Raw genomic sequence first — 91,762 nt, 5'->3', positions numbered from 1 at the left:
CGGGGCCCCTCCCCCCCCTGGTGTGGGGTTGGGGGGGCGGGCGGGGGGGGGTTTTGGGCACCCCGTCCCCGCGGTGGGGACCGGGCCGGGGGCGACGGGGCGGCGGACGACGAGGCTCCGCGGGTCCGCGGACCCGCGGCTACTGGAGCCGCCCGCTCCTCTTGAACTCCTGGGACGCCCGGCCGCCCGCGCCCATCCGCTTCCACTCCTTCAGCATCTCGGAGCGCACGCGGGCGTCGGTCTTGGCGACGATCCGCCGGTTCTCGCGGACCAGCTTGCGGTAGCTCTCCAGGCGGCGCACGGGCAGCGTGCCGTCCTCGATCGCCGCCGTGACGGCACAGCCCGGCTCGGACTCGTGGGCGCAGTCGTGGAAGCGGCACTCCCCCGCCAGCTCCTCGATCTCCGAGAAGACCTGGCCGACGCCGGCCTCGGCGTCCCAGAGCCCGACCCCGCGCAGCCCCGGGGTGTCGATGAGGACGCCCCCGCCCGGGAGGACGAAGAGGTTGCGGGTGGTCGTGGTGTGGCGGCCCTTGCCGTCGACGTCACGGGCCGCCTGGACGGCCATGACGTCCTCGCCGACGAGGACGTTGGCGAGGGTCGACTTGCCGGCGCCGGAGACGCCGAGCAGCGCGGTCGTACCGCCCGCGATCGTCGCCATGAGCACGTCGAGACCCTCGCCGGTGGTCGAGCTGACGGGCAGCACCGGGACGCCGGGGGCGACCGTCTCGACGTCCTCGACGAGGTAGGAGAGTCCCACCGGGTCGGGCACGAGGTCGGCCTTGCTGAGCACGACGGTCGGCTGCGCGCCGGACTCCCACGCCAGGGCGAGGAAGCGCTCGATCCGGCCGAGGTCGAGCTCGACGGCGAGCGAGACCGCGATGACGGCGTGGTCGACGTTGGCGGCGAGGATCTGCCCCTCGGACCGCTTGGACGAGGTCGACCGCACGAAGGCGGTCCGCCGGGGCAGGTACGCCCGGACGTAGCGGGGGTCGGACGCGCCCTCGGGATCGACGGCGGCCCAGTCGCCCGTGCAGACGACCCGCAGCGGGTCGTGCGGCGTCACGAACGCCGTGTCGGCGCGGACGGTCCCGTCGGCGGTGGCGACGTCACACTGGCCCCGGTCGACCCGGACGACCCGGCCGGGGAGCAGTCCCTGGGCGGCGTACGGAGCGAACTCGGCCTCCCAGCCGGAGTCCCAGCCGAGGGCGTCGAGGGAGGGAGAGGACGAAGAAGTGGTGGTGGTTGCGGTGGTGACGGGGGAAAGCGAGAAAGACAAGGGGGACCCTTCGAAGGGCGGCCCCGGCGGCGCGCTCCGAGCGCGCGGTGCGTATGGGTGTCAGCCGGAGGCCACAGAGGTGGGAACGATGAACTCCTGAACGCGGGCAGAGCCCGTCACCGTGACAGTCATCACTGTCCTCACCTCCTGTGTCGTCTCGACGTACCGACCCCGTCCCTCTCGGGGACGGACGAACAGCACCGTAGCCACACCCCGGTGGCGGCGCCACCGATTAAAACCGGAGCACAGATCCGCTACCGAAAGGATCCAGCCACTTTTGCCGACCATGTCGGCACGAGTGATCCACCTCACCTAGCCTCACTCCGGCAACATCCGCATCAGGCGTACGCAGTCGGCATGCGCCCCGTGCGCGTTCTCGGGGGGAGGCACATCACCGATGGGGCTCACGCTGGACGTGGCAGGCCTGACGTGTTCGTTCGGCGGACGGGCCGTATGGGAGGACCTGTCGCTGGCAGCGGCCGCCGGGGAGTCGGTCGCCGTGACCGGTCCGAGCGGCAGCGGCAAGAGCACCCTGCTCTCGTGCCTCGCCGGCCTGCTGAAGCCCGAGGCGGGATCCATACGGGTGTGCGGCACCGACCCCGGCGCCCTGCGCCCTTCCAAAGCCGCCGCATGGCGGCTGAAAACCATCGGCTTCGTGTACCAGTTCGGCGAGCTCCTCCCCGAACTGACCGCCATCGAGAATGCCGCTCTCCCCCTCCTCATCGGCGGAAGCACCCGCGCAGAAGCGTACGGAACCGCCGAAACCCTCCTCGCCGACCTCAAGGTCGGCCATGTCGCCGACTCCCCGGCCGGCACTCTCTCCGGCGGCGAACGTCAACGCATCGCCCTCGCCCGCGCGCTCGCCACCCGCCCTCCGGTGATCCTCGCGGACGAACCCACCGGGGCGCTGGACGAAACCACCACTGCAGAGGTCTGCGACCTGCTCTTCAGCCTCCCCCGCCGCTACGGCTGCACCCTGCTGCTCGTCACCCACAACCCCTACGTCGCGAGCCAGGCCGATCACGAGCTCCACCTCACGGGTGGCCGCCTGCGACCCGCGGCGGCAGGCGCGTGAGCAACACCCGCCGCACACACCTCGCCCAACTCCTCGCCATCGGCCGCCGCACCGCCGGCACGGCCCACGACCCCCGTGCGCGGCTCCACGCCGCGGCCCTCGCCCTGGCCGCCGCGGCCGCCACCCTCCTGATCTGGGGCCTGATCGCCAACCACGCGGTGTTCGAGGCCCGGGACACCCGCACGGCCGGGCGCACACCGCTGTTCACCGAGGCCGGGAAGAGTTCGCCGCTCCGCTGGATCCAGCAGGCCGACCAGTGGAACCAGCGTCAGTTCTCGGTGATCGCGGTCGACCCGCTGGTGCCGGACGCCCCGCTGCCGCCCGGACTGCCACGCTGGCCGGAGCCAGGAGAGGCCTTCGTGTCGCCGGCGCTGCTGGACGCCATGCCCGCCGCCGAGAACCGTTACGGCCGCCTCGCCGGGACGGTCGCCCCCCAGGGCCTGGCCGATCCGGGCGAGTTCTTCGTCTACCGCAGGCCCGCGGTCCCCGTTCCACCCGACGGCAAGGGCGATTCCACCAGTGGCGTGAGCGGCTTCGGCTACCCGGGCCCCCTCCGTCCGGACTTCTTCGCGAGTCAGGGCACCGCTCGGGACGAGACCGATCTCCACTGGCTCTTCGGTCCGCTGCTCGCCCTCCCCGTCGGCGCCCTGCTGGTCATCGCCTTCCGGCTCGGTGCCCGCCGCCGCGACCAGCGGCTGACCGTGCTCCACGCCATGGGGGCCAGGCGGTCGACCCGCGCCTGGATCTCCGTCGGTGAGGCCGCCGGGCCGCTGGGCGCAGGAACCGCGGCAGCGGCACTGGCGCTGACCGTGGTCTCCCTCACCGGCATCACCCTCCCGGTGACGGGCTATCGGATCGCGGCAAGCGACCTCACCCCGACCGTCCCGGTCTTCCTGGTCTGCGCCGCAGCCGGCTGGGGCGTGCTCTGCACGCTCTTCGCCCTGCTCCATCTGCGGATTCGCCGGGTGCAGGGAAACCGGCCCCGTCCGCGCGGCGCCCAGGCGCCCGGCTGGCCCGCCTACGCCTTCGGTGGAGGGCTGGTACTCGCCTTCTGGGGTGCGACGCTCGGCAGCGACTTCGGCACCAAGATCTTTCAGCTGGGCACCGTGCTCACACTCGCCGGCTTCCCCTCCCTGCTGGGACGCGGAGCCGCGCTCGCGGGGGCCTGGGCCGGCGAACGGAGCAAGGGGGATGCCGCACGGCTGATCGGCACCCGGTGGGTGTCGGCACATCCGGCGGTGATCGCCCGTGCGGGCGCCGCGCTCGTCATCGTGCTCGGGCTGATGTCCCAGGCGCAGATCTTCATGAGCGCACTCGACGACGAGAGCCGCTCCGCGACGGCGCTCGCCCGATCGCTGGACGGACGGCTGGCCGACGTGAGGTCCCGCCCGCTCGATCCGGCATCCGCCGAGCGTTTCAGCGCGCGCCTCTCCCCCAAGGACCGGATCTTCCGCGTCGACGATCTGAGGAGCACCGCGTCCCCCGGGCTGGGCGGCTCCGTCGTCACGGCTTCCTGCCCCGACCTGGCCTTGCTGGGCCGACTGAGCACGTGCCCCGGCCCGACGCCCGTACCGCTCCAGACCGCCTTCGTCTCACCGACCCCACGCACCGAAGCCCTGCGGTGGATCGGAAACCGCGACATCGAGGTCCGCGCGGGAGCCGGGACCTCCGCTCCGGAACTGCTCCGGGGAGCAGCCCACTTCGCCGTGTTCGTCCATGACGGGGATCTGGACCGGGTGAAGGAGGCCGCCTACACCACTCTCGCGCTCCCCTCCGTCGACACACCGGGGGACTACCAGAGATCAGGCCCCGCGGCCATGTCCCGGATCTCCGACTGGGTGATGCTCGCGGCGTCGACGGGCTTCGCGCTGCTGCTGCTCACCGGGGCGATCGCGCTGCTCGGCACCTTCCTGGACCGCGCGGAGGAACTTCGGCCGCTGGCCGCTTTCACCTCCGGCCACGGCTTCCATCTGCGCGTCGCCTGGTGGGGAGTCGGCGCCCCGCTGGTACTCACCGTCGTACTGAGCACGGCGCTGGTCGCGATGCTGGCACTGTTCAATCTGGCTTTCATCTACTGGGGTGCCCAGCGTCCGCCGTTCACCATGCTCCACGCCGGGATCCTCGGCGCTCTCACGCTCTGCGCCGTCGGCACAGTGGCCGGTGCGCAGTTGTCCAGCCGCTTCACGCACCGATGGGTGCCGCGCGGCGACTGATCTCGACCCGCGCGGCCGCGCGGGTCGGCGAAAGAGGGAGAATTTCCGTGAAACGCACGAAGATGCGCCTCACCTCGGCTGCGATCGGTGCGACCATCGCGCTGTCGGGGGCCACCACGGCCTCGGCCTACTCGTACTTCGTCATCTACCACGGCAACGACTACTCGATAACGTACGGCGGCAACACCGGCCGCGCGGCCATATCTGCCTGCGACAACGAACTCGACGGCAACGAGGCCTACGCGCTCTACGTCCGCAAATCCGACTCCTACAACTCCCCGCGCAGAGTCGAGGACGGCACCGGTGCCGACGGGGTGTGCGTGGACTCCGGCTCCAGCGACTCCAACTACATCACCAATGCCAAGACCTGCGAGAACATCGCGTTCTACCCGGACGCCTGCTCCCCCTGGCGCTTCTGACCGGACCGGCCGGCGGTCATCTCGGGCACTCGGCCGAGGTGACCGCCGGCCGGAAGGTCCACCGCCCCCCGGGGGCCCCTCAGCCCTGACGGAGGCGCGCCCCGCGCGTCACTCCTTCTCCCAGCCCGAGTGGATCCGGGACTTCACGTCGTCCGGGGGCAGGAACTTCGACCAGCGCTCGGGGAACTCCGACGGCATGTCGGGGTCGTCCTCGTCCACGTCCTCCGCCTCCGCGCGCACGCGGGCGACGAGTTCGGCGGCCTGGACGGCGCGGGCGCGTTCGTTGGCCTCGCGGGCCGCGGCGGTGGCGACGGAGGGCCAGACGCGGTCGATGGCCGCGTTCACGGCGGCGCCGACGAGGACGGCGAAGGCCGAGATGCCGATCCAGAGGAGGACGGCGATGGGGGCGGCGAGGGAGCCGTAGATCGTCGGGCCCTCGACCTGGCTGGTGAGGTAGATCCGCAGCAGGAAGCTGCCGAGGACCCACATGCCGAGCGCGACGAGCGCGCCGGGGATGTCCTCGATCCACGGCGATCTGACGGGGACCGACACGTGGTAGAGGGTGGTGAGGAAGGCGATGGAGAGGAGCGTGACGACCGGCCAGTAGAGGACGGCGACGACCTCCGTGCCCCAGGGGACGAGGGCGACGACCCGGTCGGGGCCGACGACCGCGAGGGGGAGCACGACGGCGCCGATGAGCAGCGCGACGATGTAGAGGAGCAGGGCGAGGAGCCGGGTCTTGACGATGCCGCGGTGCCCGTCGAGCCCGTACATGACGGTGATGGTGTCGATGAAGACGTTCACCGCGCGCGAGCCCGACCAGAGGGCGATGGCGAAGCCGAGGGAGATCAGCTCGGGGCGTTTGCCCTGCGTGATGTCGTCGAGGAGCGGCTCGGCGATCTCGCGGACGCCCCGGTCGGAGAGGACCGTGCCGGCCGCGTGGAGGATGTTCTCGCGGATGCTGGAGACCGTGTCGGTGTTGGTCCAGTCGTCGGCGTACCCGAGGACGGCGATGAGGCCGAGGAGCAGGGGCGGCAGGGACAGCAGCGTGAAGAACGCGGCCTCGGCGGCGAGGCCGAGGATGCGGTACTCGATGCACGAGTTGACGGTGTCCTTGAGCAGGAGCCAGACCATCTTCCGCTTCGACACGTTGCGGTAGAGGACGCGCGCGCGGTGGAGTTTGCTCCAGGGCCGCGTCCCGCGCCTGTCGGACCGTTCGGGCCCGTCGGATGTTTCTCTTGCTGCCTGCACCTGCTTACCGTATCGGCATGGCACCGAGCACCCACACCGTGACCAACCAGGCTCCACCCCTGGTGGGATACGACGTCTACTCGTGCGACCTCACGCTGACGGAGGCGGTGGAGCGTCACCTCGCTCCCGAGCTCCTCGACGAGGCCCGGGACGAGCTGTCCCTGCTCGGGCGGGCGATGGGATCCGCGCAGGCCAGGGAGTGGGGGGAGCTGGCGAACGCGAACCCGCCGCGGCTGCGGACCCACGACCGGTACGGCCACCGGATCGACGAGGTCGACTTCCATCCGGCCTGGCACCGGCTGCTCGGCAAGTCGGTGGGCGCGGGGCTGACGGACGCCTGGGGCCGTCCGGGCGGGCACGTCCGGCGGGCCGCCGGGCTTCTGGTGGTGTCCCAGGCGGAGGCGGGGCACGTCTGCCCGGTGTCGATGACGCACGCGTCGGTGCCGACGCTCCGCGCCGAGCCGGAACTCGCGGAGGTGTGGGAGCCGGCGGCGACCTCGCACGTGTACGAGCGGGGGCTGCGGCCCGTCGCCGAGAAACCGGGGGCGCTGCTCGGGATGGCGCTGACGGAGAAGCAGGGCGGCAGCGACGTACGGGGGAACACGACGGAGGCGCGGCCGCTCGGTCCCGAGGGCGAGTACGCGCTCACCGGGCACAAGTGGTTCTGCTCGGCCCCCATGTCCGACGCCTTCCTCGTCCTCGCCCGGGCCCCGGGCGGGCTGACCTGTTTCCTGCTGCCCCGCGTGCTTCCCGACGGCTCGCGGAACGCGTTCGCCCTCCAGCGGCTCAAGGACAAGCTGGGCAACCGGTCCAACGCCTCCGCCGAGGTGGAGTTCGACGGGACGACCTGGGCGCGCCGGATCGGCGAGGAGGGGCGCGGGATCCGGACCGTCATCGACATGGTGGCGGCGACCCGGCTCGACTGTGTGCTGAGCTCGGCGGCGCTGATGCGGCAGGCGGTGGCGCAGGCCGTGCACCACTGCGCGTACCGGGAGGCGTTCGGGGGCGTGCTGATCGAGAAGCCGCTCATGCGGAACGTGCTGGCCGACCTGGCGGTCGAGTCCGAGGCCGCGACCGTTCTCGGGATGCGGCTGGCCGCGGCGTACGACTCCGACGAGCGCTCCCTTCTCCGTATCGCCGTTCCCATGGCGAAGTACTGGGTCACGAAGCGGTGCACCCCGGTCGTGGCGGAGGCCCTGGAGTGCCTCGGGGGCAACGGGTACGTCGAGGAGTCCGGGATGCCCCGGCTGCTGCGCGAGTCGCCGCTCAACTCGGTGTGGGAGGGCTCGGGGAACGTGCAGGCGCTGGACGTGCTGCGGGCACTGCGGACCGAACCGGGCGCGTTCGACGCGTTCCTGCGGGAGGTGGGGGCGGCCCGGGGCGCGGACCACCGGCTCGACAAGGCGATCCGCGGGCTCCTCGTCGAACTGGCCGACCTGGACGGCATGGAGGCGCGGGCCCGGCGGCTGGTGGAGCGGATGGCGCTCGTGCTCCAGGGTTCGCTGCTCGTGCGGTGGGCGCCGGCGGAGGTGGCGGACGCGTTCTGCGCGTCGCGGCTGGGCGGGGACGGGGGTTCGACGTTCGGAACCCTGCCGCACACGCTGGATTTGCGGGCGGTGGTGGAGCGGGCGCGGGTGGGGGTCTGACGGGCTCCTGCCCGGCCCTGACGGGTTCCCGCCTGCTGCGGAACCGCGTCTGACGTGGGGGCCGCGCGCACCAGGGGTGGACCCGGAAGGGTCGGCACGCGCGGAGAGCGGGGGTGGTGCTGCGCCGACACGGCACCACCCGCCGCTTCACACCACCTTCACGTACGCGCCCACCGCTCGCCAGAGTTGCAAAGGGTTGCAGGATTACCCGAACCGGGCCGCGCCGGGTGGCCGCGAACGGCACCATGGGCACCGACACTCCGGACATCTGCCCCGTGCAGAACCGATACAGCACCACGGGTGGCTGGGAGAGACCGATGAAGAACACGCAGCTCGACATGGCGAGGCTGGCCGCCATGGACGCCGTGCAGGCCACCCGCCTGCTGCACCGCGTCCGCGACGAGACCCTCGCGGGCCGTACGCCCCCGATCGCGCCCCGCGCCGTGATCGACGCGTCCTGGCAGCGGATGGCCCGGCTCGGCCTCGACCCGGACCGGGGCACGAGCAGCGTGCTGCTCCATCGCGACGAGCTGGAGCACCGTCGCAGGAGCACCCTCCTCGCCGAGGTGATGCAGACCCTCAGCGGCGGTCTCGCCGGCATCGCCGACACCTCACGCCAGATCATGGTGGTCACCGACGAGCACGGACGGGTCCTGTGGCGGCAGGGGAACCCGGCCGTGATGCGCCGCGCCAACGACATCTGCCTGGAGGAGGGCGCGGCCTGGACCGAGCACACGACCGGGACGAACGCGGTCGGCACGGCGCTCGCGATGGGGCGGGCGGTGCAGGTCCACTCCGCCGAGCACTACGTGCACGCCCTGCACAACTGGACGTGCGCCGCCGCGCCCGTCCACGACCCGCGCGACCAGCGGGTCCTGGGCATCCTCGACGTCAGCGGCCCGGCCTCCAGCTTCCATCCGGCGATGCTGCCGCTCGTCGCCTCGGTCGCGCAGCTCGCCGAGGCGGAGATGCGCGAGCGGCACCGGCGGTCGGTCGAGCGGCTGCGCTCGGTGGCGGCGCCGATCCTGTGCCGGGTGGGCGGGCGGGCGGTGGCCGTCGACACGCACGGCTGGACGGCGGCGGTGACCGGGCTCGCGCCGGTGGACCGGATCGCGCTCCCCAAGTCCGTACGGGCCGGGCGGATGTGGCTGCCGTCGCTCGGGCAGTGCGCGGTGGAGCCGCTGCCGGGCGGCTGGCTGCTCCGGGTCGAGGAGGAGAACGCGCCCGCGGAGTCCGGGGCGGACGCGGCGAGCCGCGTGGTCCTCGACCTGAGCCGGGCGCGCCGCGCGTCGGTGTCCGTCTCCGGCGCGGCGGGGAGCTGGCAGCAGGAGCTGAGCCCCCGGCACGCGGAGCTCCTCTACGTCCTGGCGCTGCACCGGGGCGGTCGGACGGCGGCGGAGCTCGCGGACGACGTGTTCGGGGACCGGTCGAAGACGGTGACCGTCAGGGCCGAGATGTCCCGGGTGCGGCGGAACCTCGCCGGGGTCCTGGCGCACCGCCCGTACCGCTTCCGGGAGGAGGTGGCGGTGGAGGTGCTCCGGCCCGAGCACCCGGGCGACCTGCTGCCCCATTCCGTCGCACCGGCGGTACGGGCCGCGCGCACACCCGCCGCCGGCCAGTAGCCCGCCTCAGGACGCGAGAACCCGGGCCCCCTCAGGAGGCGGGAACCCGCGCCACCTCAGGAGGCGGGAACCCGGCTCCCCTCAGGAGGCGAGCCTCTGGAAGAGCGCGCCGATCCGCTTCTGGTCCGCGACCAGCGGCAGGGTGTCGAAGGACAGCTCCCACTCCCCGCCGGGCCCGAAGCGCTCCACGATCCCGAAGGGGATGCCGGTACGGGTCCCGGCGCCGTCGGCGACGGAGGCGGTGCCGTGCCACTCGACGTAGGTCGTGCTCGTGCCGACGGCGACCTGTCCGGGCTTGAGGCGGAGGTCGGCGGTGGCGAAGAGGCGCTCCAGGTAGGCGCGCTTGCCCGCCTCGGTGGCGAGGGGTGCGGCCAGCCCGGGGCCCGTGAGCCGGGCGCCCCCGGCCCGTACGAGGAGGGCGTCGGCGTCCTCTCCGTTCCAGGCGGCGAGCCGCTCGGGCAGTTCGCCGGCGCGGGGGCTCCCCGGCAGCGGGGGCGCGGCCGCCTCCGGTTCGGCGTCGCGCGGGCGCGTCGCGTCCGCGACGCCCGCGAAGAGCGGGGCGGGGGCGAGCTCGGGCACGGTGTCCTGGAAGAGGACGGCCCGGTCGTAGTAGCGGCGGGCCTGGAGGGTGCGGCCCTCGTCGCCGAGGACGTTCCTGGCGATCTGCGGGTAGGCGATCGTGCGGCCCTTGAGGGTGACCTCGTTCCACTGCCCGAACATCACCGTGCTGCCGTCGGCGACGACGTCCGTGCCCCGGTAGCGGAGGCCGGGCACGAGGGCCAGGGAGCCCGTGATGGAGGTGCCGATGGCGGTGCGGCCGCGCTGCGGCGCGCCGCCGGCCTCCCAGAGGGTGGCCTCGGGGTCGAAGATGTCCAGGTAGGCCCTGACGCGGGGGTGGGTGAGGTCGCCGGGTGCGGGCGGGGTGCCGGTCGGCAGCTCGCCGAAGGCGATCTGCCGCTCCATGAAGGCGCAGGCGTTCGGGGTGATCCGGCCTTCGAGCCGCTCGACCTTCCCGCGGGCCTGCGGGCAGTCGGATCCGGCGACCGTGGCGGCCCCGCCCGGCAGCGCCTCGGCGGCCGTCACGGTGACGGCCGCCGTCCCCGCCGTCCCCGCCGCGACCGCCGCCGCCATCGCCGTCGCCATCGCGACGCCCACCCGTCCACGCCGGCTCGTCCCCATGTCGTACCCCTCGCGTCGTCCACCGTCGGGGGCGGCCCTGCGCCGGCCCCGGTCCGATGGGATCAATCTGCCGGGAGGGCGGGACGGGGTCGATTACCTCGGAGGTCATGGGAGCACCTCGGAGGTAATGGGAGCACCTCGGAGGTCGGGGCCGCCTCCTGCCTCTCTTCCTGTCCACGGATTCACAGGATGTCCGCATGGCGGACACCCTGTCCGCCAGGACCGAACAGGGTAGGAATCCGGCGCTCCGCATGATGCGATGAGCACATGAGCATCACTCTCACGACCTGGTCCCTCGAACAGACGGCGCCGACCGATCTCCGCCCCTCCCGCACCCCGGAGGGCGACGGCCTCGCCATCACCCGCGCCGAGGTGCCCTCGGCCGAGTTCAGCCGCTTCCTCTACACGGCGGTCGGCGGCGACATCCGCTGGAACGACCGCCTGGGGCTCACGTACAAGGAGTGGCAGGCGATCGTCGAGAAGCCGGGCGCCGAGATCTGGGTCGCGTACGACCGCGGGACGCCGGCCGGGTACGTGGAGCTCGACCCGCAGGACGACGGTGTCGTCGAGATCGTCTACTTCGGTCTGATCGCCGCCTTCCGCGGGCGCGGCATCGGCGGACACCTGCTGACCGAGGGAGTGCGGCGCGCCTGGGACCTGGCGGACCGCTGGCCGGGGCGCGAGGAGACGAAGCGCGTGTGGCTGCACACCTGCTCGCTCGACGGCCCGCACGCGATGGCGAACTACGAGCGGCGCGGTTTCCGGCTCTACGACACCAAGGTGGAGGAAGTGGCCGAGTCGGAGAACCCGGGTCCGTGGCCGGGCGCTTACGCCTGATCCGTACGAAACACCACGAAGGGGCCCCCGACGGGGCCCCTTTCGCGTGACCCAGGACACAGCATCTCATCAAACGAGACAGGTACGTCCAAATGTTGGACAATGCTGGACTGGGTCCAAAGTCCCGTGACACGCTTCCGTCATGTCTGGAACTGGAACTGCCTTGGTGAGTCGGCGGCACGTCGACCTCGGCCGCATGTCCAGCGCCATCTGTCCGGCGCGCTGACAGCTTCAGCACCGCCGCGATCACTCTTCTGCCCGACCCTGCTGCGCACTGACGCGCCACCCTCTGACCTGCGCGCGAGTGTGCAGGTCAGAGCCGCCCTCTCGCAGTCCCGAAGGACGAAACGCCATGGCCGCCACCCCGGAAAACCCCACTCCCGCCGCCGCCCGCCGCAAGGCCGGGCGTCACCGTGGCGAGGGTCAGTGGGCCGTGGGGCACTTCACCCCGCTGAACGGCAATGAGCAGTTCAAGAAGGACGACGACGGTCTCAACGTACGGACACGTATTGAGACGGTCTACTCGAAGCGCGGTTTCGACTCCATCGACCCCAACGACCTGCGCGGGCGCATGCGCTGGTGGGGCCTCTACACCCAGCGCAAGCAGGGTCTCGACGGCACCAAGACGGGCGTCCTGGAGCCGGAGGAGCTGGACGACGAGTACTTCATGCTCCGCGTCCGCATCGACGGCGGCCGGCTGACGACCGAGCAGCTGCGCGTCATCGGCGAGATCTCCGAGGAGTTCGCCCGCGGCACCGCCGACATCACGGACCGGCAGAACGTCCAGTACCACTGGATCCGCATCGAGGACGTCCCGGAGATCTGGAACCGCCTGGAGGCGGTCGGCCTGTCGACCACCGAGGCCTGCGGTGACACCCCGCGCGTCGTCCTCGGCTCGCCGGTGGCCGGGATCGCCGAGGACGAGATCATCGACGGCACGCCCGCCATCGACGAGATCTACCGCCGGATCGTCGGCAACAAGGACTTCTCCAACCTGCCCCGCAAGTTCAAGTCCGCGATCTCCGGCTCGCCGCTGCTCGACGTGGCGCACGAGATCAACGACATCGCCTTCGTCGGCGTGAACCACCCGGAGCACGGGCCCGGCTTCGACCTCTGGGTCGGCGGCGGCCTGTCCACCAACCCCAAGCTCGGCGTCCGCCTCGGCGCCTGGGTCCCGCTCGACGAGGTCCCGGACGTCTACGAGGGCGTCATCTCGATCTTCCGCGACTACGGCTACCGCCGGCTGCGCAACCGCGCCCGCCTGAAGTTCCTCGTCGCCGACTGGGGCCCGGAGAAGTTCCGCAAGGTCCTGGAGGACGAGTACCTCAAGCGCGCGCTCGTCGACGGCCCCGCCCCGGAGCAGCCCTCGGGCCAGTGGCGCGACCACGTCGGCGTGCACCGCCAGAAGGACGGCCGGTTCTACGTCGGCTTCGCGCCGCGCGTCGGCCGCGTCGACGGCGCCACGCTGACGAAGATCGCCGAGATCGCCGAGGCACACGGCTCGGGCCGCGTCCGCACCACCGCCGAGCAGAAGATGCTCGTCCTCGACATCGAGGAGGCGCAGGTCGAGTCGCTCACCTCCGCCCTGGAGGCGATGGACCTGCGGGTCACCCCGTCGCCGTTCCGGCGCGGCACGATGGCCTGCACCGGCATCGAGTTCTGCAAGCTCGCGATCGTCGAGACGAAGGGCCGCGGCTCGTCGCTCATCGACGAACTGGAGCGGCGCATCCCGGAGTTCGACGAGCCGCTGACGATCAACATCAACGGCTGCCCGAACGCCTGCGCCCGCATCCAGGTCGCGGACATCGGCCTCAAGGGCCAGCTGGTCCTGGACGACGAGGGCAACCGCGTCGAGGGCTACCAGGTGCACCTGGGCGGCGCGCTCGGCCTCGAGGCCGGTTTCGGCCGCAAGGTCCGCGGCCTCAAGGTCACCGCGGCCGAGCTCCCCGACTACGTCGAGCGGGTCCTCAAGCGCTTCCAGGCGGAGCGCGAGGACGGCGAGCGCTTCGCCACCTGGACCGCCCGCGCCTCCGAGGAGGCCCTGTCGTGAGCGAGCGTGCGGCCCCGTTCTTCTGCCCCTACTGCGGGGACGAGGACCTCCGGCCCGGCGAACAGGGTCACGGCGCGTGGGAATGCGCCGCGTGCAGCCGAGCCTTCCAGTTGAAGTTCCTGGGGCTGCTCGCCCCGGGGACTTCCGGCAACACCACTGGAGGGGATCAGATATGACGACGACTCAGGTCAGTCAGGACGCGACCGCGGCCGACCTCAAGGCACTCGCCGAGCAGGCCGGCCGTGATCTGGAGGACGCCTCCGCCCTGGAGATCATCCGATGGGCCGTGGACACCTTCGGCGACCGCTTCTGCGTCACCTCCTCCATGGAGGACGCGGTCGTGGCCCACCTCGCCTCGCGGGTGCGGCCCGGCGTGGACGTCGTCTTCCTCGACACGGGCTACCACTTCGAGGAGACCATCGGCACCCGCGACGCCGTCGACGCCGTCATGGACGTCAACGTCATCACGCTGACCCCACGCCAGACCGTGGCCGAGCAGGACGCCGAGTACGGCCCCAGGCTGCACGACCGCGACCCCGACCTGTGCTGCGCGCTGCGCAAGGTCAAGCCGCTCGAGGACGGCCTGACCGCGTACGGCGCGTGGGCGACGGGCCTGCGCCGCGACGAGTCCCCGACCCGGGCGAACACCCCGGTCGTCGGCTGGGACGAGAAGCGCGGGAAGGTCAAGGTCTCCCCGATCGCCCGCTGGACCCAGGACGACGTGGACGCGTACGTCATGGAGCACGGCGTCCTCACCAACCCGCTCCTGATGGACGGTTACGCCTCCGTCGGCTGCGCGCCCTGCACCCGCCGCGTCCTGGAGGGCGAGGACGCCCGCGCCGGACGCTGGGCGGGGCGGGCCAAGACCGAATGCGGGCTGCACGGATGACGGACCATCACCCCTCCGGCCATCACCCCGCCGGCCGGCAGCCCGCCGACCGTCAGCCGACGGATCATCAGACATCTCAGGAGAATGACGTGACCGGTGCCACCATCTGGCTGACCGGCCTGCCGAGCGCCGGGAAGACCACCATCGCGTACGAGCTGGCCGGCCGCCTCCGCGAGGAGGGCCACCGCGTCGAGATCCTCGACGGCGACGAGATCCGCGAGTTCCTCTCGGCGGGCCTCGGCTTCAGCCGCGAGGACCGCCACACCAACGTGCAGCGCATCGGCTTCGTCGCCGAGCTGCTCGCCTCGCACGGCGTCAAGGTCCTGGTCCCCGTCATCGCCCCGTACGCCGACAGCCGCGAGGCGGTCCGCAAGCGGCACGCGGCCGAGGGCACCGCCTTCGTCGAGGTGCACGTGGCGACCCCGGTCGAGGTCTGCTCGGTCCGTGACGTCAAGGGCCTCTACGCCAAGCAGGCGGCCGGCGAGATCTCCGGCCTGACCGGCGTCGACGACCCGTACGAGGCCCCGGAGACGCCCGATCTGCGGATCGAGTCCCAGGACCAGACCGTGCAGGAGTCCGCGGCGCAGCTGCACGCGCTGCTCACCGAGAGGGGTCTGCTGTGACCACCGTTGCCCACGCCCACGACACCACGGACAGCCCGTTCGCGCTGTCGCACCTCGACTCCCTGGAGTCCGAGGCCGTCCACATCTTCCGTGAGGTGGCGGGCGAGTTCGAGCGGCCGGTGATCCTGTTCTCCGGCGGCAAGGACTCCATCGTCATGCTGCACCTGGCGCTGAAGGCCTTCGCCCCCGCGCCGGTCCCCTTCACGCTCCTCCACGTCGACACCGGGCACAACTTCCCCGAGGTCCTCGCCTACCGCGACCGCGTCGTGGCCGAGCACGGGCTGCGACTGCACGTCGCCTCCGTGCAGGAGTACATCGACGCCGGGAAGCTGCGCGAGCGTCCGGACGGGACCCGCAACCCGCTCCAGACCGTGCCGCTGACCGAGGCGATCCAGCAGCACCGCTTCGACGCCGTCTTCGGCGGCGGCCGCCGCGACGAGGAGAAGGCCCGCGCCAAGGAGCGCGTCTTCTCCCTGCGCGACGAGTTCTCGCAGTGGGACCCGCGCCGCCAGCGCCCCGAGCTGTGGCAGCTCTACAACGGCCGCCACGCGCCCGGCGAGCACGTCCGCGTCTTCCCGCTCTCCAACTGGACCGAGCTGGACGTCTGGCAGTACATCGCCCGCGAGGGCATCGAGCTGCCGGAGATCTACTTCGCCCACGAGCGCGAGGTCTTCGCCCGCAACGGCATGTGGCTGACCGCCGGCGAGTGGGGCGGCCCGAAGGAGACCGAGACGGTCGAGAAGCGGCTCATCCGCTACCGCACCGTCGGCGACATGTCCTGCACCGGCGCCGTCGACTCCGACGCGACCACGCTGGACGCCGTCATCGCCGAGATCGCCGCCTCCCGCCTCACCGAGCGGGGCGCCACCCGCGCCGACGACAAGATGTCCGAGGCCGCGATGGAAGACCGCAAGCGCGAAGGGTACTTCTAATGAGCACGTCCACCGAGCAGTTCGCCGACGTCTCGGCCACCACCCTGCTGCGTTTCGCCACCGCCGGCTCCGTCGACGACGGCAAGTCCACCCTGGTGGGCCGCCTGCTGCACGACTCCAAGTCGGTCCTCACCGACCAGCTGGAGGCCGTGGAGGCCGCGTCGCTCAAGCGCGGCCAGGAGGCGCCCGACCTGGCGCTGCTCACCGACGGCCTGCGGGCCGAGCGCGAGCAGGGCATCACGATCGACGTGGCGTACCGCTACTTCGCGACCGCCCGCCGCCGCTTCATCCTCGCCGACACCCCCGGGCACGTGCAGTACACCCGGAACATGGTCACCGGCGCCTCGACGGCCGAGCTGGCCGTGGTCCTCGTCGACGCCCGCAACGGCGTCGTCGAGCAGACCCGCCGGCACGCCGCCGTCGCCGCCCTGCTCCGCGTCCCGCACGTGGTCCTGGCCGTGAACAAGATGGACCTCGTCGACTACGCCGAGCCCGTCTTCGCCGCGATCGCCGAGGAGTTCACGACGTACGCCTCCGAGCTGGGCGTCCCGGAGATCACCGCGATCCCGATCTCGGCGCTCGCCGGCGACAACGTCGTGGAGCCGTCCGCGCACATGGACTGGTACGGCGGCCCGACCGTCCTGGAGCACCTGGAGACCGTCCCGGTCAGCCACGACCTGACGGCCTGCCACGCGCGGTTCCCCGTGCAGTACGTGATCCGCCCGCAGACCGCCGAGCACCCGGACTACCGGGGATACGCGGGCCAGATCGCGGCCGGCGCGTTCCGGGTCGGCGAGCAGGTCACCGTCCTGCCCTCGGGGAGGACGTCCACGATCAGCGGGATCGACGCGCTCGGCGAGTCCGTGGACATCGCCTGGGCCCCGCAGTCGGTGACGATCCGCCTCGCCGACGACATCGACATCTCCCGCGGCGACCTGATCGCCCCGGTGGGCGACGCCCCGGCGACCAGCCAGGACGTCGAGGCGACGGTCTGCCACGTGGCCGACCAGCCGCTCGCCGTCGGCCAGCGGGTGCTGCTCAAGCACACGACCCGCACGGTCAAGGCGATCGTCAAGGACATCCCGTCGCGGCTGACCCTGGACGACCTGTCCCAGCACCCGAACCCCGGGCAGCTCGTCGCCAACGACATCGGCCGGGTCGTCGTGCGCACCGCCGAGCCGCTCGCGCTCGACGCGTACGCGGACTCCCGCCGTACCGGTTCGTTCCTGCTGATCGACCCGGCGGACGGCACCACGCTCGCGGCCGGCATGGCGGGCGAGTCCTTCGCCACCGCCAAGGCCGTCACCGCGGACGACTCGACGGAAGAAGAAGGGTGGGACTTCTGAGATGAGCCGAAACATCTACGCCACCTTCGCGAAGGAGGGCGGCCGGGTGGGCTCCGGTGCCCTCGGCGCGGGCATGGGAGGTGTCGCGCGATGTGCGTGCTGACCTCGACGCACCGCGTGAGCGGTGCGAAACCGCACCACCCGCACCACCGGAGCCAGGGCATCCACCCGCTCCACCGCGAACGACATAGACGCAGACTTCGCTGAGAAGTCGAACCGAGGGGAAAACTTCCCGTGCCTGCCACGCCCCGTACCACCCTGCGCCGCTCCATCGCCGCCGCCGCAGCCCTCCCGCTGCTGATCGGCGCGCTCGCCTCGTGCGGCTACGGCTCCGAGGCCAAGAACGACGAGAACGCCGACGCGAAGAAGAACGTGGCCGCCGAGGGCGCCAAGAAGCTCTCCGCCGACACCGTACGGCTCGGGTACTTCCCCAACCTGACGCACGCCACCGCGCTGGTCGGCGACCAGGAAGGCATCATCCAGAAGGAGTTGGGCGGCACGAAGCTCGTGCCCACCACCTTCAACGCGGGCCCGTCCGAGATCGAGGCGCTGAACGCCGGCTCCATCGACATCGGCTTCATCGGCCCCTCGCCGTCCATCAACGGCTACGTGAAGACCAAGGGCAGCAACCTCCGCATCGTCGGCGGCGCCGCCTCCGGTGGCGTGAAGCTCGTGGTGAACCCGGCGAAGATCAAGACCGTGGACGACCTCAAGGGCAAGAAGATCGCCACCCCGCAGCTCGGCAACACGCAGGACGTGGCCTTCCTCAACTGGATCTCCGAGAAGGGCTGGAAGGTCGACGCCCAGAGCGGCAAGGGCGACGTCTCCGTGGTCCGCACGGACAACAAGGTCACCCCGAACGCGTACGCCTCCGGCGCGATCGACGGTGCCTGGGTGCCGGAGCCGACCGCGTCGAAGCTGGTCTCCGACGGGGCGAAGGTCCTCCTCGACGAGTCCGACCTGTGGCCGGACAAGAAGTTCGTCATCACCAACATCATCGTGTCGCAGAAGTTCCTGAAGGAGCACCCGGACGTCGTCGAGGCGTTCCTGCGCGGGTCGGTGAAGACCAACGAGTGGATCAACGCCAACCAGGACAAGGCGAAGGCCTCGGCCAACGCCAAGCTGAAGGACCTGTCGGGCAAGGCGCTCGGCGCCAAGGTGATCGACGCCGCCTGGCCGTCCATCCAGTTCACCAACGACCCGCTGGCGGCCACCCTCCAGGCCCAGGCCGATCACGCGGTGAAGGCCGGTCTCCTCAAGGAGCCCGAGCTCGGCGGCATCTACGACCTGAAGCCGCTGAACAAGGTCCTGAAGGCCGCGGGTCAGCCCGAGGTCTCCGACGCCGGTCTCGGCGCGAAGTAACCCGTCCGCAGCTCAACCCAGGAGGTGACGACCATGGCCACGACCACGACGCTCGCCAAGGCCGAGGACCGCGCCGAGGCACCCGGTCACGCCGCGCGTATCGCGCACGTCTCGAAGTCCTTCGGCGGGCCCTCCGGCGGGCAGCTCGTCCTCGACGACATCAGCCTCGATGTCGCCCCGGGCGAGTTCGTCACCCTCCTGGGCGCCTCCGGCTGCGGCAAGTCCACCCTGCTCAACCTGGTCGCCGGACTCGACCGGCCGTCCGCGGGGTCCATCGAGACCCCCGGCGGCCGGCCGGCCCTGATGTTCCAGGAGCACGCCCTCTTCCCGTGGCTCACCGCGGGCAAGAACATCGAACTCGCCCTGCGGCTGCGCGGGGTGCCCAAGGCCGAGCGCCGTGAGGAGGCCGAGCGGCTGCTCGACCTCGTCCGGCTCGGCGGCTCGTACGGCAAGCGGGTCCACGAGCTGTCCGGCGGCATGCGCCAGCGGGTCGCCCTGGCCCGCGCGCTCGCCCAGGACAGCGACCTGCTCCTGATGGACGAGCCGTTCGCCGCGCTCGACGCCATCACCCGGGACGTCCTCCACGACGAGCTGACCCGGATCTGGCGGGAGACGAAGCTGTCGGTGCTCTTCGTCACCCACAACGTCCGCGAGGCCGTACGGCTCGCCGAGCGCGTCGTCCTCCTGTCGTCCCGGCCGGGCCGGATCGCCCACGAGTGGACGATCGACATCCCGCAGCCGCGCCGCATCGAGGACGCGGACGTCGCGGAACTGTCCCTTGAGATCACCGAGCACCTCCGTGGGGAGATCCGCCGCCATGGCCAGCACTGAAACCGCCCCCAAGACCGACGACCTCGCCGGTCTCGAAGCCGGCCTGGACGCGCTCGACAGCGTCCAGGTCTCCCGGACCCCGGTCCGCGAGGTCCTGGTCAAGAAGGTCCTTCCGCCCTTCGTCGCCGTCGCGCTCGTCCTGGTCGTCTGGCAGCTCCTCGTCACCTTCGAGGTGACGGAGTCGTACAAGCTCCCCGCCCCGTCCGAGGTGTGGGACAGCCTGGCCACCATGTGGAAGGAGGGGACGCTCTTCAGCGTCCTGTGGACCAGCGTGTCCCGGGCCCTGTACGGATTCGTCCTCGCCCTCGCCATCGGCACGCCGCTCGGACTGCTCGTCTCCCGCGTGAGGTTCGTGCGGGCGGCGATCGGACCGATCCTCGCGGGTCTCCAGTCGCTCCCCTCGGTCGCCTGGGTGGCGCCCGCCGTGCTGTGGCTGGGCCTCAACGACAGCATGATGTACGCGGTGATCCTGCTCGGCGCCGTCCCGTCGATCGCCAACGGCCTCGTCGCCGGCGTCGACCAGGTCCCGCCGCTCTACCTGCGCGCGGGCCAGACGCTCGGCGCGACGGGCCTCAAGGGCGCCTGGTACATCGTGATGCCGGCCGCGCTCCCCGGCTACCTGGCCGGTCTCAAGCAGGGCTGGGCGTTCTCGTGGCGCTCGCTGATGGCCGCCGAGATCATCGCCTCCTCCCCCGACCTGGGCCTCGGCCTCGGCCAGCTCCTGGAGAACGGCCGCAACAACATCGACATGGCCGGCATCTTCCTGGCGATCATCCTGATCCTGATCGTCGGCATCGCGATCGACCTGCTCATCTTCAGCCCGCTGGAGCGCGCGGTGCTCCGCCGCCGCGGCCTGCTCGTGAAGTGAAGAAGGGCTGAACCGAAGCCATGAACCGTCCCGTCCTCCTCGTGATCGCCCACGGCAGCCGCGACCCGCGGCACGCGGCGACCGTCCAGGCGCTCGTGCGCCGGGCCGGCGCGCTGCGGCCGGGGCTGCGCGTGGAGACGGCGTTCCTGGACTTCAACCTGCCGACCGTGCCCGGTGTCCTCGACCGCCTCGCGGCGGACGGGGTACGGGAGGTCGTCGCCCTCCCCCTCCTCCTCACCCGTGCCTTCCACGCGAAGGCCGACATCCCCGCCGCCCTGCGCCAGGCACCGCCTTCCCTGGGCATCCGCCAGGCGGAGGTCCTCGGCCCGTCGCCGCTGCTCGTCGCGGCGGTGGAACGGCGGCTGTACGAGGCCGGGCTCGCGCCCGGCGACAAGAGCGCGACCGGGGTCGTCCTGGCCTCGGCGGGCTCCACAGACCCGGAGGCGATCGCGGTGATCGCAGAAACGGCGCGGGAGCTGCGGCGCACCGGTTGGTGCTCCGTGCGGCCCGCGTTCGCCTCCGCCGCCCTTCCCCGTACGGAGGACGTCGTCCGCGTCCTGCGCGCGGAGCCGGGCGTCCGCCGCGTGGCGGTCGCCCCGTACGTCATCGCCCCCGGCCGCCTCCCGGACCGCATCGCGGCGGGCGCGGCGGAGGCGGACGTCCTGGCCGGCGTCCTCGGGCCGTCCCCCGAACTGGCGGCGCTCCTCGTGGAGCGGTACGACGACGCCCGCGCGGCACGCCGGCCGGCCGCCCGCACCGCCTGAGCGGCCTGAACCGCCTGAGCCGCCTGAGCCGCCTGAGCCGCCTGAGCCGCCGCGCCCGGTGCGACGTAGATCACGCCCCAACCGTGCACCCCCGCAGGCCTCTTGGACGTCTTGTGAGCGCGGGCCCGATGTGGACCCGAGCGCACTGACGTCTACCAAGGGCAGGACACGTTGCAGACTTCGACACTCCGCGTGCGCGGTGCCGTGACCGTCTCGTTCACGATCTCGGCCGTGCTGGCCGGAGGGCTGTTCGCCGGCCAGGCACACGCCGCGCCCGCCGTCCCGTCGATCACCGCCCCCGGTGGCTTCGTCATGAACAACGGGACGGGCGCCACGCTGTACGGGAAGGCCGCGGACACCCGTCGCGCGACCGGTTCCACCACGAAGATCATGACCGCGAAGGTCGTGCTGGCCACGCCGGGTCTGAACCTCGACACCAAGGTCACCGTCAACAAGGCGTACAGCGACTACATCGTCGCCAAGAACGCCTCGTCGGCCCGGCTCATCGTCGGCGACAAGGTGACCGTCCGTCAGCTCCTCTACGGCCTGATGCTGCCCTCGGGATGCGACGCGGCCTACGCGCTCGCCGACAAGTTCGGCACCGGCACCACGCGGGCGGCCCGGGTCAAGTCGTTCATCGGGAAGATGAACGCGGAGGCCCGGAGGCTCGGCCTGCGGAACACGCACTTCGACTCGTTCGACGGCATAAGCAACGGCAGCAACTACTCCACTCCGCGCGACCTGACGAAGATCGCGAGCAGTGCGATGAAGAACAGCACGTTCCGCACCGTCGTCAAGACGAAGTCCACGACGCAGAAGGTGACCACCAAGTCCGGCGGCTACCGCTACATGTCGTGGACCAACACGAACAAGCTGCTGAGCACCTACAGCGGGGCGATCGGCGTGAAGACCGGTTCGGGTTCGCAGGCCAAGTACTGCCTCGTCTTCGCGGCGACCCGCAACGGCAAGACGGTCATCGGCACGGTGCTCGCCGCCCCGTCCGAGGCGAACCGCGCGACCGACGTCAAGAAGCTCCTCGACTACGGCTTCGCCCGCTAGCGGGGGACCTCGGCCGTGGCGCCCTGAGCGCCCTGCCATGACCGGCCTGGACCTCAGCTGAAGTCCAGGCCGCCCGTCCGGGTCCGCTTCAGTTCGAAGAAGTCGGGGTGGGCGGCGAGGACGCGGAAGCCGTCGAAGAGTTCGGCCGCCTGTTCTCCGCGCGGGATCGCGCGGAGAACCGGGCCGAACCAGGTCGTGCCGTCGACGCGGATCGTGGGGGTGCCGACGTAGCCGTCGGCCTCGGGGTCCCTCCCCTCGTCGTGGCGGCGGCGGACGGCCTCGTCGTACGCGGGGTCGTGGGCGGCGGCGGCGAGTTCGGGCGGGAGGCCGAGCTCGGTGAGGGACTCGGCGACGACGGCGTCGAAGTCCTTCTGCTTCTTCTCGTGGATGCGGGTGCCGTACGCGGTGTAGAGCGGGCGCAGGACGTCCTCGCCGTGCTGCTCGGCGGCGGCCGCGGCAACGCGTACGGGGCCGAGGGATGCGTCGACGAGTGCGCGGTACCAGGCGGGGAGTTCGTTGCCCTCGTTGTGGACGTACAGGCTCATGACCTTGAAGCGGAGGTCGATCGGCCGGTGGCGTTCGACCTCCAGGATCCAGCGGGAGGTGATCCAGGCGAAGGGGCAGGCGGGGTCGAAGAAGAACTCGACGGTCGTGCGGGGCCGGGCGGGCTGGGCGCTGGTCGTCATGGGACGAATCTAGGCGGCATGCGGCCCGCTTCCCTGGGCCATTGCGCGGCCGGTCGCGTGGGCCACTTCGCCGCCGTCAGCTCTCCTCGGTCATCTCGACCAGCTTGAGCACCGTGTTCCAGTTCCTGCCGGTGGCGACCAGGCCCTTGGTGACGGCCGGGCGGGCGATGGCGTCGCCCAGCCGGGAGCGGCCGAGGCCGTCGGGGACGTACAGGTAGAGCACGCGGTCGCCGAGGGCGAAGTCCTCGGGAAGGAAGGCCTCGCGGTCGAGCGCGGCGAAGCGGTCGGGGGTGACGGGGGCGGAGCAGTAGACCGCGTGGAGCTGCTTGCCCTCCAGCTCGGCCGCCGGGAAGGGGCAGGCGTCGGCGACGGCCCTGAGGTAGGCGGCGTCGCGGACGAGGCAGTCGACGCGGAAGCCGAAGCGCTCCTCGACGGCGTCTTCGAGCTCCGTGGTGAGCTCGTCCTCGGAGGCGTCGGTCCTGTCCGTCGTGAAGACCGCGTTGCCGCTCTGGAGGTACGTGCGGACGTTCCGGTGACCGAGGCCTTCGAGGAGGGAACGGAGCTCCGCCATGGGGACCTTGCGGTGTCCGCTCACGTTGATGCCGCGGAGCAGGGCCGCGTATGTCGTCGCCATGGGGCCACTGTAGGTCGGCCACCGCGCCTCGTGGGGGGCGGCGCGGTGGCCTCAGGTCGAACCTTCCCGGATGAAGGGGATCCGAGAGAAGACCCTCCACTTATCTGTGATTTATTCAACAAGGTTGCGTAAGGGCGGAAAGATCTTGGCCGGCGCGGATGGGAGACTCTGACCCGTACGCACACGGCAAGAGGGAGAGGTCGATGGACGAGGCGCGGGCACGGGAGGTCCTGGCCGCCGCGGGACTGGCGGTCGCGGAGGCGCGGCTGCTCGCCCTCGGGGAGAACGCGGTCTTCGCCGTGGGCGACCTGGTGGTGAAGGTCGGCCGTGACGCCGAGCTGTTCGGGCGGGCCGAGCGGGAGCTCGGGCTCTCCTCCTGGCTCGCCGAGGCGGGCGTCCCGGCGCCCCGTGCCGCCGAGGAGAAGCCGCGGCTCGTCGACGGCCACCCGGTCACCTTCTGGCACCGGCTGCCGGACGCGGTCCGCCCGGCGGAGCCCCGCGACCTGGCCCCGCTCCTGAAGGCCGTGCACGCCCTGCCGGAGCCGACGGGCGTCACGCTCCCCCGCCGGGAGCTGCTCGGCGGCGTCGAGCGGTGGCTGCGGCTCGCCGGCGAGGCGATCGACCCGGCGGACGCGGCCTTCCTCCGGGAGCGGCGCGACGCCTTCGCCCCGGCCGCCGCCGCCCTCACCCCGCACCTGACGCCGGGTCCGGTGCACGGTGACGCCCTTCCCCGCAACGTCCTGGTCGGTCCGGACGGTCCGGTCCTGATGGACCTGGAGACCTTCTCCTCCGACCTGCGCGAGCACGACCTGGTCGTCCTGGCCCTCTCCCGCGACCGGTACGGCCTCGACCCGGCCGCCTACGACGCCTTCACGGAGGCGTACGGCTGGGACGTGCGCGCGTGGGAGGGGTGCGCGGTGCTGCGCGGCGCGCGGGAGACCGCGAGCTGCGCGTGGGTGGCCCAGCACGCGCCGACGAACCCGAAGGCCCTGGCCGAGTTCGAGCGCCGGGTGGCGTCCCTGAGGGACGGCGACCCCGAGGTCCGCTGGTACCCGTTCTAGGGAAGGCCTGCCGGGGAAGGCCTGCCGGGGAACCCCGTCAGGGAAGGCCTGCCCGGGAAGGCCTGCTGGGTCGGCCCTACGCCGTCAGGACCGCCGGCCGCACGGGCCAGGTGGACTCGATCACCGCGTCCGCCTCGCCCTTGCGCCGCAGGAAGGCCTGGAAGTCCTCGGCCCACACGCGGTACCAGCCGATCTGCCGCTCGTGCAGCTCGGCCGGGTCGAGCTCGGCGACCTGCTCGTGGCGCCGGGCTATCGCGACGGCGACCCGGACGGCGGCGAGCGCGTCGGCCGCCGCCTGGTGGGCCGCTTCGAGCACGACCCCGTACTCCCCGCAGACCGCTTCGAGGGTCCGCTTGCCGCGCCGGTAGCGGTCGACGGCCCGGTCGATCGTGTACGGGTCGACGACCGGCCCGATCTCGACGCCCCCCAGCCGCTCGCTCAGCGAGGGCAGTCCGTGGCGGCGCAGCTCGGCGGAGAGGAGCGTGAGGTCGAAGGAGGCGTTGTACGCGACGACGGGCACGCCGTCCTCCCAGTACGCGGCCAGGACCTCGGCGATCTCCTCGGCGACCTCCCGCACGGGGCGGCCCTCGGCCGCGGCGCGCTCGGTGGTGATGCCGTGGATCGCGGAGGCCTGCTCCGGGATGTGGATGCCCGGGTCGGCGAGCCAGTCCCGCCGCCGCACGATCTCTCCCCCGCCGTCGACCTCGATGACGGAGGCCGTGACGATACGGGCCTCCAGCGGGTCGGTGCCGGTCGTCTCCAGGTCGAAGCCGACCAGCGTGTCGCCGTGCCAAGCCATCGAATCCTCCTTACGTGATCTCCCCCGTGGTGCTGACCACCCTCGCACGGGCCACTGACAACGCCCTCCGGGAGGTGCCCGCCACCGTCAGGAGACGGGTCGGGAGTCGAGCCAGACCGACTCGAACTCCTCCCGATACGTAGCGAAAAGTCCGCTTTGTACGTGCCCGGCCCGCTGGTCGGGGCGCACCACGTTCCGCCCACCGCCCCGCAGGACGAAGACCGGCGCCTCCATCCCGCGCGCCTTGCGCAGGTAGGACTGGACGACGCCCACCCCGTCGGGCCCGTCGCCGTCCACGAGGTACGCGGTGAAGCGGGGCGTCTCGTCGAAGACGTGGATCTGGAAGGCGCCCGGGTCCCGCAGCTTCGAGCGGACCCGCCGCATGTGGAGGATGTTCATCTCGACGGAGCGGCTGAGCTCGCCCTTCTTGAGGCCGAGTTCCCGCTCGCGCCGCTTCACGGCGCTGCTCGCCGGATTGAGGAAGAGGAGCCGGGTCCGGCAGCCGGACTCCGCGAGGTGGACCATGCGGCGGCCGGAGAAGTTCTGCACGAGCAGGTTGAGACCTATGCCCGTGGCGTCGAGCCGCCTGGCCCCGCCGAAGAGGTCCTCGGCCGGCAGCTGCCGCTGGAGCCGCACGCGGTCGGAGTGGACGGAGACCACGTCCGCGTACCGGTCGCCGACGAGGTCCTCGACCGCGTCCACCGGCAGCCGGTCGGCGGACGGCACCCCGGCGCCGCTGCCCAGGATCTCCAGGAGCCGCGCCGAGGCCCGCTCGGCCTGGGCGAGCACGGTCGGCGAGAGCGCCCGGTTGCGGGAGACCACGTTGCGCGTGACCTCCAGCTCGTCGAGCGCGAGCTCGACGTCGCGCCGGTCGTCGAAGTACGGCTCGAAGCAGGGCCAGTGCTGCACCATGAGCTCCCTCAGCTGCGGGAGCGTGAGGAAGCTCAGGGTGTTGTCGTCGGCGGGGTCCAGGAGATAGCCCTTGCGGCGCGAGACCTCGCGCACCGCGACGGCCCGCTGCACCCACTCCTGGCCCGCGGGACCGGCCGCGGCCACGACCCACTCCTCGCCGTGCACCGGTTCGTACACGGGCCGCAGGACGGCCGCGACCACGGCCCGCAGGCGCTGTTCGACCAGGTTCAGCCAGATGTAGGCCCGCCCGGCACGCTGGGCGCGGGTGCGCACCTCGCTCCACGCCTCGGCGCCCCAGTCGAGCTCGGCGCCGATCTCCACCGGCCGCGCGACGGAGACCGTCCCGGGCCGGGCCCCGGCGGGGTCGACCGGCGCCCCGCCGTCGTGGCCCTCGTCACCAGGGGGCAGCTCCCGACCTCCCGAGCTCACCCGCGCACCGCCTTCTGCCCGTACCACTGTTCACAAAGATCAACGAAGGGTACTCCGCGAGCGCGGGCGGTGCAGCAGGATCGCTCGGCCGCTTGCTCAACTGCCCAGATCGGGCTGCCCGTTCTGGGAGGCGAGATCGGCCGGAGTGAGGGGATTCATAGCGGTTACGTCCCTGGGCGCGAGCTGGAAGCCCTGCCAGTGGACGGGCATCGGCTGCTGGTCCTCGTCCCGGGCGATGTGGTGGAACCCGATGTTGACCCAGACGGTCGGCTTCGTCAGGGTCTCGCCGTTGACCCACTTGTCCACGCTGTCACCGGCGTTGGCGGGGCAGCCGCCGATGTTGTTGCTCGCGTACTGCTCGCAGGCGCGCGCCTGGGTGACGTACACGTCGTGCTTGGTGAAGCCGCGGCCCGCGTGGGTGTCGGTGTGGCCGCGCACGATCTCGTACGAGCGGGCGTGGCCGTCGGCGTTCTTGCCGGTGCCGCTGACCACCCGCCACCAGCGCATGTTCCGGGCGTCCCCGGCGAGTTCCTTGGTGACGACGGTCCGCTTGGTCTTCACGGTCGGGCCGCCGCCGCCGGCCGGGGGCGGGCTGACGGTGGAGTCGTACTGCTCGACGCGGTCCTTGCCGCCGTCGAGGCCGAAGTCCAGCTTCCAGAAGACGTTGTGGGCGTGGCTGGTGGCGTAGGAGCGGGCGCCCTTGCCGATGGGCCAGCCGCGGCCGTCGGTGGCGTTGTAGTCGGCGGGCGAAAGGCTGCCGGTGGCGCCGACGTTGGCGCCGATGGTGCCGTCGGAGGAGAAGCGCCACTCGGAGATGTACTCGTACCAGCCGACCTTGTTCACGGTGTAGACGAGGAGGTCCTTGGCCTGGGCCTGGTAGACGCCGCTGCCGGTGTCGGCGGCCATGCGGTAGGCGTGGCCGCGGGCCCTCGTCGTGGTGCACAGGCCCTTGACCTGGCCGACCTCGGGCACCTTGACGGTGGTGACGGTGCCGCCGGGGCACTCGGTGGCCTTGAGGTTCTGGAGCCCCCAGCCGAAGCCGGCGCCGGTGAGGTCGTCGTACTCGGCGCCGCCGTCGTCGTACGGCACGTGGATCTGGGCGAGGCGGGCGCTGGTGAGCACCTTGACGCGGGCGCCGCCGGGCGGCTTGTAGGTGACGCTGTCGAGGGTCAGCCCGGCGTCGGTGTTGTACCGCCAGCACATGTCCCAGACGGCACCGCCGTCGAGCGTCTTCGTGATGCGGTACGCGGCGGAGCAGGCGACCGGGGCGGGCTGCGGGGCCGCGGCGGCCGCGGGCGCGGCGGCGAGCGCGGCGGACCCGCGCGGTGCGGCGGTGGGTGCGGCGGTGGCGGGTCCGGCCGCCGCGGCGGTGGCGCCGAGCAGGGTGGCGGCGGACAGGGCGGCGAAGCCCCTGCGCCGGGTGAGCTGGGTGAACACGGGAAGATACCCCCTACGTGCGGTGATGGTGGGCGGGACGCGTCAGGGACGCGCGGCGGTGGTCAGCCGACGCGGGTGACGGTCCTCGCGGAGAGGTCGACGATCAGGTTCCGGGTGTCGATCCAGGAACCGTTGAGGACCTTGGTGACGAGCCGGACACAGCGGTGCTCGCCGCAGCGGGCGAGCTCGGCCGGGACCTTCGCCTCGCGGTAGGGGCGGTAGGCGTCACCGTTGAACCACAGCTGGTCGGTGCTGGTCAGCGGCTTGCCCGTGGCGTCCTTGTAGTCCTCCTTGACGCCCTTGCCGAGCGGGCTCGCGAGGATGAGCTCCAGGGCCTCGCGCAGCTCGTCGGGGTGGGCGGAGGGCTGGACCCCGCGCACGGCGGCGGACTTCTCGACCTTCCCGGTGTCGAGGTTGACGGTGCGGGTGACGAGCTCGTCGCGCGCGTAGTCGTAGAAGCGGACCTCTGCGCGGCGCGTCGGGTCGCCGGGCCGCGGGTCGGCGAGCCCGGTGGCCAGGTGCTGCGGGCCCCGGCCTCCCTCGACGTTCTCCTGGGCGGCGGAGGCCGGCGGGGTCAGCGCCAGCTGCTCGGCCCGGGTGAGCTCGTCGTCGGTGAGCGGGTCGGAGCCGTGCCCCTTCCTCCCCTCGGCGGGCGCGGGGGCCATGGTGGCGGGCGGCGGGGCGGAGACGGCGGTCTGCGGGTCCGCCCCTCCCTGCCCGGCGGCGCCCTCTCCCCGGACGGTCCCGCCGGTGGCGGCACCGGCCGTTCCCCCGGCCGTCGCCCCGCCCGTTCCCCCGGCGGTCCCCGCGGCCGTTCCCCCGGCCGCCGTCGCTCCGGCGGTTCCCGCCGTCCCGTTCCCGGCGGGGCCGGCCGCCCCGCTGGCCCCCGCCGTGCCCGGCAGGGTGATCGCGACCGCGACGGCGGTCCCGGTCACCGCCATGGCCGCTCCGGCCACCACCTTCCCCAGGTGGCGTCGCACTATTTCGTACACACTTCCCCCTCTATCCCCCGCTTGGCCTTCGGTCACCCGGTAGGACGGGGGGAATTCCTAGGAGGTTGCCCTTCTTTCGGGCAGGATCTGGCCAAAGAGCACCCCATAAACCCGGACAGAAGAGGGAGAACCACACCCATGCAGGTCTGGCCGGGACAGGCGTACCCCCTGGGCGCCACCTACGACGGAGCGGGCACCAACTTCGCGGTCTTCTCGGAGGCCGCCGACAGGATCGAGCTCTGCCTCCTGAACGACGACGGGACCGAGACCTCCGTCGAGCTGCGCGAGACCGACGCCTTCGTCCGGCACGCGTACCTGCCGGGCGTGATGCCGGGTCGGCGGTACGGGTTCCGGGTCCACGGCCCGTACGCCCCCGAGCGCGGGCTGCGCTGCAACGCGGCGAAGCTGCTCCTCGACCCGTACGCGCGGGCCGTGTCGGGGCGGGTGGAGTGGGGCGAGGCGGTGTACGGGTACCCCTTCGGGCGCCCGGACGCGCGCAACGACCTCGACTCGGCCCCGCACACGATGAGCTCGGTCGTCGTCAACCCGTACTTCGACTGGGGCGACGACCGGCGCCCCCGGACCGAGTACCACCACACCGTGATCTACGAGGCCCACGTGAAGGGCCTGACCATGCTCCACCCGGACCTCCCGGAGGAGCTGCGCGGCACGTACGCGGGGCTCGCGCACCCGGCGGTCATCGGGCACCTGAAGGAACTCGGCGTCACGGCCCTGGAGCTGATGCCGATCCACCAGTTCGTCCACGACCACCGGCTGGCCGACGCGGGGCTCTCCAACTACTGGGGCTACAACACGATCGGCTTCTTCGCCCCGCACAACGCCTACGCGTCCTGGGGCGACCGGGGCCAGCAGGTCCTGGAGTTCAAGTCGGCGGTACGGGCGCTGCACCAGGCGGGCATCGAGGTCATCCTCGACGTGGTCTACAACCACACCGCCGAGGGCAACCACCTGGGCCCGACGCTGTCGTTCCGGGGCCTGGACAACCCCTCGTACTACCGGCTCGGGAACGACCCCCGGTACTACACGGACACGACGGGCACCGGGAACTCGCTGCTCATGCGGTCCCCGCACGTCCTGCAGATGATCATGGACAGCCTGCGGTACTGGGTCACCGAGATGCACGTGGACGGCTTCCGCTTCGACCTCGCGGCCACCCTGGCCCGCCAGTTCCACGAGGTCGACCGGCTCTCCTCGTTCTTCGACCTCGTCCAGCAGGACCCGGTGGTGAGCCAGGTGAAGCTGATCGCCGAGCCGTGGGACGTCGGCGAGGGCGGCTACCAGGTGGGCAACTTCCCGCCCCTGTGGACCGAGTGGAACGGCAAGTACCGCGACTGCGTGCGGGACCTGTGGCGCGGCGAGCCGCGTACGCTCGCCGAGTTCGCCTCCCGGCTGACCGGCTCGTCCGACCTCTACCAGGACGACGGCCGGCGCCCGCTCGCCTCGGTCAACTTCGTCACCTGCCACGACGGTTTCACGCTGCGCGACCTGGTCTCGTACAACGAGAAGCGCAACGAGGCCAACGGGGAGGGCAACCGGGACGGCGAGAGCCACAACCGGTCCTGGAACTGCGGTGTCGAGGGGGACACGGAGGACGTCGGGATCACCGAGCTCCGCGCCCGCCAGATGCGCAACTTCCTCGCCACGCTGATGCTCTCGCAGGGCGTGCCGATGCTCAGCCACGGCGACGAGTTCGGCCGCACGCAGGGCGGCAACAACAACGCGTACTGCCAGGACAACGAGGTCTCCTGGGTGCGCTGGCCGAAGGAGAGCAGCGAGGCGGAGGCCACGCTCCTGCGGTTCACGCGGGAGATGGTCCGGCTGCGCCGGGAGCATCCCGTCTTCCGGCGCCGCCGCTTCTTCCACGGCCGCCCGGTGGAGGGCACGCACGACGAGCTCACCGACATCGCCTGGTTCACGCCCGAGGGCGAGGAGATGACCTCCCGCGACTGGCAGGCCGCGCACGCCCAGGCGTTGACCGTCTTCCTCAACGGCAACGCGATCTCCGAACCGGGCACGCAGGGCGAGCGGATCGCCGACGACTCCTTCCTCCTGATGTTCAACGCCTCTTCGCGGGAGCTGGAGTTCGTCGTCCCCGACAGCCACGGGCCGCTGTGGCACATGGTGGTGGACACCTCGGACCCGGAGGGAATGCCACCGAGGGAGGGGCCCGAGCTGACGGGCGGCGAGCGGGTGGCGCTCGCGCCGCTCAGCCTGACCGTCCTGCGGAGGCCGGCCTGAGCTCCCGCACGTGACGGGTCGTGCCGGCCGTCCACGACAGCACCGCGCAGGCCACCGCCGCCCCCACCGCCACCGCGAAGGCGGCGGGGGCGCCGTGGCTCTCGGCGAGCCGCCCCGACACGGCGAGCGCGAGGGCCTGGCCGCCGACGATCCCGCTGGTCAGGAAGGCCATCGACTCGGCGAGCCGGGAGGCGGGGACGGACCGCTCGGTGAGGCCGAAGACCGTGATCAGGTGCGGGGCGTACGCGGCGCCCAGGACGACCACGACCGCGTACAGCGCGCCGAGCGAGCCGACGAAGGGCAGCGGGAGGGAGAGGACGACGAGTCCGGCGGTCGCGGCGCGCCAGCGGGTGGTGAGGCCGATCCGGGCGGGCACGGCGGCGAGGGAGAGGCCGACGGCGGCGCTCGTCACGCCCATCGCCGCGTAGACGAGCCCCGCGTGCGCGGGCGCGCCGAGCTCCTCGGTGAGCGCCGTGATCCCCGCCTGCGAGGCACCGAACATGGCCCCCTGGAGGACCATCGTGCCGCGCAGCGCGTACGCGGAGCGCGGCAGCCGCCCCCGGTCGGCCGCGTCCGTCCGGGTGGACGCGGGGGCCGTCGTGCCGGCCGTGGGATGGAGGGCGAATGCGGTGCCGCAGACGGCGAGGAGGACGGCGGCGGAGAGGAGCGCGGCGGCCGGGTGGGCGAGGGCGGCGGCGAGTCCGACGAGGGCGGGGCCGAGGACGAAGGAGACCTCGTCGAGGGTGCCCTCGAAGGAGAGGACGGCGGAGACGGCACCGTCGTCGGCGCCCGCGCGGGAGCGGCGGACGAGGGCGACCGAACGGGTCCGGGCGAGGGGGCCTATCTGGGGGACGGTGGCCCCGGCGAGCGCGCCGAGCGCCATCAGGAGGCCCAGGCCCGCGCGGTCCAGCGCGGCGATGACCAGGGCGGTCACGGCGACCGCGTTGGCGAGGGACGCGACGAGGACGACCCCGCGCTGGCCGTGCCGGTCGGCGAGCCGGCCGATGACCGGCCCCGCGACGGTCTGCCCGGCGGCGAGCGCGCCGCCCGCCAGCCCGGCGGTGGCGAGCGAACCGCTCGTCTCGGCGACCAGGAGCAGGCTGCCGAGCTGGCACATGGCGGTCGGGAGGCGGCCGAGGAAGGAGACGAGGGGCAGGACGGGCCCGAGGAAGGAGAGCGTGTCGCGGTAGGTGTCGCGGTAGGTCCGAAGCAGGCGGGGCATCGCGCGACCGTAACGCGATGCACACGAACGGGTGCATGGGGCGATGACACAGAAGCGCTCCGGCCGGGTACGTACGTTCGCATGACGCCCAACACGCCCGTCCCGCCCCTCGCGACGTACCGCCTCCAGCTCCAGCCCGACTTCCCCTTCGCCGCCGCCGAGCGGGCCGTGCCGTACCTCGCGGGGCTCGGCGTCTCCCACCTCCACCTCTCCCCCGTCCTCACCGCCGTGCCCGGCTCGACCCACGGGTACGACGTGACCGACCACCGTTCCGTACGGGCGGAGCTCGGCGGCGAGGAGGGGCTGCGGGCCCTCGCGGCGACCGCGCGGGCGCACGGCCTGGGGATCGTCCTCGACCTGGTCCCCAACCACATGGCGGCCTCGCCCCGGCACAACCACGCGCTGCGGGCCGTGCTGCGGGACGGTCCGTCGTCGCCGTACGCGCGCTGGTTCGACATCGACTGGCGGGCGGGGGACGGGAGGGTGCTGCTGCCGGTGCTGCCGGGCCGGCTTCCGGAGGTACGGGACCGGCTGCGGGTCGCGGACGGGGTGCTGCGCCTCGACGGGCAGGAGTTCCCGCTGCGCCCCGGCACGGAGGGCCTGCCGCCGGACGAGCTCCTCGACGCGCAGTGGTACCGCCTGGCCTGGTGGCGGCTGGCCCGGACGGATCTCAACTACCGCCGTTTCTTCACCATTTCGGAGCTGATCGGGGTGCGGGTGGAGGACCCGGAGGTCTTCGACGCGACCCACGCGAAGGTGGTGGAGCTGGTGCGGGACGGGGTCGTGCAGGGCCTGCGCATCGACCACCCGGACGGACTGGTGGACCCCCAGGGCTACTTGGAGCGCCTGAGGGAGGCGACGGGCGGCCGGTGCTGGACGGTCGTGGAGAAGATCCTCACCGGTGACGAGACCCTCCCTTCCTCCTGGCCGGTGGCGGGGACGACGGGGTACGACGCGCTGCGGCACGTGGACGGGGTCTTCACGGACGGCGAGGGCGCGGCCGAACTCGCCGACCTCTACCGCGCGTTCACGCGCGCGGCGGCCGACCGGGGCGGACGGTGGGAGGCAACGGAGCGGCGGGCGGCGTACGAGGTGGTACGGCACGACCTCGCCGCCGAGACGGCGGCGCTGACCCGGATCGCGGAGCGGATCTGCGCGGCGGACCCGGCCCTGCGGGACCACGCGCCGTGGGCGCTGCGCACGGCGATCGGCGAACTCCTCGTCCGGGTCCCGGTCTACCGGACGTACCGGACGGGCGGGGAGGCGGTGCTGACGGCGGAGGCGGCGCGGGAGGCGAAGGCGGCGTTCGCGGTGGAGGAGGAGGCGGAGGCCGTGGACACGGTACGGGGCCTGGCCCTGGGCCTGCTGGGCTCGGGCCCGGACCACGAGGCGTTCCGGGCGAGGTTCGCCCAGACGTCCTCGGCCCTCCGCGCGAAGTCGGTGGAGGACACCGCCTTCTACCGCTACGCGCCCCTCCTCTCGGCGAACGAGGTGGGCGGGGACGCGGGCCGCCCGGCGGTGCCGGTGGAGGAGTTCCACGCGTACTGCTCGCGGATCGCGCGGGACTGGCCGGCCACCGGCACGGTGCTGTCGACCCACGACACGAAGCGGAGCGCGGACGTGCGGGCGGCGATCGCGGTCCTCGCGCAGTGCCCGGAGGTGTGGGCGGCGGTCCTGGACGGGGTGGCGGGCGTGCCGGGCGCCCCCGACCCGCACGTGGCGTGGACGGCGTGGCAGACGGCGTTCGGCCTGGGAGTCCCGGACGGGGGGCGTCTCGGCCCGGCGATCCTCAAGTCGGTACGGGAGGCGGGCCTTCGGACGAGCTGGACGGAGCAGGACGGGGCGTACGAGCGGGCGGTGGCGGACTTCGTGGCGGCGGGCCCGGCGCGGGTCCCCGTGCGGGAGGCGGCGCGGTCCCTGGAACCGCACATCCGGGCCCACGCACTGGGGGCGCTGCTGACGCAGCTCACCATGCCGGGGGTGCCGGAGCTGTACCAGAACACGGAGCGGGAGTACCGGGCGCTGGTGGACCCGGACAACCGGGCGCCGTTCGCGGAGGGCCCGGAGGACGAGCGCACGGCCCTGATCCGCGCGACCCTCCGCCTCCGCCGCACGCTGCCCCCCGCGGCGTCCTACACCCCTCTGCGGGCGACGGGCCCGGCGGCGGCCCACTGCCTGGCCTTCGGCCGCGCGGACCACCTGCTGACGGCGGTGACCCGCCTCCCCCTCCGCCTCGCGGAGGCGGGCGGCTGGCAGGACACGGAACTGGTCCTGCCGCCGGGCCGCTGGGTCGACGCCCTGGACGGCGCCCGCGAGTTCACCGGCGGGCCGCGGACCCCGGTCTATCTGACCAAGCTCTTCGAACCGGGTCCCGTGGCCCTCCTAACCCGCCCCGACGACGCGCCGGGGCGGTGAGCGGCAGCCGCCCCTCGGGTCAGAACGCCAGGTCCTGGCTCCTCGCGGAGTTCAGCCGCAGCGTCTCGCCGGCCCGCAGGGGCGCCTTCCAGTCGCCCGTGCCCCGGAACAGCTTGGAGGGCGCGTACGGCTTGCCGACGGCGACCAGGTCGGGGCGCCCGTCCCTGTCGACGTCACCGGCGCCGACGAGCGAGGCGTACGTGTTCCAGCCGCCTCCGACCTGGGTGCGCGTCGCGAAGGTGCCGTCGCCCTTTCCGAGGTGGAGCCAGAGGACGCCGGACCTGTCGCGGGCCAGGACGTCGCCGGCCGGGCCGCCGGCGATGTTCCCGACGGCGACGACGTCCTGGTAACCGCCCCAGCCCCAGCCGACCTGCCTGCGCGTGGCGAAGGGGGTCGCGGCGACGCCGGTGCCGCGGTGCAGCCAGGCGGCGCCGGTCTTGTCGACGGCCAGGAGGTCCGGGCGACCGTCTCCCGTGAGGTCGCTGCCGGCGGCGATGCTCGCGTACGACTGCCAGCCGCTGCCGACCCGGATCCGGGGGGCGAAACCGCCGTTGCCGTTGCCCTGGTAGAGCCACAGGGCGCCGGACGGCTCACGGGCGACGACGTCGCCCGCCGAGGAGCCGCCGAGGTTCCCTGCGGCCTCGAAGCGGTCGTACGCGGTCCAGCCGGAGCCGATCTGGGCCCGCGCCTCGCCCAGGTCGGTGTTCCCGCCGACCGGTCGCCAGTTGAGGTCGTCGCGCCACACGCGGCCGGTGGAGTCCCGGGTGAGCAGGTCGGGGGTGCCGTTGTCGGTGAAGTCGTGCGGCTGGACCTTCCGGACGACCTTGAAGGCGCCGTTGACGGCGGCGGCGGGCCCGATGCCGTTGTCCGGGCGGACGGTCAGGCGCCAGGTGTAGTCGCCGTTCCGGGGCGCCGGCCCGGCGGGCGGCCAGGAGAACCGGACGTCCGTCCCGTAGGGGAAGTCGCCGAGGGTCGTGGTCTTCCCGGTCCGGACGTGGCGGACGGTGAGCGTCGCGTCCCCGTTCGGGCGCGAGAGGGTCCAGCGGAAGGCGGCGCTCCTGCTCTTGTCGAGGTCGAGCACGGCGGGCGGGGCGGCCACGGTCGTGGCGACGATCTCCGTGGGCTCCCCGGTCGTCGCGACCTTCTCGACCAGGGGCTTCGCGCCGCCCGTGTCGGTGACCCGGTACAGCCCCTCGCCGCGCCCGACGATGCCGCCGCGCACGTACAGACGGCCGTCGGGGCCGGGGGTCACCTGGTAGGCGTGGTCGAACAGCCGCTCCGTCGCCTTGGTGACGACGTTGTAGCCGGTCAGGGGGTAGTGGACGCTGGTGCGCGCGTTGTTCATGCCACCGGGCTGCCCGTACACGACCCAGTCGCCGGCGATGCCGATGTGGAGGGCGGTGAGAGTGCCTTCCTCGGCCACCGGGAGTTCGCGGACGTCGCCGGCGCGGTTCGCGGCGAAGACCCGCGGGGTCTCGCCCTGCTCCGCGACCCACGCGGTGTAGGCCGAGGAGGAGGTCCTGTCCCCGGTCACGGCCGCACGGACGCCGGTGACGGCACCCGTGGCGAGGTCGAGCAGGCCCCACTTCCGCGAGCCGCTCTGGGAGAAGGCGATCTCGGCGTGGTCCGGACCGGCCTGCTCGATCTCGACGCCGACGGCGCCGGAGGGCAGCCCCGCCACCACGACCCCGGCGGCGTCGGCCCGCGTGTGCTTGCGGAGCACCGTGTCCGTGGCGCTGGTGACCGTGGTGTAGACGGCTTCGCCCGCCGACCCGACGTACTGGGGAGCGTCCGCCGCCTCGCCGACGGGGACGACGAGCTCGGCGTCCGTGCCCAGCTCCCGCTGCACGACCTTCCCCGGCTCCCACTCGACCAGGAAGTCACTGGACCGTGTGGACCGCAGCTCGATGTCGTACCCGTACTCGTACACGCGCACGGCGCCACCCGAGAACGGGTGGAAGATCCCCTTGCCGTCCTCGTCGCGCGTGAAGAAACCGGACACCCCGACCCCGGCCAGTTCCCCGCCCTTGGGGTACGCGATCAGGTCCTCGTCGGCAGCGGTCGCGCCCGCCACGAGGGCCCCGTCCGCCGGCAGAGCGTACGAGGGGGCGGCCAGGGCGCCCGCCCCGAGCGTGACGGCGAGGGCGACGGCCACGGCGGCGGCGAGCCGACGGCGGCGGGCAAGGGACTGCGACACAGGTGATCCTCCCGGGGGAAGGAGGCGCGAAGGGCGCCTCGTTCACCGGGTAAGACCCCCGGAGGACCGAATGGTTGTACGGGTAAACGGGGTTGTTCCGTCCGGCTCAGCCGCCCGGCCGGACGATCAGCGTGCGGGGCGCGCGGGTGATGAGGCCCGTCGGGGTGGGGCGGAAGCCCGGGGCCAGGGTGAGGCGGGGCATGGCCTCGAAGAGGGCCCGGAGGGCGTACTCCGCCTCCAGGCCAGCCAGGAGGACCGCCGGGCAGAAGCCCGAGCCGTAGGTCAGCTGGTCGATGTCGTCGCGGAGCGGGTCGAAGCGGTCCGGGTTCCGGAAGCGTTCCGGGTCGCGGCCCGCCGAGCCGACCAGGAGGGCAACCGAGGCGCCCGCCGGGATGATTCCGCCGGAGACACGGACCTCGGCGCGCGTGCGGCGGACCATGATCTGGACCGGCGGGTCGCGGCGGAGGGACTCCGCCCAGGCGCGTGCCACGAGGCCCGTCGGCGCGTCCCGCAGGGCCGCCACCTGGTCGGGGTCCGACAGGACGTTGCCGAGGAAGGACGCCAGGGCCTTCTCGCGGACCGCGATCTGGCCGCCGCACTCGCCGGCCAGGGCGCCCGCCGCCCGCCCCCGTACCAGTCGCATCATGTCCCGGTACGGGACCCCCACCGCCGCCGCCACCGTGCCCGCCGGCAGCCAGTGGCAGAAGTCCGCCACGAGGTCGGCCTGCGGGCGGGCGGCGATGCGGCGGGCCAGGACGTACGCCGTGCGCTCCGTGATCCGTCGCAACTCGCCCATGTCCACGTCCACATGGGAGCGGGAGCACGGCGGGTCGCCGGGCCGGTGCCCGTGCGTGAAGCGGTTGTCGGTGAGGGCGGAGGCCACGTCCGCGTACCGGCTGAGGACCCATGCGCGCAGCAGCGGGTCGTACGTCAGCGGGAACTCCTCCCGCAGCCTCCGGTGGATCGGGTGCGGGTCGCGGGTCGCGCCGGGGTCGAGGGGGCTGGGCGCGACCGTCCGGGCGCCGACGCCCTCCGCGGGCACGTCCACCGCCGTCGCCGTCGCCGGACTCATCGACGGGAGCCGCGACCACGGGTCGGCCTCCGGTCGGAGCGTCCCCTGCTGGTCCTGTATGCCTCGGTTCGGCACGTCGCTCATCGCGTCCCCTGTCGATCGTCGGCGGTCGGCGGTGTCTCGCTGGCGGCGGACCGGACGTCGTTGTCCCGGCGCGCGTCCCTCTCAGACCATCACCGGGGGCGGTCCGACGCCCGTCTCGTTCCGCCGAACGGGTGACACACCGGGGGGAGGGTCAGCCGTGCGACAGGCGGAAGCTCATCTGGCCGAAGCCCACCACGTCCCCGGGCCGCACCACGACCGCGCCCGTGACCCGTCGCCCGTTGACCGTCGTCCCGTTCGTCGAGCCGAGGTCCCGCAGGACCCACACGCCGTTCTGGAGCGACAGCTCCGCGTGCAGCCGGGACGTCGTCTCGTGGCTGAGCCGGAGCCCGTTCACCGGGTCGCGGCCGATCCGCAGGGGGTGCGGGCCCGGCACCGGCAGCAGCAGCTTCGGCAGCCGCTCGGCGCTCCAGGCCCGTCCGATGCGGGCCGTGAACGCCGACATCCGCTCGACCGCGCCGACGACCCGCTTCGTCCAGGTGCCCTCGGTCCGCAGGTCGGCGACGAGCAGGTCGAGTTCGTCCGGCCGCCGGGCCTGGAGCGCGCGCTCCATCCGGAAGAGGAAGGTGTCGTGCGAGAGGCGGCCCTGCGCGGCGCCCTCCCGGAGCAGGCCCAGCGCGCGGTCACGCTCGGCGTCGGTCAGCCGAGGGGTGTTCGCCGGGAGCTCGAAGGGGGTGGTCACCCCGTGATTGTCGGACGGCCGGGCCAGCGGTGTCCAGAAGGGGCCCCCTCGCCCGCTCCCGCCCGTAATCCCCTGCCCCGCCGCCCGCTCCCCGCCCGTAATTCACTGCCGTCCTCCTCAAGATCGCTGGTACCGTCTGCGCTCCTCACCCCGACATTCCCCTGGAGCAGTCCGACTTGACTCTGTCTCACGTCGTGATCCGTCCCCTCACCGGGCCCGACGAGCTCGACCTCTTCCTCCGCCTCACCTACTCGCTCGACCACGAGGTCGCCGACGACCTCGCCACCGGCCGCCGGCTCCCCGCGTGGATGTGGGTCGCCGTGGACCCCGCCACGGACCGGCTCCTCGGCCGGCTCTCCTGGTGGACCAACCAGGCCGGCGCCCCGCCCCTCTCGCTCGACTTCTTCGACCTCTCCCCCGAGCTCTCCGCCGAGGAGCGCGCCGCGCTCGGCCTCCGTCTCCTGGAGACCGCCACGGCCGCCGTCGTCCCCGCCGGGGCCCGGCGGCCCGAGTTCGGGCGCTTCATGCCGGCCGACTGGCGCGAGCGGTCCGAGGTGCGGTCCGTCCTGGAGTCGCTGTTCGGGGTCCTGGAGGCCTCGGGTGCCCGTCCGCTGGTCGAGCGGCTCCGGCTCGAATGGCGGCCCGGTGCGCCCGTACCGGAGGCGAACGGCCGGCTCGACTTCCGGCCCGTACGGGACCGCGAGGACCTGGTCGCGCTCATGACGCCGGTCATGGAGGGCACGCTCGACGCGCACGGCCGGGCCGATCTCGCGTCCGGGCTCTCCGCCCGCGAGGCGGCGGAGCTGCACTACGACGAGGAGCTCGCGCAGTACGCGTCGCCCCGGGAGTGGTGGCGGGTCGCGGAGCTGCCCGGGAGCGGCGAGCCCGTCGGCTTCGTCGTGCCCGCGCGGAACAACTACCACCACACGATCGCCTACATCGGCGTCCTCCCCGCCCACCGCGGCCACGGCCACGTCGACGACGTCCTCGCCGAGGGGACGCGGATCCTCGCCGCCGCCGACGTGCCCCGGATCCGCGCGGCGACCGACCTCGGGAACGTCCCGATGGCGGCGGCCTTCGCCCGGGCGGGTTACGTCACCTTCGAGCGGGCGATCAATTACGTGTGGGACGCGCCGGAAGGCTGACGGGGGCCCGACGGGGACACCTCCTGAGCATGCCGGGCGCGTCCCCCGCCCGGCTGCCAGGATGGGTCGGGAGTCAGCCGTCGACCGGAGGGGAATCCCTTGCTCTTCGAGGTGTGGGCGCCGAGCGCCCGTGACCAGGTGGCGCTGGAGCTGAACGGCTCGGCCCACCTCCTGGACAGGGACGCCGAGCGGGACGGCTGGTGGACCGGGGTCGTCCCGGCGGAGGACGGCGACCGGTACGGCTTCGCCCTCGACGGCGGGCCCGTGCTGCCGGACCCGCGCTCGCGCCGGCTGCCGGACGGCCCCGACGGGCTGAGCGCGGTCGTCGACCACGACACCTACTCCTGGCGGCACGAGTCGCCGCGCCTGCGGCTGCAGAAGGCCGTCCTGTACGAGCTCCACGTCGGCACCTTCACCCCCGAGGGGACGCTCGACGCGGCGGCCGCCCTCCTCGGGGAGCTCGCGGGCCTCGGCATCACCCATGTGGAGCTGATGCCGCTGTGCCCGTTCCCGGGGGTGCGGGGCTGGGGGTACGACGGGGTGGCGCCGTGGGCGGTCCACGAGCCGTACGGCGGTCCCGAGGCCCTGAAGCGGTTCGTGGACGCGGCGCACGGGCTCGGCATGGGCGTCGTCCTCGACGTCGTCCACAATCACCTCGGGCCCTCCGGCAACCATCTGCCGTCCTTCGGGCCGTACTTCACCGAGACGCACCACACGCCCTGGGGCGCGGCCGTGAACCTGGACGCCCCCGGTTCGGACGAGGTCCGGGCGTACTTCCTGGGGAGCGCGCTCGCCTGGCTGCGGGACTACCGGATCGACGGGCTGAGGCTCGACGCCGTGCACGCGCTCGCGGACACCCGGGCCCTCACCTTCCTCGAAGAACTCTCCTCCGAGGTCGACGAGTTGGCGAAGGAGCAGGGGCGGCAGCACTTCCTGATCGCCGAGTCGGACCTCGCCGACCCGCGCACGACCACGCCCCGCACCCTGGGCGGGCTCGGCGTCCACGCCCAGTGGAACGACGACTTCCACCACTCGCTCCACACCGCCCTGACCGGTGAGTCCCAGGGGTACTACGGGGACTTCGCGCGCGCCCCGATCGCCGCGCTCGCCAAGACGCTCACGCACGTCTTCTTCCACGACGGGACGTACTCGACGTTCCGGCGCCGCCACCACGGCCGGCCCGTGGACCGCGAGCGCACCCCGGCGCACCGCTTCCTCGGGTACGCACAGACCCACGACCAGATCGGCAACAGGGCCGTCGGCGACCGCCTTTCGGCCTCCCTCTCCCCCGGCCTCCTCGCCTGCGCGGCGGCGCTCGTCCTCACCGGGCCGTCGGTTCCGATGCTCTTCATGGGCGAGGAGTGGGGGGCGACGACCCCGTGGCAGTACTTCACCGACCACACCGACCCCCGGCTCGCGGAGGCCGTACGGCGGGGCAGGCGGCGGGAGTTCGCGGAGCACGGCTGGGACGAGGAGGAGGTTCCCGATCCGCAGGATCCCGCCACCCGCGACCGCTCGGTGCTCGACCGGGCGGAGCGCGAGCGGGACCCGCACAAGCGGCTCCTCGCCTGGCACCGGGAGCTGATCGCGCTGCGCCGCACGCTCCCCGACCTCACCGACCCGGACCTGGCGGGCGTGAAGGTCGCCTTCGACGAGGAGTCCCGCTGGCTGGTCTTCCGGCGCGGTGACCTGCGGGTCGCGGTCAACCTGGGCAAGGAGCCGGTGGCGATCCCCCTGGGCTCCAACGGCCGCGACCGGATCCTCGCCTCCTGGGACCCGGCGGCCGTGGCCCCGGGAAGCGACGGTGTGCTCGGCGTGCCCGGGGAGTCGGCCGTCGTCCTCTCCGACGGCTGAGCCCCCGGGGGGGGCGGGGCCGGCTACTCCACGATCGCCATCTCGTGCGGGGTGTTGTTGAAGCGGCGCCCCGCCCCGTCCTCCGTCGCCGTCACGATGTCCTCGATGCGGACGCCGAAGCGGCCCGGCAGGTAGACGCCGGGCTCGATGGAGAAGCACATGCCGGGGACGATCGGGAGCTCCTCGCCCTCGATCATGTACGGCGGCTCGTGCGTCGTGACGCCGATGCCGTGGCCCGTGCGGTGGATGAAGTACTCGCCGTACCCGGCGTCCGCGATGACCTTGCGGGCGGCGCGGTCGACGTCCTGGCAGGCGACCCCGGGCCGCACCGCCTCGAACCCGGCCTGCTGGGCCTCCCGTACGAGGTCGTGGATCCGCCGCTCCTCCGCCGTGGGCTCGCCGACGTGGACGGTACGGGTGGTGTCGGAGCCGTAACCGTGCTTGAGGCCGCCGAAGTCGAGCACGACCATGTCGCCGTGCTCGATGGTCCGGTCCCCGGCCTCGTGGTGCGGGTTGGCACCGTTGGGACCCGAGCCGACGACGGTGAAGTCGACCTGGGAGTGGCCGAACTCCATGAGGAGCCGGGCGAGGTCGGCGGCGACGTCGGTCTCCTTGCGGCCGGCGAAGCGGACCTTGAGGATCTCGCCGTACGCCTGGTCGGCCGCCGCGCCGGCCGCCGCGATCCGCGCGAGCTCGTGGGCGTCCTTGACGCCGCGGAGCATCGGCAGCGCCTCGGTGAGGGAGACGTACGAGGTGCCGGGCAGGGTGTTCTGGAGGCCGATGAGGTGCATGGCCCAGGCGTTGTCGCTGATGCCGAAGCGGCCCTCGGCGTCGAGGAGCGGGGCGGTCACCGCGTACGGGTCCTTGCCGTCGGTCCAGTCCCGGAGGGTGAGCGCGGCGGCGCCGACCGACCGCTCGACGTCGGGGGCCTCCAGGGTCGGGACGACGAGGACCGGGTCCTGCCCGGCGGTGAGGACGAGGAAGGTGAGGCGCTCGGTGATCGCGGTCGGCTGGTAGCCGGTCAGGTAGACGAGGTCGGGGCCCGGGGCGACGATCACGCCCGCCAGCCCGGCATCGGCTGCGGACTCGGCGGCGCGGGCCATCCGCGCCCGGTAGTCGTCCGTCGTGAAGGGCACGACCTCGTCGAGGGCGGGGGTGCGGGACATGGCGGCTTCTCCTCGGCTTCGGAGCATGACGGTGGAGCGTACTGCCAGCATCCTGCCCGGCGGCTTCCCCCGACGCGACCGCTCAGCGACCGCCGCCGACCGCTCAGCGGCGGTCCGGGCCCTGCGCGATGAGGCGTTCCAGGAGTTCCTGGAAGTCGTCCCCGACCACGATCCGCAGGTCGCCCCGCTCCTCGTCGTGCTCGCTGAGCTGGGTGAGCGTGCCGTTCCGCCACCAGAAGACGTACGGGCTGATGGCTCCCGGCGTGTCCTCGTACCCCGACGCGGCGAAGGAGGCCATCGCGCCGAGCGCCGGGATGATCGAGGTGTCCCTGATGGGGTGGAAGGCGATCTGGTGGCGGAAGGGCAGGGCGACGAGGGCGCCGTGCTCGCCGAGCGGCACGCCGGTGACGCGCCGGGCCAGGCCGTCGAGGTCGAGGACGCGGCTCGCGGTGTAGAAGGAGTCGCCGACGACGACCTCGAAGCACATGCCGTCGGCGTCCCGGACGGTCTCGTGCTCCTCGACCGGCAGCCCGCGCAGGTTGCGGAGCGCGCGCTCGCGGAGCTGGGTGTGGCCACCGAGCCGTTCGAGCGCCTCGTCGGTGAGCATCATGACGCTCTCCGGGAGGTCGAGCGCGAGGACCTCGTACAGACCGGGGGCGACGGTCCGCGCGTACCCGAAGGCGCCCGCGTCGATCCCGTCGCCGCTGACGACGCGGGGGTACAGCTGGGCCCTGATCTGCTCGGGCGGCAGGGTCTCCAGGGCGGAGGGGCCCTCGGTGGCCCGGACGACGAGTTCGACGTGGCGGCGGATCAGGTCGGGCCAGACGCGCGGGCCCCTGCGGTCCTGGTGGCAGACGGCGGCGAGGTTGCCGAGGCCGAACCGGCGCTTCCTGTCGTCGACGACGTGGTCGGCGTAGACGGTGACCTCGAGGCCGAGCTCGGCGAAGGTGGCCCGGACCCTGCCCCGGAACAGCGCGGCCTCGGCCTGGGAGAAGTACGCGAACTGGGGATCCCTCGGTGCGTCCTCACCGTCCCGCCTGGGTCCTCGTCGCAGCCACCCCACGCCCGTCCGCCTTCCGTAGCCGTTGCGGACAGGGTAGGCCCTGCGGGTGTCAGCTCTGGAGCCGTCGCGAGAACTCGGCCACGGGACCGGCGACTTCCTGGTGCGTTCCGGCCAGAAGCAGCAGCTCCGTGCGGTGGACGAGGCGGGGCGCGACCAGCGGGACGGCCGCGGCGCCCGGGACGCCGGTGGCGACGGGAAGCGGCAGGAGCGCGAGGCCGTGCCCGGCGGCGGCGAGCGCGGCGAGGGTGCGGGGGTCGGTGCCGTCGTACCGCAGGGCCGTGCGGAATCCGCGTCCGGCGGGTCCGGCGTGGACGGCCCGCAGCTCGTCGAGCGGGACGCCGGCGGCGGGGGCGTCGAGCCAGCGGGCGTCGGCGAGGTCGTCGAGGCGGAGTCCCCGGCGGCCGGCGAGCGGGTGGCTCGCCGGCAGGACGACGGCGAGGGCCTCCTCGGCGACGCCGGTCGCCGCGAGCGGGGCGACGTCGGGCAGCCGGAGCGGGTCGCTGGGCGCGGCGATCCCGTCGACGAGCCCCGCGTCGGCCTCGCCCGCCGCGACGGCGGCCGGTACGCGCGCGCGTGGCAGGGCGCGCACGGTGACGCCGGCGGCGGGGAGGGCGGCGAGGGTACGGGGGTGGAGGGCGAGCGGGGAGGCGGCGACGCTCAGGGTGGCGCGGGGCGCGGCGGCGAACCGGCCGAGGTCGGCGCGGGCCGCGTCGATGCGGAGGAGCAGCGCGCCCGCGTGTTCGAGGAGCCGCCGTCCGGCGGGGGTGGGCGCGACGGGCCGCCGGGTGAGGAGCGGGAGCCCGAGGTCGGCTTCCAGGGCGGCGACGTGCTGGGAGACGGCGGACTGGGTGTAGCCGAGCTCGCGGGCCGCGTCGGAGAAGGAGGAGAGGCGGGCGACGGTGACGTACGTGCGGAGGAGGTGCGGGTCCATCAGGGACGGTTCACGACCCGTCGGGGGCGGTGAGCAGGGCGCGCGCGTAGTGCGCGAGGGAGCGGTTGTAGCGGGGCAGCAGGGGCGCGAGGGCGCCGAGGGCGAGGGAGGCGGCCTCGCGGTCGCGGCCGGTGTCGGCGAGCGCGAGGGCGAGGAAGGCGTCGACGGCGGCGGAGAGCGCGGTCTCGTCGGCGTCGAGGCGTTCGGCGGGGATCGCGCGCTCGGCGGTGAGGAGTTCGACGCTGCGGTCGGGACGGCCGAGGTTGCGGAGGCTGCTGGCGAGCTGGATGACGGCCCGGCGGCGGCGCAGTCCGGTCAGACCGCGGTCCAGGGCGCGCCGGTAGAAGCGGACGGCCTCCTCCGGCTCTCCGGTGGAGTCGTGGGCGGCGCCCTGCTCGAAGAGGGCGGCGGCGTCGTCCTCGGGCCACTCGGCGGCGAGCTCGGCGATCCGGGCGCGGAACTCGGCGGGTTCGTGCTCGTCGATGCGGGCCCAGAGGGCGGCGACGCGGGCTTCCCAGTCGTCGCCGATGCCGTGGTCGTCGGTCGTCATGCGGCCACGATACCGGCGCGGGCATAAGCATTCGCGATGGACGGACCAGAGATCATCGTTGGACGTGAACCACCGACGACGACCAGCATGTTCGTCATGACGACGACCACGACACGCACCGCTCCCCGGATCGCCCTCGTCGGCGACCGCTCCGCCCACGTCCGCTCCCACGTCCGCGTTCCCGTCCTCCTCGACGCCCTCGCCGAGCGCGAGGGGCTCGCCCTCGACGCGTACTGGATCCCGACCGCCGACGCGGAGGTGCCGGGGGCCGTCAAGGGATTCGACGCGGTGTGGGTGCTGCCGGGCAGCCCGTACGCGAGCGAGGCGGGGGTCCTCGCGGCGATCCGTACGGCCCGGGAGGACGGCGTCCCGCTCCTCGGCACCTGCGGCGGCTTCCAGCACATCCTGCTGGAGTACGCGCGGAACGTCTGCGGTCTCGACCGCGCGGCCCACGCCGAGAACGACCCGTCGGCGGCCGAGGAGGACCTGGTGATCGCGCCGCTCGCCTGCTCGCTCGTGGGACACGAGGGGAAGGTCCGGCTGACGCCGGGGTCGCTGGCGGAGGAGTCGTTCGGCGCGGAGCGCTCGACGGAGCGGTACCACTGCAACTTCGCCCCGGCGGTCCGTCACCTCGACACGTTCACCGCCCACGGCCTGCGCTTCACCGGCGAGGACGAGGACGGAGCGGTCCGGGTGGTGGAACTCCCCTCGCACCCCTTCTTCCTGGCGACCCTCTTCCAGCCGGAACTGTCGGGCGACGGCAGCGTCCCGCACCCGCTGGTCCGCGCACTGGCGGTGGCGGCGACGGAGCACGCGGCGGCGGGCGTCCGCCGCTGACCCCCGGAGGCGGGGCAGCCGTCAGCGCCCGGGCAGCCGTCAGAGCCGGGGCAGCCGTCAGAGCCGGGGCAGCCGTCCGCCCACCAGCGCGCGCAGCCGGTCCGCTTCCTCCGGGGAGGCCAGGCCGCGGAGGGGCAGGATCTCGACGAGGAGGACGTTCGGGTCGCGGCTGAAGAGGACCAGGTGGTCGCGGGTCTCCCGGTAGCCGCGGAAGAGCGACCAGCGCTGGAGCAGCGCCACGTGCGCGGTCTCGGCCGTGACCCCCGTCGCGCTCACGGACGTGCGGTACTCGCCCTGCCAGGACACCGTGCGCAGGGCGTGGTGGGCCTGGAGGCGGGGCAGCGACCAGACGAAGGCGGCGCAGAAGGCGACGAGGACGACCGACGCCGCCGAGGACCGGGGCGCGGCCAGGGTCAGCACGGCCCCGACTGTGAAGAGGGCGACGAACGCCCACCGCACGAGGTGCAGGTGACGCAGCCGCTCGCGCGCCAGGACGCCGGTGAGGATGTCGGCGCGCGTGGGCGTGTAGGCCAGTTCGACGGTTTCGGTTTCCCTGATCTCCGTGGGCATGGTGGGGGAGCCTATCCGAGCCCGTCATCGCCGAAATCGCCGAGCCACCGCCGTGAAGGCCTCCTTCGGTTCCCAGTCCAGGTCGGGGTAGGCGGCCCCCCGGCGTCCTTCGAGGAGTTTGACGATGCCCAGCCCGGCCCGGTCCAGGTCGTCCCTCGGGTCGCCGTCGGGGCGGTGGGGGTAGCCAGGCAGGGCGAACAGGAACACGAACGCGCTGTCCACGCCCTCCGTCTCGAAGATCTCCAGGAGTTCGCTCAGGTACGCGGCCTGGCCGGCCTCGTCCCGCTCGTGGACCTCCTTCAGCCGCACCGGGGCCTTGGTGACGGGGTCGTGCTCGACCACCTCCATCACCCGGCCCCCGCGGTCCCCCGCGCCCCGGTAGGCCGCGGTGCCGAACCCGGTGACGGCGAGCGGCTTGGGACCCCGCGCGAGGGTGCGCACGGCCTCCCGGAAGCGGTCGGCGACCTCGGCGGAGCGGAGGAGCTCGTACGTCACGATGTCGAAGAGGGTCCAGTCGACCTGCTCGAACTGGATGGCGGCGTAGGTGAGTCTGCCGTGGAAGCGCTCGCGGACCGAGGCGACGGCTTCGCGGAGGAACGCGTTCACGCGCGCGCCGAGCTCGCACATCGCTTCCGCCCGCCGCTCCGGCCGGCCCATCAGATGCGCGACGCGCTCCTCGGGGTTCTCCCCGGGCAGGAACCCGCGGTTCATCACGCTCAGCTCTACGCCCGCGACGAACACGACCTCGGCCCCCTTCCGCCGAAGGCGTTCCGCACGCTCGGCGCAGTCGCGGAAGAGCGCGAGGATCCGGTCCGGTTCCAGCTCCAGCGGGTAGGGCGAGAGCCAGACCTCCAGGCCGAGTTCGGCGGCGGCATTGGCGGCGCCCTCCAGCCGGTCCGGGTCGCCGCCGATGATCTGGACCGCGTCGCAGTGCAGGTCGTCGCGGATGACGGCGAGTTCCCGCCGGACCACGTCGGGGTCGAAGCGGTCGTGTGACGTCCGGCCGTCGACGACGAATCCGGTGTCGTAGGTCATTCCTCTTGCTCGCATGGTGACGTCCTCTCCGAACCGTCTCGGGGGACCGAGCCTGACAGGAATCATGCGCGCACGCAAATTTACGTCTCCGCAGATTTGCGTGAGGGCAACTTTGCGGGGCCGCAGTCGGTGTGGAACGCTGGCGCCGTGACGACACCACGACCAGGGCTACGGGAGCGGAAGAAGCGGGCCACGCGCGAGGCGCTCCGCGAGGCGGCCCTGCGCCTGGCGGTGGAGCACGGACCCGACCGGGTCCGCGTCGAGGACATCGCCGAAGCCGCAGGGGTCTCGCCCCGCACGTACAACAACTACTTCGCCAGCCGCGAGCAGGCGATCGTCTCCGCCGTCACCGCGGACCGGGAGGAGCGCGTCGCGGCGGCGGTCGCGGCCCGGTCCCCGAGCACGCGCCTGGCCGACGCGGTCACCGAAGCCGTGGTCGAGCAGTACACGAACCCGGACGAGCGCGGGCAGGAGGCGCTCCTGCTGATGACCACGCAGCCCGCCCTGCGCGTCGCCTTCCTCGCCTCCACCGCCGACATCGAACCCCCGCTCGCGGCGGTGATCGCCGACCGCGTCGACGACGCCGGAGCACACACGGCCCGCGTCCTCGCGGCGAGCGTCGCCGCGGCCGTCCGCATCGCGCTGGAGGGCTGGCTCCGCCCGGTCCGCGACACCGACACCGACACCGCCGAGACCGGGCCCGCCGGAGGACTCGTCGTGCCCTCCGGTTCGCCGGCCGACCAGCTCCGCGCGGCGCTGGCCCCGCTCGCGCCCGCGTTCGACGCCGCCGAGCGACGCACTCCACCGCACGCGGCCGCCACGTGACCGCGGAGCCGGTACGGCGTCAGCTCATGGTGACGACGAGGTGGGCGCGGTCGCGGCCGCGGGCCACCAGACGGGCGTTGGCCTCGTCGGAGTCGTGGACCCAGCGCTCGGCCCGGTCGCGGTCCTTGCCGAAGCGGACGTGCCGTTCGACGAGTCGGGGGACGCGGCGGCGCGCGTCGAGGTGGAGGTACCAGGCCTCGTCGAGGAGCGGCAGGACCCCGGCCCAGCCGTCGGCGTCGTGGAGGAGGTAGTTCCCCTCGGTGACGACGAGCGGCACCTCGGCGGGGACGGGTACGGAGCCGGCGATCGGCTCCTCCAGGGCCCGGTCGAAGGCGGGGGCGTAGACGGTCGTGCCCGGCACGGGGGTGCGGAGGCGGGCCAGGAGTGCCCGGTAGCCGTCGGCGTCGAAGGTGTCGGGCGCGCCCTTCCTCCCCGCCCGGCCGAGCCGCTCCAGCTCGGCCTGCGCGAGGTGGAAGCCGTCCATGGGGACGAGGGCGGCGAGCCCGTCGAGGCGGGTGACGAGCCGCGCGGCGAGCGTCGACTTCCCGGCTCCCGGCGCCCCGGCGAGTCCGAGGATGCGGCGGGTGCCGGTCCCGGCGGCGAGGGCTCCCGCCCGCTCCACGAGGGCCTCGAATTGTTGCGCGTCCATGTCGGGATTCTCGCACCGGGCGGTTCCGGTTGACGCGGGTAGATTCCTCCGTATTACGTTGGGTGCCATGCCGTCCATCGCACTCGTCACCCTCGTCGTCCGTGACTACGACGAGGCCATCGCCTTCTACACCGACGCCCTCGGCTTCGACCTCGTCGAGGACACCGACCGGGGCGACGACAGCCGCTGGGTCGTGGTGCGCCCGCGCGGCGCGGCCGGTGTCGGCGGCCTGGGCAACTCCGGTCTGCTCCTCGCCCGCGCCAAGGGCCCCGAGCAGGAGGCCTCGGTCGGCAACCAGACGGGCGGCCGGGTCGGCTTCTTCCTCCACACCGAGGACTTCGCGGGCGACCACGCCCGCATGGCCGCCGCCGGGGTGAAGTTCCTGGAGGAGCCCCGCCACGAGCCGTACGGCTCCGTCGCCGTCTTCGAGGACCTGTACGGCAACCGCTGGGACCTGCTCCAGCCGGCGGGCTGACGGACCGGGCGCGGCTCCGGGCGCGGACCGGGTGCGGCTCCGGGGGCGCGTGCTCCCGGCGCCCGGAATCCCCCGTATGCGCTCTTCTGGGCGTGCGGGTCCGCGTCCGACCCTGGGATCGATCACCGCCATCGGCGCCACTGTCGCCACCGATCCCCGGAGGACCCCCGCCATGTCCGGACGACGCCCGTACGCCCGCACCCTCGCGACGACCGCGCTGGTCGGCGCCCTGTTCCTGCCGACCGACGCCTCGGCCGCCCCCTGCCGCGCCGAGACGTGCAACGGACTCGACCCCCTGACGACGCACTGCGACATCGCCGCCCGGACCGTGAAGTCCGCGCCCCTGCCCGGCGGCGGACGGCTCGAACTGCGCTGGAGCGCCACCTGCCAGGCGAACTGGGCGCGGGTCAGCGGCGTCTTCGCCGGGACCCCGGTCATGGTCGAGAACACCGTCGACGACTGGCAGGACGCCACCGCCGGTACGTCCACCTACAGCCACACGCCGATGGTGGACGGCACGCACAGCTCCCGCGCGGGGGCGCGGTTCGGCGACGCCGTCCACTGGACCCTCTGGGCCTGACGCACCACCCCCGCCGGGCGTGCGTCCGGCCCTGTGCCAGGATGCGTGTACTGGCCCGCTTTTTCGACTGGGAGCGACACGCAATGAGCACCTCCTCCTCCGGCTACCTCTCCGGCCTCTTCTCGCTCGAAGGGCGTACCGCCCTGGTCACGGGCGGGAGTTCCGGCATCGGCCGGGCCATCGCGGGGGCGCTCGCCCGCGCCGGGGCGAGCGTGGTGGTCCTGGCGCGCAAGGAGGCCGAGCTCGTAGCGACCGTCGGCGAGCTGACGGCGGAGGGGTGCCGCGCGTCCTGGGTGAGCGCCGACCTGAGCACGCGCGAGGGGATCAAGGCGGGCGCCGAGGCCGCCGCCGCCGTGTACGGCGAGCCGGACATCCTGGTCAACTCGGCCGGGATCAACCTGCGTCCGCCGATGGGCGAGCTGTCCGACGAGGTGTGGGACACGACGATGACGGTCAACCTGGAGGCGCCGTTCCTCCTCGGCCGCCGCTTCGGTCCCGGCATGGCCGAGCGGGGATACGGCCGGATCATCCACATCAGCTCCCAGCAGGCGCACCGCGCCTTCGTGACCAGTGGGGCGTACGGGGTGTCCAAGGGCGCCGTGGAGTCGCTGGCCCGTTCGCAGGCCGAGGCGTGGGCTCCGTACGTCACCGCGAACACCCTGGTCCCGGGGTTCGTGCTGACGCCGCTCAACCAGCGCCTCCAGGAGGACCCGGAGAAGGTCACCGCGCTCGCCGCCCGCACGATGGCGGGCCGGAACGGGCTGCCGGAGGACTTCGCGGGCGCGGCCGTCTTCCTGGCGAGCCCGTCCTCCGCGTACGTGACGGGTCATTCGCTGTTCGTGGACGGCGGATTCTCCGTCCACTGACCCCCGCCGGAACACGCTGTGTAGCCGCCGCGGAGCAGGCGGTAATGGCGGCAAAGTACCTGCACAGAGCCGCTTCTTCTGCTGAGATGGTCCCCCGGCGTCCAGCCGGGGGCGATCTTGAGGGACGGGGATGCTGCGGGGCTTCGGGGAACGCTTGGGACTGCCCGGCGCGCTGGGTTCCTTACCCCTCGCACCTCTGGTTCCCGAGTACGAGACGCTGACGCGTCTTCAGCACGACGCCGGGTTACGGCACTTCGGCCAGGCGGTGGTCGCCGACGGCGAGACCCTGTCGTTCGTGGACGGGCTCTTCGTCCACGTGGGGCCCCGGCGCCGGTACGTCTCCGCGAGCCGCCTGAACGACCGCGCCGCCGCCCACGCCGCGCACGCCCCGCTCCTGCGGCTGCTCGCGGAGATCCAGAACCGTGACGCGGCCCTGCTCCGCCGGGTCCTGCTGCATCAGCTCATCACGCTCCTGCGCGATTCCGGCGGGCGGCTCGACGCCGCCGAACTCGGCCTGGTCCCGGGCGAGTCGACCATCCTCGCCCAGGCCGCCGGCACGATCCCCGTGCTCGACGCCCGGCAGCGGAAGGCGGCCGAGTCCCTCGGCCGGCTCTGGGAGCAGCGCAGGTTACGGACCCTGGCGCGGACCCTCACCGGCCTCGGGCCCGTCGCCCTCGGCGCGGACCCGGCCCTCGCGCGGCTCGACGCGCGGCTCGGCCTCCGTCTCGGGCGCTGCGACCGCGAACTCGCCGCCGCCCGTGCCGCGCAGCAGGCGGACGCGGCCCGCACGCACTACCTGGACGCCCTCCGCATCGCCGCCGACGACCCGGCGGCCACCCGCGGTCTCATCCACCTCGAACGGCCCCGGCGCGCGGCCGCCGCGCCCCTCACCGCACGGCTGACGGAGGACAGGGTCGTGCTCTCCTGGCCGGTGCCGGACGACCGGGGCTGGCGCGCCTTCCGGCTCACCCGGGGCGCCGACCGGCTGACCGTCGTCCCCGTCACGCCGTCGAAGCCCGGGGACCGGTCGGCCGCCGGGACCGACCAGGACCCGCAGCGCGGGACGCTCGTGCGGTACGCGGTGTTCCCGCTGCGCGACGGCGTGCCCGAAGGGCCCCCGCTGGTCTCCCACCCGCTCCTCGTCGCGCCCGACGTCGAGGACCTCACCGTCACCGACGGGCCCGCGCGGCTCACCGCCCGCTGGACCCGGCCGTCCCGCACCGACCGAGTGACCGCCGCGCTGCTCGGCGCCGGGGGCGCGGTCGTCGCCCGGCAGCAGGTGGGCGCGGGGGTCGACACGTACACCTTCACGGGGCTGCGCCCCGGCACGTACACCGTCGAGGTCGTCTGCCACCACCCGCCGGTGGAGTCGGCGGGCGTACGGGTCCCCGCCGTCGTGCACCGCTGGCCGGAGCAGGTCGCGGCCCTCGTCGCCGAGCCGGACCCCGAGAGCGGGCTCCGCTTCCGCGTGCGCGGCGGGGAAGGGGCCGAGGTGCGGCTCGTGACCTGGCCCGAGCCCGAGCCCGTGCCCGCGGCCGGTACCGGGCTGCGTGCGGACGCGCTGCCCGCCCCGCTCCCCTGGGCCGCCCACGGCACGCCCCACGCGGTCGAGCCGCCCTCCGCCTACGCGGGTCCCGTCGTGGCGGTGTCGGTCCTCGGGGAGAAGGCCGTCGTCGGTCCGTCCGTGCGGGTCGACGTCCCCGCGCCCGTCACCGGGCTGCGCGGGATCCGCGAGACCGACGGCCGCGTCCGGCTCGTCTTCGACTGGCCCCCGGGGGCCGGGGCGGTCGAGGTGGCGTGGGAGCAGAACGGGGTCCGGGACCGCCTCCGCGTCAGCCGTTCCGTGTTCGTCCGGGAGGGGCTGCGGCTGCCGACGGGTCCGGCTGCGGTCCGGGTGAGCCTGCGCGCGGCGCCGAGGGAGACGCCTGCTTCGCCGCCCGGACCCGGGAACGGGAACGGGAACGGCACGACCGCGGGCACAGGCGCAGGATCGGGCGCAGGCGGCGGTACGGGAACGGGCGTCCGGACGACGGCCGTCACCCTCAAGTACCCGCGGACGCTCCCCGCGCCCGGCACGCGGGCGACCCCCGCCGCGGCCACGCCCCCGGCCACCGCCGCCGACGACGTCGTCGTCATCGCGCGGCGGACGCCCGCGCTGCTCGACCTCCCCGGCGAGGTCGTCGTCACCTTCCGGCTCACCGTCCGGCGGGCGCGGCGCGGCCTCGCCAGGAAGCAGCCCGTGGGGGCGCTCGTCGAGGTCATGGTCCGGGGGGCCGGGGGCACCGGGCCCCTGCCGGACTTCCTGCTCGTCGGACGGACCGGGGACGCGGCCTCCGCCCGGCCCCGCAACCCGGAGGACGGCGACGTCCTGCTCCGGCTGGGCGGGGACGAGCTGGCCGCCGCCCCGGAGACCCTGCGGGAACTGCCCGGGACGCTGTTCCGGCCTCCCTACGCCCTGCGCGCGTTCCTGGTCGGCGAGGGCGCCGCCGAAGCGCGCCTCCAAGAACCCGCCCTCTCGACCCTGGTGGTGCGCTGACATGACGACGGTGATCTGCCCGTACTGCTTCGAACGGTCGCAGGCCGCGCGCCTGCCGTACCGGTGCCTGATGTCCCGGACTGGGCTGCGCGGGGGGACCCCCTGCGATCCCGAACGCGACGACCTGTGGGCCGGGTTCACCGGCGGGACCGCCGCGCCCTCCGCGTACATGCGCGGGCCCGTCTTCCCGGCGCCCCGCACGATGCCCTGGTCGCGTGGCGGCGGGCGCGCCGAGTGCCCGCGCTGCGGGGTCGCCTCGCCCGTGCGGGTCTGCGCGGGCTGCCACAGCGACCTGCCGAGCGACTACTGCTCGCAGGACAGCCGCATCATCGCCCTGATCGGCGCCAAGGCCTCCGGGAAGAGCACCTATGTGTCGGTGCTCGTCAACGAGTTGCGGCACCGGGTGGGGCAGTCGTACGGGGCGTCGCTCGCCGCGATGGGCGACGAGACGCAGCGGCGGGACCGCGAGATGGCCGAGGACCTGTACGAGCGGCTGCGGCTGCCCGGCACGACCCGGCCCGCCGCGACCGGCTTCAACGACCCGCTGCTGTACCGGCTGAGCCTGCCCCGGCAGGGGCGCGACGGGAGCCGCCACACGGCGCTCGTCTTCTTCGACGCGGCCGGCGAGGACCTCAAGTCGGCCGAGGCGCTCAACCGTTACACGCAGTACCTGAGCGCGGCCGACGGCATAGTCCTCCTCGTCGACCCCCTCCAGATGGGGGCCGTCAGGGACGCGCTGCCCGGCGACGGCGGGCCGCCGATGCCGTCCCGCGAGACCCCGGCGCTCCAGATCGCCTCCGACGTGGCGACGCAGCTGCGGTCGCACGGCAAGGGCGGCTCGCGCGGCCGGGTCGACACCCCGCTCGCCGTCGCCGTCACGAAGACGGACACGCTGCGCGGGCTCCTCGACCCGCACTCCCCGCTGCTGCGCAACACCCCGCACGCCGGGGGCCGTTTCGACGAGGTCGACCGGCTCGCGGTCCACGAGGAGACCCGCTCGCTCCTCGAGGGCTGGGACTCCGGGGCGCTGTGGAGGCAGCTGGAGCGCGACTACTCCACGGTGTCGCTCTTCGGGCTCTCCGCGCTCGGCTCGCCGCCCCCGTCGGACGCCCCCGCCGACGCTCCCCCGTCGGGCCCGCAGCCGGTCCGCGTCGAGGACCCGCTGCTCTGGCTGCTCGGGCGGCGCGGGCTCATCCCCGTCGCCAAGCCCCCGCGCGAGGGTACGGGAGGGACGGCGGCGTGAACCTGCCCCAGATGCACTACACCTCGGCCCCTCCCGGGCCCGACGGCTCCGGCTTCCGGTTCACCGCCGTCTCCCCCGGCGTCCCCTCGTCCGTGCTCCGCGAGGCGGAGCAGCTCGTCGGGTACGAGCCTCCCCGGGACGCGCCCTCGCGGCCCACGGACGAGGAACTCTCCCTGTTCCCGGCGATGTTCAGCTACACCCGGCTCTCGGACGGCAGCGGGCTCCTGAGCCGTACCGTCTACACGGGCGCCGACTACAGCGGCCGCTGGGGCAACTTCCACGCCCACGCCGTCCATGTGACCGACGGCGACCGCCTGCCGGGCGGAAGGGCGCCCATCGCCGCGTGGGACGCGCCGCAGTGGGCCGACCGGACGCCCGACGACCGGACGCCCCCGCCGATCGAGTCGTTCACGTCGCCGCCCTTCTCCGAGATCATCCGGGAGGTCCAGGCGTTCGCCGCCGCCCGCGAGCCCTGGCTCGCTCCCGTCTTCGCGGACCTGCGCCGTCTCGTCGAGACCCCGCACTCGCCGCAGATCGTCCTGGCCGAGACGGACACGCGCCGGATCGCGCTCTGGGTGATGCTGGCCAACGCGGTGCTGCCCCGCGAGGCCTCCCGGACGCTGACGTTCACCACCTACACCCGGCGCCCGCAGCAGGCCCGCCAGCAGATCATCGGGGTGCTGCCCGAGGACGTCAGGTCCGTCGCCGGGCAGCCGCACCGCTACAGCGTCCACGACTGCTCCGACCGGACGCCGCCGGCCCCGCCGGTGGTGCCGGACGTGTGGGCCCGTACCGCCGCCGCCGTCTGGGCCGCCGGGGCGCACGAGCTGTTCACCGAGGCGCGCAGGGTCGCCGGGCCCGAGCAGTTCCCCGCGGGCCCGCTGGCCGTGCTCGCCCTGGCCCACGGCCTCGCCGTGCCCGAGGACGCCCGCGCCGAGGCCCTGATGTGGGTGAACGACCACCACGGCCTCCTCCCCGAGCCGACACTCGCCTCCTTCCTCAAGGCGGTCTGCGTCGTCGGGCCCGGCGCGCCCGAGCTGCCCTCCGGGGTCCTCGCGGAACTCCTCGACTCGCTCCACGGCCACGTGCCGGCCCTGCTGACGGCCCCGCTCACCGCGCGGCTCGTCAGCAGGGCCGTACGTGAGGAGGGGACCGCCCTCCCGCCGCTGCCGCCGGGCGCGCTCCCGGAGCCGTACCGGAGCGATCTCGCGGCGGAATCGGGCGAGGCCCTGCTCGACACGGTCCGCGACCCCCGTACGCCCCTGCCCCGCGTCCACGCGCTGCTGCGGGTGGCCAGGGCGCTCGACGTCGGCTACGAGACGCTGGCGTTCGACCTCGCGAAGCGGGTGCACGACACCCTGTTCGCCGCACCGGACGCGGCGACCGCGGAGGCGCTGCGGGAGATCCTCCACGAGTGGGACAGCCTGCGCGAGACGGTCGCCGCCCGCCTGGAGACGCGGGCGGCCGACGAACCGCAGCGCGTGGCGGCCGTCCTGCGCGAGACGCGGCCGGTCCTGGGCGACACCGGGAACGTGCCGCACCTGCGGATGTGCGCGGCCGCCGCCGAACGGACGCGGGGCACCGGCGCGTCCCCGGGGCCCGACGGCGACCCGGCGTGGTTCCGCGAGCGGATCCCCGAGGCGCACCGGCTGCTCCGCATCGCCGGCGTGTCCCACCTGGACCATCCGCTCGTCCTGCGGACGGCGGTCGCGCTCGTCTGGGACGACCGGACGCCGACGGCGGCCGAGGCCGCGCAGCTGTTGAACGAGAACGGCGTCGGCGCGCACCTCACCGCCGGGACCTGGGACCTCCTGGTGAGCGCCGCGATCGAGGCGCCGGCCGACGACGCCGGGGCGCCGCACCTCGCCGCGCGGCTCCTCTCGGCGGGGCCGGACGCGGTCTCCCGTTCCGTACGGGAAAGCCTCCACCTCCTCGCGTTCGTCGACGCCCTGGAGACGCGGGAGGCGGACGCGACGGTCGCCCAGGGCGGCTGGACCGCCCGGGTCCAGGCGCTCTCCCACAGCGCTCCGGCGAACGTCCGCGACCGCGCGGCCGCCGCACTCGCCCAACGCCTCCTCGGACCGGACCGGCCGAGCGGCCAGCTCGGCGAGCTGGCCCGCAGCGACGACGGCGAGCTCATGGAGGCGTACGCGAACGCGGCCCGCACGCCGGTCATGCGGGACGTCCTGCGGCGGGTTCCGGCGCGCACGGCGGACTGCTACGTCGCCTGGACCGCCCACGTGAAGGCGAGCCCGCGGTGGGACCTCACCCGGCGGACGCTCCTCGACGAGGTGCTGCGGCCCGTCGTCCAGGAGATGGCCGATGTCGAGCTCCGCGCCGTGGAGCACGCCATCGCGGAGCTGTCGGCCGGCCGCGCGGCGGCCTTCCAGGAGTGGAGCCGTCCGACGGGCGCCCTCCGCCGCTTCTTCGGCAAGCGCGCGCGGGGCTCCTCGATGCCGGACGTCGCGTGGAAGGGCGACGTGCAGCCGCCCCCGGGCAGGAAGCCGGACCGGCGCGACCGAGGAGGGCGATGAGATGAACGACTCCGACACCGGCATGACCGGCGGCGAGCTCACCGAGATCGTCCTCACGGTGCTCGTGGCGTTCACCGCCGTGACCGCCGTCCTGGTCTGCCTCGCCTACGCCCTCTGGGCGCTCCTGGCCCTGGTCGTCCGCACGGCCGCGCGGGCCGTCGGGCCGTTCCAGCCGGGGACGGCAGACCCGCGGGTCCTCGCCATCGGCACGGAGCCCGCCCATCCCTCGTACTGGCACGCCCAGGCGTGGCTCGACACGGCGAGCGCGGTCGGGCGGTCGTACGGTGCGCTGTGGGAGCGCTGGCGGGGGCACTGGATGGTCACCGTCGCGGGACGGCTCCTGCGGGGCCGGCGCCCGAAGACCGGACTGCGGGGCTCGAACCCCCTGACCCGGCTGACCATGCGGCTCGTGGCGCCGGGCACGGCGCTCGGCGGTACCGTCGCCACGCTGCTCGCGCTCGCCGTGCACACCGCCGTGCTCGTCGTGTTCTGCGCCTTCGTCGCCGTGTTCTGGGCCGCCTGGCTGCTGACCGTCGGAGCCGTACGGGGTTCCGAGCGCGCCTGGCTCCTCGCGCGCCGGGTCCGGACGACGTGCCCGCACCCGGGCTGCCACCGGCCGTTCCCGATCGCCGCGCACCCCTGCCCGAACTGCCTCTCCGTCCACACCGACCTGCGGCCCGGGCGGTACGGGGTCTTCCGGCACTCGTGCGCCTGCGGACAGCGGATCGCCTCCTCGCTCCTGTCCGGACGGGCCAGGGTCGCCGCCCAATGCCCCGCCTGCGCACGGCCGTTGCCGGAGTCGGTGGGGACCACGCGGGTCGTGCACGTGCCGCTGATAGGCGGCTCGTCCTCCGGCAAGACCATGTTCGTCGCGGCCGTCATCGCCGGGCTCCGCTCCTGGTCGACGCGCGGCAACCTCCACATGGAGCTCGCCTCCGACGCCGACCAGCAGGACGACGAGGCCCTCACCCTGCGGCTCGACCGCAACGACTGGGCCCACAAGACGCAGGGCGACCAGCGCGCCTGGATGATCCTCGTCACCAAGGGACGCCGACGACGGCTCCTCTACCTCTACGACCCCATGGGCGAGTCGCTCCACCAGGCCGAACGGGTGCGCGAACAGCACTACCTCGCCCACGCCGACGGCGTCCTCTTCGTCGTCGACGTCCTCGCCGACCGCACGGTCCGGCGCACCCTCGGCACCACCGACGACACCCTCGCCGACACCGCCCGCCCGGCGGCCCAGGGGCCCGTCGACACCTACCAGGGCCTCGCCGGCGAGCTCGCCGCGCTCACCGGCGGCCGGGGCGACCTCCCGGCGGCCGTCGTCGTCACCAAGCGGGACGTCCTCGACCGCATCCAGTCGCTCCCCGCCCCCGGGGCACGGGTCGACGAGTGGCTGGCCACCATCGGCCTCGGCGGGCTCGTGCGCGGTTTCACCCACGACTTCAAGGCCTCCGCCTTCTGGGCGGTCAGCGCCTCGGCGGCGACCGGGACCGGCGCCCTCGACACCGAACGGCGGCGCGCGGCGGAGCCCGTGCTCTGGCTGCTGCGCCGCACGGGGCTGCGGGTCGACGACCTCATCATGGACGAGAAGGGGGTGCGGCGCGGATGACCGTGGTGACACCGCGGGTGGGACGCGCCCGCAAGACGGTCATGGGCCTCTTCACGACGGCCTGCGTCCTCGTGTTCGGAGCGGCGGTGCTCGGCCTGCTGTACGCGGGACCCGGCCTCTTCGAGGAGGGGCGCGTGCTCTGGGAGGAGTGGCCGAAGCCCTGGGACACCTGGGGTTCCGGGTGAACTCCCCTCCTCACTGGCTTCCCTGACCTTTCGTTACTCCAACCCCTACTCACCCCCAGGAGGCTCTCGTGTCCGAGATCCCCGGCGGCCCCATGGCGAACCGCCCGGTGCACTTCATCTGGCTGCTCGACTGCTCGTACTCGATGCTCGGCGAGAAGATCGGCCAGTTGAACTACGCGATCCGCGAGGCGATTCCGGAGATGCGGTCCGTGGCGCACGACAACCCGGCGGCGCAGCTGCTGCTGCGGACGATCACCTTCTCGACCTTCGCGCGCTGGCACCACAAGGACCCCGTCCCCGTCGACGACTTCACCTGGCAGGACGTGCAGCCCGACGGCGCGACCAACCTCGGCGACGCCCTGACCCTGGTCGCCGGCGAGCTGCGCACCCCGCCCATGCCCGAGCGGGCCCTCAAGCCCGTCATCGCCCTCGTCTCGGACGGCGCGCCCACCGACGACTGGCGCGCCGGACTCCGGGCCATCGAGGCCACCCCCTGGGGCAAGAAGGCGGTCCGCGTCGCCATCGCCATCGGCGCCGACGCGGACCGGAGCGTCCTCCAGGAGTTCCTGGGCAACCCCGAGTTGCGCCCGCTCGACGCCAACAGCCCCAAGCAGCTGGCGGCGGCCATCCGCTGGGTGTCGACCGCGGCGGTCAAGGCGGCCTCGGCGCCGGTGGCCGGGTCGAACGACGTCACCGCCAAGGCGGCGGCTCCCTACGCGCCTCCCGTCCTCGACGATGACGACGACGAAGACGTCGTATGGTGAGCGCGCCACCCGACTGGGAGACGTTCCAGAAGAGCATCCAGGGCGTCAACAAGCCCAGGAACCAGGACCGTTGTCTGATCCGGGGCATCGGCACCGCCAAGGACCCGCTGATCCTCACCGTCGCGGACGGGCACGGCTCGGCCTCGTACCCGCGCAGCCACATCGGCGCGCAGTACGCGACCGAGCTCTTCGCCAACCGGGCCTACGAGTTCGCCACGTCGGTCGCCGACCGCGACCGGCCCGGCTGGCGCGGCCGGCTGCACGACTACGCCCGGATCGGGCTGCCGGAGCGGCTCGTCCGCGACTGGCAGCACGAGGTCCTCGGCCACTGGATGCGGAACCGCACCCCGGACGAGGACCTGGACACCCCGGGGCCGATCCTGCGGCTGTACGGGGCGACCCTCATCGGCGCGGTGCTCACCCCGGACCTGTTCGTCGCCTGGCAGCTGGGCGACGGGGAGCTGACCGTGGTGGACATCGACGGCAGGGTGAGCATGCCACTGGCCCCCGAGGTCGTCGAACTCGGCGACGAGACGGCCTCGTTGTGCACCCGGCAGGCCTGGCAGCTGGTGCGGGTCCACTGGGAGCCGCTGCCCGACCCGGCGCGGGCGCCCCGGCTCGTGACGCTCTCCACGGACGGCCTGTCGAAGAGCTTCGTCGAGGTCGAGGGCTTCGTCGAGTTCGCCGCCGGGCTGCACCGGCGGCTGACCGAGCGGGGCGTGGACGGCCTCACGGACCAGATCCCCCGGTGGCTGGCGGAGGCGTCCCGGCACTCGGGCGACGACACCACCCTCGTCCTCGCGCGGCGGCCGGAGGAGGCGAAGGCCGCGGAGCCGGAACAGCAGCCGGAACCGGAACCCGAACCCGAACCCGAACCGGCGGATGCCGAGGCCGGGTCCTCCGGGGAAACGGGCGACGGGACGACCGCCGAACCCTCCGCCGGGATCACCCCCGAGCCCCCTCCCGAGACCGCCACCGCCCGGACCACCCCCGACGAGACCACCACCGACGAGACCACCACCGACGACAAGGAACGGCCATGAGCGGCATGCTCGACAGCGGAGAGTCGCTGACCACCCAGCGCGGCGAGGCGATCGTCGTCGACCGCCTGCTCGGCTCGGGCGGCCAGGGCGAGGTCTACCGGGTCACCCTGCCCGACGGCAGCGCCAAGGCGCTCAAGTGGTACTTCCCCGACAGCGCGACGCCCCGCCAGCTCGCCATCGTCGAGGACCTGGTCTCCCGGGACTTCGACGACGACCGGTTCCTCTGGCCGACGGACCTCGTCGTCGCCGGCGAGGGCCGCTTCGGCTACCTCATGGACGTGCGCCCCGACCGCTTCCGCGGACTGCCCGAGCTGTTCCGCCGCACCGTGAACACCTCGCTCCGGGCGCTCCTCACCGCCTGCCTGTACACGGTGGAGGCTTACCAGGCGCTGCACTCCAAGGGGATCGCCTACCGGGACATCTCCTGGGGCAACATCTTCTTCGACCCGGCCACCGGCGAGATCCTCGTCTGCGACAACGACAACGCGGTGGTGGAGGGCGACTCCAGCGGGATCTCGGGGACGATGAACTTCATGGCCCCCGAGCTCGTCCGCGGGGACCCCGGCGCCATGCCGGGCACGCAGAGCGACCTGCACTCGCTGTCGGTCCTGCTCTTCATGTTCCTGATGAACCATCACCCCCTCAAGGGCGCGCGGGAGTTGAAGATCCACTGCCTCGACGACGCTGCCGAGCGCAAGCTGTACGGCAAGGAACCGCTGTTCGTCTTCGACCCGCAGGACCCGGACAACCGCCCGGACCCCGTCGAGCACGCCACGGTGACGGCCCTGTGGCCACTGGTGCCGGTGTCGCTGCAGAAGCTGTTCGAGAAGAACTTCACGGTCGGGCTGCACAACCCCTCGGCCCGGGTGCGCGAGTCGGAGTGGCGGGACGCGCTGCGGGCCGCCCGTGACGCCGTCGTGGAGTGCCCGACCTGCGGCAAGGCGAACATGACGGAGCCGCGCACGACGTCCCCCGGCACCTGCTGGAAGGACGGCAGCACGCTCGTCCTGCCGCCCCGGCTGGTGGTGACCACGCCGCCGCCGAGGACCGAGCGGCACATCCTGCTCGGCCGGGCCGCCCAGGTCCACCGGCACCACCTGAACCCCGAGCCGAAGCGGCACGACTACTCGGCCGACCACCTCGTCGCCGAGCTCGTCGAACACCCGCAGAAGCCGGGGCGCTACGGCCTCGCCAACCGCTCCACGACGTCCTGGACGGCCTCCCGGTCCGACGGCACCACCCAGCAGGTGGGCCCGGGCCAGACGGTGCCGCTGCGGTCCGGGCTCACCCTGGAGCTCGACGCCGGGGTCCGGGCCGAGGTGCGGGCCAAGTAGCTCTGCCCGCACCGCCGTTCGTTCCCCGCCGAGGGGATCAGCCGACGAACCGGGTGATCCCCTCGACGAGCGCGAGGCCCCCGCTGCCGACGGCCACGTAGGGCGCGACGGCGTCGAGCGCGGCGCGGACGCGACCCCGGTCGGGGCCGCGTCCCTCGCGCTGGGCGCTCTCCAGCTCCCCGTGGACGATCACCGCCTGCTCGACGACCCCCTGGGCGGCCTGTGCGTCGCGGAGCACCCGGACGAGCTGGGCGGCCATCGCGACGGCCCCGGCCGCGTCGGAACCGTAGTTGTGGACCTGGCCGTTGTCGCCGAAGCTGCTGCCGGAGACCGGGCCGTTGATGTTGTACGTGCTCATCGCTTCCCTCTCTGTCAGGGGCGGGGACCGCCGGGCTGGCCCGGCCCCCCGGGCGGGCCGCCGCCGGGCTGCCCGCCCTGCGGACCGCCGGGGTTGTTGCCCTGCCCGTAGTTGTTGGTCTGGTTGTTGTTGCCGAAACTGCTGCCGGAGACCGGGCCGTTGACGTTGTACGTCTGGTTGCTGATCACCTGGACGGCCTGGTCGTACGAGCTCGTGTCCACGTGGTGCGCCTTGAGGAACTTCTCCGTGGCGATCAGGACACCGCCCTGGAGCCGGTAGAGGTAGTCCCGCGAGTCGGCGCTGTCGTTGGCCGTGACCTGCTTCCAGTCGGAGACGCTGTGGCGGATGCTGCCGGTTGCGCCGTAGTCGTAGATCAGGCGCCGTGCGGCGAGTTCCTTGCGCAGCTCGCGGAGGTCGCGGGCCCGCTTGCGCGCGCCGGCGCGGCGGTCGGCGTTGCGCCTGCGCGCGCACCGGAGGGTCTTCCCCCAGGCCTTCCAGCTCGCTCCGAAGAGCCGGCGGCCCCGCTCGAAGCCGGGGCCCGGCAGGGTGGCGACCAGGCTGTAGACCGGGCTCAGCGGCGGGATCGCGTAGACCAGGACCTCCCAGGAGAGGCTGGGGTGGTAGAGCCGGGCCCGCAGCATCATGGAGACGATCATCCGGCCGCCGTCGCTGATGCGTTCGAGGGTAAGGAAGGTCCGCATCCCGGCGCCGGGGTTGACCACGGCGGAGCGGACGATGTCGGCGCTGATCTGGGCGCGGGGGCGGCCCGGGGGTTCCAGGAGGTCGTCGGCGAGGAGCTGGACGTGGTCCCCGAGCACGTACATCCGGTTCCTGGCCCGGAGCCCTTCGAGGCCCGCGATGTTCGCCATCTCCTTGGCGACGAAGGTGTGCAGGTCAACCGCGTCGAAGGGCTTGATCGCGAGCTTCCGGCCGGGGTTGGCGGGGTCGTCGGCGGGCCGGGAGACGTCGATGGGCTGCCAGACGACGTCCTTGAGCTGCGAGCCGCTGCCGACGAAGGGGTCGGTCGCGGCGGAGACCGTGTACGGCACGACGTTGGCCTTGGCGAGGGCCGTCAGCCGGGTCTCGGCGTCCCGCTCGACGGGATCGGCGAGGGTCTCGGCCGGCCGGTCGCCCCAGTACACGTCCTGGGCGGCGCGCCAGGAGCCGGAGAGGGCCGCCCGGACGATCCAGAAGGCGGCGACGGCGGAGCCCACGACCAGGACGAGCCCGAGCGTCAGGGCGGCGTCGTTGCCGCTGACCAGGCCCCACACGAGGACGGCCCAGCCCGCCCAGAAGGCGAGGTTGAGGGGCGAGAGGAGCCGGTCGCGCCGCTCGGAGCGGCGGGCCGCCTGCCGCGCGTGGCGGGCGAGGGCGACCAGATGGATGCCGAGGGGTAACCCGAGGGCCGCCATCCGGTCGGCGGTGAGCTCGACGTCCACGTCGTGGGCGAAGCCCTCGTCGAGGTGGACGTGGGCGCACAGCTGCCGGGTCACCGAGTCCTGACGGTACGTCGGCAGCTGAGGTAACGGTCTGCGAGCCATGCGGTCTCCCCCTGTGCGTCACCGCACACCCTAGGGCCTGCCACCGCACACCCCCTAGGGAAGACCGCCGCTTTCCGTCAGCCCTCCTCGGGCTCCAGGCGGAGCGAGATGGAGTTGATGCAGTAGCGCTGGTCCGTCGGGGTCGGGTAGCCCTCGCCCTCGAAGACGTGGCCGAGGTGCGAGCCGCAGCGGGAGCAGCGGACCTCGGTGCGGACCATTCCGTGGGTGCGGTCCTCGATCAGCTCGACGGCGGTGCTGTCCTTCGGGTCGTAGAAGGACGGCCAGCCGCAGTGCGACTCGAACTTCTCGTTCGAGGTGAAGAGCTCGGCGCCGCAGGCCCGGCAGGAGTAGACGCCCTTCGTCTTCGTGTCCGTGTACTCACCCCGGAAGGCGGGCTCGGTGCCGGCCTGGCGCAGTACCTGGTACTCCGCCGGGGACAGCTCCGCGCGCCACTGCTCGTCCGGCTTCTCGACCTCGTACGCCATCGTCTCTCCACTCCCTCAGTTCGACAGGCGGGCGAGGATCCTCGGACCGAGGTCCGTGACGTCGCCCGCGCCCATCGTCAGAACGAGATCGCCGGGCCCGGCCATTCCCGCGACGACCTCGGGGACGGTCTCCTTGTCGTGGACGGCCGTGACGACGGCGCCCGCGCGCTCGGCGGCGGCGATGATCAGCTCGCTGGTGATGCCGGGGATCGGGTCCTCGCGGGCCGGGTAGATGTCGAGGACGACCGAGGCGTCGGCGAGGGCGAGGGCGTCGCCCATCTCCTTGCCGAGCTCCTGGGTGCGGGAGAAGAGGTGGGGCTGGAAGACGACGAGGAGGCGGGAGGCTCCGGCGGCGCCGCGCATGGCCTCCAGGTCGGCGGTCATCTCGGTCGGGTGGTGCGCGTACGAGTCGATGACCTGGACGCCCTTCGCCTCGCCCTTGAGCTGGAGGCGGCGGCCGACGCCGGTGTAGGCGGTGAGGGCCTGGGCGAGCTCGGCCGGGTCGATGCCGACGCGGGCGCCGGCGGCGAGGGCCGCGGCGGCGTTGTGCGCGTAGTGGCGGCCGGGGACGGAGACGGTGAAGGTGTGCTCGACGCCGTCGAGGGCGACGGTCACCTCGCTCTTCATGCCGTTCGGGACGATCTTGAGGATGCGGGCGTCGGAGTCCTCGGACTCGCCGACGGTGACGATCTCCAGGCCCTCGCGGTCCGCGACGCGGCGGGCGAGCTCGCGGGCACCGGCGTGCTCGCCGACGACGAGGGTGCCGCCGGGGCGGATCTTCGCGGTGAAGGCCTCGAAGGACTCGTAGATCTCGTCCATGGAGGCGTAGTTCGCGTGGTGGTCCAGCTCGACGTTGAGGACGATCGCGACCTCGGGGTCGTACTTCTGGAAGCTGCGGTCGCTCTCGTCGGCCTCGGCGACGAAGACGTCGCCGTCGCCGTGGAGCGCGTTGGTGCCGGGGCCCGCGAGGTCGCCGCCGATGGCGTACGAGGGGTCGAGGCCGAGCTCGGTGAGGGCGACGGCCAGCATCGAGGTGGTGGTCGTCTTGCCGTGCGTACCGGCGACGGCGACGGCGCGCAGGCCGTCCATGAGGGAGGCGAGGGCGTCGGAGCGGTGGACGACCGGGATGCCGAGCTCGGCGGCGCGGGCCAGCTCGGGGTTGTCGGCGCGGATGGCGCTGGAGACGACGACGGCGGAGGCGTCGTCGGCGAGGTGCTCGGCGGCGTGGCCGATGTGCACGGTGGCGCCGAGGGCGCGCAGCGACTCGGCGGTCGGGGACTCCTTGGCGTCGCTGCCCGCGACCTTCGCTCCGCGCTGGGCGAGGATCTTCGCGATGCCCGACATTCCGGCACCGCCGATGCCGATGAAGTGCGGGCGTTCCATGGCGGCAGGGATGGCGGGTGCCATGTGGATCTCTCCCCGGGGTGGTGACGGTCGGACACCCCAGCCTAGTGGTTCCGGCGGAACACCCCCGGAAGTGCCGGAGGGAGTACGGCCGTGGGGGCGCCCCCCCGCCCGGGGGGCGGCCCGGCCCCCGCGGCGCCCCCCGGCCGCGGGCCCCGCCCCCCCCCCCCGCCGTGGTGGCCCGCGCCAACCCCCCCGGTGGGGGCGGTGGTGCTGCGGCGGGGCCCCGCGCCCCCTGCACGGGGCGCGGACACGGCCCGCTCGTCACTCCTGTCCGTCGGCCCGTCCCTCGGCCCGGCCCTCTGCCTGTCCGTCGGCCTCGCTGTGGGCGAAGAGCTTCAGGACGGGCACGCCGACCTTGTGGCGGGCCCGGGAGGCCCAGTCACGGTGGAAGAACTCCTCCACGTAGTGCGGAGCGGTCAGGACGATCACCTCGTCCGCCTCCGCCTCCTCGACCACCGCCTTCATCTTGGTGAGCGGGTGGTCCTCCACGACCTGGCCGACCGCCTCGCAGCCGGCCGCCCGCAGGGACTGGAGGGAGTACTCCAGGGCCTGCTCCGCGGGGACCCGGGCGGCCTTGCCCTCCGGTTCGTCCCCCTCGCGCGCGGCTTCCTTCAGTTCGCCCATGGCGACGTCGTCGATGGCACGCAACAGCACATCGGCCTGGTCACCACGCGGCTGCATAAGGACGATGAAGGACACGCCCTCGTCGCCGTGCAGCGTGGTGACGAACTCCACGTCGACGGACGTGAGGGGCTTCTCGATCATCAGAACGCTTGTGAACACCTCAGGAGCCCTTCTGCGGAAACCATCCTTCCCCGTGCTCGCACGGGGTCTGCGACAGTAAGTGTGCCCAGCGGACGGTAAGCGGAACGACAAATTCCGCCGATTGTCAGATCCGACGGTAGCGGGTGAAGAGGAAGCCGTCCTGCTCCAGCACGGAAGCCACCGTGAAGCGTGTCGGGACGGCGACCGACGGGCCCCCGGCGATCCGCTGGGCGTCGCCCGCCGTCATCGTGGGCGAGAGGGTCAGGCACAGCTCGTCCAGGGCCTCCGCCGCCACGAACTGACCGAGCAGCCGGGGACCGCCCTCCGTCAGCTGGCGGCGCAGCCCGCGCTCCGCGAGGAGCGCCTTGACCCGGCCCGGCTCGACCCCGGCCCCCTCCCCCGCGAAGACCACCTCGACGCCCGCGTCCCTGGCCTCCTGGACCCGGGCGGCGGGGGCCCCGGCCCCGGTGAGGACCAGGGTCGGCACCAGCGGGTCCTGGTAGAGCGGCAGCGCGAAGTCCAGGTGGAGCGAGGCGGTGACCACCGCGATCACGGGTGCGGGCGCCTGCCCGGCCGCGGCCCGGCGGGCGGCGAAGGCCTCCCGCGCCCTGGCGGGGCGGTACCCCTCCAGGCGTACGGTCTCCGCGCCCACCACGACCACGTCCGCGAGCCCGCGCAGGGTGCCGAAGATCCGCATGTCGGCGTCGGAGGAGAGCGGCTGGGAGCGGCCGTCGTGCTGGCCGGCGCCGTCGAGCGAGGAGACCATGTTGGCCCGCAGCCACGGAGTGTCGACCTCCGGATACGCGTAGGCGTCGGCGAGCGCGTCGAGGGACCACTCCCCGTCCTCGGGCGGGGCCCCGGCGTTCCGGGGCACGGCCCCGGCCGCGGTCTCCGGGGCCGGGTCGGCCGCGGCCCCCGGGGCGGCCTCGATGGCGGCCCCGGCAGCGGTCTCGCGGGCTGTCATGTCCGTCACAGGGAGCAGGCGTCGCATCCCCGCAGTCTTGCATGGCGCTTAGAGTGGATAACTGTGTCGACCCGTGCCCTCACCGAAGCGGCCGCCCTCGCGGCGGCCCCGCTCTCGCTCTGCTCGCGAGAGCCCCACGTCCCCGCCGACCGGCTCGTCGCGGAGATGGTGCCGCCGCCGCGCTTCGACTCCGTCCGGTTCGACACGTACCTCCCGGACCCGAACCAGCCCAGCCAGACGGCCGCCGTCAAGACGCTGAGCGGTTTCGCCGAGGGCCTCGGCGGGGCGCACGCCTCCGGCAGCGGCAAGCGCCGCTGGTTCGCCAAGAAGCCCGCCGCCCCGACCGGCCCGCGCGGCGTCTACCTCGACGGCGGGTACGGCGTCGGCAAGACCCACCTGCTCGCCTCCCTGTGGCACGCGACCCCCGCCGAGCCCGCGCTGAAAGCTTTCGGCACCTTCGTCGAGCTGACCAACCTCGTCGGCGCGCTCGGCTTCCAGCAGACGGTCGCGACCCTCAGCGGACACCGTCTCCTCTGCATCGACGAGTTCGAGCTCGACGACCCGGGCGACACCGTCCTCGTCTCCAGCCTCCTCGCCAAGCTGGTCGAGGCCGGCGTGGCGCTCGCCGCCACCTCCAACACGCTCCCCGGCAAGCTCGGCGAGGGCCGCTTCGCCGCCGCCGACTTCCTCCGCGAGATCCAGGGCCTCTCCGCCCACTTCATGCCGCTGCGGATCGACGGCGAGGACTACCGCCACCGCGGCCTGCCGGAGGCCCCCTCCCCGTACACCGACCAGGTCGTCACGGAGACGGCGTACGCCACGCCCGGCGCCTCCCTCGACGACTTCCCGCACCTGCTCGACCACCTGGCCAAGGTGCACCCGAGCCGGTACGGCGCACTCACCGACGAGCTCAGCGCGGTCTGCCTCACCGACGTCCAGCCGGTCCCCGACCAGTCGACGGCCCTGCGGCTCGTCGTCCTCGCCGACCGCCTCTACGACCGCGAGATACCCGTCCTCGCCTCCGGGCTGCCCTTCGACAGGCTGTTCAGCGAGGAGATGCTGAACGGCGGCTACCGCAAGAAGTACTTCCGGGCGATCTCCCGGCTCACCGCGCTCGCGCGCGACGCGAAGGGGCTGGTCGCGCAGTAGCTTGGGGGCCGTACCCGATCGAAAGGGATCCACATGGCCACCGTGCGTCACGCCCACACCGTCTGGCAGGGCGACCTCCTCAAGGGCTCCGGCGTCGTCACGCTCGACTCCTCCGGACTCGGCTCGTACGAGGTCTCCTGGCCGGCCCGCACCGAGGAGCCGAACGGCAGGACGAGCCCCGAGGAGCTCATCGCCGCCGCGCACTCCTCCTGCTTCTCGATGGCCTTCTCCAACGGCCTCGCGAAGGCCGGCCACGCGCCGACCCGCCTGGAGACCAAGGCGGACGTCACCTTCCAGCCGGGTCAGGGCATCACGGGCATCCACCTGACCGTGACCGGCGAGGTCCCGGGCCTGGAGGCGGACCGCTTCCAGGAGCTCGCCGAGGACGCGAAGAAGAACTGCCCGGTCAGCCAGGCGCTGACGGGCACGACGATCACGCTGACGGCCACCCTCTCCTGATCTCCCGTCCGTTACTTTTGTGGCCCGCATGGTTACCATGCGGGCCACACGTCACCTCTGCACCTGCTCTTGTCACCTGCTCCATCCGCCTGTCCGCCAACAGGAAGTGGGTAGTTGCCGCATGTCCGCGACACGACGTCAGATCCTCTCCCGCACCGGCGCGTCCGCCGTCGGGATCGCCTTCACCGGCGCCCTCTCCGAACTCTTCGCCGCCGGTACGGCCACGGCCGCCGCGCCCCGGGGCGGCTACGGCCCGCTGGTCCCCGACCCCGACGGACTCCTCGACCTCCCCGAGGGCTTCCGCTACCGGGTGCTCTCCCGGCAGGGCGACCCCCTCCGCTCCGGCGAGGGGCTCGTCCCCAGCAACCACGACGGCATGGGTGCCTTCGCCGGCCGCCGCGGGCGCGTGCACCTCGTCCGCAACCACGAGAACCGCGCCACCGGGAAGATCGGCGTCCCGACCGTCCCCGGCCTGACCTACGACCCCGCCGCCAGGGGCGGCTGCACGGTCCTCGAACTCGACGGCCGCAACAACGTCCTCGGCGAGCGCGTCGGCGTCGCCGGCACGGCCGTCAACTGCGCGGGCGGGCCCACCCCCTGGAACACCTGGCTCACCTGCGAGGAGACCGAGGACCGCGCCGGGACCAACGGCTACACCAAGGACCACGGCTTCGTCTTCGAGGTCGACGGCGCCGACCCGCACCGCAGCGGCGCCGTCCCGCTCACCGCGATGGGCCGCTTCCAGCACGAGGCCGTCGCGGTCGACCCGACGAGCGGGATCGTGTACGAGACGGAGGACGCGTTCCTCCAGCCGTTCGGGCTCTTCTACCGCTTCCTGCCCGACAGGCCGCTCGGCGGCCTCGGTTCGCTCCGCGCGGGCGGCGCCCTGGAGGCCATGCGGGTGCCCGGCGTCCCCGACCTCTCCGTCGTCCAGGAGCCGGGCACGCGCTTCGAGGGCGTCGAGTGGGTCCCCGTACCGGACCCCCTGGCAACCGAGACCCCCATCCGGCTCCAGGACTTCGGGCCGAGGGGCATCACCCACGCGCAGAAGCTGGAGGGCTGTTACTGGGGCGGGCGGGCCGTCTACTTCGTCTCCTCCTTCGCCCGCGCCTCGGACGGCTCCGGCGCCACCCACTTCGGCCAGGTCTGGAAGTACGAGCCGCACAAGCGCCGGCTCACCCTCGTCGTCGTCTTCGGCCCCGACACGGACGTCCGGCTCCCGGGCGAGTCCCCCGACAACATCTGCCTCGCCCCGAGCGGCGGCCTGATGGTGTGCGAGGACGGGGACGGCGCGCAGCACGTCTTCGGCGTGAGCAGGGAGGGCGAGGTGTACGCGGTCGCGCGCGGCGCGCGCAACATCGGGACGCCCGAGCAGCCGGAGTGGGGCGAGTTCGCGGGTGTCACGTTCTCGCCGGACGGCTCCACGATGTACGTGAACTGCTACACGCCGGGGACGACGTTCGCGGTCACGGGGCCGTGGTGCTGAGCGGCTGACCCCTTCCGGGCTCGCGGGCCGCCGGGTTCCGTCGGAGGATCGGAGGAGGACGGGGGCGGGTCGGCGCGGCGGAAGGGTCACGAGGTGGCGAAGAAGGACGGGAAGAAGAAGCGGTCGCCGGAACCCCGGACGCGGCCGCCGGCCCTCCGGGACGTCCTGCGCGTGCCCGAGGGCGAGCGCCTCGACCTCACCGCGTACGACGCCAAGGCGGTCCCCGCGGGCCCGACCGACAAGGCGTCCGGCCTGGCCGCCACCGCCGCCCTCGCCCCGCGCCTCGCCGACCTCCAGGACCGCCTGTACGCGTCGAGCACCGCCGGCGACCGCCGGCGGCTGCTCCTCGTCCTGCAGGGCATGGACACCAGCGGCAAGGGCGGCACGGTCAAGCACGTCATCGGCCTCTTCAACCCGTCCGGCTGCCGCATCCGCGCCTTCAAGGCGCCGACCCCGGAGGAGCAGAACCACCCCTTCCTCTGGCGGATCATGAAGGCTCTGCCCCAGCCGGGCGAGATCGGCATCTTCGACCGCTCGCACTACGAGGACGTCCTCATCGCCCGCGTCCGCGAGCTGGTCCCGCGCTCCCAGCTCGGCCGCCGCTACGCCCAGATCAACCGCTTCGAGAAGTCCCTCGCCGACGACGGGGTGACGGTGGTGAAGGTCTTCCTCCACCTCTCGTACGAGGAGCAGCGCGACCGGCTGCTCGAACGCCTGGACAACCCGGAGAAGCACTGGAAGTTCAGCCCGGGCGACATCGAGGAGCGCGCGATGTGGCCGTCGTACCGGGAGGCGTACGAGATCGCCCTCGAACGCTGCTCGACGGACGAGGCCCCCTGGTACCTGGTCCCGGCGGACCGGAAGTGGTACCGGAACTGGGCGATCAGCCGGCTGCTCCTGGAACACCTGGAGGCGCTGGACCCGACGTACCCGGCGGGCGACTTCGACGTGGCCGAGTGCCGGAGGCGGCTGCTCGCCACCTGAGCGGTACGTGGCGGCCGTACCGATCCGCTACTCGTAGGAACCCGCCGGCGTCCCACCGCCCCCCGCGTCCCGGACGGATGTCGATCGGTTAGCTTCCGAGCGTGAACATTCCTGTACGAAGGATGGCGGTGCTCGGCCTCCTCGGCGCCGTTCTGGCCGGTTGCGGTGGCGGCGGGGCTCCCGAGAAGCCGGCGCCCGCCACCCGTACCCCCGGCGCGGGCACGAGCGCCAGCGCCCCCGCGCCCGGCCCCAAGGCCGACCCCGCCCGGCGCGCGCCGGCCGCCCCGCCCACCCTCGCGCCGGGGCCCGACGGGCTGACGCCCGTCTACAGCCGTCGCGCGCGGACGGGCGGCGAGAAGGTCGTCGCGCTCACCTTCGACGCGGACATGACCGCCGATCAGGGGCCGCGGGCCGCGCGCGGCGAGCGCTTCGACAACCCGGGACTCGTCGCGACCCTGCGCCGCCTGAAGGTGGACGCCACCGTCTTCATGACGGGCCGCTGGGCGGAGGAGTACCCCGACCAGGCGAAGTCCCTCGGCACCGACCCGCGCTTCGAGATCGCCAACCACTCCTACAGCCACTACGCCTTCGCGTCCCCCTGCTACGGCCTGCCGACCCTCGGGGGCCCGGACATGGCGGCCGACGTCCAGCGCGCCTTCGACGCCTTCCGGGACGCCGGGGCCGTCAACGTCGTCCCGTACTTCCGCTTCCCCGGCGGCTGCTACGACGACGCCGCCCTCCGCGCGCTCGCGCCCCTCGGCGTGACGGCGGTGCAGTGGGACGTGGTCAGCGGCGACGCCTTCGCCAAGGACGGGAACGCCGTCGCCGAGCAGGTGCTCGACGGGGTGAGGCCGGGGTCGCTCGTCGTCATGCACTGCACGCGCAGCGCCGCCCCCGTCACCGAGCAGGCGATCCGCCGGATCGTCCCCGAGCTCCGCGCGCGCGGCTACCGCTTCGTGAAGGTCTCGGAGCTCATGCGCTGAGGCGGCTCCCCGTCGCCCGGCACGAGACGGCCGCCGTCGCCGCCGCGAGGAGCACCGCCCCGACGGCCGCCGTCCACGACGGCGGCGCCCCGGTGACCACGGCCGTCAGGGCGTGCTTCGCCGGGGAGCCGGTGGTGACGAGGGCGAGTAGCGAGCCGAGCACCAGGGCCAGGACCGACCAGCCGGGGGCGTTCACGAACGGGCGGCTCGCCAGGGCGCCGACCGCCGCGCCCGTCAGGACGCAGGCCGCCGTCACCAGGAACCCGGTCGCCAGGGCGGTGGGCGCGCCCACCGTGCGCCGGTCTCCGAGCGCGGTCACGCCGAGGACGGCGGCCGTGCCGAGGAGCCCCGGCAGGGCGGTGCCGGTGAGGAGCGCCGCGAGGTGGGCGCGGGCGCGGCCGGCCGCCGCCGCGACGACGTCCCGGGCGGCGGGCGGCTCCTGGGTGAGGCAGATCCGTACGGACCAGGCCGCCACCGGCAGCAGCCCGGCCGCCGCGAAGCCGAGCGCGCCGAGCACGGGCTCGCCCGGGCGGACGCCGACGGCGAGGAAGGCCGCGTGGAGCAGGACCGGCGGCAGCCAGCGCTGCGAGCGGAGGAGCAGCCCCGCGTGGTACCCGATCAGCGCCGTCATGCCCGTACCGCCTCCTCCGCACGGAGTTGCCGGATGTGCCAGAAGGCGGTGAGGAGCGTTTCGAGCAGGGCGTCGGAGTGGGCCTCGTGCACGGTGAAGACCAGGGTGTCGGGGGCCGGGGAGGGCTCGACGAGAGGCTGCCCGGGGAGGAGGACCGCCTCCGGGAGGGGCTCGCCGCCGGAGGCGGTGATGCGGACCAGGGGCGTGCGGAGCGTCCCGGAGGAGGACGCCTCCGCCGCCTCCCGTACCGCTCCCGTCTGCGCCGCCTCACACACAGCTCCCGTCACCGCCGCCTCACGCACCGCACCCGCCTCCACCGCGTACACGGCGTCGGCCTCTCCCGCGAGGCGGCGCGGGTCGTGGTCGACGAAGACGACCGTGCCGCCCGCCGCGACCCGCTCGCGGACCGCGCGGTCCAGTTCGGCGCGCGCGCCGGTGTCGAGGCCTGTCCAGGCCTCGTCGAGGACGAGGAGGCCGGGGTCGGCGAGCAGGGCCTGGGCGACGGCGACCTTCTGGCCGGTGCCCTTGGAGAGTTCGGCGAGGGGGGTACGGGCGTACGCGGCGGCGCCGAAACGTTCCAGCCACTCCCCCGCGCGGGCCCGCGCGGCCGGTCCGCCGAGGCCCTGGATCCGGCCGAGGTGGGAAAGGTAGTCGACGGCCGTGAAGGGCAGGGCGGCGGGGAAGCGCTCGGGGACGTACCCGGTGCGGGGCGGGCGGCCGGTGATCCGGCCCTCGGTCGGGGCGTCGATGCCCGCGAGGAGCCGGAGCAGGGTCGACTTGCCCGTGCCGTTGGTGCCGACGCAGCGCACCAGGGTGGCGGCGGGCAGGGCGAGGTCGACCCCGCGCAGGACCCACGGCCCGCGGAGCCCGTACCGTCGCCCGACCCGCTCGGCCCTCAACGCGCGGCCCTCAATGCGACGCGTTCTTCTGCGGGGTGAGCTCGCTCGGGCGGACGACGACGAAGCCCTGGCCGTCCAGCCTGAGCTGGACCGCCTCGCCCGAGCCGCCACGGAGCATCGAGCCGAGGGACTGGGAGCGGTGCAGCGACGTGACGAGCTGCTCGCTCCAGCCGACGACGGCGTCGGTGTCGACGCACACGGGGGCCTGCGGGGTGACGGGGATGACGATCGGGCTGCCCTCGCACATCAGGGCGACCTTGCCGCGGCCGGTGAAGACGGAGTTGAAGAGGCCGCCGCCGGTCATCCCGGCGCCCTTCACCGTACGGATCTCGTAGTGGAGGGTGGAGTCGAAGCAGAGGACGTTGCGGCCGTTGACGGAGAAGGCGTCGCCCGGCTCGATCTCGACGATGAAGCAGTTCTGCGCCTCGTGCGCGAACCATGCCTCGCCCTGCCCACTGACGGTCATGAGCGCCAGGCCCTCGCCGGTGACGGCCCGCTTGAGCATGCCGCCGATGCCCTGGCCCTTGCGCTCGAAGCGGAGGTCGCCGCGGAAGGCGATCATGGCGCCCTGGCGCGCGTACATCTCGCCGTTGACCGTGTACTTGACGGACTTCGCGTTCTGCAGGGTCATGCCGGGGAAGTCGGCCGTCTCGGCGAGGTGTTCGCCGACGAAAAGATCGCTCTTCATGGGCAGCATCCTGACGTGCGGACCTCCCGTGCCACAACAGGCCCCCCTGCCGTACCGGGCGTCGGTGGCAGACTTGCCGGGTGAGCAGTGACAGCAGCAACGACACCACCGACCCCCGCGACGAGAAGCCGCAGTTCGTCCTCCCCCTGGTCGTCCGCATCGAGCGCGACGCGCCCCCGGCCCGTACCGACGCCCTGGAGACCGCCGCCCGGGCCGTGATGGCGATCCTCACCGACGAGCGCTCGCTCGGCGAGGGCGAGGACCGGGGCGAATGGGCCCGGGCCATGGCGGACTGGGAGGACGCCCGGATCCGCAAGGTCGTGCGGCGGGCGCGCGGCGCGGAGTGGCGGAAGGCCGGGGCGCTCCCCGGGATCACCGTGACCGGCGAGACGGCGGAGGTACGGGTCTTCCCGCCGGTGCCGCTCGACGGCTGGCCCAAGGAGCTGGCCAAGCTCCAGGTCTCCGGCACCGACCTCGACGACCCGGCCGAGCCCGGCCCCGTACCGGACGGGGCCGTGACGCTCTGGATCAACCCCGGTGTCGACATGTCGGCAGGCAAGACGATGGCGCAGGCCGGACACGGCGCGCAGCTGCTCTGGTGGGCGATGCCGGACACCGACCGCAAGGCCTGGCAGGAGGCGGGCTTCCCGCTGGCCGTCCGCACGGCGACGCCGGAGCGGTGGGCCGCGCTGGCGGCGGACGACAGCGGCCTCCCGGTCGTCCGGGACGCCGGGTTCACGGAGATCGCCCCCGGCAAGACGGTCGTCTCCGAGGGCAGCGACCTCTACGCTCCGCACCTGCGGCTGGCGCGGCCGTAGGACACTCGGGGGCATGAGCCATCACTCGGGCCGACGTACCGGTCGGCGGGCGAGCCAGGTCGTGTCCCTGCTCCTGTTCTTCCTCCTGGCGGGGATCGACGCGCTCGTCCGTCTCCCCGCCCGGTGGCGGGCCCGGCTGATCGCCCGGTCGCGTGCGGTCCGGCAGGAGCGGAAGCGGGCGGAGCGCGAACTGCGGGCGCGCGCCCAGGAGTTCGCCGAGGCCGCCCCGTGGGGCCCGCCCGTGCGCACGGAGCTCGTCGACCGGTGCTCCCCGGGCGGGGGCCGGAACCTCTTCGACCCGAACCCGGCGCCGCGACCCGTCCTGACCTGCGTCATGCGGATCCACCTGCACTTCCTCGCGGACGGGCCCGTCGAGGACCTCGCCGACGGCCTCCGTGCCGAGGGGCCCGAGCTGCTGACCTCCGACGGGCCCGACGGCGACGGCCGGACGAGGATCGAGTGGACCCGCACCGTGCGCTACCACACGGTCTGGGGAAGGGCGCGCGGGTGAGCGTCAGGAAGACGGCCGGACGGATCGTGACCGGCGTGTTCGTCGTGCTCGTCGGCGTGCTCGTCCTCTTCCTCGGCCTCCTCCTCCACTGGACGTGGTCGAACCAGGGCTCGGTCCGCCCTCCCGCCGTCCCTCACGGTGGCACCGCCCCACCCGCCTGTCCCCCTGGCCCCCGCCGTCACCGCGCTCCCCGCCCTGACCTGCTGAATCCCGCCTTCCGGGGCACGCCCGGGGCGGAAACCTCAAATGTAGCTCTGAACGTCCCCCTCCTTGGATTCGAACGTCCGCCTCCGGGTCATCACCCCGGTGACCGAGAACGGAAACAGGGGGGACGGGTACATGGGGGACAGGACGGAGCTCGGCATCGGCATCGGCTGGCGTCCCGAGATCGCGGAGGCGGTCGAGGCGCTGCCCGGAGTCGACTGGGTCGAGGTGGTCGCGGAGAACATCTGCGCCGGCCACCTGCCCGACTCGCTGGTCCGGCTGCGCGAGCGCGGCGTGACGGTCGTCCCGCACGGCGTCTCGCTGGGGCTCGGCGGGGCCGACCGGCCGGACCCGGCGCGGCTCGCCGCGCTCGGCGAGACGGCCCTCGCGCTCGGGGCGCCGCTCGTCACCGAGCACATCGCGTTCGTGCGGGCCGGGGGGCCGCTCACCGCCTCTCCGCAGCTCGAAGCCGGGCACCTGCTGCCCGTGCCCCGGACCAGGGACGCGCTCGACGTGCTCTGCGAGAACGTGCGGATCGCGCAGGACGCGCTGCCCGTGCCGCTCGCCCTGGAGAACATCGCCGCGCTCATCGCCTGGCCGGGCGAGGAGATGACGGAGGGGCAGTTCCTGGCGGAGCTGGTGGAGCGTACGGGGGTGCGGCTCCTCGTCGACGTCGCCAACCTGCACACCAACCACGTCAACCGCGGCGAGGACCCCGCGAAGGCCCTGGCCGAACTGCCGGTGGAGGCCATCGCGTACGTCCACGTCGCCGGCGGCGTCGAGCGCGACGGGGTCTGGCACGACACCCACGCCCACCCCGTGCCGCGCGCGGTCCTCGACGTCCTCGCGGACCTCTCCGCGCGGGTCTCGCCGCCCGGGGTGCTCCTCGAACGGGACGACGACTTCCCGTCCGCCGACGAACTGGCGGACGAGCTGGAGACGATCCGGGAGACCGTGATCAGGGAGAACCTGATCCAGGAGAGCCTGCGGACGGTCCGGGAGGTCCGGGAAATCCGGGAGCCCGCCACGCCTCCGCTGCTCATCGGCGCCGGCGCCCGGGTGTCGGGCGGGGCGATGCCCGTACCCGTCGTCTCCGTCGACCTCCCCCGGCCTTCGGAGCCGTACGAGGCCGAGGTTCCCGTCGCCACCGACGACGCCCGGCAGCGCCTCGGTCTCGCGCAGGCCGCCCTGCTCTCCGCGCTCGTCGCGGGCACCCCCGCGCCCGAGGGCTTCGACAGCCGGCGGCTCGGCGTGCAGAGCCGGGCGCTCGCCGCCAAGCGGGCCGGTGTCGTCGCCAGGGTCGCGCCGGAACTGCCGGAGATCCTCGGTACGGGTTTCCGGCCGGCGTTCCTCGCGTACGCGCGGTCCCGCCCCATGACCGGCGGCTACCGCCGGGACGCGCTCGACTTCGCCGAACACCTGCTGCTCGCCGACCGCCCCGAGGACCCGGCCGCCCGGCGGCGCCTCACCGAGTGGTGGCAGGACCGTTCCGGCAGCCGCCCGCCCGGCCGCGCCACCCGTCTGGTGCGGGCCGCCCGTCACGCACTCGTACGGAGATGACCATGGACACGCTCCTCGTCCTGTACTACGCGGCCGGCCTCACCGGCATCGTCCTGCTCGTCACCCGGGTCGTCCGCGCGCGGCGCGGCCGGGGCGGCGACGCCACCGTCCACGACCGGTACGAGGCGGCGTTCCTGCACGGCGGACCCGCCAGGGTCGTCGACACCGCCCTCGCCTCCCTCCAGGCGGACGGCCGCCTCGCGATCGGCGGCCCGGGGATCGTCTCCGCCGTCAGGGCCGTCGCCCACGACCCGGTCGAACGGGCCGTGCTCCAGGAGCTCGCGGCGGCCCCGCACGGGGCCCTGCACCACCTGCGGCTCGCCGTGATGCGGCACCCCGCGGTGCAGGAGATCGGCGACGGGCTCGCCGCGCGCGGCCTGATCGTCACCCCGGCCGCGCGGCGCGCGACGCTCCGCTGGTGCGGGGCGCTCGGGCTGTCGGCCTTCGTCCTCTTCCCCGTCGCGGTCGCCCTCACGATGGTCGACTTCGCCGACTCGTACGAGATGACGGTGCCGTTCGTCGTGAAGGTGGTGCCGGTCCTGCTCGTCGCGGGGATCACGGCGATGGTGTGCGCGGCGGTCTCCGCGAAGCAGATCACCGGCGCAGGGCAGCGGGCCGTCCTCGCGTACATGCGCGCCCACGGGCACGTCGGCGACGCCGGGCACCTCGTCGCCCTCTACGGCCTGCGGGTGCTGCCCGACCCGGTCCTGCGCGAGCAACTGCTCGCCGCGGCCCGGGTGTACGGAGGTCCGCGCGGGCGCGGCGGGCGCGGCGGCGCCCGGCGGACGCACACCCACTCCTCGTCGTCGAACACGGACCTCGCCCTCGCCGGGGTGCCCGCCTTCTGGTGCGCGGAGAACAGTTCCTGTGGCGGGGGCGGGGGCGGAGGCTCGTGCTCCGGCGGGGGTTCCTGTTCCGGTGGCGGGTCGAGCTGCGGTGGCGGCGGGTCGAGCTGCGGCGGGGGCAGCTCCTGCGGGAGCTCCAGCTCCGGGAGTTCCTGCGGAAGTTCCAGTTCCGGCAGCTCCTGCGGCGGCGGCTCCAGCGGCTGACGCGCCCGTTCGAGTGGCGAGGGGGCCCGACCTCCCGTAGAACCAGGGCATGGTCTGGGTTCCCCTCCTCCTCGTCGCCTGCGTCGTCGCCGCCGTCGGATGCACACGCCTGTGCCGGGCCACCCTCGCGGCGGCCCGGCCCGCCGCCCCGGGCGCGGGCGTCGACGACCACCCCGGACTCACCGTCCAGGAAGCCGCCTACCTCGCCGGCGGCCCGCTGCGCGTCACCGACCTGACCCTCGTCTCCATGCACCGGCAGCGGCGGCTGCTGCTCGCCCACACCGGCTGGGCGACCGTCGTCGACGCCCGGGGCGTCGACGGCGTCGAGCAGGCCGTGCTCGGGGCCATCGGTCCCGGCGGCCAGGCCCCGATCCCCGCCGTCCGGCCCGTGGTCTCCGCCGCCGAGCCGGTGCGCTCGCTCGCGGAGCGGCTCGTCGACCGGGGCCTGGCCGTGTCCGAGACGGGCCGCCGGGAGATCGCGGCGGGGCTGCGCGCGGTGCGGTTCGCCTTCCTCCTCTCCCTCGGTCTCGGCACGGCGGCCGCGCTGCTCGTCCCCGGAGCCGAACGGGGCGTCGTGATCGCCGCGTTCACGCTGCCGCTCCTCGCGTCCGGGCTCTGCCTGGCCATCGGCGGCATCGAGATCTACCCGTACACGAGCTGGGCGTCCCCCGCCGGGCAGCGGCTGCTGTCCGGGCTCGGCGGGCGCCGTGACGAGCCCGCCGACCCGCTGACCGCGCTCGCGACGCGCGGCCCCGCCGTCCTGGAGCCCGAACTCCGCGCGGCGCTCCGGGGACACGCTCCCGTACGCCTCCCCTAGGTCCTTTACTTCGCCTCCGGGGCGCGCCGACGATCTCCCATGCCTTCCCCCGCGCTGTACGGAGCCCTCACCGCCCTCCTCTTCGCCTCCTCCCTGCCCCTCACCTCCCCCGCGCGCGACGCCCCGCCGTCCGAGGCGCGCGGTACCGGGCTCGCCGCCCGCAGGGCCGCCGCCGAGGGGATCGCCTGGGCCGCCTGCCCGGCCGCCGAGCAGCTGCCGCCGTCCGTCCTCTGCGGCACGGTCCGCGTGCCCCTCGACTACGCCGATCCCGAGGGGCGTCGGATCCCGCTGACCGTCAGCCGCGCCCCCGCCTCCGGGCCGGCCGCCGAACGGCAGGGCGCGCTCCTCTTCAACCCCGGCGGGCCCGGCGCCTCCTCGACGTACTTCCCGCTCGCCGCCGGACTCCCGGAGTGGAAGCGGATCTCGGCCTCGTACGACCTCGTGGGCTACGCCCCGCGCGGGGTGGGCCGTTCGGCGCCCGTCTCCTGCGAGGACCCGGCGGGCCGCGCGACGGGCCCGACACCCGCGCCGACGTCGCCGTCGGAGACGTACAAGAAGGAGCGGATCGCGCGGGCGCAGACGTACGCGGAGGGGTGCGCGCGCCGGACGGGCGCGGGGCTGCGCCACTACCACTCGCTCAACAACGCCCGGGACCTGGAGGTCCTGCGGGCCGCGCTGGGCGAGCCGCGCCTCACCTATCTCGGGGCCTCGTACGGCACGTACATCGGCGGCCTGTACGCGACGCTCTTCCCGCACCGGGTGCGGCGGATGGTCCTCGACGCGCCGGTCGACCCGACGCCGTCGAAGGTCTGGTACGGCAACAACCTCGCCCAGTCGGAGGCGTTCGAGGGCCGGTGGCTCGACTTCCGCACGTGGGTGGCGAAGCACGACGCGGTGTACGGGCTCGGGGCCACCGCCCGCGCGGTCGCGACCAGCTACGACCGGGCGCGGGCCGCGCTCGCCGCGCGCCCCGCGGGCGGACGGGTCGGGCCCGGGCAGCTGCACGGGGCGATGCTGGCGGCCGGGTACGACGACCGGTTCTGGCCGTCGCGGGCGGCGGCGCTCTCGGCGTACCTGAAGGGCGATCCGGAGCCGCTGGTCGCGCAGGCCGCGCCGCCGGCGGACCCGGCGCCCGACGCCGGCAACGGGCGCGCGGTCTACACGGCGGTGGAGTGCAACGACGCCCCCTGGCCGGAGGAGTTCGCCGTCTGGGACCGGGACAACACGGCCCTCGCCCGGCGCGCGCCCTTCGAGACCTGGGACAACGCCTGGATGAACCTGCCCTGCGCGTACTGGAAGGCGCCCCGGCAGCGACCGCTCGACGTGCGGACGGGCCCGGGGGTGCTCCCGCCGGTGCTGATCCTGGCGGCGGAACGGGACGCGGCGACGCCGTACGCGGGAGCCCTCGAACTGCACCGGCGGCTCGCGGGCTCGGCGCTCGTGACGGAGCGGGGCGCGGGCACGCACGGGATCGCGGGCGGGCCGAACGCCTGCGTGAACGGCTACTTGGAGGACTACCTGCTCGGGGGCGCGCTGCCGAGGCCCTCGCTCGACGACAGCACCCCGGAAATGACGCCGGTGCGGCGCGCGTCGTGCGCGCCGCACCCGGAGCCGGACCCGGTGTCGCTGGAACGGGGGGCAGCGAAGACGCCCGCCGTCTGATCTTCCGGGTCGAGGGGTGGCGCGTCCGGCCGGAAGCCGGACCGCCACCTGGTTCGTACGGCCTTGTCAGGCCAGGGCCCCGTCGGGGCCGGGGCCTCGGTCAGGCCAGGCCCGCCACCAGCTCGGCGACGCTCTTGCGGCGGCCGGTGTAGAACGGGACCTCCTCGCGGACGTGCATCCGCGCCTCGGAGGCGCGCAGGTGGCGCATGAGGTCGACGATGCGGTACAGCTCGTCGGCCTCGAAGGCGAGCAGCCACTCGTAGTCGCCGAGCGAGAAGGAGGCGACCGTGTTGGCGCGGACGTCGGGGTAGCCGCGGGCCATCTTGCCGTGGTCGGCGAGCATGCGGCGACGGTCCTCGTCCGGCAGCAGGTACCAGTCGTAGGAGCGCACGAAGGGGTAGACCGAGACGTAGTCGCGCGGGGTCTCGTCGGCCAGGAAGGCCGGGATGTGCGACTTGTTGAACTCGGCGGGGCGGTGCAGCGCCATGTTCGACCAGACCGGTACGAGGGCGCGGCCGAGCCTGGTGCGGCGGAAGAGGTTGTACGCCTCCTGGAGCTCGTCGCTCGTCTCGGCGTGCCACCAGATCATCACGTCGGCGTCGGCGCGCAGACCGGAGAGGTCGTACGTGCCGCGGACGGTGATGTCCTTGGCGGCGAGCTGGTCGAACAGCTCCTGGACCTCGTCGGCGTAGCCGGCGCGGTCCTCGGGAAGGTTGTCGCGCAGCTTGAACACAGACCACAGGGTGTAGCGGATGACCTCGTTGAGGTCCTTCGCCTTCTTACCGGCGTTCGGGATCTTTTCGGGCGCACTCATACGCCTATTCTCGCCCGTCACGAGGAGTGCCCCGCACCGGGGTCGGTGCTTTTCGACGTGGCGATGATCTCGTCCCCGATCTTCCCCGCGATCTCACGGGTGATCTCGTCGGCCGCGCGCTGCGCCGAGGCGACCGTGGCGGGGATGCCGACGCCGTCGTACGCGGCTCCCGCGACCCGCAGTCCGGGCAGCGCGGCGACGGCCTCGCGGACGCGGGCGACCCGGGCGAGGTGGCCGACGGGGTACTGGGGAAGGCCGCCGATCCAGCGGGTGACGGTGGTGGCGACGGGGCGCGCGGCGAGTCCGGTGGCGGCGCCGAGGTCCTTGAGGGAGGCGGCGACGAGGTCGGCGTCCTCGCGGTGGACCTGGTCCTCCTCGCCGTGGCGGCCGACGGAGGTGCGGAGCACGAAGAGGCCGGGGGCGCCGTCGCCGATCCAGTTCCACTTCTGGCTGGCGAAGGTGGAGGCCTTGACGGTGTGGCCGTCGACGGGCGGCACGAGGAAGCCGGAGCCGGGCAGGGCGGGCACGTCCTCGCGGCGGAAGGCGAGCGTGACGAGGGCCATGGAGGCGTACTCGACGGCGGCGAGCTCGGAGGCGGCGGCCGGCGCGTGCTCGGCGAGGAGCCGGGCGGCGGGGCCCGCGGGCGTGGCGAGGACGACGGCGTCGGCGGCGAGGACGCGGTCGCCCGCGTGGACCTCCCAGCGGTCCCGTCCGACGCGGCGCAGGGCGGTGACGGGGGCGTCGGTGACGATCTCGCCGCCCGCGGCGCGTACGGCGTCGGCGACGGCGGCGGGCAGGGTGCCGACCCCGCCCTCGACGCCGAGGAAGACGGAACCGGCGAGGCCGGCGGCGAGGCCGGTCCCGCCGCCGCCCGCGTCGACGGGGGCCGCGGCGGCCCCGGCCCGCTGGACGGCCTGGACGGCGGCGGAGAGCGTGGGGTGGCGGCGGGCGGCCTCGAAGAGGGCGGGGACCGCGGCCTTCATGGAGATGCGGTAGGCGTCGCCGGCGTACACCCCGCCGAGGAGGGGCTCGACGAGCCTGTCCACGACCTCGTGGCCCATGCGCTCGGAGACGTACGCGCCGATGGCGATGTCCTCGCCGATCTCGGTCGGGGGCAGCTCGGCGTCGCGGCCGATGCGGCGGGCGCCCTCCTCGGAGAGGAGGCCCTCGACGGCGGCGGCGGTGCCGGGGACGCCCATCACGTGCCCCTTGGGCATGGGGACGAGCTCGCCGCGGGACCAGACGGACGCGGTCGTCGTGGCCGGGGCCTGGAGCCGGTCGCCGAGGCCGACGGCCTCGGCGAGCGCGATCGCCTCGGGGCGGCGGGCGAGCAGCGACTCGGCGCCGAGGTCGACGGCGGCGCCCGCGATCTCCCCGGCGCGGAGCTTGCCGCCGAGCCGGTCGCCCGCCTCCAGGAGGGTGACCCGGTGGCCGTCGGTGACGAGCCGGTGGGCGGCGGCGAGGCCGGCGATGCCGCCGCCGATGACGACGACATGAGCTCCGGCGTGGGGTCCCGTGGTGTCCGCGTTCATGGGACCACTCTCTCAAATCGCCCGCGCGCTCCCGTTCCGAGGCCGGACCGTGACCGCATCGCTACCGGGGAGCGCAACCCCGCCGCCCGGCCCGTACGTCCAAGGGGCACGTTCACCGAGTCCCCGGGGGGATCACATGCGCGGTATCCGCACGACGAAGAGAAGCACCACCGGAACGGCCGCCGCGGCGGCCCTGCTCACGGCCTCGCTCGTGCTGACGGGCTGCGGCGCGGGCGGTTCGAGCCTCGACAGCGGCAAGGGCGGCGGGTACGCCGCGCGGGGCGACGCCAAGGGCGTCACCGACGGTTCCGGTGGTTCGGAGGCGGTCGAGGAGCAGTCCGCGGCGGGGAAGCCGTCGGACGCGAAGCCGGTCAGGCAGCAGCACGTCATCCGTACCGCCTCGCTCACCGTCGAGGTCGAGGACGCCACCAAGGCGCTGGTCACCGCCCGCCGGGTGGCAGCGGGCGCCGGCGGGCGGGTCGAGAACGAGTCGACGGAACGGCTCGACGACACGTACGTGATGTCCAGGGTCGTCCTGCGGGTGCCGCAGGAGCAGTACGACGCGGTCCTCGTCGAGCTCGCGGGCACGGGCCGGCTCCTGAACCGCAAGGCGGACGCGAAGGACGTCACCGAGCAGGTGGTGGACGTCGAGAGCCGGATCGCGACCCAGCGGGCGAGCGTGGCGCGGGTGCGGGCGCTGATGGACAAGGCGGAGAAGCTGGCCGACGTGGTGACGCTGGAGGGCGAGCTGAGCCGCCGTCAGGCGGACCTGGAGTCGCTGCTCGCCCAGCAGGCCTCGCTGAAGGACAGGACGACGCTGGCGACGATCACCCTGGAGCTGACGGAGAAGGAGAAGCCGGAGGCGGCGAAGGACCCGGAGGACGAGCGTCCGGGGGTCGGGGACGCGCTGAGCGGCGGGTGGAACGCGCTGGTGGACGCGGTCGCGTGGATCGTGGTCGTGCTGGCCGCGCTCGCCCCGTGGCTCGCGGTGGCGCTGGGCGCGTTCCTCCTCTGGCGCCGTTTCGTCCGCCCGCGCCGCGCGGCGCGGGCGGCGGCCCAGGCCCCCGCCGTGGCGCCCGGCACCCAGCGCAACGCGGCGGGTGCCCCGATCGCCCCGGTGGCCGGCGCGGGCGAGGAACCCTCGGAAGGTCCCGCCGGGAAGTAGGTCCGTCGTATGTTCGTCGTATGACGGAGCGACTGGTGGTCATCGGTGGCGACGCGGCGGGGATGTCCGCGGCGTCGCAGGCACGCAGGCTCAGGACGCCCGGGGAGCTGGAGATCGTCGCCTTCGAGCGCGGTCACTTCTCCTCGTACTCGGCCTGCGGCATCCCGTACTGGGTCGGCGGCGACGTGGGGACACGGGACGAGCTCGTCGCCCGCTCCCCCGAGGAGCACCGGGCCCGGGACATCGACCTGCGGATGCGGACGGAGGTGACCGCGATCGACGTGGCGGGCCGCCGGGTCCGCTCGCGGGACCTCGACGCCGGTACGGAGGCGTGGACGGGGTACGACAAGCTGGTGATCGCGACGGGGGCGCGGCCGCTGCGCCCGCCGCTGCCGGGGATCGACGCGCCCGGCGTCCACGGGGTGCAGACCCTGGACGACGGGCAGGCGCTCCTCGACTCCCTGGAGCAGGCCGAGGGGCGTCGGGCCGTGGTGCTCGGCGCCGGGTACATCGGCGTGGAGATGGCCGAGGCGCTGCTCGCCCGGGGTTTCGAGGTCACCGTCCTGACCCGGGGCGAGCAGCCGATGACGACGCTCGACCCCGACATGGGGCGGCTGGTGCACCGGGCGATGGACGGCCTGGGGATCACGACGGTCGTCTCGGCGACCGTCACGAAGATCCTCACGGGCGCGGACGGGCGGGTGCGGGCGGTGGTGACGAGCGACGCCGAGTACCCGGCGGACGTGGTGGTGCTGGGCACGGGTGTCGTGCCGGAGACCTCGCTCGCCCGGGCCGCGGGGCTGCCGCTCGGCGAGTCCGGCGGGCTCCTGACGGACCTGGCGATGCGGGTGCGGGGCCACGAGGACATCTGGGCGGGCGGTGACTGCGTGGAGGTCCTCGACCTGGTCTCGGGCCGTGAGCGGCACATTCCGCTGGGGACGCACGCGAACAAGCACGGCCAGGTCATCGGGGCGAACGTGGGCGGCGACTACGCCGTCTTCCCCGGAGTCGTCGGCACGGCGGTGTCGAAGGTGTGCGACCTGGAGATCGCGCGGACCGGCCTGCGGGAGAAGGACGCCCGCGCGGTGGGGCTGCGGTTCGTGACGGTGACGGTGGAGTCGACGAGCCGGGCGGGGTACTACCCGGGGGCGGCGCCGATGACCGTGAAGATGCTCGCGGAGCGGCGTACGGGACGGCTGCTCGGCGTGCAGATCGTGGGCCGGGAGGGCGCGGGCAAGCGGGTCGACATCGCGGCCGTGGCGCTGACGGCGGGGATGACGGTGGAGGCCATGACCGCGCTGGACCTGGGGTACGCGCCGCCGTTCTCGCCCGTGTGGGACCCGGTGCTCATCGCGGCGCGCAAGGCGACGGCCGCGGTCAGGGCCGCGGGCTGAGGCGGCGGTCCGGGCGGCAGGGTGAGGCCCCGCCGCCCGGACCGGGCGACGGCGGGGTCAGACGGCCGTCCGCGTGTGCACGTACTCGACGAGACGGCTCAGGGCGTCCGGGTCCATGGACGGCATGACGCCGTGACCCAGGTTGAAGACGTGGCCCTCCAGGCCCTTCGCGGCGGCCAGGACCTCGTCCGTCTTGGCCTCCACCGCCTGCTGCGAGGCGAAGAGGACGGCCGGGTCCAGGTTGCCCTGGAGCGCCTTGCCCGGGCCGACGCGGCGGGCGGCCTCGTCGAGCGGGACCCGCCAGTCGACGCCGACGACGTCCGCGCCCGCCTCGCCCATGAGGCCGAGCAGCTCGCCCGTGCCCACGCCGAAGTGGATGCGGGGGACGCCGTACCCGGCGACCGCGTCGAAGACCTTCGCCGAGGCCGGCATCACCGAACGGCGGTAGTCGGCCGGGGAGAGCGCCCCCACCCAGGAGTCGAAGAGCTGCACGGCGGAGGCGCCGGCCTCGATCTGCACCTTGAGGAAGGCCGAGGTGATCTCGGCGAGGCGGTCGAGCAGGTCCGCCCAGAGCTGCGGGTCGCTGTACATCAGCGCCTTGGTGTGCTCGTGGTTGCGGGACGGGCCGCCCTCGACGAGGTAGCTCGCGAGGGTGAAGGGGGCGCCCGCGAAGCCGATCAGCGGGGTCTCGCCGAGCTCCTCGGTGAGCATCCCGATGGCCTCGGTGACGTAGTGGACGTCCTCGGGGGTGAGGTCGCGCAGCTGCGCCAGGTCGGCACGGGTGCGGATCGGGTCGGCGACGACCGGGCCGACGCCGGGCTTGATGTCGAGGTCGATGCCGATGGCCTTGAGCGGGACGACGATGTCGCTGAAGTAGATCGCCGCGTCGACCTTGTGGCGGCGGACCGGCTGCATCGTGATCTCGGTGACGAGCTCGGGCCGCATGCACGACTCGAGCATCGGGATGCCCTCGCGGACCTTCAGGTACTCGGGGAGGGAGCGCCCGGCCTGCCGCATGAACCAGACGGGGGTGTGCGGCACGGGCTCGCGCCGGCATGCCTTGAGGAACGCGGAGTCGTGCGTCCGCGACTGCTGCTTCGTCTGCTGGCCCTGCGGGCTGTCGTTGGCACTCACGCCCCGAATCTTCGCATGTGGCGGAAGCCGCTCGCCCGGGCCGGGTGTCCCTCCCCGCACAGAGCCCCCGTTCCGCCTACTCTTCCCCGCATGGCTGCGGCTCAGGGACATTTTTCCGATCATTCCGACGGCAGGAGAGGGACGGGCGAAACGGGGGACAGCGGGAGCAGTACGGAGACGAACCCGGCGCCGCCCGCCTTCCGGCGCGCGGTGGAGGCACTGCGGACGGCGCGGCCGAGGGCCGAGATCGAGATCGAGCCGACCAGGCCCCCGCAGCGCCTGGCCCCGTACGCGTACGCGGTGGAGGCGGCCGTCGTCGACGGCGAGGAGGACCTCGCGGACGGGCGGCTCGTGCTGCTGCACGACCCGGACGGCCACGAGGCCTGGAAGGGGAACTTCCGGCTCGTGACGCTGATCAGGGCGGAACTGGAGCCGGAGATGGCGGCGGACCCGCTGCTGCCCGAGGTGTGCTGGTCCTGGCTGACCGGGGCGATGGAGGCGCGCGGGCTCTCGTACGGGGAGGCCGGCGGGACCGTCACGATGGCGAGCTCCCACTACTTCGGCGGCCTCGCGGACCGCAGGCCGGCGACCCAGATCGAGATCAGGGCCTCGTGGACGCCCCGCGAGGGCCTCGGGGGCGTGCCGGACACGGCGGCGCACCTGGCGGCCTGGGGCGACCTGCTGTGCCAGATCGCGGGGCTGCCGCCCGCACCGGTGGAACCGGGGGCGGGCCAGGCGGGGACGGTGACGGGCGCGGGGGTCGTCTCGCTGCCCCAGCGGCGGGGCCCGCAGCAGGTCTAGTCGGGCACCCGAGCTGACGGACTCGCGCCCCCTCGCGGCCCTTCCGGGGAGGAATTCCGGGAGGGCCGCCGGGGTGTCGCGGTGCGGCCGACCGGGGGTCCGCTCGTAGGATGATCGATCACGCGTCCGAATTGCCCTAATTGTTACTCACCAAATCGTGATCTTTCCCTAAAGGCGGACGCCCCAGCTGCCGAAGGAGTCAGTGACCCCTTCACAGCACGGGTTCGCCCCCCGGCTTCATCCCCGAGCCGGATCCGTCCCGCATCCTTCCCCCCAGGAGGCCTGGTGTCCGTTCTCCTCGAGCAGCCCGCAAGCCTGGTCGCCTACCGCCCGAACAAGCCGACGGCCATGGTCGTCGTGGCCGACCCGCGCGTCCGTTCCACCGTGACCCGCCACCTGTGGGCCCTCGGAGTACGTGACGTGATCGAGGCTTCGTCCATCGCGGAGGCCCGTCCCCGCGTCGGCAACCCGCGCGACATCTGCGTGGCCGACGTCCACCTGCCCGACGGCAGCGGCCTGACCCTGCTGTCCGAGACCCGCGCCGCGGGCTGGCCCAACGGCCTCGCCCTCTCGGCCGCCGACGACATCGGCGCCGTACGCAACGCCCTGGCGGGCGGCGTGAAGGGCTACGTCGTCACCGGCACCCGGACCAACATCGGCCACCCCGGCCGGCCCGGAGCCGCACCCATCGGCTCCGCCGCCGCGCGGCTCGGCCACCGCCGCCCCCCGGGTGCCCCGAGCCACCCGGGCGGCTACCGCGAGCTCTCCGGCCGTGAGGTCGAGGTGCTCCGGCTCGTCGCCGAAGGCCAGTCCAACAAGGCCATCGGCGTCTCCATGGGCCTCTCCGCCCTCACGGTGAAGAGCCACCTGGCCCGCATCGCGCGCAAGCTCGGCACGGGTGACCGCGCCGGCATGGTCGCCGTCGCGCTGCGGACCGGAATCATCCACTGACGGCAAGCCGCCGGAAAGCCCGCGCCTGTCGACGGAACGTTCCGTCGACAGGCGCTTGCCGTTCACCGATACCCTTGACAGGTGACCGACGCCCAAGAGACCGCAGCAGACACAGCACTGCGCACCACCGGGGGCGGCCCCCCGGACGACGACGTCCCTGCGAACGGGCTTCCGATCCCTTTGCTGGCGCCCCGCGAGGGGGTACCGCCCGTCGTCGAGACCGAGGACGCCCTCGCCGAGGTGATCGCCGCGTTCGCCGCCGGAACCGGCCCCGTGGCCGTGGACGCCGAGCGCGCGTCCGGCTACCGCTACGGACAGCGCGCCTACCTCGTCCAGCTCCGCCGCGAGGGCGCGGGCACCGCGCTCATCGACCCCGTGGGCTGCCCCGACCTCTCCGGGCTCGGCGAGGCGCTCACCGGGACCGAGTGGATCCTGCACGCCGCCACCCAGGACCTCCCGTGCCTGCGCGACATAGGCATGCTCCCCACCTCGCTCTTCGACACCGAGCTGGCCGGGCGCCTCGCGGGCTTCCCGCGGGTCGGCCTCGGCGCGATGGTCGAGTCCGTCCTCGGGTACGCCCTGGAGAAGGGCCACTCCGCCGTCGACTGGTCCACCCGCCCGCTGCCCGAGCCCTGGCTCCGGTACGCGGCCCTCGACGTCGAACTCCTCGTCGACCTGCGCGACGCGCTGGAGAAGGAGCTCGACCGGCAGGGGAAGCTGGAGTGGGCGCGCCAGGAGTTCGACGCCATCGCCTCCGCCCCGCCGGCCCCGCCGCGCAAGGACCCGTGGCGCCGGACCTCCGGCATGCACAAGGTCCGTCGGCGCCGCCAGATGGCGGTCGTACGGGAGCTGTGGACGGCCCGTGACAAGGTCGCCCAGCGGCGGGACGTCTCGCCCGGCAAGGTCCTGAGCGACGCGGCGATCGTGGAGGCGGCGCTGGCCGTGCCCGTGAACGCGGCGGCCCTCATGGCCCTGCCCGGCTTCGGGCACCGCATGAACCGCCGCCAGCTGGAGCAGTGGCAGGCGGCGATCGACCGTGCCCGCGCGCTCCCCGAGAACGAGCTCCCCCAGCCCGGCCAGCAGATCGCGGGCCCCCCGCCGCCCCGCGCCTGGGCGGACAAGGACCCGGCGGCCGCGGCGCGCCTGGCGGCGGCCCGCACGGCCGTCTCGGCCCTCGCGGAGGAGCTGAACCTCCCCCAGGAGAACCTGATCACCCCCGACACGGTCCGCCGCGTCTGCTGGGAGCCCCCGTCCCCCGCGACCCCGGATGCCGTCGCCACGGCCCTGACCGGCCACGGCGCCCGGCCCTGGCAGGTCGAACTGGTGACGCCGCTGCTGGTGGAGGCCCTGAAGGTCACGGCGTAGGGCGTCCTCCCCCGCCCCGCCCCTTCCCGAAACCGGGGGCAAGCCCCCGGGCCCCCGTACGGCCTGGCGGCCGTGCCCTCAAACGCCGGGCGGGCTGGAAAATCCAGCCCCGCCGGCGTTTGAGGCGCGGGGTCCGGGGCGGTGCCCCGGTTTCGGGAAGGGGCGGGGCGGGGTGTAGGCCCCCCGCAGCGGCCCCCCCCCCCCCCCCCGGGGGGGGGGGGGGCCCCCCCCCGGCCCCCCCCGCC

General features: G+C 73.7%; 84 protein-coding genes. 52 read left to right on the top strand and 32 right to left on the bottom strand.

Going from position 1 to position 91,762, the window contains the following annotated elements; translation table 11 throughout:
* Positions 1-139 precede the first annotated feature (139 nt).
* The gene (gene rsgA, locus AB0G79_RS27815) at positions 140-1,276 is read right to left on the bottom strand and encodes a ribosome small subunit-dependent GTPase A (RefSeq protein WP_360811090.1); all 1,137 of its coding nucleotides are present in this window, start codon (positions 1,274-1,276) and stop codon (positions 140-142) included.
* Positions 1,277-1,673: 397 nt separating this feature from the next.
* Here rsgA and AB0G79_RS27810 point away from each other — a divergent pair, with 397 nt between their 5' ends.
* Genes AB0G79_RS27810 through AB0G79_RS27800 form a run of 3 tightly spaced genes read left to right on the top strand, consistent with a single transcriptional unit; the run spans position 1,674 to position 4,983 of the window.
* On the top strand, positions 1,674-2,351 hold the full coding sequence (locus AB0G79_RS27810) for an ABC transporter ATP-binding protein (protein WP_360811088.1): 678 nt from the start codon (positions 1,674-1,676) through the stop codon (positions 2,349-2,351).
* On the top strand, positions 2,348-4,564 hold the full coding sequence (locus AB0G79_RS27805) for a hypothetical protein (protein WP_360811086.1): 2,217 nt from the start codon (positions 2,348-2,350) through the stop codon (positions 4,562-4,564). Before AB0G79_RS27810 ends, AB0G79_RS27805 begins: the two co-directional genes overlap by 4 nt.
* A 47-nt stretch (positions 4,565-4,611) precedes the next feature.
* Complete coding sequence (locus AB0G79_RS27800) at positions 4,612-4,983, top strand: hypothetical protein (protein ID WP_360811084.1); 372 nt, start codon at positions 4,612-4,614, stop codon at positions 4,981-4,983.
* A 108-nt stretch (positions 4,984-5,091) separates the two neighbouring features.
* On the opposite strand, the gene AB0G79_RS27795 is transcribed toward AB0G79_RS27800, so the two are convergent.
* Complete coding sequence (locus tag AB0G79_RS27795; protein ID WP_360811103.1) at positions 5,092-6,117, bottom strand: YihY/virulence factor BrkB family protein; 1,026 nt, start codon at positions 6,115-6,117, stop codon at positions 5,092-5,094.
* Positions 6,118-6,251: 134 nt separating this feature from the next.
* Between AB0G79_RS27795 and AB0G79_RS27790 the strand changes: the two genes are divergently transcribed.
* On the top strand, positions 6,252-7,880 hold the full coding sequence (locus tag AB0G79_RS27790) for an acyl-CoA dehydrogenase family protein (RefSeq protein WP_360811082.1): 1,629 nt from the start codon (positions 6,252-6,254) through the stop codon (positions 7,878-7,880).
* Between the two features lie 317 nt (positions 7,881-8,197).
* A complete protein-coding gene (locus AB0G79_RS27785) occupies positions 8,198-9,502 on the top strand; it encodes a GAF domain-containing protein (RefSeq protein WP_360811079.1) in 1,305 nt (434 codons plus the stop codon).
* An 81-nt stretch (positions 9,503-9,583) separates the two neighbouring features.
* Here the strand turns inward: AB0G79_RS27785 and AB0G79_RS27780 are convergent, their stop codons facing one another.
* Complete coding sequence (locus tag AB0G79_RS27780; RefSeq protein WP_360811077.1) at positions 9,584-10,681, bottom strand: hypothetical protein; 1,098 nt, start codon at positions 10,679-10,681, stop codon at positions 9,584-9,586.
* A 267-nt stretch (positions 10,682-10,948) separates the two neighbouring features.
* Here AB0G79_RS27780 and AB0G79_RS27775 point away from each other — a divergent pair, with 267 nt between their 5' ends.
* The 13 genes from AB0G79_RS27775 to AB0G79_RS27715 all read left to right on the top strand — a co-directional run bounded on the left by AB0G79_RS27775 (position 10,949) and on the right by AB0G79_RS27715 (position 22,242).
* Entirely contained in the window at positions 10,949-11,518 is a 570-nt protein-coding gene (locus tag AB0G79_RS27775; RefSeq protein WP_360811075.1) for a GNAT family N-acetyltransferase, read from the top strand.
* Between the two features lie 142 nt (positions 11,519-11,660).
* On the top strand, positions 11,661-11,744 hold the full coding sequence (locus AB0G79_RS27770; protein WP_312846743.1) for a putative leader peptide: 84 nt from the start codon (positions 11,661-11,663) through the stop codon (positions 11,742-11,744).
* Positions 11,745-11,870: 126 nt separating this feature from the next.
* Entirely contained in the window at positions 11,871-13,568 is a 1,698-nt protein-coding gene (locus tag AB0G79_RS27765; RefSeq protein ID WP_360811073.1) for a nitrite/sulfite reductase, read from the top strand.
* Positions 13,565-13,744, top strand: a complete 180-nt coding sequence (locus AB0G79_RS27760) for a hypothetical protein (protein WP_360811071.1) — start codon at positions 13,565-13,567, stop codon at positions 13,742-13,744. Before AB0G79_RS27765 ends, AB0G79_RS27760 begins: the two co-directional genes overlap by 4 nt.
* On the top strand, positions 13,741-14,457 hold the full coding sequence (locus AB0G79_RS27755; RefSeq protein ID WP_360811069.1) for a phosphoadenylyl-sulfate reductase: 717 nt from the start codon (positions 13,741-13,743) through the stop codon (positions 14,455-14,457). Before AB0G79_RS27760 ends, AB0G79_RS27755 begins: the two co-directional genes overlap by 4 nt.
* On the top strand, positions 14,454-15,080 hold the full coding sequence (gene cysC, locus AB0G79_RS27750) for an adenylyl-sulfate kinase (RefSeq protein WP_360811067.1): 627 nt from the start codon (positions 14,454-14,456) through the stop codon (positions 15,078-15,080). Before AB0G79_RS27755 ends, cysC begins: the two co-directional genes overlap by 4 nt.
* Positions 15,077-16,012: a sulfate adenylyltransferase subunit CysD gene (cysD, locus tag AB0G79_RS27745; RefSeq protein ID WP_360811065.1), complete on the top strand. Its 936-nt coding sequence runs from the start codon at positions 15,077-15,079 to the stop codon at positions 16,010-16,012. The genes cysC and cysD overlap by 4 nt, the downstream gene beginning before the upstream one ends.
* The gene (locus tag AB0G79_RS27740; RefSeq protein ID WP_360811063.1) at positions 16,012-17,358 is read left to right on the top strand and encodes a GTP-binding protein; all 1,347 of its coding nucleotides are present in this window, start codon (positions 16,012-16,014) and stop codon (positions 17,356-17,358) included. Before cysD ends, AB0G79_RS27740 begins: the two co-directional genes overlap by 1 nt.
* A gap of 234 nt (positions 17,359-17,592) precedes the next feature.
* Positions 17,593-18,720, top strand: a complete 1,128-nt coding sequence (locus AB0G79_RS27735) for an aliphatic sulfonate ABC transporter substrate-binding protein (protein ID WP_360811061.1) — start codon at positions 17,593-17,595, stop codon at positions 18,718-18,720.
* Between the two features lie 33 nt (positions 18,721-18,753).
* Complete coding sequence (locus AB0G79_RS27730; RefSeq protein WP_360811059.1) at positions 18,754-19,551, top strand: ABC transporter ATP-binding protein; 798 nt, start codon at positions 18,754-18,756, stop codon at positions 19,549-19,551.
* Positions 19,538-20,419 (top strand): ABC transporter permease subunit, encoded by an 882-nt coding sequence (locus tag AB0G79_RS27725; RefSeq protein ID WP_360811057.1) that lies wholly within the window; start codon positions 19,538-19,540, stop codon positions 20,417-20,419. Before AB0G79_RS27730 ends, AB0G79_RS27725 begins: the two co-directional genes overlap by 14 nt.
* A 20-nt stretch (positions 20,420-20,439) precedes the next feature.
* Complete coding sequence (locus tag AB0G79_RS27720) at positions 20,440-21,183, top strand: sirohydrochlorin chelatase (protein WP_360811055.1); 744 nt, start codon at positions 20,440-20,442, stop codon at positions 21,181-21,183.
* 192 nt (positions 21,184-21,375) lie between these two features.
* Positions 21,376-22,242, top strand: coding sequence for a D-alanyl-D-alanine carboxypeptidase (locus AB0G79_RS27715; protein ID WP_360811100.1), 867 nt, complete (start codon positions 21,376-21,378; stop codon positions 22,240-22,242).
* Between the two features lie 53 nt (positions 22,243-22,295).
* Here the strand turns inward: AB0G79_RS27715 and AB0G79_RS27710 are convergent, their stop codons facing one another.
* Positions 22,296-22,928: a DsbA family protein gene (locus AB0G79_RS27710; protein WP_360811053.1), complete on the bottom strand. Its 633-nt coding sequence runs from the start codon at positions 22,926-22,928 to the stop codon at positions 22,296-22,298.
* 76 nt (positions 22,929-23,004) lie between these two features.
* Positions 23,005-23,562 carry a DUF1697 domain-containing protein gene (locus tag AB0G79_RS27705; protein WP_360811051.1) on the bottom strand — a complete coding sequence of 186 codons (558 nt, stop codon included), beginning with the start codon at positions 23,560-23,562 and terminating at the stop codon, positions 23,005-23,007.
* Positions 23,563-23,765: 203 nt separating this feature from the next.
* Between AB0G79_RS27705 and AB0G79_RS27700 the strand changes: the two genes are divergently transcribed.
* On the top strand, positions 23,766-24,623 hold the full coding sequence (locus AB0G79_RS27700) for an aminoglycoside phosphotransferase family protein (RefSeq protein WP_360811049.1): 858 nt from the start codon (positions 23,766-23,768) through the stop codon (positions 24,621-24,623).
* 76 nt (positions 24,624-24,699) lie between these two features.
* Here the strand turns inward: AB0G79_RS27700 and AB0G79_RS27695 are convergent, their stop codons facing one another.
* The 4 genes from AB0G79_RS27695 to AB0G79_RS27680 all read right to left on the bottom strand — a co-directional run bounded on the left by AB0G79_RS27695 (position 24,700) and on the right by AB0G79_RS27680 (position 29,141).
* Complete coding sequence (locus AB0G79_RS27695) at positions 24,700-25,422, bottom strand: 3'-5' exonuclease (protein ID WP_360811047.1); 723 nt, start codon at positions 25,420-25,422, stop codon at positions 24,700-24,702.
* 87 nt (positions 25,423-25,509) lie between these two features.
* On the bottom strand, positions 25,510-26,763 hold the full coding sequence (locus AB0G79_RS27690; protein ID WP_360811045.1) for an SAV2148 family HEPN domain-containing protein: 1,254 nt from the start codon (positions 26,761-26,763) through the stop codon (positions 25,510-25,512).
* Positions 26,764-26,859: 96 nt separating this feature from the next.
* A complete protein-coding gene (locus tag AB0G79_RS27685) occupies positions 26,860-28,200 on the bottom strand; it encodes a copper amine oxidase (RefSeq protein ID WP_360811043.1) in 1,341 nt (446 codons plus the stop codon).
* 62 nt (positions 28,201-28,262) lie between these two features.
* On the bottom strand, positions 28,263-29,141 hold the full coding sequence (locus AB0G79_RS27680; protein ID WP_360811098.1) for a Tat pathway signal sequence domain protein: 879 nt from the start codon (positions 29,139-29,141) through the stop codon (positions 28,263-28,265).
* 189 nt (positions 29,142-29,330) lie between these two features.
* Between AB0G79_RS27680 and glgX the strand changes: the two genes are divergently transcribed.
* On the top strand, positions 29,331-31,451 hold the full coding sequence (glgX, locus tag AB0G79_RS27675) for a glycogen debranching protein GlgX (protein ID WP_360811041.1): 2,121 nt from the start codon (positions 29,331-29,333) through the stop codon (positions 31,449-31,451).
* Here the strand turns inward: glgX and AB0G79_RS27670 are convergent.
* Positions 31,420-32,673, bottom strand: a complete 1,254-nt coding sequence (locus AB0G79_RS27670) for an MFS transporter (protein ID WP_360811039.1) — start codon at positions 32,671-32,673, stop codon at positions 31,420-31,422. The genes glgX and AB0G79_RS27670 overlap by 32 nt on opposite strands.
* An 81-nt stretch (positions 32,674-32,754) precedes the next feature.
* Between AB0G79_RS27670 and treY the strand changes: the two genes are divergently transcribed.
* Positions 32,755-35,088 (top strand): malto-oligosyltrehalose synthase, encoded by a 2,334-nt coding sequence (gene treY, locus AB0G79_RS27665; protein ID WP_360811037.1) that lies wholly within the window; start codon positions 32,755-32,757, stop codon positions 35,086-35,088.
* A 19-nt stretch (positions 35,089-35,107) separates the two neighbouring features.
* Here treY and AB0G79_RS27660 read toward each other — a convergent pair whose 3' ends face one another.
* From AB0G79_RS27660 to AB0G79_RS27650, 3 genes are all read right to left on the bottom strand, one after another.
* Positions 35,108-37,285, bottom strand: coding sequence for a VCBS repeat-containing protein (locus AB0G79_RS27660; RefSeq protein ID WP_360811035.1), 2,178 nt, complete (start codon positions 37,283-37,285; stop codon positions 35,108-35,110).
* Positions 37,286-37,391: 106 nt separating this feature from the next.
* Positions 37,392-38,357 carry a cytochrome P450 gene (locus AB0G79_RS27655; RefSeq protein WP_360811096.1) on the bottom strand — a complete coding sequence of 322 codons (966 nt, stop codon included), beginning with the start codon at positions 38,355-38,357 and terminating at the stop codon, positions 37,392-37,394.
* 235 nt (positions 38,358-38,592) lie between these two features.
* Positions 38,593-39,141, bottom strand: a complete 549-nt coding sequence (locus AB0G79_RS27650) for a DUF1707 and FHA domain-containing protein (protein WP_360811033.1) — start codon at positions 39,139-39,141, stop codon at positions 38,593-38,595.
* A gap of 176 nt (positions 39,142-39,317) precedes the next feature.
* Here AB0G79_RS27650 and AB0G79_RS27645 point away from each other — a divergent pair, with 176 nt between their 5' ends.
* Positions 39,318-40,286, top strand: coding sequence for a GNAT family N-acetyltransferase (locus AB0G79_RS27645; RefSeq protein WP_360811031.1), 969 nt, complete (start codon positions 39,318-39,320; stop codon positions 40,284-40,286).
* Between the two features lie 99 nt (positions 40,287-40,385).
* Entirely contained in the window at positions 40,386-42,140 is a 1,755-nt protein-coding gene (gene treZ / locus AB0G79_RS27640) for a malto-oligosyltrehalose trehalohydrolase (RefSeq protein ID WP_360811029.1), read from the top strand.
* 23 nt (positions 42,141-42,163) lie between these two features.
* On the opposite strand, the gene AB0G79_RS27635 is transcribed toward treZ, so the two are convergent.
* From AB0G79_RS27635 to AB0G79_RS27620, 4 genes are all read right to left on the bottom strand, one after another.
* Positions 42,164-43,306, bottom strand: a complete 1,143-nt coding sequence (locus tag AB0G79_RS27635; RefSeq protein ID WP_360811027.1) for an aminopeptidase P family protein — start codon at positions 43,304-43,306, stop codon at positions 42,164-42,166.
* A gap of 103 nt (positions 43,307-43,409) precedes the next feature.
* Positions 43,410-44,369, bottom strand: coding sequence for a hypothetical protein (locus AB0G79_RS27630; RefSeq protein ID WP_360811025.1), 960 nt, complete (start codon positions 44,367-44,369; stop codon positions 43,410-43,412).
* 49 nt (positions 44,370-44,418) lie between these two features.
* Complete coding sequence (locus AB0G79_RS27625; protein WP_360811023.1) at positions 44,419-45,300, bottom strand: LysR family transcriptional regulator; 882 nt, start codon at positions 45,298-45,300, stop codon at positions 44,419-44,421.
* Positions 45,301-45,310: 10 nt separating this feature from the next.
* The gene (locus AB0G79_RS27620; protein WP_360811021.1) at positions 45,311-45,850 is read right to left on the bottom strand and encodes a tetratricopeptide repeat protein; all 540 of its coding nucleotides are present in this window, start codon (positions 45,848-45,850) and stop codon (positions 45,311-45,313) included.
* A gap of 96 nt (positions 45,851-45,946) precedes the next feature.
* Between AB0G79_RS27620 and AB0G79_RS27615 the strand changes: the two genes are divergently transcribed.
* A complete protein-coding gene (locus AB0G79_RS27615; RefSeq protein ID WP_360811019.1) occupies positions 45,947-46,687 on the top strand; it encodes a gamma-glutamyl-gamma-aminobutyrate hydrolase family protein in 741 nt (246 codons plus the stop codon).
* A 57-nt stretch (positions 46,688-46,744) separates the two neighbouring features.
* On the opposite strand, the gene AB0G79_RS27610 is transcribed toward AB0G79_RS27615, so the two are convergent.
* Together AB0G79_RS27610 and AB0G79_RS27605 are read right to left on the bottom strand one after the other, a co-directional pair.
* Positions 46,745-47,257: a YcxB family protein gene (locus AB0G79_RS27610; protein WP_360811017.1), complete on the bottom strand. Its 513-nt coding sequence runs from the start codon at positions 47,255-47,257 to the stop codon at positions 46,745-46,747.
* A gap of 24 nt (positions 47,258-47,281) precedes the next feature.
* Entirely contained in the window at positions 47,282-48,307 is a 1,026-nt protein-coding gene (locus AB0G79_RS27605; RefSeq protein ID WP_360811015.1) for a hypothetical protein, read from the bottom strand.
* Between the two features lie 132 nt (positions 48,308-48,439).
* On the opposite strand from AB0G79_RS27605, the gene AB0G79_RS27600 reads away from it, so the two are divergent.
* A complete protein-coding gene (locus AB0G79_RS27600) occupies positions 48,440-49,117 on the top strand; it encodes a helix-turn-helix domain-containing protein (protein ID WP_360811013.1) in 678 nt (225 codons plus the stop codon).
* Positions 49,118-49,136: 19 nt separating this feature from the next.
* Here the strand turns inward: AB0G79_RS27600 and AB0G79_RS27595 are convergent, their stop codons facing one another.
* Positions 49,137-49,766, bottom strand: a complete 630-nt coding sequence (locus AB0G79_RS27595; RefSeq protein ID WP_360811011.1) for a nucleoside/nucleotide kinase family protein — start codon at positions 49,764-49,766, stop codon at positions 49,137-49,139.
* A gap of 67 nt (positions 49,767-49,833) precedes the next feature.
* Here AB0G79_RS27595 and AB0G79_RS27590 point away from each other — a divergent pair, with 67 nt between their 5' ends.
* From AB0G79_RS27590 to AB0G79_RS27540, 11 genes are all read left to right on the top strand, one after another.
* Positions 49,834-50,241, top strand: coding sequence for a VOC family protein (locus AB0G79_RS27590; RefSeq protein WP_360811009.1), 408 nt, complete (start codon positions 49,834-49,836; stop codon positions 50,239-50,241).
* Positions 50,242-50,413: 172 nt separating this feature from the next.
* Positions 50,414-50,821, top strand: a complete 408-nt coding sequence (locus tag AB0G79_RS27585) for a DUF2690 domain-containing protein (protein WP_360811007.1) — start codon at positions 50,414-50,416, stop codon at positions 50,819-50,821.
* Positions 50,822-50,904: 83 nt separating this feature from the next.
* On the top strand, positions 50,905-51,687 hold the full coding sequence (locus AB0G79_RS27580; RefSeq protein WP_360811005.1) for an SDR family oxidoreductase: 783 nt from the start codon (positions 50,905-50,907) through the stop codon (positions 51,685-51,687).
* Between the two features lie 154 nt (positions 51,688-51,841).
* Positions 51,842-54,223 (top strand): hypothetical protein, encoded by a 2,382-nt coding sequence (locus AB0G79_RS27575; RefSeq protein WP_360811003.1) that lies wholly within the window; start codon positions 51,842-51,844, stop codon positions 54,221-54,223.
* A 1-nt stretch (position 54,224) separates the two neighbouring features.
* A complete protein-coding gene (locus AB0G79_RS27570; RefSeq protein WP_360811001.1) occupies positions 54,225-55,466 on the top strand; it encodes a hypothetical protein in 1,242 nt (413 codons plus the stop codon).
* Positions 55,463-58,000: a GTPase-associated protein 1-related protein gene (locus AB0G79_RS27565; RefSeq protein ID WP_360810997.1), complete on the top strand. Its 2,538-nt coding sequence runs from the start codon at positions 55,463-55,465 to the stop codon at positions 57,998-58,000. Before AB0G79_RS27570 ends, AB0G79_RS27565 begins: the two co-directional genes overlap by 4 nt.
* A 1-nt stretch (position 58,001) precedes the next feature.
* The gene (locus AB0G79_RS27560; RefSeq protein WP_360810995.1) at positions 58,002-59,615 is read left to right on the top strand and encodes a hypothetical protein; all 1,614 of its coding nucleotides are present in this window, start codon (positions 58,002-58,004) and stop codon (positions 59,613-59,615) included.
* Positions 59,612-59,800 (top strand): hypothetical protein, encoded by a 189-nt coding sequence (locus tag AB0G79_RS27555; RefSeq protein WP_360810993.1) that lies wholly within the window; start codon positions 59,612-59,614, stop codon positions 59,798-59,800. The genes AB0G79_RS27560 and AB0G79_RS27555 overlap by 4 nt, the downstream gene beginning before the upstream one ends.
* Before the next feature lie 92 nt (positions 59,801-59,892).
* Complete coding sequence (locus AB0G79_RS27550; protein WP_360811094.1) at positions 59,893-60,564, top strand: tellurium resistance protein; 672 nt, start codon at positions 59,893-59,895, stop codon at positions 60,562-60,564.
* Positions 60,558-61,607: a PP2C family serine/threonine-protein phosphatase gene (locus tag AB0G79_RS27545; protein WP_360810991.1), complete on the top strand. Its 1,050-nt coding sequence runs from the start codon at positions 60,558-60,560 to the stop codon at positions 61,605-61,607. Before AB0G79_RS27550 ends, AB0G79_RS27545 begins: the two co-directional genes overlap by 7 nt.
* Positions 61,604-62,941 carry a protein kinase gene (locus AB0G79_RS27540; protein WP_360810989.1) on the top strand — a complete coding sequence of 446 codons (1,338 nt, stop codon included), beginning with the start codon at positions 61,604-61,606 and terminating at the stop codon, positions 62,939-62,941. Before AB0G79_RS27545 ends, AB0G79_RS27540 begins: the two co-directional genes overlap by 4 nt.
* Positions 62,942-62,978: 37 nt before the next feature.
* Here the strand turns inward: AB0G79_RS27540 and AB0G79_RS27535 are convergent, their stop codons facing one another.
* The 6 genes from AB0G79_RS27535 to AB0G79_RS27510 form a co-directional block, all read right to left on the bottom strand.
* Positions 62,979-63,299 (bottom strand): hypothetical protein, encoded by a 321-nt coding sequence (locus tag AB0G79_RS27535; RefSeq protein ID WP_360810987.1) that lies wholly within the window; start codon positions 63,297-63,299, stop codon positions 62,979-62,981.
* Positions 63,300-63,313: 14 nt separating this feature from the next.
* Complete coding sequence (locus tag AB0G79_RS27530) at positions 63,314-64,792, bottom strand: hypothetical protein (RefSeq protein WP_360810985.1); 1,479 nt, start codon at positions 64,790-64,792, stop codon at positions 63,314-63,316.
* 125 nt (positions 64,793-64,917) lie between these two features.
* Positions 64,918-65,325, bottom strand: coding sequence for a peptide-methionine (R)-S-oxide reductase MsrB (gene msrB, locus AB0G79_RS27525; protein ID WP_360810983.1), 408 nt, complete (start codon positions 65,323-65,325; stop codon positions 64,918-64,920).
* A 15-nt stretch (positions 65,326-65,340) separates the two neighbouring features.
* Positions 65,341-66,732 (bottom strand): UDP-N-acetylmuramate--L-alanine ligase, encoded by a 1,392-nt coding sequence (gene murC, locus AB0G79_RS27520; RefSeq protein ID WP_360810981.1) that lies wholly within the window; start codon positions 66,730-66,732, stop codon positions 65,341-65,343.
* Between the two features lie 261 nt (positions 66,733-66,993).
* Positions 66,994-67,515, bottom strand: a complete 522-nt coding sequence (locus AB0G79_RS27515; protein ID WP_360810980.1) for an indole-3-glycerol phosphate synthase — start codon at positions 67,513-67,515, stop codon at positions 66,994-66,996.
* A 106-nt stretch (positions 67,516-67,621) separates the two neighbouring features.
* Positions 67,622-68,488, bottom strand: coding sequence for a pyrimidine reductase family protein (locus AB0G79_RS27510; RefSeq protein WP_360810978.1), 867 nt, complete (start codon positions 68,486-68,488; stop codon positions 67,622-67,624).
* A 36-nt stretch (positions 68,489-68,524) separates the two neighbouring features.
* Here AB0G79_RS27510 and zapE point away from each other — a divergent pair, with 36 nt between their 5' ends.
* From zapE to AB0G79_RS27485, 5 genes are all read left to right on the top strand, one after another.
* The gene (gene zapE / locus AB0G79_RS27505; RefSeq protein ID WP_360810976.1) at positions 68,525-69,610 is read left to right on the top strand and encodes a cell division protein ZapE; all 1,086 of its coding nucleotides are present in this window, start codon (positions 68,525-68,527) and stop codon (positions 69,608-69,610) included.
* 33 nt (positions 69,611-69,643) lie between these two features.
* On the top strand, positions 69,644-70,069 hold the full coding sequence (locus tag AB0G79_RS27500) for an OsmC family protein (protein WP_360810973.1): 426 nt from the start codon (positions 69,644-69,646) through the stop codon (positions 70,067-70,069).
* A 121-nt stretch (positions 70,070-70,190) separates the two neighbouring features.
* Positions 70,191-71,555: an alkaline phosphatase PhoX gene (locus AB0G79_RS27495; protein ID WP_360810971.1), complete on the top strand. Its 1,365-nt coding sequence runs from the start codon at positions 70,191-70,193 to the stop codon at positions 71,553-71,555.
* 93 nt (positions 71,556-71,648) lie between these two features.
* Positions 71,649-72,539 (top strand): PPK2 family polyphosphate kinase, encoded by an 891-nt coding sequence (locus AB0G79_RS27490; RefSeq protein ID WP_360810969.1) that lies wholly within the window; start codon positions 71,649-71,651, stop codon positions 72,537-72,539.
* A gap of 122 nt (positions 72,540-72,661) precedes the next feature.
* A complete protein-coding gene (locus AB0G79_RS27485; protein ID WP_360811092.1) occupies positions 72,662-73,522 on the top strand; it encodes a polysaccharide deacetylase family protein in 861 nt (286 codons plus the stop codon).
* Here AB0G79_RS27485 and AB0G79_RS27480 read toward each other — a convergent pair.
* Genes AB0G79_RS27480 through AB0G79_RS27470 form a run of 3 tightly spaced genes read right to left on the bottom strand, consistent with a single transcriptional unit; the run spans position 73,512 to position 75,740 of the window.
* Complete coding sequence (locus AB0G79_RS27480; protein ID WP_360810967.1) at positions 73,512-74,153, bottom strand: ABC transporter; 642 nt, start codon at positions 74,151-74,153, stop codon at positions 73,512-73,514. The genes AB0G79_RS27485 and AB0G79_RS27480 overlap by 11 nt on opposite strands.
* A complete protein-coding gene (locus AB0G79_RS27475) occupies positions 74,150-75,052 on the bottom strand; it encodes an ABC transporter ATP-binding protein (RefSeq protein WP_360810965.1) in 903 nt (300 codons plus the stop codon). The genes AB0G79_RS27480 and AB0G79_RS27475 overlap by 4 nt, the downstream gene beginning before the upstream one ends.
* Before the next feature lie 10 nt (positions 75,053-75,062).
* Complete coding sequence (locus AB0G79_RS27470) at positions 75,063-75,740, bottom strand: AIM24 family protein (protein ID WP_360810963.1); 678 nt, start codon at positions 75,738-75,740, stop codon at positions 75,063-75,065.
* Positions 75,741-75,820: 80 nt separating this feature from the next.
* Between AB0G79_RS27470 and AB0G79_RS27465 the strand changes: the two genes are divergently transcribed.
* The 6 genes from AB0G79_RS27465 (at position 75,821) to AB0G79_RS27440 (ending at position 82,361) form a co-directional block, all read left to right on the top strand.
* Positions 75,821-76,558, top strand: a complete 738-nt coding sequence (locus tag AB0G79_RS27465) for a peptidyl-tRNA hydrolase (RefSeq protein ID WP_360810961.1) — start codon at positions 75,821-75,823, stop codon at positions 76,556-76,558.
* A 13-nt stretch (positions 76,559-76,571) separates the two neighbouring features.
* Positions 76,572-77,069, top strand: coding sequence for a hypothetical protein (locus AB0G79_RS27460; protein ID WP_360810959.1), 498 nt, complete (start codon positions 76,572-76,574; stop codon positions 77,067-77,069).
* 339 nt (positions 77,070-77,408) lie between these two features.
* Positions 77,409-78,833: a DUF692 domain-containing protein gene (locus AB0G79_RS27455; RefSeq protein ID WP_360810957.1), complete on the top strand. Its 1,425-nt coding sequence runs from the start codon at positions 77,409-77,411 to the stop codon at positions 78,831-78,833.
* A 2-nt stretch (positions 78,834-78,835) separates the two neighbouring features.
* Positions 78,836-79,882, top strand: a complete 1,047-nt coding sequence (locus tag AB0G79_RS27450; protein WP_360810955.1) for a TIGR04222 domain-containing membrane protein — start codon at positions 78,836-78,838, stop codon at positions 79,880-79,882.
* 49 nt (positions 79,883-79,931) lie between these two features.
* Positions 79,932-80,699, top strand: coding sequence for a TIGR04222 domain-containing membrane protein (locus AB0G79_RS27445; RefSeq protein WP_360810953.1), 768 nt, complete (start codon positions 79,932-79,934; stop codon positions 80,697-80,699).
* 39 nt (positions 80,700-80,738) lie between these two features.
* Positions 80,739-82,361, top strand: a complete 1,623-nt coding sequence (locus tag AB0G79_RS27440) for an alpha/beta hydrolase (protein WP_360810951.1) — start codon at positions 80,739-80,741, stop codon at positions 82,359-82,361.
* Positions 82,362-82,461: 100 nt separating this feature from the next.
* On the opposite strand, the gene hemQ is transcribed toward AB0G79_RS27440, so the two are convergent.
* Both hemQ and hemG read right to left on the bottom strand, forming a co-directional pair.
* Positions 82,462-83,175 (bottom strand): hydrogen peroxide-dependent heme synthase, encoded by a 714-nt coding sequence (hemQ, locus tag AB0G79_RS27435; protein WP_360810949.1) that lies wholly within the window; start codon positions 83,173-83,175, stop codon positions 82,462-82,464.
* Between the two features lie 17 nt (positions 83,176-83,192).
* Entirely contained in the window at positions 83,193-84,707 is a 1,515-nt protein-coding gene (gene hemG, locus AB0G79_RS27430) for a protoporphyrinogen oxidase (protein WP_360810947.1), read from the bottom strand.
* A gap of 136 nt (positions 84,708-84,843) precedes the next feature.
* On the opposite strand from hemG, the gene AB0G79_RS27425 reads away from it, so the two are divergent.
* Complete coding sequence (locus AB0G79_RS27425) at positions 84,844-85,872, top strand: DUF4349 domain-containing protein (protein WP_360810945.1); 1,029 nt, start codon at positions 84,844-84,846, stop codon at positions 85,870-85,872.
* 20 nt (positions 85,873-85,892) lie between these two features.
* Positions 85,893-87,266: an FAD-dependent oxidoreductase gene (locus tag AB0G79_RS27420; RefSeq protein WP_360810944.1), complete on the top strand. Its 1,374-nt coding sequence runs from the start codon at positions 85,893-85,895 to the stop codon at positions 87,264-87,266.
* A gap of 57 nt (positions 87,267-87,323) precedes the next feature.
* Here AB0G79_RS27420 and hemE read toward each other — a convergent pair whose 3' ends face one another.
* Entirely contained in the window at positions 87,324-88,400 is a 1,077-nt protein-coding gene (gene hemE, locus AB0G79_RS27415) for a uroporphyrinogen decarboxylase (protein WP_360810942.1), read from the bottom strand.
* 90 nt (positions 88,401-88,490) lie between these two features.
* On the opposite strand from hemE, the gene AB0G79_RS27410 reads away from it, so the two are divergent.
* The 3 genes from AB0G79_RS27410 (at position 88,491) to AB0G79_RS27400 (ending at position 91,517) form a co-directional block, all read left to right on the top strand.
* On the top strand, positions 88,491-89,201 hold the full coding sequence (locus AB0G79_RS27410) for a DUF3000 domain-containing protein (protein ID WP_360810940.1): 711 nt from the start codon (positions 88,491-88,493) through the stop codon (positions 89,199-89,201).
* Between the two features lie 285 nt (positions 89,202-89,486).
* The gene (locus AB0G79_RS27405; RefSeq protein ID WP_360810938.1) at positions 89,487-90,152 is read left to right on the top strand and encodes a response regulator transcription factor; all 666 of its coding nucleotides are present in this window, start codon (positions 89,487-89,489) and stop codon (positions 90,150-90,152) included.
* Positions 90,153-90,233: 81 nt separating this feature from the next.
* Entirely contained in the window at positions 90,234-91,517 is a 1,284-nt protein-coding gene (locus tag AB0G79_RS27400) for a ribonuclease D (protein ID WP_360810936.1), read from the top strand.
* Positions 91,518-91,762 lie beyond the last annotated feature (245 nt).

Origin of the sequence: Streptomyces sp. NPDC020807 (assembly GCF_040641575.1) — a bacterium.
GTDB lineage: Bacteria > Actinomycetota > Actinomycetes > Streptomycetales > Streptomycetaceae > Streptomyces.
This window is presented reverse-complemented; position numbering and strand designations above follow the sequence as displayed.

Coding starts and splice junctions, on each gene's coding strand:
- AB0G79_RS27810 (WP_360811088.1), top strand. CDS start 1,674: ATGGGGCTCACGCTGGACGTGGCAGGCCTGACGTGTTCGTTCGGCGGA.
- AB0G79_RS27795 (WP_360811103.1), bottom strand. CDS start 6,117: ATGGTCTGGCTCCTGCTCAAGGACACCGTCAACTCGTGCATCGAGTAC.
- AB0G79_RS27790 (WP_360811082.1), top strand. CDS start 6,252: ATGGCACCGAGCACCCACACCGTGACCAACCAGGCTCCACCCCTGGTG.
- AB0G79_RS27785 (WP_360811079.1), top strand. CDS start 8,198: ATGAAGAACACGCAGCTCGACATGGCGAGGCTGGCCGCCATGGACGCC.
- AB0G79_RS27780 (WP_360811077.1), bottom strand. CDS start 10,681: ATGGGGACGAGCCGGCGTGGACGGGTGGGCGTCGCGATGGCGACGGCG.
- AB0G79_RS27775 (WP_360811075.1), top strand. CDS start 10,949: ATGAGCATCACTCTCACGACCTGGTCCCTCGAACAGACGGCGCCGACC.
- AB0G79_RS27770 (WP_312846743.1), top strand. CDS start 11,661: ATGTCTGGAACTGGAACTGCCTTGGTGAGTCGGCGGCACGTCGACCTC.
- AB0G79_RS27765 (WP_360811073.1), top strand. CDS start 11,871: ATGGCCGCCACCCCGGAAAACCCCACTCCCGCCGCCGCCCGCCGCAAG.
- AB0G79_RS27755 (WP_360811069.1), top strand. CDS start 13,741: ATGACGACGACTCAGGTCAGTCAGGACGCGACCGCGGCCGACCTCAAG.
- cysC (WP_360811067.1), top strand. CDS start 14,454: ATGACGGACCATCACCCCTCCGGCCATCACCCCGCCGGCCGGCAGCCC.
- AB0G79_RS27740 (WP_360811063.1), top strand. CDS start 16,012: ATGAGCACGTCCACCGAGCAGTTCGCCGACGTCTCGGCCACCACCCTG.
- AB0G79_RS27730 (WP_360811059.1), top strand. CDS start 18,754: ATGGCCACGACCACGACGCTCGCCAAGGCCGAGGACCGCGCCGAGGCA.
- AB0G79_RS27725 (WP_360811057.1), top strand. CDS start 19,538: ATGGCCAGCACTGAAACCGCCCCCAAGACCGACGACCTCGCCGGTCTC.
- AB0G79_RS27720 (WP_360811055.1), top strand. CDS start 20,440: ATGAACCGTCCCGTCCTCCTCGTGATCGCCCACGGCAGCCGCGACCCG.
- AB0G79_RS27710 (WP_360811053.1), bottom strand. CDS start 22,928: ATGACGACCAGCGCCCAGCCCGCCCGGCCCCGCACGACCGTCGAGTTC.
- AB0G79_RS27705 (WP_360811051.1), bottom strand. CDS start 23,562: ATGGCGACGACATACGCGGCCCTGCTCCGCGGCATCAACGTGAGCGGA.
- AB0G79_RS27700 (WP_360811049.1), top strand. CDS start 23,766: ATGGACGAGGCGCGGGCACGGGAGGTCCTGGCCGCCGCGGGACTGGCG.
- AB0G79_RS27695 (WP_360811047.1), bottom strand. CDS start 25,422: ATGGCTTGGCACGGCGACACGCTGGTCGGCTTCGACCTGGAGACGACC.
- AB0G79_RS27680 (WP_360811098.1), bottom strand. CDS start 29,141: ATGGCGGTGACCGGGACCGCCGTCGCGGTCGCGATCACCCTGCCGGGC.
- glgX (WP_360811041.1), top strand. CDS start 29,331: ATGCAGGTCTGGCCGGGACAGGCGTACCCCCTGGGCGCCACCTACGAC.
- AB0G79_RS27670 (WP_360811039.1), bottom strand. CDS start 32,673: ATGCCCCGCCTGCTTCGGACCTACCGCGACACCTACCGCGACACGCTC.
- treY (WP_360811037.1), top strand. CDS start 32,755: ATGACGCCCAACACGCCCGTCCCGCCCCTCGCGACGTACCGCCTCCAG.
- AB0G79_RS27655 (WP_360811096.1), bottom strand. CDS start 38,357: ATGAGTCCGGCGACGGCGACGGCGGTGGACGTGCCCGCGGAGGGCGTC.
- AB0G79_RS27635 (WP_360811027.1), bottom strand. CDS start 43,306: ATGTCCCGCACCCCCGCCCTCGACGAGGTCGTGCCCTTCACGACGGAC.
- AB0G79_RS27625 (WP_360811023.1), bottom strand. CDS start 45,300: ATGGACCCGCACCTCCTCCGCACGTACGTCACCGTCGCCCGCCTCTCC.
- AB0G79_RS27620 (WP_360811021.1), bottom strand. CDS start 45,850: ATGACGACCGACGACCACGGCATCGGCGACGACTGGGAAGCCCGCGTC.
- AB0G79_RS27615 (WP_360811019.1), top strand. CDS start 45,947: ATGACGACGACCACGACACGCACCGCTCCCCGGATCGCCCTCGTCGGC.
- AB0G79_RS27610 (WP_360811017.1), bottom strand. CDS start 47,257: ATGCCCACGGAGATCAGGGAAACCGAAACCGTCGAACTGGCCTACACG.
- AB0G79_RS27605 (WP_360811015.1), bottom strand. CDS start 48,307: ATGCGAGCAAGAGGAATGACCTACGACACCGGATTCGTCGTCGACGGC.
- AB0G79_RS27595 (WP_360811011.1), bottom strand. CDS start 49,766: ATGGACGCGCAACAATTCGAGGCCCTCGTGGAGCGGGCGGGAGCCCTC.
- AB0G79_RS27590 (WP_360811009.1), top strand. CDS start 49,834: ATGCCGTCCATCGCACTCGTCACCCTCGTCGTCCGTGACTACGACGAG.
- AB0G79_RS27585 (WP_360811007.1), top strand. CDS start 50,414: ATGTCCGGACGACGCCCGTACGCCCGCACCCTCGCGACGACCGCGCTG.
- AB0G79_RS27580 (WP_360811005.1), top strand. CDS start 50,905: ATGAGCACCTCCTCCTCCGGCTACCTCTCCGGCCTCTTCTCGCTCGAA.
- AB0G79_RS27570 (WP_360811001.1), top strand. CDS start 54,225: ATGACGACGGTGATCTGCCCGTACTGCTTCGAACGGTCGCAGGCCGCG.
- AB0G79_RS27560 (WP_360810995.1), top strand. CDS start 58,002: ATGAACGACTCCGACACCGGCATGACCGGCGGCGAGCTCACCGAGATC.
- AB0G79_RS27555 (WP_360810993.1), top strand. CDS start 59,612: ATGACCGTGGTGACACCGCGGGTGGGACGCGCCCGCAAGACGGTCATG.
- AB0G79_RS27550 (WP_360811094.1), top strand. CDS start 59,893: ATGGCGAACCGCCCGGTGCACTTCATCTGGCTGCTCGACTGCTCGTAC.
- AB0G79_RS27545 (WP_360810991.1), top strand. CDS start 60,558: ATGGTGAGCGCGCCACCCGACTGGGAGACGTTCCAGAAGAGCATCCAG.
- AB0G79_RS27540 (WP_360810989.1), top strand. CDS start 61,604: ATGAGCGGCATGCTCGACAGCGGAGAGTCGCTGACCACCCAGCGCGGC.
- AB0G79_RS27535 (WP_360810987.1), bottom strand. CDS start 63,299: ATGAGCACGTACAACATCAACGGCCCGGTCTCCGGCAGCAGCTTCGGC.
- msrB (WP_360810983.1), bottom strand. CDS start 65,325: ATGGCGTACGAGGTCGAGAAGCCGGACGAGCAGTGGCGCGCGGAGCTG.
- murC (WP_360810981.1), bottom strand. CDS start 66,732: ATGGCACCCGCCATCCCTGCCGCCATGGAACGCCCGCACTTCATCGGC.
- AB0G79_RS27510 (WP_360810978.1), bottom strand. CDS start 68,488: ATGCGACGCCTGCTCCCTGTGACGGACATGACAGCCCGCGAGACCGCT.
- AB0G79_RS27500 (WP_360810973.1), top strand. CDS start 69,644: ATGGCCACCGTGCGTCACGCCCACACCGTCTGGCAGGGCGACCTCCTC.
- AB0G79_RS27495 (WP_360810971.1), top strand. CDS start 70,191: ATGTCCGCGACACGACGTCAGATCCTCTCCCGCACCGGCGCGTCCGCC.
- AB0G79_RS27485 (WP_360811092.1), top strand. CDS start 72,662: ATGGCGGTGCTCGGCCTCCTCGGCGCCGTTCTGGCCGGTTGCGGTGGC.
- AB0G79_RS27480 (WP_360810967.1), bottom strand. CDS start 74,153: ATGACGGCGCTGATCGGGTACCACGCGGGGCTGCTCCTCCGCTCGCAG.
- AB0G79_RS27470 (WP_360810963.1), bottom strand. CDS start 75,740: ATGAAGAGCGATCTTTTCGTCGGCGAACACCTCGCCGAGACGGCCGAC.
- AB0G79_RS27460 (WP_360810959.1), top strand. CDS start 76,572: ATGAGCCATCACTCGGGCCGACGTACCGGTCGGCGGGCGAGCCAGGTC.
- AB0G79_RS27455 (WP_360810957.1), top strand. CDS start 77,409: ATGGGGGACAGGACGGAGCTCGGCATCGGCATCGGCTGGCGTCCCGAG.
- AB0G79_RS27450 (WP_360810955.1), top strand. CDS start 78,836: ATGGACACGCTCCTCGTCCTGTACTACGCGGCCGGCCTCACCGGCATC.
- AB0G79_RS27445 (WP_360810953.1), top strand. CDS start 79,932: ATGGTCTGGGTTCCCCTCCTCCTCGTCGCCTGCGTCGTCGCCGCCGTC.
- AB0G79_RS27440 (WP_360810951.1), top strand. CDS start 80,739: ATGCCTTCCCCCGCGCTGTACGGAGCCCTCACCGCCCTCCTCTTCGCC.
- hemQ (WP_360810949.1), bottom strand. CDS start 83,175: ATGAGTGCGCCCGAAAAGATCCCGAACGCCGGTAAGAAGGCGAAGGAC.
- hemG (WP_360810947.1), bottom strand. CDS start 84,707: ATGAACGCGGACACCACGGGACCCCACGCCGGAGCTCATGTCGTCGTC.
- AB0G79_RS27425 (WP_360810945.1), top strand. CDS start 84,844: ATGCGCGGTATCCGCACGACGAAGAGAAGCACCACCGGAACGGCCGCC.
- AB0G79_RS27420 (WP_360810944.1), top strand. CDS start 85,893: ATGACGGAGCGACTGGTGGTCATCGGTGGCGACGCGGCGGGGATGTCC.
- AB0G79_RS27410 (WP_360810940.1), top strand. CDS start 88,491: ATGGCTGCGGCTCAGGGACATTTTTCCGATCATTCCGACGGCAGGAGA.